Genomic DNA, 115,343 nt, shown 5'->3' with positions numbered 1-115,343 from the left:
AGATTCAACATGGTTCTGTCATGAATGGTGATAAAGCGACTATGCTGTTGATTTGAAGTAAATTGACGGAAATTACCGTGTTGCTTGAGTTGCTCAAGCTGCTCGGCATAATGATCAAGCAAGGACATTGCTATTTGCTCCTTGCATATTTTTCACCACTTCACTCATCTGTGCTAATAAATAATGAAGTTCATCATCGCTAATCACATACGGCGGCATCACGTAGACCAATTTTCCAAATGGTCGTACCCAAATCCCCCGTTCAACAAACTGTTGCTGTAAGGTTTTCAGATCAACATTGCTGGTTAATTCAACCACACCTATCGCACCTAATACCCGTACATCAGCAACGTGATCGAGCTGAGCTAAATCCGTTAATTGTTCAGCAAGAATTTTTTCAATCCGTTGAATATTGGCTTGCCAATCCTGCTCCACCAATAATTGCGTACTTTTTAATGCAACTGCACAGGCCAGCGGATTCGCCATAAAGGTTGGACCATGCATAAATACACCCGCTTCACCTCGACTAATGGTTTCAGCCACTTGCTTAGTGGTTAAGGTCGCAGATAGCGTCATATAACCACCTGTTAAGCCCTTACCAATACACATGATATCGGGTTCGACCTGCGCATGTTCCCATGCAAACATTTTGCCTGTACGTCCAAAACCCGTGGCAATCTCATCAAAGATCAGCAATAAATTGTATTGCTCACACAAGGCTTTGGCTTGGCTCAAGTATTCGGGATGATAAAAACGCATGCCGCCTGCACCTTGTACAATTGGTTCAATAATCAGTGCAGCAATGGTTTGGTGATGCTGTTCAATTTGTTGTTTTAATTCTTGAATATCTTGTGGATTCCATTCACCATCAAAGAGGCTCTGTGGGGCTGGCACAAAAATTCGATTCGGTAAACTACTACCAAAAATCTGATGCATTCCTGTGACTGGATCACACACCGACATCGCATTCCAGGTATCGCCATGATAGCCAGAACGGGTGGTAATAAAGTTAGTTTTCGCGGGTTGATTCAACGCAGCCCAATATTGAACTGCCATTTTTAAGGCCACTTCTACTGCAACTGAACCTGAGTCTGCGTAGAAAATCTTATCTAAACTCGGCGGCGTAATTTTTAATAATAATTTGCCTAATTCAATCGCAGGTTCGTGGGTCAGACCACCAAACATGATATGCGCCATTTTCTGTAATTGATCTGAAACCGCTTGGTTAAGTTCAGGATGGTTATAGCCATGAATTGCACACCACCATGACGACATGCCATCAAGCAAAGTTCGCCCATCTTCTAATTCAATCGTTGCACCGTAGGCACGTTTGACTTTAAAAGTTGGCAGTGGATTCAACATCGAAGTATAGGGATGCCATATATGTTGTAAATCAAATGGGTCTGTCATCCTTTACCTCTGTAAATTCAATATTTAATGATGTGCTGTACAGTGTCATTTCGAGTACTCACCCAATTTCAGGATAAGCTTTCAGCTGGACTTACTTTTTAAAGATAAAAAGTAAGCAAAAATCTTTTGTTAGGCTGATGGCACATCCTTGATGCCACAGCCTAACGGCGACATCCATGTCGCCTCCACGATAGCGAATATTAAAAGTAAATTTCAATAGTGATAAGAACGTTCAATAAATCTCAGTAGCTGTTAATCTTAAACTTGTCAAAATCTAAAATATATTGCGAGAACTTTCAATTCAAGCAAGATTAAACCCTCTATTGAATAAAATCTTCAATTATTTGCACAGTCTGCTCAACCATAAAGCACGGAAAACCATGCGAAGCTTCATCAATAAAAACAACCAATAGATTCTTCGCAGCTAAATTCTCAATATTTTGCACAACTTGGTAAGGAACAAGTGCATCAAACGCTGCAAAGACATGCAATTGATGACCTTGATAATTTTTATACATACTAACCAAATTCAACTGTTCAAGTAGTTGTAAACCTTGTTTCAATAATGCAATCGGTTGCGGACGAATCAATTTCTGCATTGCCAAAAAATCTTTTTTCGCAGAACTTGCTCCTTGACAGACCAATAAGCCAAAACGTTTTAAGGTGATAATCGCATCCTGTTCAAATGACTGTCTAAATGCAAAGAAAGTTTCAACTGGCATTGCAGTCGTCCAATCTGGCTGAGCAACAAAACATGGATTTGAGGCTAAAGTGATTAAAGCTTTCTGTTCAGCATATTGTTGTTGGATTTGATCAACCAGTAAGGTTGCCAGTTGCCCACCAAGAGACCATCCAGCAATCACATCAAAGTTACGTGCAAACTCAACTTGTTGTCCTAACACTTCATTATCCAAAGCATTAAAAATATTAATTCGCTCAACTGAATGTCCTTGCTGTTCTAAAGCTTCATGTAAAGGTTTTAAAAGTTCAGCCCCACCGCCCCATCCAGTAATGAGCAAAATCTTCTTCGACAAATGTATACCTTTAATGCTGATCAATCATTTTGTATAAAACATCGCATAGATTGGTTATTTTTTCTAGCTGACACGACTCAATTTGCTAAAATATGTGCTATTACTCCAACGATACTTTGAGATCACAATGATGAATATGATAACGTCCAAAGTTCTTATTTTATGTAGTTCCCTTATTCTACTGAGCACACCAAGCCTAACCACAGCACAAAGCACCTTATTTTCCAAACAAGATACCGCTCAAAAGGAATGGGTGGGACAATCCGCGCCTGATTTCAAGTTGCAAGACCAGAAAGGTCAATGGCATACGCTCAGCCAATATAAAGGTAAATGGATTGTTCTTTATTTCTACCCAAAAGATAACACTGCGGGCTGTACCCAAGAAGCCAATCAATTTAAATCACTCTATCCTCAATTTTTAAAATCGAATGCAGTGGTATTGGGCGTGAGCTTGGATGATGTCGCCTCACATCAAAAGTTCTCAGAAAAACTGGGGCTACCTTTCCCAATTCTTGCAGATGATCAAGGGGAACTTGCTGGAAAATTTGGTATTGTTCGAAATTTCGGAGTTGCTAAAGTGGCGAAAAGAGAAAGCTTTTTAATCAATCCGCAAGGGGCAATCATGTATCACTACACCAGCGTAAATACACAAACCCATGCTGATCAAGTGTTGAAAGATTTAAAAGAGGTACAGAATAAATAATTTTAAGCTACTTATATGAAATTTTAAGGGGAGCAAAATACCGTTACCCTTAAATATGAATAAATGAATATAATATCTTTTGACTTAAAAATAAAAATTCAGGATAGATAATGCAGCAATTTAAAATTCAAATACCAATATATGATTACCCACCTAACCATTTTCCTAAAATTATATTATTAATTTGTATTCTTTACTTATTTTTTAAATCATGGCTTAAAGAAAACAAAATTCAGGAAGATTTTCCACTCCAAACTTTGCCAAACTATCTTTATCAATTGATGATCAATCCTATAGAAATTATCGACTGGACTGTAGTCACATTGATCTTTGTTTGCATTTTAATACTAGTTGTTATTCAGTGGATGATTAAATCAATCATAATCAATCTATCATTAAGTATAACGCCAGAAAAAATTTATTGGTCAATTTATCGATTTAAAGTTTATACTGTCATACAAAAGAATGATTTAGCCTACATCTTATGGATTAAACCACACAAAATTTTTAAATCTTCACAACAGTTTAGTGCAATACAATTTACATCAAAGCATAAAACAACATTTAGCCAACTCGATTTATCCTCATTTTCAGAAGAGAATCAAACACAGATCATTGAGCTCTGCCAACAGTATTATGGCTTGAATATTAATCATCCTAAAGAAAGATTATTTTCATTAAGGCAGGATATTCCACCTATTATTTTGTATCTCGTTTTTGCAGTCGTGCTCTGTTTTGCATTTTATTTTTATTTGATCAGATAAAAGAAAGCCAACTTTTCAGTTGGCATTTCCATTTAAATTACATCTGCGATTGAATATAGTTTTGCAAACCAATCAATTCAATTAAACGTAACTGCTTTTCCAACCAGTAAGTATGATCTTCTTCTGTGTCAGAAAGCTGCTGGCGCAACATATCACGGCTAATAAAATCGCCTTTTTCTTCACACAATTTAATACCTTTCGCAAGCTTCTCACGAACATGATATTCAAGTGCCAAATCTGCTTTTAAGCAGCTCACAACATCTGTACCCACATTGATGTCTTCACGGCTCATATTTGGCTGGGCGCCCAAAAACAAAACACGGCGAATGATTGAGTCTGCATGGGAAGCTTCTTCCTGCATCTCATGGTCAATACGCTCGTAAATCTTGCTCAAGCCCCAATCTTCATACATACGGGAATGGATTAAATATTGATCACGGGCAGCCAATTCACCGCCAATGAGCATATTTAAATAGTCGATGACTTCTGGATTGCCACGCATAATACTTACTCCTATCGAATGACAACATTATGGTCAATTTACACAATAATTGCAAAACCAAAAGTATGTAAGTTCATGATTTTTATAAAATTAAAATGAGAAACATACGCATTTACAGTTTTAATTCGCCCAATTTATCTAATTAAAATAAGCCTTTGCACATTGGGCAGAGCTTCACAACTCAATGAATTTAATCAAAATCCTTTATTTAGTTTTTTGTAACGATTCGCAATGCTTCTTATTCCACTGCAATTTTGATCAAAAAACATTAAAAAATGACTGCTCGGCTGTTGTTTGTTTACACAAAATTCGGTAAATAACATCAATCACAAAAACACAATGCGGAAATAAAATGGATAAAAGTAAGCCAATCTTGGTCACGGGTGCAACGGGTTATATTGCGGGCTGGATTATCGAACGCCTGTTGAATCAGGGTTATAATGTTCATGCAACAGTTCGTGATCCCTCAAAAATAGAAAAGATTCAGCATCTTTATGACATTGCAGAACAGTCATCGGGACAAATTCAGTTTTTTAAAGCCGATTTACTTGAATCTGGTTCTTTTGATGAAGCCATGCAAGGCTGTGAAATCGTGATTCATACAGCCTCGCCTTTTGTTGTGACCAACTATAAGGATGCGGTAAAAGACATCATTGAGCCTGCGGTAAAAGGAACAGAAAATGTACTGGACAGTGTCAATCGCACTGAATCAGTAAAACGAGTGGTGCTGACCTCAAGCATTGCCTCAACTTATGGCGATGCGGTGGAAATTCAAAATACCGCGAATAATGAGTTTGATGAAAGCCACTGGAACAATACCAGCAGTGAAACCCATCAACCATACCCATACTCGAAAGTTGCCGCAGAACGCAAAGCCTGGGAAATGGCAGAGCAACAAAATCGCTGGAGTCTTGTCTGTATCAACCCTGCACTGGTGATGGGACCATCACTAACTGATGCAAGTCAGTCTGGCAGTATTGAAGTACTACAACAGTTTGGCAATGGCACCACCCTGTTTGGTGTACCACCGATGTGGAATGGCATTGTTGATGTTCGTGATGTAGCGGATGCGCATGTGGCTGCTGCCTTAAACCCTCAGGCACAGGGTCGCTATATCATTTGTGGTGGGACATTAAGCCTACTAGAAATGGGTAAGGCATTAACGCAAAAATTTGGCTACAGATACCCTTTTCCACATTTTACTGTGCCTAAAACAGCATTTTCTTTGATTGCACCAGTATTTGGACATTCACGTCAATTTGTAAAACTCAATATGGGTTATCCAATCTACTTTAATTCACAACGTAGTGTGAAAGATCTGGGGATTCAATATCACGATATCCGTGAAAGTGTCTGTGAACATTTCCAGCAATTGCTTGATGATGGGATTGTGAAAAAATATATCTAAACCGATAACATTGCATCATAGGGGTCGAACACAGTTCGACCCTACATGCCATATATTACTGATTTATAGTGGCAAACTGTGTTCGTCCATATAAGTTAAAATAAAAGTTTAAGCCTCATACTGCGCCAAGAACTCTAAAAACTCTTGTTCATTCATCACCCGAATTTCCAGTTTCTGTGCCTTGTCCAATTTGCTTCCTGCTTTCTCACCCGCAACTACACACTTGGTTTTACTTGAAACACTACCACTAACACGAGCACCCAAAGCCTGAAGCTTCTGCGTTGCCTCATCACGCCCCATACTTTCCAGTGTTCCTGTCACCACCCAACTTTCGCCATTTAATGGCTGACGAGTCGGTGCAGTCGGTGCATCCCAGTGGATGCCTGCGGCAAGCAGGCGATCCAGCACCTCAATGTTATGCGAAGCCTGGAAGAAGTCAGCGATCCATTCTGCGGTAATTTCACCGACATCAGGGGTTTTCTTGAGTGCCTCAATATCTGCTGACTTTAACGCATCAAAAGTCTGAAAGGTATTTGCCAACATACGTGCGGTGGTTTCACCCACACCACGAATCCCGAGTGCATAAATAAAACGTGCCAAAGTGGTTTTCTTGCTGGCTTCAATCGCATCAATCAGGTTTTGAACAGATTTCTCACCCATTTTCTCAATGGTCAGCAGCGTTTCACGATGCTCATGCAAATGATAAATATCAGCAACGTCCTTGAGTAAATCAAGGTGTAATAGAGACTCGACCCAACGATCACCCAAACCTTCAATATCCAGAGCTTTACGGGATACAAAGTGGCGAATGGCTTCAATCCGTTGTGCTGCACAATATAAGCCACCTGAACAGCGAGCCAGTGCCTCGCCCTCTGGCATTATAATTGGTGAATTACATACTGGACAGTATGATGGTAATTGAATAAGTTCATATTCTTTATTTGGTAAACGTAAATCAAACTTTACTCTTTTAATTTTAGGGATAACATCAAAGTGTCACCTTACAACTAACTTTTCATAATGCAAATATTATTGTAATAACTGAAGTTTTGATATAAAACTTGAACATCTTCACTAGTTGAAACTATCAAAAAGAGAATGGCTGTGATAAATCATGACGAAAGGCTCATTTTTTTATCTACGTTTATTAGTGTCGGTGAGTTGGTCAGAAAATGGATTGATTCTAAGAGCACGAATCAGCAACCCTTGCTTTCCCTTATCTTGATTCGGTACATCGAACTGATCCATTCACCTTTCAACAATGATGATACAAACGAGCTAATTCTTAACCTTACTTACATTCGTGCAGACCTTTGCCAGCAGAATAAATTTAAAGATGCAAATGAAAGGTATGAAAAGATTTGCTTGCTCATAAAGCACATGATTGATGAGAGCTATTTCAAAGGCGGAAATGTCGATGGTCTATCTTCTCTCATGTGTAGTCTCACTGAATCTCAATACGAAGCCTGTAAGGCTGAGAAAATTCCATTCGAGGTTTCTCTCAAACTCAACTATGACCTTTCCAAATCAGATACAGTAGGCAACGCTAAAGATGCCCCCCTCTCACCTACTGTTGTGCTAAGACTTGAATACTTATCAGGAATTTTGAATGCTGATGTTTATTATTTAATTTCTAATTTTATATCTCAGTCGAATAAGCAGCGACAAACCCAACTATCATTTTTAATGAAAAGATACATAGCAATACTGTATGAACCACTTAACAATAACGATTCAGGTGAACTAGCTAAAAGCCTACAATATATTCGAATAGACCTTTGCAAAAGACACACTTTTAAAAGCAGTATAGCCTTAATCAATAATCTTATAATGATCATTAAACGATTAATTAATACAGATTTTTTTAACAAGAAAGAATTAAATAAGCTAGATAATTTTCTTACTTTACCAACTGAATCTCAATTCAAACTAATTAAGTCAGAAATTATACCAGAAGAAATATCGAATCTTTTCGCACATGAATCCAGCGCCGATGAGAACTTTAATAAAATACTAAACTCCACCTGCACTCCAGAAATTGCGAATAGATTAAAAGAGCACGTTAACAGTTTTAAGCATAAGAAACATCATAGAGAGCCCTTAATTCAATTTTTAGAGCAAATTTCATCAACTAATATTGAGTGGTATAAACATCCCAGAATTATTCAAGGTGAGCTTTTAAAATATAGAGGTAACTTGCTTGATGAATATCAAAGAAATACTGCGTATAGTAAATTCCAGAACGTTAAGAACTCACTTGATGTGTTAGTTAAACATAGCCTATTACCAGAAAACCTTGAAATGCCGGACAATTTACGTAGGTGTACAAATACGGAAAAGGTGCGAAAAAACAACCCGCTCATATGTGAAGTGGACATGTATGATGAAAAAAAGCGTGATGAATACATACACACTCCCCAGTTTATCGAATCTTTAAAGAGCGAACTTTCATATAACTTGTGTATCCTTGTGAAAAACGCCCAAGAGATTGTTTTTCAGGGGTACAAAAAGTTTTGTAATAAAAATATCATCATAGAGCAAAGCCAGTTTGATGAATTCATGAACCACCCTCAATTTCTCGTAAGTAGAACAAAAGGCAGCAATTCTAAGTCAAAGATAAACCCTTTTAATAGCGCACATCCACTACGCTTAAATAATTTAACTGCTTATTACGATCATTACTTTAATGATCTACTGAATGGCAAAACTCAACATAATATTAACGGTCTCGCTATAAGCGAAGATATCCTTGGATATCTAGGCTTAACAAGCAGTATTGCATCTGCGATGCAAACCATCATCACAGAAGAATTAGGGATTAATCCGTACTCGCTTTATAGAGTAAAAATATCATCTGACGGTCACGGCCATGAATTTGTTATAGTGGATGATGAGGGTTCTGTAAGAATTAAAGCTTTAAAGCCACGAGCTAGAAACGCTCGCTCAAGAAAGGCAGAAGGATCTTATAAATCATTAGCCGATATAGATGCATATGAAATAAATGCAGCTACTTGCTTAAGAATGGCATTAGAAATGACAGCAAGAATCAGAGAGACCTTGGGAATACGAGATCTATGGGTTTGCCTAACTTGTCACGGTGTCACTGTTCCATGTCCTGAAACATTCCAAAATAAATTTAATAAGTTCTGCTTGACGCTCTCACCTCAGAACACGACTTTGCAGGAAGCTACATTAAAAAAAGTACGTACATCAAAAGGTGTTTTAATTTATTTAAAATCAAATGGCGACTCCATCAAGACTGCGACATATTTTGGCAATACTGTTAAGACAACTCTTAATCGTTACATCCCGAAATATTTAACTGAGATAATTTACAGGCTCAAAATAAGAAACTTTCAGAAGATATTTCTGTTTATGGCTACCTCATCTGATAAATTACCTTTCGAGTCACTAAATATGAGTGAGGCCGAATTTAAATTACAGCTAAAACAAGTTTTCAACAATCCAGATATGGGAGGTAATTTATACAAAAAACTAACTAACCCTTGTATAGATAATGAGGAAGATACCCCACTATATTTTTGTGTATCTGATCAAAACCTTCAACTAGCTATAAAATATGCGAAAGATGGTAAAGATGAGAAGTTAAAGAAAAACTGTAAAGATGTACTTGATAAGATTGGGCAAGAGTCCTCAGTAATGATGAAGAATATGCTTAGGAAAGCACAGTTAAATGTCGAGAAAAATAGTTATTAGGTGTGTAAATAATGAAAAGTAGTTTAAGCCCTATCAAGGAATGCATAGACCCTAATGACTTGCCAGAGACCATTGTTAATTCCTCTTACCCTAAACCTCGATGGATGTTGAACGAGTCTATAAATGATAAAACTTGGTACTTATCCAAAGTTGGTATTAATTTATCCTTCTACAAGGAAAACATTAATAAAGCACAAAAGTTTGAATTCAAACAAAGGATTGCAGATAATGAGTATCTGACTGACAAAATTAATGAAGCATTATTAATAGATATCCGTAACAGTCTTCTTTATCTTGATTCAACAGGTAAAATTACAAGACCAACTAGGATTTCGGATATCGCTATATCTGTAATTCACCTCATCTACCATGCAAATGAATTTCGTATTGCCAAAAGCGAACCTTTAGTTAGAAGCCTAGAGCAAATCAAATTCAAAGAGTTGAAACATTACTTGTTATCTTTTAATGTAGAGAGGGCTTTGTTTGAGAAAGCAGTTAATTTTATATTAATAAAATGGAACTCAAGGAGCGATATAAACTGGTCTTTAATAAAAACTGAGTTTGCTCTTACAACTAGGGAATTTAAAAGTCTTAAATACAAAATAATTAAATACTTAGAATCAAAAGATGATAGCTTTACTTCTAAATTGATGTATAAGCGAGAATACAATAATGCATGTACACGAGAGTTTGACATAGACTTTGATCTGTTTCCAAGTCAAAGTACAATCTCTAATGAAATATCTAAACTGGAAGCCTTTTTTACTGCAAGAACTGCCCAAAAATATAAGTTTAAGTATTCGCCAATGAAACTGTTTTCTTCGGGAAGGACTATTTTTGATGAAATGATCGATAGAGTAAAAACTCCATTGATGCCAATTTCATTATCCCTTCATACAACCTCCTCAGCATTACATTTTGCACGCGTTTATGGGGAGCCACTTCGTCAGTACCTTTCGGATTTATCTAAAGGCGAAGTTAACAGGATAAAAGAACTTGGTATAGCTTTATCAACCAGCAGGAAATATAGCCTAGAGATAAAGAATTATGTATATAAAACAACTAAGATCCCAGACGCTCTCAAACCTTTAATTATTACGTCATGGGAAAAAGGAGATGACAATAAATTTGACTATAGCGAATTAAGAAATGGCATGTCTGTTAATATGGCTATCAGACTTTACACAGCTGCAATATGGATTTTGATCGCCAGCTTCTCTGCTGGCAGAGCAACATCATTGCGGACTTTAAACCGTAATTGTTTTGTACAATCCCCAGTTGATGGCTTGTTTGACATAGTCATGAAAATTCCTAAAAGCTCAGAAAGGTTAGAGTTAGAAAAAGTACATAGACCTATCCCTGATTTAATATACGATTACGGTCTAGAGTTCGCTTTAATGGTATGTGAACTTGAAGAAAGACGAGGTTTTATAGGAGATGAGAATGAACTATTTTTATTTGGTTGTGCATTGTCATATAGATCAATAAGTGCAGCTCGTGAAGATGGTGGGGAAAACTCTAAACACCCTTTAAGCGATGACTATATTAATGCTTCCATTAATATGTTTATGGACTGGATTGAATCTCCCCTGATCGGTGGAAAAAGATGGTATCCATCAACACACCAATTTAGAAGACTATTTGCTGTAGTGTATTTTAACTTCTCAGATCAAGTTGGATTAGATGAGCTATCTTGGTTCATGGGCCACTCTAACCTCGATCAAACATTCTATTATGCAGAAGTGTCACCTGATGATGAATGGATCGACGAAGCTGAGGCTACTATTGCACGGATAGGGGCATCATTAAACAAGCATATTAATGGTGATGAAGCAGTGAGAAGCATAATTAACAAAGCCAGACAGTCAACAAATATTTCAACTGTGCTAGAGACACTGGTTCGTAGATTGATTGACGAACATAAAGAAAAAACAGGTCAACAAGTCCGTTTCTGTAAGATCGATGGAAACGAAGTTTTCTTTTACTTTATTAAGCCATAAAAGTAGGAATTTAGTTATGTCAAAGTTTAAGAAGGGGGAAACTTCAAAATCAGTTATCGATAAAAAGATTGAAATATCCTCATCTATAAAGCGAAAAACTGAACTCATAAATAAGATAGAATGCTTCGAAGATATACCTAGCAGCTTGGAAATAAAAAATAACACCATTTCACAAACTTCAGTTCATAAGTGGAATGATAGTGAACATAATATTATATCTTATTCTTACAATACAGCTCATGCTGCGCATAACTTAAAATATTTAAACGATCTAATTGATTCAATTAAAAATGCCAATCATAGGCTTTCTAAACTCTCAGAATCAGAAAGGAAGGATAAAGGTAATTCCACCACTAGAATATCACAAAAGGAAGTGAACAAACTAAAAATTGAAAACGAGGAATTACGTGTTGCATTAGCGGAAGTGTATAGAGCTTATATGAGTCTTTTAGATCAATGTCGAGAAGATAAGGAAATCGATGCAGCATATAGAAAGCTTATTCTATCTCAGGCTCAAATCCTAGGTAGAAATCGACTATGGCTGGTTAAATAATGTCTTCTGTAGTCGTTGCAAAAGATCCTAACCTTAAATTTCTCAATACTAGTAGGCGAATAGACCAAAACAATGATTGCCCACTTCCCATGATTTTAAAGAAAGGTGGTAAGTTTGATTGGAATGCTAATTCATTTATTACTCATTATGGCGGTGGTTCACAAACATATAATATTCGCCCATTAGCAAAAACCGTTCAAAAAAAAGCATATAGTTTAAATTTGTTCTGTGATTTCCTTGAAGATAATTCTATAAATCTGAGCGAGATTAATGATAGCACTCTTTATCAATATATTAAGGAGTCAAAAGATAGGAATATTAAAGACGGTACTATTATTCAACATGGAAGGACTGCAATTGAGTATATAGATTATCTCAGTAAAATGTATCCAGAATGGAAACTAGGCACTACAGGGAAAGATCCAGATAAAATATTCAGCGTGCATTATGAAAAACTTAAATTCAAGAAAGGAAGTATAACAGGTGAATATTTTTATCATGAATCACTTGTTGGACTAATTAACATTGCCTCTGAAGTTGAATACGTGCATGATCACGAGTTAGTTATGTGGCTAGATGCCATCAACTGCACAACCAACCATCCAAGAATAAATACATTCCTCATAAGCAGGTGGGAAGCCTTAACCACATTACTAGATGTTACAGGCTCTAGAATAAGTGAAGCTCACGAGATAACCCGAACTATGATAAAAGAGGCAGCGGATTCATTACTCATCAGTGACAAGCAGCCAATAATCCGAAATATTCCCATAAGGAAAGGAAAATACAAAGGTAAAACTCGATCAGTGAGGACTACCCATGAGGATATTCAAGTTATTCTTTTATACGTCCATGTAATTGAAGATATGTTTCCTGATATGAAGCATGATGCTCTTTTTGTCGATTCAGTCACAGGAAAACCATTGAAATCTACTTATTTAAAAAATTATGCAAAAAAGGTTATTAACGGTAGTAAGTATTGTGAGGCTCTGAGGCACCTAACCAATCATTCTTTTCGCCATAGATTTATTACCCTTAATATAGCTAAAGCAATTAAGAAAATATCAGCACAAGGTAGCTTTTCAAGTATTCTGAGTGTTGCTTCAAATGCATGCCGTAAAGTTACCATGCACGCAAACAATGAATCTTTATCACATTATGTGCATCTAGCCACTGAATATAATGAAAAAAACGATCAAGCAGATATAGATATGAGCAATGTTTCTCCTCAAATTAGAATTCGTGTAAAGAAAATGATCTCAATTGCAAATTTGTTCCGCTTAAAGGAAATAAACGAAGCTGAAGCTTTAGATTCTCTTCTTTCAACGATAGATGGATTTAAGAAGTTCACATAAAACCAATCAGCCTTTGTTCTTCAGCTCAGATATGCGAGCGGGAAACGTCCAAAGCTTCTGAAGCCTCTTTTTGTGACCATCATTTTGATCGATTACGTTTGAGATTATGATTGATAAGTCCATTTTCAACGCTATTTTTGTTGCTACTCTTTCTTCATGTATAGAACGTCAACTATCTTATCCTGATTGTTTTGGAGAAACGAGTTCACTTGAGACTTTTCCAGTCTCAGCTCCTTGGCAATTTGACGTCCTTTCAATCCCAGTGAGTAGTTTAACAAATCTGAAATAGCTCTTAGCAAACCGCATCCTCCATTGATCTATTCCCTCAAGAGATTCTATATCTGCCCACCCACACCTTTGAATTTTTCAACAAAAGCGGCGATTTTCTGAAAAACCGTTTGCTTCTGGGTTCGGTACTGCGGATTCAAGGGGCTGAGTTTGGGCAGCGCTTCATTAAGAGCAGTGCCATTTTCAGAGGCGTACTCACGCTTGAGTGATGACGCAATATAGCGTTTGGCAGCATCGATATTGAGCTTTTCAGAGGCAATAATAGCATCGGCTTCGCGCTTCTGCTCCACCTGGGCGAATTTGAAGAAAGCGTCGATAATGCTGGCTTTGTCATTGATCTCATCTAGGTTTGTCTGGTTAATAAAATCAACCACTAAGCTCTCTTTCGCTCTATTACCAAGGCTACCGCGGATCATACGACGAACTTCTTCAATCAAGCCTTCTTTGCTCTTGTTCTTTTTATTGTGATCAAAAATCAGTTCAAGAATGTAATCGAGGTTTATTTCTTGAGATTTAAGCAAATCAATTTCAAAGACCACATCGTCCCAGTCTACCGTTGACTTATCTTTGTCCTGACCTTCTTTATCGCGTCGCAACCAGTCACGGATATCATTGTAAGTAGAGCGATAATCTTGGATAGCACGTTCGCTCGGCATATCGATAGTTTGCATTGCCTCGATGTCAGCATCGTCCAGATAGTACTTTGACTTGAACTCTTCAACAGCTTGTCCATCACTGGTATCTAAGCTTTGCAGTGCTTTTAATCCAGCAAACTCATCGTAGTTTTGTAAAATATTTTCTGCCTTTAGGTATTCACCAAACAGTTTGGCAAACTCTTTTTTATCTTGTTCTTTTTCAATATTTTCTGGGTTTGGAAAGCGTTCTTGCAGCTCTTTTACGATATCAACAAAACCTCGACGCGCCTGGCCGGTAGCAATATCGTTAAAACCTTCCATGTATTCTTTGTAGCTCTTCTCCAACACCACGTTTTTGGTGTTTTTGTCACCAAACAAGGTGATGGCATCAATGGTTGCCTGCTCTAAGTCCCGGAAGGTAACAATATTGCCAAAGGTCTTCGTTGCATCATAAATGCGGTTAGTTCGAGAAAACGCCTGCATCAAACCGTGATAACGCAAATTTTTATCAACAAACAAGGTATTAAGCGTAGGCGCATCAAAGCCCGTTAAAAACATACCGACCACGATAAGCAGATCAACTTCTTGATTCTTCACTCGCTGGGCAAGGTCTCGGTAGTAGTTCTGAAAGCCATTACTGTCCACGCCATAGTTAGATTTAAACATGGCGTTGTAATCGCTAATCGCGGCGCTCAAAAACTCTTTCGCGCTGCTGTTCATCGCGCTAACTTCAAAGCTCTCATCTAAAATATCACCAATAGCGTCCTGCTCTTCATTGGCAGCAAATGAGAAAATAGTCGCAATGCGTAGAGGTTTACTCGTGGGTCCATTCTCAGCCTCGGCCTGCAATATTTTAAATGTTTCGTAGTACGCTTTCGCCGCATCAACACTACTGACCGCAAACATGGCGTTAAACCCTTTGGCGCCAGAATAGGCTCGATGCGTTTTCTGGTTAAAATGGCTCAGAATATACTGCGAGATTTCACGAATGCGCATTGGATGTAAGAACGCTTTCTTGTTCTCTGCGGCACTAAGCTTCTTTTCATCCTGCTCAGTCTCAATGCTCTTAAATTGCGGACGAACATCATTATAGTCCACTTTGAACTTGAGTACTTTTTCATCACGAATGGCATCAGTGATCACATAAGTGTGCAACTGCTGGCCAAACACGCTGCCAGTGGTTTCAGCACCCAAGGCGTTTTCAGGGAAAATTGGCGTACCGGTAAAGCCAAACTGGTAGTACTTTTTGAATTTCTTCTTCAGGTTTTTCTGCGCTTCACCGAACTGGCTTCGATGACACTCATCAAAAATAAAGACAACTTGCTTGTTGTAGATAGCTAAATCGCTTTCGCTTTTGATTAAGTTGTTGAGCTTTTGGATAGTGGTAACGACAATCTTGTTATCGTCTTTATCTAGGTTACTCTTAAGCCCTGCGGTACTGTCTGAACCGTTCACACTATCAGGTGAGAACCGCTGATACTCTTTCATCGTCTGATAGTCGAGGTCTTTTCTGTCCACCACAAAGAAGACTTTATCGATACAGTCTAAATCGGTGGCCAAACGTGCCGCTTTAAAGCTGGTGAGTGTTTTGCCTGAACCCGTGGTGTGCCAAATGTATCCGCCGCTCTCGGTGTTGCTCCAATTCTTAGCGTTAAACGCGCTCTTAATCTTCCATAAAATGCGCTCTGTAGCGGCAATCTGGTAGGGGCGCATTACCAGCAAAGTATTGCTGACGTCAAACACCGAGTAACGCAAGATCACTTCAAGTAGCGTCTCTTTCTGAAAAAAAGTGGCGGTAAAGTCTTTTAAATCCTTGATCAGCGTATTGTCTGACTTCGCCCAGTTCATCGTGAAGTCGAAGCTGTTTTTGTCTCGCTTAGTGGTATTGGCAAAGTAGCGCGTGTCGGTGCCATTAGAGATCACAAACAGCTGCAAGAACTTGTACAACGAGTTCTCTGCATTAAAACTTTCTTTGCTGTAGCGATGTATTTGGTTAAACGCCTCACGGATAGCCACACCACGCTTTTTCAGTTCAATTTGTACTAAAGGCAAACCATTGACCAAAATCGTCACATCATAACGGTTGGCATGGCTTCCCGTTTGTTCAAACTGCTTAATGACCTGCACTTTGTTACGAGCAATGGTCTTCTTGTCGAATAGGTAGATATTTTCTATATGGCCATCATCGAAGACAAAATCGAAGATATAGTCACTGTGCACCTTGCGGGTTTTGTCGAGAATATTGTCGCTGGGTGTGCTCAGGTATTGCTCGCAAAAGCGAGCCCACTCACCATCAGTAAACTGGACCTTATTGAGAGCTTGAAGCTGCTTGCGCACATTAGCCATCATGGCATCGGGTGTCGTCAGAGCAGGTAAATATTCATAGCCCTGGTTACTTAGGTCCTGAATCAGCTCACGTTCTAAATCACCTTCGCTCTGGTAACTTTCACTTATCTGCGTTTGCTTTGTGTATTTGTCTAAGACAATAAAATTATTTGATTCTGCAATCGGCTTTGTTGTGCTAGTCATTCTGTGCTCCTTGCAGTTTAAAACCATAGTTATTTAATAGATGTTCAAGTAGAAACTTAACAATCTGCTTCTCAGGTTCGGTAGGTTCTGCAACTTCTTCGTTTGATAATGAACGATGACTATAAAAGTGCATCACTCGTTTGGCGTATAGCTCGCGGCTCTCTGGTAATAGCGCTGTCCAGTCTGCGTACCCCAAAAATGCTGCGACTTTCTCATAAAGGTTGCGCAGTAAATTGAAGTGAAAACGCTGTATTTCATTGTTCGTGATAGCTTGTTCAATCAATTGCTTGATATACAAGTGATAAGAAAAACTGGTATTCGCGCCACCTTTTTTTTCTTTTAAATCAAAGGTTCCGTCTTCAAAACGTTGCAACAAGTAACAGATTTTCGCATTAAGCTCATTGTGCAACACATTGTAAAATAACGGATTATGTGTCGATATGATAAATTTAAGCTTCTCAGATTTGCTTAACTTGATTAGTTCCGCCAAATTAACTGCAAGTTCAATTAAATGGTTTTCATCTAATGAGCTGACGGGGTCATCAATGAACACATATTCTAGCTGATTGAAGCTCTCATCATCCTCTTCATCAGGATTATTCATGACTCTAACAACTTGCTCTAGAAGCCCATGAAAAATACTCCAGACAAAATTACTTTCTTCGCCCTTAGATATTTTTACATGCTGTGCTCTTTCCGCATTTCCTCGCTCAAATGAAAACGTTACTTGAGTAAAGTCTTCATTAAAATGAGGCGTCAACTTCTCGTTGCTATAACGCTGAAACAACCTGGTGATATTAGGCTCTTGACCTTGTACTTTTAATATCCAATCGGTAAACGTATTGGGTTGGATTTTTAGCTTCGGCTGGGCATCTGCATCTAAATCGTTATCCCAGTAAAACAAGTCTTCCGTAAACGCGTTGTAATACAAAATCTTGTGGCGCGACAGTGGTGCTTGCTCTGCATCAATAAGCGCATCTTGTCCATCTTCCTTTGGCGCGATGATCTCTTTAAATTCACGCGACAAACGTGTTTTACCTGTACCATTAAAGGCATAGATTAACTGCACTTTTTTGTCGGATGCTTGCAACAACTCTGCTATTTCCGTTAGCGTTTTACTCATTAAGCTGCCTCATCTGAATGAGATTTCGGGAAGCTCAACAACAGGTCACGATAATACTCGTATTGCTTTTGGCGCAGCTCGATTTCGCGGGGCAATCCTTGTTTAATTGAATGAGTCAAAGTATCGAACTTATCCAAAAGAGCCACAATGCGGTTTTGTTCTTCAATTGGTGGAATAGGTATCTGGAACTTTGAAAACTCTTGCTTCGTGATAGTCTTCAAAGTGCTTCCTCTTGCAAACTCTTTTTCTAAATCAAATTTTGCTTTTAGCTGATGTGCAAAATATTTTTTATTTATATCTTCTTTGTAGCTGGTAAATATTGCTAAAGTTCTATCCACGTAACTGTCGTATTGGGTGATAGCAACGCGTCCAATAGTACCTTGCAGAGAAACGACAACCGTGCCTTTTTCAACGAAAATGCTTTTTGGCTGTGCAAGTTTGGAAATCTTCTGCTTCGTCGTTTGATGCAGTGTAAAGCCGAAATCAGCAACATCAGCAACCTGAACGAAAGGCATGCAGCCCTCTCCGTCATACCACTCGCTGTTTCCATATGGCTGAGGAAATGAGCCACGCCTAAATGAAGCGACATCCTCTAGATTCTTCCACTCAACGTCACCTTCTTCAAAACTCAACAACTGGTCTCGGTAGTAATTGTATTGTTTTTTCCGAATGTTAAGCTCGGCGGTCAGCTCGGCGGTCAGCTCGGCGGTCATAGCGGTAAATGCGTCCAGAATACGCACTATTTCAGCTTGTATTGCCAGTGATTTTTCTGGGTTATCTGGGCATGGGATAGGGATACTAAAGTCTTTGACTTTCGCATCAGAAATAGCTGGATATGCAGATCCACTCTGATTCTCTTCAAGGTACTTTTTAAAATCACTTGAGGAAATCAAATGCAAAATCCACTTAGGTAGAATCACATCCCTTTTCACTCGCAATACACAATATCCAGTGCTCGCGACTGCTCCATCATATTCCTCATCAATTAAGCAATAGCGCATTTGTGTTGGACGAGTTGTTGCAAATAATACATCGTCTTTTTTTACAAGCTTTTGAGCACGGCTGGGCGCATTGCTAGCTTTTACCTCTGTTGTTTCTATTATTTTTTTTGTATCAACGTTGACTGAAGTTAGATCAATATACTGATGGCTTTCAGAAGTTTCACGCCACTTTATATTCGTAGTTCGCTCAGTAACTTCGCTGATCGGAAACCAAACCACTTCAACACCATCGAGTAGTTTCTCTACATAGCTAAAATGGTTCATGCCTCAACCTCCTCACCGTCAATTTCCGCAACTATGGCATCAATATCACTGCGAAGTCGGTCTATTTTCGCAACGGTAATTTTAAGCTCAGCATTGAGCTTATTTATGTCTACTAACTCACGAGTATCTTCGGACTCTACATAACTGCTCACCGAAAGGTTGTAGCTATTGCCTGCTATGATTTCCAATTCAACCGATTTAGCAAAATGATCCACGTTCTCTTTGCTGGCAAACACTTTCATGATGTCTTCAATGTGCTGCTCAGTCAGTACGTTGTTATTGGTTTCTTTTTTAAACAAACCGCTGGCATCGATAAACTGGGTGGTGGTGTCAGTTTTGTGCTTAGACAGAACTAAAATATTCACGGAAATGGTGGTGCCAAAGAACAGGTTAGGTGCCAGTGAAATTACCGTTTCCACATAGTTATTATCTACAAGGTATTGGCGAATCTTTTGCTCAGCACCGCCACGGTAAAAAATACCGGGGAAGCAAACAATGGCTGCACGACCTTTGCTTGATAGGTAACTCAGTGCATGAAGCACAAAGGCAAAATCGGCTTTTGATTTGGGTGCCAATACGCCAGCGGGCGCAAACCGGTCATCGTTGATAAGGGTTGGGTCGTCGCTACCAATCCATTTCACCGAATAAGGCGGGTTTGAGACAATGGCATCAAACGGTTTGTCATCTAAAAAGTGCGGTTCGGTTAAGGTATCACCCAACTGAATATTAAACTTGTCGTAGTTAATGTTATGCAAAAACATGTTCATACGCGCTAAGTTGTAGGTGGTGTGGTTGAGCTCTTGGCCAAAAAAGCCATCTTCAATGATATGCGCATCGAAGTGCTTTTTAGCTTGTAACAGCAACGAGCCCGAACCCGCCGCAGGGTCATAGATTTTATTGACACTGGTTTGGCCGTGCATGGCCAACTGCGCGATCAATTTTGAAACGTGCTGAGGGGTGAAAAATTCACCACCTGATTTACCCGCATTGGCGGCATAGTTTGAAATCAGGAACTCGTAGGCATCACCGAATAAATCAATTTGGTTGTCTTCAAAATTACCGAAGGTTAAACCTGCCACGCCTTTTAACACGGCTGCCAAGCGTTTGTTTTTTGCCTCTACCGTATTACCCAGACGATTACTGGTCGTATCAAAATCCGCAAACAAGCCTTTGATGTCTTTTTCTGAATCGTAGCCATTGGCTGAGTTTTCGATTGCAGCAAAAATAGCGGCCAAATCCGTATTTAAATTTTCGTTTTTGTGTGCATTAGCCGCCACATTGCTAAACAACTGGCTAGGGTAAAGAAAATAGCCCTTGGTTTTAATGGCATCTTCTTTAGCAAACTTGATGTTTTCATCATCGTCAGACATGGCCGCATAATTAACGCTCTCATCACCGCCAGTGATGTAGTTGACAAAGTTTTCACTGATAAAACGGTAGAACAGCGTACCCAGTACATATTGTTTAAAATCCCAGCCATCCACTGAGCCTCGAACATCGTTGGCAATCGCCCATATTTGGCGTTGAAGTTCGGCACGTTGTTGTAAACTTGTCATTTGTTAATTCCTGCTTTTAATTCGTTTATTGGTTGTCCACCAGCGTATGCCTATTCGCGACTGGCTTTTAGCAATGAGCCGCTTTCTAAAGTTCCCCAATTAATTTAAGGTATTCCTGTTCAGTCAATACTTTAACGCCTTTATCACGAGCTGCAATAATCTTAGTTTCACCGACCTTGTCGCCAGTTACTAGATAGGTAGTTTTACCAGTAACCGATTTAGCCACGTTAGCCCCAAGTGCTTTCGCATGCTTTTCCATATCGCTACGGGAACCTTGTTGCATCGAACCAGTAAATACAATAAGTGATCCAGCTATAGGAGAATCTGAACGCTCTCTATCAGACTCCTTGGACGTAATACTTAAATTGAAACCTAGGTTATATACTTTAAAAAACTCTTCTTTCACATTTGCTAGACCTTCAACAATAGCTTCTGCACTTAATTGTGCAAACCCATCTATTTTAACCAAGTCCTCGACCGATATTTCAAAAACTTCAGCAATGGCATGATGCTGAAGTAATCTTTCACAGTTTCCGCCAGCTAATCGGGTAACTCCAAATGCAGCAAGAAACCTCCAATCCTCTATTTCAATCTGTCTACTTGCTTGGAGTTGATCAATAAGATTCTGTGACGTTTTATCTCCAAATCCAAACTCTACAAATTGATGCTTAGGAATCTGATAGATTTCGTGGATATGCTTAATACCTTGATTGGTTATTTTTTCAATCACCTTTGGCCCAAAGCCATCTACATTACCCAATGTTTTAAAAAAATGAATCAGTGTATTTTCGGTTTGGGCTGGACAGTCTGACTTATTCGGGCATATCAAATGATCGCCTTCCCAAATAAGATGAGCACCACAACTAGGACAATTTTCAGGTAATTCTGGCTCTGCTGGTTTAATAACTTGTTCAATTTTTGGAATAACTAAGCCACTTCTGACTAGCTTAATGATTGCGCCAGGACCAACTCCATTTGTCTTCACCATATGATAGTGGTGAACAGTTACTCTGCTTAAAGTAGCCCCACTAAGTTTTGTCGGAACCAATTCAGCTACTGGTGAAACTCGACCAGTCCTTGAGGTCTGAGGAACAACTTTTAATACTTCAACTTCAGCCGATTCATCGTTCACTTTAAAAGCAATTTGCCACCTATGAAACTTTCTCGTAGAGCCCATATGCTCTTTGATCGGTGCATTTGTAGTTTCTAAGACTAATCCATCAATATCAAAATCAACTGAGTTCCACATACTTTCAAGAATACTCTCAAAGTTTGACAATAACTCTTCAATACTTCCCGTCCAGTTATCTAATAGTGAAAAAGGGTAGAAGACACAGACACCTTTATCAATTGCCTTTTGGACATCTTCATCAACTTTCTTTTCAGCGATAATTGCTGCTTGGATATTGCGTGAGTTTTCAAACTTTTCTATCAACACCCTATTAAAGTAACTTTTCTTGATTACGATTTCGCCAGGGCCTAAACCTCTTCCTGCATTTTTTGCTACTTTAAGTCCTCGTTCAAATGCACGAGTAATATCTTGACCTCTTGTCCCATCACCTCGGGTGTAGAGAGTTGTACCATCATCATAAGCAGCATAACCATCAAGTTTTGGTGTAACCTTAATCTCAATCAAATTTTGATCAAATTCAATTTCTGAAGCGGCTTTAGTAATCCTTTCCGTCCATTTTTTAATTTCTTCCAAAGAATATGCTTTATCGGTAGAAAGCATTTTCTTTGGAAGTGGAACAGTCTTACTATCGATTAAAACTTCAGGCTCTACACTTAATAAGAATGGGTTCTCTGGATCAAGAGTTTTGAAGTAGTTAAGATATTCATCATACTGCTTATCTTCAATAATCGGATAACCGGATCTGTAAAGAGCATTAGCAACTTTAAGCAATATTTCCAACTCTTCCCAACTGTGATTATTTGAAAAAAAGAGTTTCTCTACATCGTCTATACTTAAATTAAGCTCGAGCTTTTCAATAATGGCGATTTGGTTGTCGTTAAATTTATAGTTAGACATTACTGCTACCCTTATACTGCCATTTGAAAATCTAATTGAGTTCTACTTGAAATACTTGAGTTCATGGTGACACCTACATCACCAGTTCGATATACCTCAACTTTATCACCAATACGAACATCTAAACGGTGAATCTCCCCAATATTATGCAATGTGGCATTAGAAATAGTTGTACCACCAACAAAAATTGGCACTAAGCGAGCTACAGGAGTCAAAATTCCAGTTCGTCCAACTTGCCAATCTATTTGTCTAATTTCTGTAGTTTTAGATTCAGCAGGAAATTTATAAGCTACTGCCCATCTAGGCGCTCTACTGATGAAACCTAATTGTTTTTGTTGCTCAAGGCTATTTACTTTAATAACCATGCCATCAATTTCTACACTTAAATTTGGTCTCTCAGCAATTAATTGCTCATATTTTTTCTGTGCATGTTGAATATTATCCACAACCCAATGATCATAATTTTCAAAACCAAAATGCTTTAACCAATCTAAATTACCACTAATAGTTCCAATATTATTATCAGGAATACATTGTGCAACACCGTAGGCATAGAATGCTAATGGGCGATTTTTTGTAATCTGAGAATCTAGTTGCCTTAAACTACCCGCAGCAGCATTTCGAGGATTAGCAAATTCTTTTTCACCTCGTTTCTTTAGATGCCTATTTAAATTGTTAAATCCAGCTTTAGGCATTAGCACTTCACCACGTACTTCTAATAATCGTGGAATAGGATAATCGTTGGAAGATAATATTTTAGGTAAATTTCTAATGGTTTTAACATTTTGAGTAATGTCTTCACCTGTTTCACCATCGCCACGAGTTACACCACGAATTAAAACACCATTTTCATACCATAGTGAAATCGCTAATCCATCGAATTTAAGCTCAACATCATATTGAATTTTTTGATTTGGTAATCGTTCTTCAACACGATTAGCAAATGCAAGAAGTTCATCCTCTTCGAATACATTATTCAAAGATAACATTGGAACCGTATGGGTCACACTCTCAAATTTTGACAGGGCCTGTCCTCCGACCTTATTGGTCGGTGTATCCGCCTGAATAAATTCTGGATGTTGTTGCTCCAAAGCCTTGAGTTGATGAAATAAATGGTCATATTCACTGTCTGAAATGGAGGGTTGATCCATCACATAGTAAGCATGATTGTGTTTTGCAATCAGTTGAATCAACTGACGCATCTGCTCAATAACTGAGTTGTGTTCCATTTAAATTTCACCATATAAAAGGGCGGAAAACCGCCCTATAACTTTTACTGAATTTATTATAAAAGATTGATTAAACCGTTGCTTGATTTGGACGATAATCAATCACATGATGACGCCAATGCTCTTTCAACTGCGGCGTGAATTCAAGATTGTTTTCATCGTAGACTTTACCATCAATCTCACGCGCAATTAAGCCTGCGATACTGGTCATCATGTCATAGCCTGTCACCGCCTTGCTGTTTGGCAATGCAAGGAAAAATGCCAGACCCTGCACCTGTTCCGCAGACAATGTTTCCAGGTCAAAACCCGCTGGGCCATTATCAGTCACACGCAGTACCGAAAACATCAATGCACTTGGCTCATCGGTGTTTTCATAACGATGGAAACATGACATTTCACCAAAACGCAGGCCATATTTCAGCAATACCTTTAATGCCTTATCGCCCGACAAGGCACGACGTGGATTTGGATAAACATTGAGTGCGATGATCTGTTCCGCTGTTGCCAACGCACTTTCATCATCATAGCGTTGCTGCTCATGCAGATGCACATCCAGAATATTACTTTCGCCATCAAACTCAGCAATCTCAACTGTTTCAATATTTGGATTCAGGCTAAGTTCTGATTCAGCCTTGCTTTCTTGAGTGCCACTTTCCTCAACTTCATTTTCTTCAGTTTTTTCTGGATTTTCCAATGCTGCTGTTGCATCTTCAACTTGTGGCTCAGATGTTACGACCTCACTCTCCGTACTGGTCCCAACTTGCACTGTCGACTCAACCACAGTATCTTCACTGATTGTTTCTTCTGTTTTTTCCTCAACTGCAACTGCCTGCACAGGTGTTTCAACTAGAGGTTCAGCCTCAATCAGTGCTGTTTTAAAACTTGGCTCAACACGGTCGGTTGCAGCGGTGACCACATCATTTTGCAAAATCTGATCCCGTACGTGACGAGGAATCACAGGCTGCTGACTTTCAGGATTAATATGTAAATCCGCTTCCAGTGATGGCTCAACTGGTTTTGGTTTTCTTAAAATCATGATCAAACCAACGAGCATAATCACAACGGCGACAACAATGCCTATTATTGTATTCATTTCCATACTAGGACTCCGCAACTAACCCGTATTCTTTTGCCTGTTCTAAATCCACAGTCACTAATTTTGATGTGCCTGGCTCTGGCATGGTCACTCCAAGTAAATCAGTTGCCATTGTCATTGCCAATTTATTATGTGTAATGTAAATGAATTGCACTTGTTCAGAAAGCTCTTTTACCAAATTACAATACCGCTGCACGTTGGCATCATCCAGTGGTGCATCCACCTCATCCAATACACAGAAAGGCGCAGGGTTCAGCCTAAAGATGGCAAACACCAAAGCCAGTGCCGTTAGGGCCTTTTCACCACCTGACAATAATGCCAGAGAACTGTTACGTTTACCTGGCGGACGCGCCATTAATTTCACACCAGACTGCCAGTCATCCTCAAGGCTTAGGGTCGCCTCACCACCATTAAACACTTTCGGGAACAACAGTTGCAGCTCTTGATTCACCTTGTCAAATGTAGTCATAAATAACTTACGCGTTTCCTGATCAATACTCTTCATGGCATCTTTGAGCTGATCGACAGTATTTTGCAGGTCCTGCATTTGATGACTGAGTTCATCAAAACGCTGTGACACTTCTTCATATTCCTGCGACGCCGCCAAGTTGACCGCACCAATTTTTTCAAATTGTTGCTGTGCTTTTTCTAGTTTCTGCTGATGATCCTTAATTTCAATCGTCAGGTCAGACAAAGCTTCTGCATTGAGTTCTTTAAGCTGGTCCAGATAATGCTCGCGATCTGATTTAGCCGCCTGCCACGCCAAACGTTTCTGTTCCAGTTGCTCACGTACCTGCTCATCTTTTTGCTGTGCCTGATGGCGCTGTTCAGTCAGTTGCTGCTGCTTTTCCTGTACCTGATTCAATTCAAGTTGCCATTCATTCCATGTTTTTTGCAATTTTTCAGTTTGCTGGAATTGCTCTTGGAATTGTGATTCCAGATTTGGTAATTCCAGTTGAATTGGGTCAACAAATTTCTTCGCCTGCTCAATCTGTTCAATAATTTGTCGATACTGCGTTTTCAGGAATGAAATATCTTTTTCCAGTAACTCAATTTGCTGATTGGCTTGAGAAGTCTGACGGCGCAGATTTTCACGTTGCTGTTGCTGTTGAGTCAACTGTTGCTGCTGCTCATCCAGTTGTTCATTTAAATTTTCGACCTGAAACTGCAAGGTTTTATAATTTGGCAATACTGCTTCGAGTTTTAGTGCCAGTGCATGTAAATCAATTTCCAGATCATCCCGCTGCATGGCATCTTCTTCAAGCTGGACATCGAGCTGTTTCAGTTGATCTGCCAGTTGCTGTTGCTGCAACACAAATGCCTGTGCGGTACTTTGCAACTTTGCAATTTGTACATCCAGCTGTTGCAGCTCCTTTTGCTTCTGCTTCAAACTCTGTTGCTGTTGTTGCAGGCTGTGTTGCTGCTGTTGCACATTTTGCTGTTGTTGTGAAAACTGGTTTTCCAGATCAAGCAACTGTGGCTGTTTCTGTGCCAGTTGTTGCTCAATTTCCTCTAAACGTACTTGATGACTAAGCATCCCTTGCGCAATCTGACTCTCTTCATCATAGTGCAGACCAATCACCCAATCTGCACCAACATGATAACCATCCAGCGTTAAAATGGATTGTGCTTGGTTTAGTTCCACCTGATGACGCAGTGCCGTTGCCAAATTTTCTGCCACAGCTACATTTGCCCACAGTGAAGCTTGTGGTGTTTCAATCCATGCACTCAAACAAGCCAAATGGTTAATTTGACTCTGTTGCTGTTCAGATGATTTTAATTGGCGAGCAACACCCTCTTGAAATGATTGCTCATGTTCTACAAGTTGAGCCTGTAACCACTTTGCTAAAAACTTTTCAATGATGGCAGCATGTGTTTTACCTTGAGCAGTTAAACGCAAGTTTTGCATCAATCGAACGATATCTTGGTTCTGTTTGGGACTTTGCTTTGCCACCAATTGATTCAGGTTCTTTTGTTCAGCCAATAACACCTGAATCTCTGTTTTTAAACTCTGTACATCAGTCTTGTTTAACTGTTGCTGATCCTGCTGGGTTTGTACATCCTGCTGTAACTGCTCAATTTTAGTTTCCAGTTCAACAATCTCTTGTTGCAACTGCTGCTGTAATTGTTCCAACTGCACCTGTTCATCATCCTGAACCTGAGCACGAATCTGGCTGCTTTGCGTTTGCAAGGTCTGCTTTTGCTGTTCAATCCGCAGTACATTTTTGCTTAGTTGCTCAATCTGTGCCGCCATTTGCAGCTTTTGTTGTTGCTGCTTTTCAACTTGGGTTTTAAGCTGTTCAAATTGCTGTTGTGCCTGCTTTTGCTGTGCCTGAATATCGGTAAAATTCTGCTCGGCGGCTTGGGTCTGCTGTTCCAGCTCAAGCAATTGCTCATTTTGCTCATCAAACTGCATGGTTAAGGTTTCAACCTGCAACTCGGATAACTGCAAACGTTCCTTGGTTTGTAGTTTTTGCTGCTCAAGCTGAACCAAGCTGCTGCTGTTTTGCTGGAATAAACTCTGTTTTTGCTCCAGCGTCATTTTCAATTCAGCCAGTTTCTTCTCAGCCTGTTGCCACTCCTGTTGCAATGGTGAAGACTGCTGAATCAACCGCTGGAATAAGGCACTTGTGGCTTCAAGATCATGTTCAATCGTATGTGACTCTGAACGAACCAACTTAAATTGTTCACCTAACGTGGTCATTTCAACCGTATATTTTTGTTGTAGCTTTTGGCTCTGATTGGCTTGGAACGAAAGGATTTCGATTTTTAAGGTTCGGATTTGGCTTTCTAAAGTTTTGTATTGAATTGCTGCTTCAGATTGGCGCTTGAGTGTTCTGAGCTGTGATTTCAGCTCTACCGCAATATCTTCCAGACGTGCCAGATTTTGTTCGGTATGTTCCAGATGCTGTAAGGTTTCACGGCGGCGTGCCTGATAACGGGAAACCCCAGCGGCTTCTTCAATAAACACCCGCATTTCTTCAGGCTTGGCATCAACCAGACGGTTAATCATGCCCTGCTCAATCACCGCATAAGAACGTGGCCCTAAACCTGTACCCAGAAAAATATCGGTAATGTCACGACGGCGGCAACGTGTGCCATTTAAGAAATATTCAGACTTGCCTTCACGCGTAACTTGACGACGCACCGCAAGCTCGTTATAGGCATTATAAGCGCCACCCAACTTGCCATAGGTATTGTCAAAACGAAGTTCCACACTCGCCACACCGACAGGTTTACGCTTGGATGTTCCTGTGAAAATCACATCCTGCATGCTGCCACCACGCAACTGGCGTGCACTGGATTCACCCATCACCCAGCGAATGGCATCAATGACATTGGATTTACCGCAACCGTTTGGACCAACGACCGCAGTACGGTTGGCCTTAAAATTTAAAGTGGTACTATCGGCAAAAGATTTAAAGCCTGAAAGTTTTAAACTGCTTAAACGCATAACGCCGTGTTTTGACCTAAAAAATTAGCGGCGTGAGCGTCTTGCCCAAGCCAATTCAATCTGTTTCATACGTGTCAGAGATTCCAACACAAGGTTGCGCAAGTGTCGACAAAAATCTTCCATAAATAAAGCGGCTTGTTGTGATTTTCGGATCAAAATAGCATCAATCACCAGCTTGAACAGGGTAAACGACTCCTGTAGCTCGCGACGTGAGGTGTTTAAGGTTAAAAAATAGCTACGGCGTAACGATGGCAACAGTTCCTTGTAGAACTGCATCATGTAGGGATTCGCCACCATCTCGTGCTGTTCAGCCAGATATTTAAAGATGGCATCATAAAACTTCTCAATATCCCCAGCACGGACAAACTCCACCAGTTGGTCTAACAAGGCCTGTAGCTGCTCCGCCTCATTGACCCGCCAGGTCTCACTAATCCGCTGCACAATATGCCCCAACACCATCACATTGGTGTCAAACAGTGCCTTGACCTGCTGGGCCGACATTTCAGAGACAATTGCGCCACGGCGTGGAAAAATTTCAATTAAATAAGTACGTTCCAGCAACAACAATGCTTCACGGACAGAGCCACGGCTGACATCCAACTCTTTCGCAATGCGCAGCTCCTGAATACGTTCGCCTTCAACCAGCTCGCCGCTAATAATTTGTTCACTAATGTATTTTGCAATCTGTTCAGAAAGACTATCAGCCTCTTCGAGATTCATGAGCCCCTCGCTATCTTTGTTATACGCATTGTCCAATGCTGTTTGCGCTTTTTTGTTTTAACTGATCTCGCTGTATAAATTCTATATCATTGTCTGACAATTTTATTGCTTTTTAAGCCAATCGTTCTAAAAAAACCTGATTTGATCCTGAACATACAGATAAAACCCATCTTTTCTATTTTTAATATCAGCCATTTATCTGCTTTTTTGCCCGACAACCATATATCTGAAAGTTGAAATTTTATCAAATTTTTATTGATACAAGTCACATAAAATAATATTTTTATTAACACAACAACATTTTATTATTTTACTGAAGTGTTCAGTAATTCTATATGAGTAGCATCATGGGTGTTCATCAGGCTGTCAATATCGCAATTTTTGGGTTAAGTCTCAGGACATTGAACGAATTAAAAGAACAGATTCAGACAGCGGTTCCCAATCATGTCCAGGTGAACTGGAGCAACATTGCAGAACCACAGCTTGATATCTTAATGATCAATCATATCTTTTTCGATTCACCCAACATTAAAAGCCTGATTAAAAACAGCAATATCAATGTGCTTCAGATTGCCAACGATGTCGACAAAAACAGTTCCATTGAAAATGATACCCTCTATCTTCCACTTAACCATATCCACTCACTACATCACTGGTTAAGCCATCATTTAAATGAACGTTCACAACCAACTCCAGAAGCGACAGAAGCACCAGCCACCCCACCTGTAGGCGAGACCTTTCACCGCAGACAGATCAGGGAGGTTCTACAGGAAATCCAGAATCCGAGAAATGGAAAAATTCAGTTATTTGATAATAATGGCTTATTGGCAATTGCCGACCCGCGGAGTGAATGGTTGTGGCAAAACCCTGAATTCACCTCATCACAAACCGATCCCAGTTTGAACTATACCTATGCAACTCAGAACGATCAGCATTGGATTGCAGAGGCCCCCCAGCAGGATTTAAAACAATGGCTATGGAATTTGCTTTGGACATCTATGGATTTTGAGGGACTCTGCCCACAGTTTGCATCCAGCTTTTACCTTGATATTTGGCCACAGCCAAAAAACAGGATTGATCGTCAGGACATTTTGCGAATGTCAGCCTGTTTTGCCCAAGGTGCAAAGATTGATACCGTTGCAGCCCAACTAAATCTTTCTGAACAAAAGGTAAGACATTTCGTTGCTGCCTGCCTGGGAGCAAATTTCGGAAAACTCATCAAGGATCGGGAAGCAAAATATAGCCCTCAAATCCAGCAAAATGAGACTGAACAACATTTTATGAAAAAGCTGTTTGGCCGCCTACGCAACCGTTTAGGCTTTTGATCAGGGATGAATTTATGATTTTACATCAATATAAAATTGTCTTTGGTGGAACCATGGGTTCGGGGAAATCCACCGCCATCAAGGCCTTGTCGGAAATTGAAGTGCTGAGTACCGAAGCGCTGAATACCGATACCGAATCCCATGAAAAGCTACTCACCACGGTGGGCATTGATTATGGTGAACTGACCCTGGAGGATGGCGTCAAGGTCGGTTTATATGGTACGCCAGGACAGGACCGTTTTGATTTTATCTGGTCAGTCATCTGCAAGGGCGCGATTGGAACCATTGTGATGATTGACCACGCCGCAGAAAACCCACTGATTGATCTAGACCAGTATGTGCAGGCATTCCAGCCTTTTGGCAACAATATTGTGATTGCCATTACCCATATTGACCGTAAACCAGAACGCACCCTGTCCATCTATCGAGATTGGTTAAAGGCAAGAGAGCTAAACTATCCACTATTCTTTGTCGATGCACGGCAACAGGATGATGTATTGCTTTTGGTGGAGACCCTGATTGCAAACATTGAAGTGCATTATGGACTGGTGAATTAAAGGACCTACATCAGCCCTTTATAAATAAAATAACAGCCAACCACCACCAGCAAACCTGCAAAGCATTTTTTCAACATCGCGGGAGATAGGCGATGTGCGACTTTGGCACCAAATTTAGCCGTGATAAAACTCATCACGCTGATCCCAAGAAAAGCATAGATATGCACATAGCCAATGGTATTTGGAACATCAATCTGCTCTTTGGCACCAAACCACATAAAACCTAACGCCCCAGCCACGGCGATCGGGAGACCACAGGCAGCCGAAGTTGCCACCGCCTTTTGCATCACCACACCATGACGGTTCAGGTAAGGCACGGTTAAACTGCCACCGCCAATCCCAAAAATGGCAGAAGCCACCCCAATTCCCCCACCCGCAGCAAACTGCAAGGGTGCTGATGGCAAATGACGATTTGCATCAACAAGCGCATGCGCGCCTCTAAACATCTTATACGCCATCCACACCGCAAAGACACCGATCACCAGTTGTAAATGCTGGCCTGACATAAGATCGGCAATTCCAGCCCCCAGAAATGAACCCAGCACCAATCCTGGCGCCAAATTACGGAACACCTGCCACAACACCGCACCTTTTTTATGATGTGCCATCACCGAGCTGATTGAGGTCACAATAATGGTCGCCAGAGAGGTTCCAACTGCAACATGCATAATCACATTCAGGTCATAATTCATTTGAGTAAAGACAATATATAAAATTGGCACAATAATTAGGCCACCACCGACCCCAAACAGTCCTGCGGTAAATCCAGCAATTGCACCAATCAGCAAATATATGATTAACTCCATAAACACATGACCACTCTACTTGTAAAAATGATGGATGATTTCGCAACCCGCCAGTTACAGCAATTACTCAACACAAAAAACCAGTTTCCCGAAGTGGTTTTAGTAAAAACCACCACCACATCGACCAATGATGATATGCGTGAAATTGCACAAAAAGGCATTACGACAGGTTTGGTATGTAGTGCGCAGCAGACTCAGGGTCGTGGTCAGCACCAGCGACAATGGGCCTCTCCTGAAGGGAACGTTTATTTAAGCACACTGATTCAAAGCAAGACAGCACTGGATGGTCGCCTCGCTCTTGAAGTTGCATTGAATATTCTACAGATACCAAGCTTGCAAGGTTTAAACCTACAGGTTAAATGGCCAAATGACTTGTATAGCCCTCAAGGCAAATGGGGCGGAATTTTGGTAGAGCCACTCTCCGCGAATCAAGCCATTGTTGGTGTTGGAATCAATCTCAACACGCCACCTGTTGAGAATGCAGACCAGCCCATCACCTCATTGCATATGCTGGGTTTGCATCAAATCGAGCGTCTGAGCTTGATTGCAGAACTATATACCGCCATCCAGCAAGCAGCCCAATGGTTTGAACATGGGAGCTATAACTTGGCCAAACGTTTTAACCATCATGCCATTTGGCTAAATCAGCAGGTGGAATTTGAACATGCCCAAGGCAAGGTTCAGGGACGTTTTCAGGGTATCTCCAATGATGGTGCTGTCATCATTAAAACTGATCAAACACAGCAGTTTTATCAAGGTCGCTTACGTCTGGCTGAAATTTGAGAAATCTTTATCCTATGAAAAGTTTATGGCTTGATATTGGCAATACACGGCTAAAATACTGGGTCACTGAAAATAATCAGGTGCTTGAGCACGCAGCTGAACTTCATCTACAGTCTCCCGCAGATTTACTCTTAGGTCTGATCCAGCATTTTCGCCATCAACAGTTCAGTCGGGTGGGTATTTCCTCAGTGCTGGATGCAGAAAACAATCAGCGTATTCAAATGATTCTGGCTGTTCTGGATATTCCGATTATCTTTGCAAAGGTTCATGCAGAATATGCTGGCCTGCAATGTGGCTATGATGTGCCAAGCCAACTTGGGATTGACCGTTGGTTACAGGTCTTGGCAGTGGCAAAACCGAACGAAAACTTTTGTGTGATCGGCTGTGGTACAGCATTGACCATTGATCTAGTTGAGGGATTACAGCATTTAGGCGGCTATATTTTGCCAAACCTCTATTTGCAACGGGATTCACTCATTCAAAACACCAAAGGCATTAAAATCCCTGATTCCGCTTTTGATAACCTAAAGCCTGGACACAACACAGTTGATGCTGTCCATCATGGGATTCTGCTGGGCCTGATCAGCACCATTGACCAGATTATGCAGCACTCCCCTAAACACCTGATCTTAACAGGCGGTGATGCCAACTTGTTTGCCAAATTTTTAGATCATTACCAGCCGCAGGTTGAAACTGATTTATTGCTAAAGGGTTTAAAACATTATGTTCAGCTTAATTCCACTTTCAGCAGGCTTTGAAGCGTCTGCAATAATTGTGGAAACTCGGTATATCCATCTTCCTGACGGAAATGCCCAGCCTGTGCAACCTCAACCAGTTGGGCGCCCAACAAGTGTGAAAATTTAAAGGTCAATGGTACAGGTACAACAGGATCATTACTGGAAAAGAAAACCAGTCGGGTTTGTAAATGTGCCCTTAAAACATGACTCTCAAATTTCGAATGGCCCAGAAATGAGTCAAATTCAGGATGTTTGGAAATCGCCTCATTAAAACCTGCAATAAAAATGCCTGCCTTAATGCTATGCTGCTTAAGTCGCTTTGCCAGAAACCGAGCCATTGCCACACAGGATAGCCCATGAGCAATGATGATACTCTGCTCATCCAAACCCTTGAGCTGCGCCTCTAAACAGGTTTGCCAGATTTCAGCGTCAGGATGACTTGCATCGGCTAAAAAAATACGCTCAGCAGCCACATTCAGATTTTTAAGTTGTTGTTCCAGCCAGCCATACCAATGCTGGTCTGGATCGGCATGTTCACAATGTATGATAAACACTTTATTTTTAGAAAAATGTGACATAATTAACAATATTTTCCAATATAAAACATATATTTAGCGTCAATATTCTTATGTTTGGATCTTATTTAATGTTGATGTTTTGTATTAAATTTATACATTCATTGAGTTAAACTAAAAAACAAAAAGGCGCATTAAGCGCCTTTTCAAAACTGGAAACGATTATTTCTTTGGCTCATTGTTGCCAAATAATGGTCCCATATTGCCACCACCAAACTGTTTCTGCATATTGCCAAGTGATTTCAACATTTTGCTCATACCTGATGGATTGGCAAACTTCTTCATCATTTTTGCCATTTGCGCCTGTTGCTTCATCAGTTTATTCACTTCGGCAACATCCATACCACAGCCTGCGGCAATACGCTTTTTACGGCTGGCATTGATCAGGTCTGGATTACGGCGTTCTTTAACGGTCATAGACTGGATAATGGCTTCCATACGCTTAACCTGCTTTTCAGGGTTCGCCTGTGCAATCGCATCCTGGATACCAGAATTGCTCATACCTGGCAGCTTGTCCAGAAAGCCCATCATACCGCCCATTTTACTCATTTGCTCAAACTGCATCAGCATATCTTCAAAATTGAAAGTTCCGCCTTTTTGCAGTTTTTTCGCCATTTTTTCGGCTTTTTCTTTGTCGATTTTGCGTTCAACTTCTTCGACCAAAGAAAGCACATCACCCATGCCCAAAATACGCTGTGCAACACGATCTGGATGGAATGGCTCAAGTGCATCCAGTTTCTCACCAATGCCCAAAAACTTGATTGGCTTGCCTGTAATGGCGCGCACAGACAATGCCGCACCACCTCGTGCATCACCATCTGTTTTGGTGAGGATCACACCCGTTAAAGCTAAAGCATCATTAAACGCTTTGGCTGTATTGGCAGCATCCTGACCTGTCATCGCATCAACAACAAACAGGGTTTCTGTTGGCTTAACCGCAGCGTGCAATTCCTTGATTTCATCCATCATGTCTTCATCGACATGCAGACGACCCGCGGTATCGACAATCAACACATCGGCAAACTGGATTTTGGCTTGTTCAATGGCACGATTCACAATATCAATTGGCTTCTCGGATGCCTGTGATGGGATAAAGCCCACACCCACTTCATTCGAGACTGTTTCCAACTGCTTGATTGCCGCTGGACGATAAACGTCAGCAGAAACCGTCATGACTTTTTTCTTCTGACGTTCTTTTAAGAAGCGTGCCAGTTTCGCCGCAGTGGTGGTCTTACCTGCACCCTGCAACCCCGCAAGCAATACCACCACAGGCGGCTTTGCGCTTAAATCTAAAGTCTCGTTGGCCTCACCCATCATCTTGGTGAGTTCATCATAGACAATCTTGACAAATGCCTGACCTGGGGAAAGCTGAGTCATCACTTCCTGCCCAAGCGCCTCTTCCTTAACTTTCGCAATAAACTCACGAGTTACAGGTAACGCCACATCGGCTTCAAGAAGTGCCATACGTACTTCACGTAAGGTATCTTTAATATTGTCTTCGGTCAGCTGCCCTGAGCCAGTAACATTTCTTAAACTCTGTGTGAGTCGTTCTGTTAAGGTATCAAACATTGCGAAATCCGCTTAAAATGGCTAGTTGCAAAAAAATCTTTCTTAAAATAGAAAATTTATGCATAGAATGCTATAGGATACTGTAGTTCGAAGCGAATTTATATCTTATATGGTGAATATTATTCATCCTCCTCAAAAAGGTTTGACATGATCAGTCTCCCCTTGGTTTACACAATTTTGGCACTTGTTGCATATACCAGTTCCTTTTGGTATTTGTTTATCCACCTAATGTCAAAACGTACCCCAAATCTCTGGTGCTATGGTCTTGTTGTCAGCTTGGGAGTGGTCCTGCACGGCGCTGTACTGTATCGGGACATGATGACATCAATGGGAGTAAATTATGATGTATTTAACCTGATTTCCTTTACTTCAGGACTAATGCTGGCGCTCAGTCTAATCCTGAGCTTACTCCGTCCAATCTTGCCATTAAACCTGATTGGCACGCCAGTTGCCGCAGTTGGCCTGATTCTGGGATATGCATTTAGTCAAACCAATCAGGTGATTGAACGACATTCTGTTGGACTGGATTTACACATTATTTTATCCCTTTCCGCCTATGCTGTTTTGTTAATGGCAACCATTCAGGCGGTACTGCTCTGGTTTCAGGACAGGGAACTGAAAAAGAAACAAAAAAAACGCATTTGGGTCAACCTCTTACCTCCTTTTCAAATCATGGAATCCCTCCTATTTGACTTGATCATCACAGGTTTTGGGCTACTCACAGCAGCTTTGCTGTTTGGTTTCTTTACCATTGACAATTTCTTTGCCCAGCACCTTGCACATAAAACAGCTTTTAGCATTGTATCTTGGTTCCTCTATGGAGCATTACTGATTGGACACTACAAATTTGGCTGGCGTGGACGCAAGGCGATTCGCTTTACCATTACAGGTTTTGTGTTGCTTGCAATTGGTTTTATAGGCAGCAAATTTGTTCTGGAAATGATTTTAGGCCGCTAAACCCAGGCATCCTAAAACACTGGACAGCCTATCTTAAAATGCGTATAACGCTGCTTTTGCTCTACTAGGTAATGATCGTGAAACTTATACTCGCCCCAATGGAAGGTCTGACTGATCCAATCATGCGTGATGTGCTCACCCATGTTGGCAGTTTTGATTGGTGCGTGACCGAGTTTATTCGTATTACCGAGAGTATTTTGCCAGACCATGTGTATTATGGCTTCTGCCCAGAATTAAAAACTGATGGCAAAACCGCAGCAGGTACACCTGTGCATGTACAGTTTCTTGGAAACAATCCAGAGATGTTGGCCGCCAATGCCGCGAAAGTTGTGGAACTGGGCGCACCTGCAATTGATCTCAATTTTGGTTGTCCTGCCAAAACGGTCAACCGTCATCGTGGTGGTTCTGTCTTACTGGATGAGCCAGAAACAGTACATCAACTGGTAAAAGCTGTTCGTGATGCTGTGCCTGCACATATTCCCGTTTCAGCAAAAATGCGCCTTGGTTATTTAGACGAGAACCACACCCTTGATAATGCACATGCCATAGAAGATGCTGGCGCAAGCTGGCTAACAGTGCATGCACGAACCAAAGCCGATGGTTATACCCCGCCCGCCTACTGGGAAAAAATTCAGCCAATTACTGAAGCACTAAAAATCAATGTCATTGCCAATGGTGAAATCTGGAATAATGCAGATGCCAAAGCATGCTTACAACAATCACATTGTCAAGATTTGATGATTGGACGTGGTGCAGTCACAACACCAGATTTAACCTTATGTATCCGTCAGAATAAGGATCAAGCTGTTTTGTCGTGGCAGGATCTGGTTGAGTTGCAACAGCGCTTTTTAAGCGGTCAATTTAAGACCGAGGTTGGAATGATTGGGCGTTATAAACAATGGCTGGGTATGATGACCAAGGCCTATCCAGAAGCGCAAGCGCTTTGGGATCAAGTCAAAAAACTTAAACAACTTGAACAGATTATCGAATGCTTAACAATTTAACCTATTAAGTTAATTTTACTATTCTTCCCAATATCATTATTTCTCTACTAAGAGTTTTTTTAATATTCTTAAAGGTACATTCATTTTAAAATGAGAATCTCTACAATTTAGAACATTTCTATAAGTAAAAAAAGCGACCGAAGTCGCTTTGGAAAACCAACAATAATTAGGAATACCTATAGCCCACTAACTTTCATTTTGAAATCAGTAATGGAAGCGCCTTTGATACCCCAGTTACCCATAGAACCATTTGGCAACCCATTAAACACATCCGTATTTGTATTTCCTAACTCACCCAACTGAACATTATTTAAAGATAAATTAAACTTATCAGAAGTCAAACATTTTGTAGAGTCGGTTGCACAGGCACGATCAAAATTCCCAAATACAAAGCCTCCTGGAACCGTTACAGTGCCATTTGTTGCTTCATTTTCAATTCCTGCATGAAAACCATTTAAAGAAAAACCACTTGTTCCCATTCCTGTCATTTGTAACTTAAATTTAGCCCCTGTTGTCCCTGAAACTAGATTAATAGAACAACCATCAGGATTGAGTGCTGTTGCACCACAAATAGAGTCTATTGCACCACCAAATACTACCATATGCCCTTGCGGTGAAGCTCCAAGCTGGATATTCATGGTTGGTTTATTCACTGCTACAAACTTAATATCAATATTATCAGTACGTAATAATTCCTTGATATTGGATTTCAGTGTAGTACCAGAACTAAAAATGGACTTTTGTGTATAAGTAGGTGTTAATGAAGAAATTGCATCAACATTGTCAGGTACTAAATAAACTGAAAGCGGACGTATACGCATGCCGTTGACATCACTTCCCAAAGTTACCGCAATATTGGCAAATGCACCACCTGTACTCATTTTACCTGCATCTGTATCTATGACTGCTTGTAGCAATTGTGATGAATTACCCAGTATGGTTCCATCTGCATTAAAAGTTCTAACGAAATCCACTCCAATGGCTGAAGATGCAGCTCCAGGACTCGCGGCCATAACCAATGCAGACTTATTGGCATATGTTGTATTATTACTGTTAATCAATGCCAACTGGTTAAAGTCAATTTTTGAAACATTTATGCCAACATTCAAACCATCCTGAGCTGTTGCCTTAGCAAGGGTTTGATCATCCAGTGGTTGCATTGCCATTGTTAGTGGACTAAACAACAGCAGGGATATACATCCTATTTTTTTGTTTTTTTGCATTGCCCGAATCCATAGACAAATGTTTAAAATATGTACGCTAGGTTAACATAATTTAGGAAAATCACAAAATAAAAGCGATCATGCGTCATTAAATCTCGTTAATCCCAGTTATTTAAAGTCCAAATAACTGGGAGAAACACTTATTTAGATGGCGTAAAGCTAATATATTTTTGTACAATTTTTCCATCACTATCTACAGTTACATAGGCATAAGTTGATGCTGTTGCCCCCCAAGAATATTGCTTTTGGCTACCTGTAGCGCTTTGAGAAACAGAGCTTAGCACTGCAGGACAGCCCATCGCATTTACATTTTTATCAATATTCCAGTCTTCTCTTAAATTAATTTGGTCAAACCTCACCTTAGTTGGCATACAATTTGAATAAGGTTGTACATTATTCACATAAGATTTAGTTTTAAGTTTTCCTCCCACAAAAAGCAATTGATGTGTAACAGCTCCAAGTGGTATATCCTCCGTATCATTCACATCTTTTGAAAAGAAATCTTTCCATGTATACAAAGATTGTTCTTGATCTTCTTTTTCACTCGCATTGTACAACATTTGTAGAACACCACTACATTTCATTGTAGACTGAGCTTCCTCATAAGAACTGTCAAATTTTAATTCTTGCAGTTGTTCAAAAGTAGGGATACAGGCAGATAAAGCATCTTTAAAAACCAGTGTTTTTGATACAAGTAAATTATTACGGAATGCTAATGTGGCATGATTCAGGGTACTGTTATCTTGTTGCCCCCATTCTCTTATTGTATTAGAAATCCCATTATAATCTTGTGTTGAAGTCAATATTCCATCACAACCCATTTTAGTCTTAACATCCTCATAGGCATCATTTACAGTGATACTTTCCCAATTTGTATGTAAAGGTATACAGGTATTTATGGTTGGTGCTGCTTTATTATAATATTTTTCAAGAAGTTTATTATTATCTTGATCAAATATGATTGTTAAGGTGTCTTGGCTATTTTTATCTTGCCATAAATAAGATGAAATTGAACGATCTTTTGTAACAATACTATATTGATAAATTCCACGGCAACTTGATTGTTTCTCAATATCATCCAAAGTTTGTTCAAAATTCAGTTGATCTATAAATTTCTTTTCAGGCATACAACTTGAAGTATCTGTTTTTAATGGGAAATACATCTTATAGACCAACTTTCCTTGATTGGTTTGTACAAGAATTGTAGGTTCATCTAAATTATTGCCCCATAAATATGTTTCTGTTTGTGAACTTATATCAGTATTTGCTGAAGAAAAGAAACCGTTACAATTAAGTTTACTATTGGTCTGTTCAATACTGTCATCCATTGCCAACTGTTTCCATTGTTCAAGACTCACCTGACAGGGAGCACTTTGCGTCGGAGTTGGGGTAGGTGTTGGAGTCGGCGTAGGTGTTGGAGTCGGCGTAGGTGTTGGAGTTGGCGTAGGTGTTGGAGTCGGCGTAGGTGTTGGAGTCGGCGTAGGTGTCGAAGAACCACTGCCTCCACCACCACAACCACCAAGGGCTAACATAACCGAAACAATCATGGCTTGGGAGGTTATTTGTTTACTCACTGAAATATCCTTACATCACTGAATTTTTATTAAGTTTAATGGTTATTTTTAAGTTTTAATTCATTTTTTTGTAAAAACTGGCTTTTTACTACGATTTTTTAATTTATTGGCTGAAAGCTACCCTAAAAATTAAAAAGCGACCGAAGTCGCTTTTTAAATAATTTCAAATTAGCAGAACTTTAATCCACCATAACAGTTGGGTACAACTGCCTGATAGTTTGACAAAGGCAAATCAGAAAGTTGCATCACAGCAGGTACACCTTTGATATCAATACTACCCAATGGTACATACAATGGTAAACCCTGCGCTGCTTTTTGTGCCCCTGAATTTCCCAATAACACCTGATTTTTAGGAACTGCACCCACAACATTAGCTGCATTTGGATTGGTTGTCGTTGACTTATAATCCATTGAAATACTATCGCCTGAGCCATCAGATGCGGTCTTGGTAATACCACTACCTGTACTCACAGCATATAATGGATTCCCACTAGCATCTTGATCCTGAATCGAGAAGAAGTTTGTAATAAAGGTCGCGACCTGTGGCAATACATCACTCATTGGAATTTCTTTCTGAACTTCCAGTTTACCAAAGTTTAAAGGTTCAGAAAATGACATCCACCAACCAGGCTGGGCAATATCATCACTATTACTGCCAGGCCAACGTAATTTCTGGTTTTGTAGTGATAAATAAAAGCCTTTGTTAAAATCATAACCTGTTATTTTACCGCTTGCATCTTTTACTGCTTTGGCAATTGGTAAGTTATGCATACGGGTAAAGTTTTGCTGTACTGCAACGTTGGCATACAAATTGTCAATAGTGGTACATGAGCCAGTTGCCATAGCTCCACCTTTCATACATCCCATATAATTATTGGCAGCTGTCTGTTTCATTATATCTGTAGGGGTCCCACCATTCGCTAAACTATTCGCTGCTGCTTTAATGGTTGCGTTGTTATTATATAAATCCCTAGCAAGGGTTAAGTTATCTGCCTTTTGTGCAGTTGTTAAATCATCATAAGGTTTAGTGCCATCAGCTCTTGTTGCTGTTGGGTCCACAACAGTCCATGAATAGGTATCTGCCAACCCCATAAAAAAGGTCGCATTTTTTACCTCATTTAACCCAATTATGCTTGCCAGCCCCCCTGTAACAATGGACTGATCCATAGCCACATAAATTGGTCCGTCCTTTGCTGAAACCACAATTGGATTAATTGGTACATTATCCACTTTTAAATTTAGCTGTGACATACGATTGCCTGTTACCACAGTTTGTGGAAATTGGAAATTAACTGCCAAGGATGCAATATTAATACCCCAGGTATCCGATGTTAAAGTGGAGGCACTTACACCTTTATCACTAGGTTTTGATGAACCCATTGCACTGACATCTGTATATGCAGTTCGTCTTGCTTGAAGTGATGCAATAAAAGACCAATCCAATGCGGCATAGACTGGTACATAGATCTTCTGATCCTCAGTTAAACCAAACTTTGCAGCCTGTGTTTTGGCACTTGCAGCAGTCTGGTCAACAATAATATAACCACTAAAGGTATTAATCCCGCCCTGATTCAGGGTAGAGGTTGCTGTATCGTTATACGTCCCTGCGGTCATATAACCTTTAATACCTTCCGCACTTAAACGTACCCCCGCCATTTCACGAGTTGCTAGATCATTCGGATTTTTAATAGCAAATTCGATAAAGGGATTACGCAAGATAGCATCACTGGACGCTCGTTCATTTATTAATGCACCTGAACTATCAGTTGCACCAGTATAATTCCACACTGGCGTCCCATCACTTTTTACCTGAGTAGGTACACCAGAAAGGGCGAGATTTTCAATATCAATGTCACAGCCCCCTGCACCATTGACTCCACCACAACCAAGTTGTAGTTTTTTAATATTGGCATTAATTTCCAGATCGGCCTGTAACCCCATTTTATAGAAGTTAAAGTCACTTGTTCCACCGCCATATTTATTTTTATAGTCAGGGTCAATATCTGTACCAAGTGTTGTTCCCATATATAGTAATGCCTGCCCAGTTGCCTGTCGCATTTGATCATCATCCAGACTATGCAGGTTGGAGGCTGCAAAGCTCTGCACCGCTAAAATACTCAGGGTCAAAGTACTTAATATTCCGTATTTTTTCATTATGATCATCCTTTATATTTTATTTGAGCTGGAACGCACCATTACGAGGAGTAATTGCCATATTGGCATTAATACGTCCTCCTGTCATTACCATTTCACCCAAACGCTGTCCTGTTGTTGCAGTTGCAGTCTCCGTTAATTTTGGATACAAATTCAAGTCTCTAACCCGTAGTACATTTTCCGCTTCACGATCTGGATTAATAGTAAAACCATAGTTAAAGCTTACAGTATCTTTTTGTATCGCAATCGCGTTATTAAACTGAATGAGGCCCGAAATATTATCTAAACCTATCATAGATTCATCAACAGGATCACTCAGTTGAATTGCTCCTTCTTTTAGCAGGTAACGTCCAACTATAGATAAAACTGCGTTATTATTCGCAGTAATTTCATTATTCGGAACCAAACTAAAGTTCATATCACCCAACATTTTGAGTTTTAATCCAAATAAAACATCATCTTTGGCATTAAAGGGGTTATTAATATTGCTCAAGACATTCAGATCCGTTCCTGTCTTAGTAGGATCTTTATAGCTTGGTAAATAACCACCTGCAATTTCAGCTGCCATAACCATAAGCAAGTCTTTAAGCGTAACATTGACGTTGCCATTCTCAAAGCCCATACTGCCATAACCACGTAATAGCATATCAATATTACGTAGACCAATATAATAGTTCCGACTGGCATCCACCACCATAATCGAGGTGGTTTTGGTTCCATCATCATTGCGACCCTGCACACTTAAACCAATTGCCAGCCCCAAACGATCCGTATTGGTTACATTTGCCTTAGTCACAGCATTGGTCGTATTATTTAAACCAAAGACTTCACCCGTATATTTAGTTGAATAAACTGCAATATTACTGTTCAGATTATAGAAAGGCAGACCTAAACCCCAGCTATTGGTTTTTCCATCATCCTTACCAATAGCATTTGTTAGTGAAACCCCAGCACTTGAGGTAAACCGACCACGTTTTGAAACTGTCTGGAAATCACTACCACGAATGGCAACCACCAAACTGTTAGGTGTGATGGTATCGGCAATTTGCTGCTTATAGTCCGCAGCTGTGGTTAAAGTACCACTAGCTCCACCTAAACGAGCATTATTCAATACAGTGTTTTCTGGTAAAAGTAAATGTCGGGTACTGGCTAGTCCCAAGTAAACATCACCACTATCAAAATAGGCACGTTGTAGTGAGTTTGACATAAGTGGGCTCAGCCTACTAAATTCAAAACCAAAGGTATTTGCACCAGCCCCCCCAATCTCCAGGGTGGTCGGGTCACCTGTTGTTCCAAGTTGTGCCCCAAGCATTCCATCCCCATCATTGGTAAATTCACCATGCAAACGCACGCCTATACCTGTAGACCCCAAAACTGTACCTGTACCATTGGTATTGGTTGTTGTACTTGGATCACCATTATCAGTATTGGTGGCATAGCCTAAAATATTTTTAGCCTGATTCTGGTTCTTGGTATCTACACCACGAATTTGTAAATAGCTGTTGACCATACGACCACTTGCGCCCACTCGAATAAGTCCTTTGGCAGCATTGTCTGAAGTGCTTGTATCAGTAGCCAACGTATAGACTGGGTTAGTTGGGTCAACATAAGCTGATTTTTTAGTCATCAGCTCAATATTTAAACCTGAACTGGTAGCAATACCATCTGTATCTTTATAGGTTGCATTGGCACTTTGGCTTGCATTTATATTTGGAATGGGTACACGAGTAAAATCAATGTAACCATGCGTATCATTTGGAGTCTGATTCAAGCTTGCAGGTGAAACATCAACACCATTTACATCCTTGACACTATTAGTTTGCAACATCAGCCCTTTGGTTGGGTCAACATACATGACCCCCTTTCCCAAAAAATTGAAATTAAAGTTTTTTAAAATAAGTTGGTTATAATAGTTGGTTACATTATTACTCAAACCGATATACATATTTAAATTCTGTAAACTTAAACGTAGATCTGATTGAGAGTTTGGGTCAAATAAACCATTTTTAGTCTGAAAATGAATATATTGTGGTGAATCTGTCTGGATTGCAACATTACCAATGAGTGGATCACATGTACCCGCAGTTTCATTACAGACCTTGAAGCCCTTTACTGAAATAGTAGACGGCATAGTTTCTATTTCAAAATCTAATCCTACAGTTGAGCCCGTGGTTCCTGTTTGAATTTTATAATTTGTGCCTAATTTATAGTTTCCATCTTTATATGTCGTATTTTTACGAATTTGCACTCCATTCGCTGTTGCCCTTAAATCTGGTTCATTTATGCCTGCTGTAGGTGTTCCCGCTTTATCTTGCCAATACAACTGATCAAAATCCATTTGTTTATATTCAGTCTGTATATATAAACCATCCTGGCCATTGACTTGACTTAAGGCATTGTCCTGTAGCTCTTGCAAAGCATAGACACTTTGTGAAAGTAAAATACCACTTGCCAAAGCTGTTAAAACAAAATATCGAGTATTTACAGACTTCCTTTTCATTTTTAAGTTCCCTTATTTTTGTTTTAACAACGCGGATGCGTACCACCTGCACAACTAAACATTTTAATTGTACCTGTTAAAGATAAATTGGCGTTCATATTCACACCTAAAAAACCCTTTTCACGTCCCACCTGAGAACTATAGTTTGGATTATTGGCATCAAATGCACCATCGCTATTTGTATACTTAGTATTATTTAAATAACCTCGGTCAGAAGTATTTGATACCGCAGGGTCTGAACTGGCATCAAGATTTGCAGTGCCATCATTTTCAATTGCAAGTGACTGGAAGCCCAGATTACGGATTTCAATCGGGATTTTAGGGTCAAAACTAAACTTGAGTGCTGGTTTGGTCAATAGACCTCCACCGACTTTAGTAAATGTTACATCCTCACCATCTATCCCAAGTTTAGGAATATTAATGGTTCCCTGTATACCTTTGAAAGTAATCCATTGCTTTTTACCCGCATTATCACCACGTGAGGTATAGACTGTTACCCCTCCAACAACACTTGTATCAACTGAACGATTATTCAGTGCAATCGCTAAACGACAAAATTCTAATTTATTCGATAAACAGAGCGAGGTGTCAAATTGGGGAGTACGTGCGGGGTCGTACATAGCAAGCAAGGTATTGCTTACTATACCAGTTACAGGGGTTTGATTCAGGTTCAGTGCAATATTTAAGTCTGCACCCGCTTGACCCACCATGGTTTGCAACTCAGTATCGGTTAAGCCATTAAGCTCAGCAAAACTGGACGTTGTCGTCAATGCAACACATAGAGCAAATAGCGGTTGATATTTTTTCATCACATTCGCTCCTTAGTTTAAACCTGTGGTGGTCAATTTCATATGCTGAATAAGCAAACCATCAATTACAGCCGACCCCATATTATTGGAAAGGGTTCTAGCTGAGGTTAGATCAGTTGGAAAGGTCGTTGGAATTGAATTTTTTAATGTGCCATTTGTATTATAATCATTTACACCACAGTTATTTAAACAACCTGTTTGCTGGCCCAAAATCTGATAATTGGTATTCTGAGTACGTACTGTATTGTTTGTTTTGGCCCATGGATTTGTCCAAGACGAAGTGCTGTAATTGGGATTGATATAATATGCGACATCATAATTATTACCACTACAGTTATTAGTAGCCCCACCACTACCGTTACTACAGTTCGTACCTGTAGCACTACTTCTATATTGATAAAATGCAGGAGTGTTTGCATTATTGGTACTAGGGGTACAAATCCCGAGCACTGTATTGTTTTTCCCTGGAGAACAACTAAGATTATACGTTGTTGCACCAACTATTATAGACGTTAAAATATCTGCCTGCCCATTCCAGCTTTTACTTGTAGATGATTGTGATAACCAGTTATAACATTTGGACAATCCCAAAGTACCACAACCTACACCCAAGGCATTACTGTCATCTACACGCATCATATATGACCTTGTTGCATCCTTGATTGTTCTTGTTGTATTAAATGTTTGTACATAATCACGCTGCCCCGTACTGGTTAAGTTTTGACCATAATCAGGGTTTGACTCTAAAGAACCAAAGGAAATACCATAAGCCTCAATTCCTTTATAAGCACTGAGCAAGTTGTTCGTTGCATCGTATTCAGTTGAACCAATGGTAATACTACTATGCGTTGCTGTTGAACCCTGATAGCCTGTAACAGTGGATGTACCACACTGGTAAACATTACAAGTTGAACCTGTATAGGTTAGAGTTGAACCATTTGCCTCTTTAGTATTAGCATCGAAACCATAACGTGTATAAATTTTACTATACACATTTGGATCGTTTGGCACACGTGTCACCTCTACACTAAAGTTTCCACCCTTTGCGTCAAAAATCAATGGCTGATAAAGTGAACCAATCACCAAGTTCGCATTTAAACTGTAAAGAAATAATCCTTTGTCTTGATCATCAAAACTTGGAGCCATCCCCCCCAATGCTGGCGTAGACTTATCCACAATTGGTGTCGCATTAATTCTCAGTACACTTTTTCTGGCATTTGCTGGAAGCGTCCAAGTGTTGGTATTACTAGATACTGCACTAATGACACGAAAGCCTTCCTGATTAAAACACTGAGTTCCTGGGCCTACGTTACCACCAGCGATTGATGTTCCTGGCGCCGCTGCAGCCAAACCACAAATTGAACGCTTCCCATAGCCAATGGCATCTCCAAATTCCCCCGCGATCCCTGTGTATTTTCCGTCCACCCAAAAGGTATTGTAATTATAATAGACTGTTTTACCATCAACCACTCGTGATCTAGGGGTTGCATCATCAATGATATTATTGCCCTGACTATTCCCCAGTGGCACATAGGAACGGATGACATGATTATAACTTGGACTGTCTGGATTCGCCTGTGCCAAAGTACCATTCTGTCCAGCAACAACAGGCCCATTCCATAGAACTGTACCTGATGGCGCAGTTCCAGACCCATTAGCAATTACAACCGCATTTGTTCCACCAATTGAAGAAAAATTACCAGCCTTTAGCTGGGCCAACTGGGTTTCAGAAAGTTTATCTGCCTGATAGACAATTTTACTTGCATCGTAAGACTGCCATTTACTAGTTGAACTTACACTAGTCACTTTTCCTCGCGCATCAAGCCCATCTGTTGGGCCTGAATTTAAGCGCACCAGAGCTGCCATACCCAGAGTATTATTATAAGACTTGTTTAAACCAAGCTGATTTGTAACTCCGCCCAGAGTACGGAACATTTTAAAGTTGGAACCGTTAACACTAAAACCATCCCAAACCATGTTAAAACGTAATTGGTTACTTAAACCATTGTATGCATTAGCGGTTGTTTTTCCTTCTGCAGTGTTGGCATCACGCATAAAGGCATCACCCCATAGGCTTAATCGCAGGTTATAGGCAGATTTTTCAGCAGCCGTTAAGCCAGCCACATTATTATCATAGAGTGGAGCTTCAAAATTAAAAAATGTAACAGGCTGACCTGCAGCCCCATTCCCTGAAAACTGCTGAACATTTTTGGTTTCAGTTTTAAAAATCCAAGGGTTATTTGCAGTTCCCCACGTATTGATTGCCCTCCCAAAACTCATATTTGCATTGGAAGCATTATAATAAGTCCCCCAATCAGTATTTGACTGAGATAAATTTAAACCATATAAAAATATATCTGCTTTTTTAATGACCTGTCCATTGCCATCATATACTTCACCGTCAGTTGTATTATAGGTATAGTTCGGCGTGTAAGTATAATTGCCAGCCGATCCTGTACGCTTATTTCCTTGCAATGGCCCAATAGGAATTAGACGAATATAACCTGTATCGTAGGTACCTCTACCATCATTCGCAGTATCTGCACCATTCATTCGCATAGAAAAGTTTTCAGGTAAAAATGCAATCCCCTCACCTGTGGCTTCACCCAAATCATCATCAGGTAATTCCTGCAATGCAAAAGCGGACTGACTTAAACATAAGCCAATCAAACTTGCCAAAACAGTTTTTTGAAATGATACCGTATGAAGTGTAGTCATCTTGACCTTCCTGTTACACGATGCTCTGCACCAGCGTTATTTTTCTTAAATTCCTCTTGAGTGATTTCATCTACCCTCAAATTTAGAGTTAAAGACGTGCTTCCTAGCATCACTCAAATATAGACAAATTTTGCCTATGTAATCTCATTTTTCATTATGCCGAATATTTACACAAATGCAAAATAATTTAGGTGAATGGTATATTTTCCGATGAATGAATATAAATTTTAACCGAAAAAGCCTTTTATTATATGTATGAATCTTATAATTTTATTTATCAATTATCAAAACAAGAATAGCAACAACCATCCATGAAAAATGATTGTTGCAAATTGTAATACTATGTCTTCGGCAAAGTCACCCCTGTTTGCCCCTGATATTTCCCACCACGATCTTTGTAAGAAGTTTCACACACTTCATCACTTTCAAAGAACAGCATTTGCGCAACGCCCTCACCTGCATAAATACGTGCTGGTAAGTTGGTTGTATTGGAAAACTCAAGTGTCACATGACCTTCCCATTCAGGCTCTAAAGGCGTGACATTCACAATAATGCCACAACGCGCATAGGTTGACTTACCAAGGCATACGGTCAGCACATTTCGTGGGATACGGAAATATTCAATGGTACGTGCAAGTGCAAATGAGTTGGGTGGAATAATGCAGACATCCGACTTAATATCAATAAAGCTTCTGTCATCGAAGTTTTTTGGATCGACAATGGCAGAGTGGACGTTGGTAAATACCTTAAACTCTCTCGCGCAGCGGACATCGTAGCCATAGCTGGATACCCCATAGGAAATCAGTTTTTCTCCGTTTGCATCGAAACGAACTTGATTTTCTGCATAAGGTTTAATCATGCCGTGTTTTTCGCTCATTTCACGAATCCAACGATCAGATTTTATTGCCATGACTTTTTATCCAAAGACGAAGTGAATGATTGGGAGGTACTTTAACGTAAAATAACATCAATGGAAATAACAGCTCTATTCTGGGATCATTGATAGAGCTTGGAATATTATAAATTGATCAGTGCTGAGTAGCTAATTGGAATTGAGAAGCTGACCAAGACAACTGATGCGGTACGTTGTAATTTGGATTGCGACAACCATTTTACTTTATTGGTGGCGAGCGCTGCACCAACAGAAATCCAGAACAATGCAATTGGAAGAATCAGTGCAACAAATGTACTCATATGCGCCATGTAGATTTGCTGACTGTTCCACACCACTGCTGGAAAAATAGCTGAGGCAAATAATAAGGCTTTAGGATTGAGTAAAGTCGCACACAATAACTCACGCGGGCGAATAGTTGGTTGGTTTAATGCCACCTCCTGATCGGCAGTACGCCATAATTTTACAGCCAGAAAAACAATATAGCCTGCGCTCAATAATTTAAGAAAAGTGGGCAATAAAGGTACAGTAGCGGAAACTTTACCGATCAGTATTCCCCATGCACTGATTGCAATGATATAGCCAATCGCCTCTGCTGGAATGAGTAATAACGATTTACGCAACCCCACCTGAATACCTGAGGATGCAAGCAAGGTGTTGGTTGGGCCAGGAGTAAGCAAAATGGTTATGACTAAACCAATAAAAAACCATGAAATCATTGAATGACCTCACTAAAAGATGTTTTTACATTAATCCAATTGCTCATCCATAGCAAAATTTTAACTGTAAGCACTTATGACGGTGGATTATTTAAATAAATGTTTTATTTATATTTTTAAAATTTCAAGTCCACTTTACTCTAAAGTCACTGCATAAAAATTTGTAATTTTAAATATGGTAAATGTAACGTATTGGTTAAATAATGTTTATAAAATAACCAAGGTTTGAAGTCATTTTAAGTTTTTACTAAGTAAATGGTGCTATTTTATAGGTATACCAACTTATTTTCCTGATATGTAACCCTCAATTTATGCCTAAGCAATTCTTTCATAAATGGCTACCCTCTTCGGAAAAGGTCGCAAATTTAAAGTTTATGAGGATTTTTGGTCAACGCACCTTAAATCCATTGCTTTGGTATGTAAACCGTCGCTCAATTGCCAAGGCGATGTTTATTGGAACATTTTGGGGAATTTTACCAGTCCCTTTTCATAGCGTATTTATTATTTTGACCATTTTATGGCTGGAAGTGAACCTGCCAATTGGGCTATGTATGGCATGGCTGACCAATCCTTTTACGGTAGTGCCAATTCTATATTTAGGCTTCTGGTTTGGTACTAAAATCTATCATGTGAATATGATTAATAAAGACATGCTACTTGGGGTTCTGCACCAAATCATGAATTGGCTAAAGAACTTTGGTCATGGTCATATTGATTTTAGCTTGGCCAAGATTCTTGTTTCTGGGCTGGTCATAGAAGCGATCCTGTTTGCCGTTTTATTTTATTTCACAACACATTTGCTATGGCGGTGGAGTGTGATTTATTCATGGAATAAAAGAAAGAATGCTCAAGTCATGAATAACAAGATAAAAAAAGACCTCTAAATTTAGAGGTCTTTTACTTTAGAAAATTCGTTTGTCATCTCTTTGGCGTTTAGGCAACTTTTCCATTTGTTGTATTACAGCCTGGGCAATATTGATATAGCTTTCCCCTGCGCTATCCTGTGCAATCACGCTCGGTTTACCATTATCCGCATGCTCACGAATTTTAGCATCTAAAGGCAAGCGTCCAAGCAATGGAATATGGTATTGCCCAGATAACTGATCGCCGCCCCCTGTACCAAAAATCTGCTCTTCATGACCACAGTTAGAGCAGATATGGGTGGACATATTTTCAATCACCCCCAGTACGGGAATGTTCACTTTATTAAATAATTCAATGCCTTTTACCGCATCCATGAGTGCAACATTTTGTGGTGTCGTCACAATGACGGCACCCGTGACTGGGATACGCTGTGCCAAAGTGAGTTGAATGTCTCCAGTGCCTGGTGGCATATCAATCACCAACACATCCAGATCAGGCCATAAGGTTTGATTAAACAATTGCATGAGTGCGCCTGTTGCTTTTGGTCCCCGCCAAGCCACAGGAGTATTGTTTGCACCAATCAGGTGCCCAATTGACAGTACCGCCATGCCGTAGGCATCGAGTGGAACAAAGTGCTCATTTTCAATCAGGGGGGTTCTACCCGCATTACCCAGCATGGTTGGAATACTTGGGCCATAAATATCTGCATCCAAGACCCCAACTTTTAAACCCAATTGCTGCAAGGCAAGTGCAAGGTTGACTGTTGTTGTTGATTTACCGACCCCACCTTTACCCGACGATACCAGAATCACATTCTGGATACGTGGATGGGCTGCCACATCACGTTGCTGCGGCGCAGCTTTTTGAATTGGTGGATTATTGGGATCAGTTTCAGCTTTAGGTGAGGCATCCATGACTGGCGGTAAATTGGTATTTTCTACTTTAGGCTTGGATGAACAGCTATGCCCAGCTTCGCCATGTGCTGCATGTTTTTGCTGGATGATATGAAGATTGAGTTCCTGAATCCCACACTTTTCCAATGCTTCGGCAAGCTCATCATGGATCTGTTGTAGATGGTCTTTTTCTTGCGGAAAGGTATTGATGGTCAGTTGTAAAATACGACCTTGTACATTCACCTGACTAATACGGTCTTTTAAGCAATTCTCTGAATATGGCAGGATATAGTTTTGTAAAACAGTTTGAATGTCATCTTCCTTGACTTCTTGCGCAGGTGAAAAAACAGATTTTAAGGAAGAAAGCCACGACATTTTGTTTACTCCAAAAACAGATCAACATATCACTGAGTTTGGTTAGTTTAGCAGTATTGCAGAATAGACGCTCACATCTACGAAGATAATTGCTCATTTTTTATAGCGTATTTTCTTCTCTCAATATGAACGTCCATGATTTAGAACTTTAGCAATGATTAACCTTTGAGTTTATTTACAGCATCGGTTGCAGCTTTCTTTAAATCATCCAGCTTATTGCTCGCCTGGGCTTTCAGGTCATCAAGTTTTGCAGCAGCCTCATCTTTTAACTCAGCGGCTTTTGCCTTTGCATCATCAAGTTTATGACTTGCCTCTTCTTTAAAGTGCTCAAACTTCTCTTTCGCCGCATGTTGCGTATCAGCCAGTTTATCTTTCAGTTCATCAGCCTTGCTTGATAAAGCGGCCTTACTTTCATCATATTGCTCACTTGCATTACTTTTTAAGTCATCCAGCGCTTGTTCACCTTTTTGTTTCAATTCACTCGCTTTGTCTTTTGCCTGCTGCAAGTCAGTTTTGGTTTGCTCAAGGTCTTTTGATGCAAAGTTTTTAACATCTTCGACAGTTTCCTGACCTTTTTGTTTAATGTCTTTGCCCACCTCACTGGTTTTATCTTTTGCCTGCTGAAAGTCTGCCTTGGTCTGTGCCAAGTCTTTCGCGGCAAAATCTTTTAACTGATCAATTTTGTCATTACTCATGGTGTTATTCCTCTTGTTATGTCGTGAAAGCTACAATTGTTTTCTACCTATATTTATACAAGGTTCTGCCAAAGCTTGGCGGAATTGCTGCAAATTGAAACAATTGGGATACAGTAAGATTCAAATCATTGCTGATTGATAACTTTTTGAATTTTTGGATATAAAAATCCTATCAATGAATCATGTCAGTTTTGACTTTGAAACTCTTTCTTAGAGATTTCATATAAAACATGCCAACTTAATGGGTGATCTGGCTTCAGTACTGGACGCTGAAATTCCGTGATTTTTCTCATTTTTAGTTTTCTCATTACAGCTTGTGATTTTTCATTTTCCACCGTGGTGAAAGACACCACCTTATCTAGTTGCAACTGATCAAACGCAAAAGCCAATACAGCATTTGCGGCTTCCGTTGCATAGCCTTTCCCCCAATAGGGTTCATTCAAACGCCACCCAACCTCAACACAGGGTGAAAATGAAAATTGTGCTGGCTGTGAATGTAACCCCACAAATCCAATAAACTGATGGTTCTCCTTTAATTCAACCGCCCAGAAGCCCCAGCCCTGTTGCTCAATAAGAGCCTTTATTCTATCAATGAAAGCGCTGCTTTCAGATGGGTTGAGCAATTTTGGGAAATAGGCCATGACCTGAGGATTGGTACTCATCTCGGCAAAATGCGGATAATCTTTAGCCAACCATTGTCGTAAAATCAGTCTTGGGGTTTCGATCATTTTTAGAACCATTGGGTCGATATTAAAAAAAGTATAAATAATATGGGGAATAAGTTCAGATATACTTCCGCTCTCTCTGAATCGCACTGTATTGTAAAAATAGCATCTATGAATGAACATGAACTTTTAGAAATTCAACATGAACTTCAGGCACAAGAAAAACGTTTGAACTATATCCTTTCGAGTAAAAGAAGAATCCAGAACATGATTGATTCTTTTGAACAGGATTTAGCTAAACAATTACTTCCTGTCATTCATAATGAAAGCAATGATCAGGCTTCAATTGAAAGCAGTATGGCTTTGTTGGCATGCTGGAAATTTTCTAAGGTAGAGTTTCCAAAAACAATACATTGGTGTAGTGAACTCAGTATCAGTAACCTAACTATAAAAGATGAATTTACTGTTGCGGTTAAAGCTCAGGCTTGGTTAGGTATTTTGGGAAGTGATGAGCTTTGGCAAACTCCACTGTATGTCGAGATTACAGTTGATCCAAAAGTGAAAGGTCTAAAAAACTATCACATTCACTTCCTATCTAAAGGAAAGATCATTTCATTGAGAAAAAATTCAAAGCAAAGCGTAACGGTTAAACAAATGCAGAGTATGTAATCTTTCGGGATACATACTTTCCTTTCTCTACAAAAAATTAAGTTATACTGTAAATATTGTAATCAATAGATCTATTTTATAAAAAATCGATATGACTCAAGATGAACTCTTACCATCTGCACAAGAACAACGAGAAGAAGCAAGATATGCCAAATGGTCAAAATATATTTATACCAGTAAGAGAAGAATACAACGAAGAGTTTTACGGCTAGAACGAAATATTGCCCAAAATATCAATCAATTCAAAATCTATAGACAAATAGATAAATGGTTTGAATCTGATCTTGCATTTTTAAGTTGTTGGAAATTTTCTAAAGTCGATTTTGGCAAAAATACGTTTTGGTGTGATGCGATCTATTTTGATGATTTTAGGATGAAAGATAACTATACTTTCGCATTCAGTGGACATACTTGGATTGGAATTACTGAGAATACAAGTAATCAATGGAAAGTACTCTGTTCAGGTTATTTCATCATCAATGGTAATAATAAACTCAAAAGCTATGATCTTTATTTTTATGATAAAGATCATACGATTCATTTATCTAGAAAAGCTAAACCAAACAAGCATCCCTCTTCTTACACATTACAAAATAACAGACATTCGCACTCACACAACCTAGAAAAAAATAGGTAACATCATGAAATACATCAATATACCAATCTTCAAAGTTGAAAAATCAATGTAATTCACCTGATCTTCCAATAAAATAATGCTCACAAAGAATACCCAACATGAAAGTAAAATCAAGCTTACTTTAATGAATTGGGGCAGATCAAAAATTTTGATGGGCAATTTCAAGAGAGCCAAAATAATTAAGTAGCCGATAAAAGCAAGAATAACCAAAAATGGTGTCAGATAGAGCATCACTTCCATTCCATCACTCACCACATGGATTAAATGATTTTGCTGAAAATTTAAAAACAGGCAAAACGGAATTACAAAACTAAGGACAGAAACCAAACTTGCCAATAACGATGCACAGACTAAATTCCAAGATCGCATTTTTCTCTCCCAGCGATTTGATGCTGTGTTTATTTTCATTCAAACAGACGTACTTTGATTGAAGCCAAAGTGAAGCTTTGGTGAAGTTTGAAATGTGCATAAGCAATCCAATCCGATTAAAAAGATTTCACCGATTCCCTTGTGCAAGTCTGTCTTAAGTCATGTAAAATCATCCACCTTGTAAATACGAATGAGAGAACAATATCCGTGCGTAAAATTTTAGTCACCAATGCCCTCCCTTATGCCAATGGTCCAATCCATATGGGACACTTACTCGGTTATATCCAGGCAGATATTTGGGTTCGTGCGATGCGTGCAATGGGTCATGACGTGACTTACGTATGTGCGGATGATGCTCACGGTACAGCGATCATGCTGCGTGCTGAAGCCAATGGCATCAGTCCAGAAGCGCAAATTGCCAATGTTCAGAAAGAGCATATTCGTGATTTTGATGGATTTGGTGTGCATTTTGATCACTATGATTCAACCAATAGTGATGAAAACAAGGCTCGTTCAGAAGAAATTTATATTAAGAACCGTGAAGCAGGCAATATTGCAATTCGTCCTGTCACACAGTTGTTTGATCCTGAAAAAGGCATGTTCCTGTCTGACCGTTTTATTAAAGGGACTTGCCCAAAATGTAAATCTGAAGATCAGTACGGCGATGCCTGCGAAGTCTGCGGTACAACCTATAACGCAACAGAATTACTTGATCCACGCTCAACCTTGAGTGGTGCAACGCCTGTAGAAAAATCATCAGACCACTACTTCTTTAAGCTTCCTAATTTTGCCGAATATTTACAAAAATGGACACGTGATCAAGGTCGTCTGCCAGTTTCGATTGCCAATAAGCTGGATGAATGGTTCGATGCAGGTTTATCTGACTGGGATATTTCCCGTGATGCGCCTTATTTTGGTTTTGAGATTCCAGATGCGCCAAATAAATATTTTTATGTTTGGGTCGATGCGCCGATTGGTTATATGTCGAGTTTTGAAAACTATATCAAAACCAAGCGTCCTGATTTAAGTTTTGATGATTTCTGGAAAAAAGATTCACAAAATGAAGTCTACCATTTCATTGGTAAAGACATTGTTTATTTCCATGCGCTGTTTTGGCCTGCCATGCTTGAGGGTGCAAACTACCGCACGCCATCAGGTTTATTCGTAAATGGTTTCCTGACTGTGAATGGTCAGAAGATGTCAAAGTCTCGTGGCACATTCATTAAAGCTGAGACCTATTTACAGCATTTGAATCCTGAATATTTACGCTATTACTTTGCCTCCAAGCTTTCTGACAAAGTTGAAGATTCAGACTTAAATCTGGATGACTTTGTACAAAAGGTAAATTCAGACCTTGTCGGTAAAGTGGTGAATATTGCCAGCCGTTGTGCGAAATTCATTAACAGCAATTTCAACAATACTTTATCCAGTACCTGTGCTGAACCTGAGCTGGTTCAAAGCTTTATTGATGCGGGTGATTCAATTGCCAAGGCATACGAGGCACGCGAGTTTTCTGCGGCAATTCGTGAAATCATGGCCTTGGCAGACCGTGCCAACCAGTATATTGATGAGAAAAAACCGTGGGCACTTGCCAAGCAAGAGGGTCAGGAGCAACAGGTGCATGATGTTTGTTCGGTGGGGATCAACCTGTTCCGTCAGCTTGCGGTTTACCTATCACCAGTATTGCCAACGCTTGCTGCACAGGTTCAGGCATTCTTACAGCTTGAAAGCTTTGGCTTTGAATCTCGCAAGCAGATTTTAGTGGCACATGAAATTGCACAGTTCCAGCCATTAATGCAGCGTGTTGACCCAAAAGCGGTTACGGCAATGGTGGATGCCTCTAAAGATTCTTTGGCTGCTGCGGCAGAAGCACCAAAAGTGGAAAAGAAAAAAGAGAAGAAAGCCGAGAAGAAACCTGAACCTAAAGTGGATGAAGCTGAAATCATTGGTATTGAAGATTTTATGAAAGTTGACCTGCGTGTTGCTCAAGTGCTTGAAGCGACTATAGTTGAGGGTTCGGATAAACTGCTGCAATTGACTTTGGATATAGGCGAAGCAGAACCACGTAATGTGTTCAGTGGAATTCGTGGTTCGTATGCACCAGAAGACTTAAAAGGTAAACTCGTTGTGATGGTGGCCAACCTTGCACCGCGTAAGATGCGTTTTGGCATCTCAAATGGAATGGTGCTTGCTGCTGGAAATGGTGAAGGTGTTTGGGTGATCTCACCTGAATCTGGCGCTAAAGCTGGCGATAAAGTGTCTTAAGCCATTATTTCCCTTCATCTAAAAAAGACTCATTTATGAGTCTTTTTTATTGATTTTTTTAAATAAATACATAAGATGCATACGCTTTTATTTTTTAATTTATAAGGGGTTTTTTATGAAAAAGTTTTTAGCGCTTGCAACTGTAACAGCAATGTTATTTTCAACAGGATGTGCAGTTCGTATTGCTGATATGACTGTTGCATCCACCAAGAATTATAATATTAACTCCAACCAGTTTATTAAAGGACAACGTGTCATCGGCGAAGACAAAGTACCTGTAATCCTGTTTCCTCTTGGTATGCCGAACTTTAAAACTGCAATAGATCGTGCAATTGAGAAGAACCCTTGTTCTGTTGCATTATCTGATGTGGTGATTACCCAGTTAAATCAGGCTTTTCTGGTGGGCCAAGTTGGCTATCGAGTAGAGGGAACTCAAATTATTGATTTGTCTCAACCAAACTGCAAAAAGTAAATTTAGAATAAGTGATTGAAGAGTGTTAACCCACTCTTCAATTGATTCCTATCATTTAGCAAGCACCATCCACAATACCTCACTGCTAAAAGAACCATCTACCTGAATCTGATAATATTGCTGCGTTTGATCAGATGCTTTTTGCTGTAAATAACGTATGGTTTCAACCGCATGTTTAGGTGTCTGCATCCGCTGCGTCCAGCTTTGAAACTCTAAATCCAGACTTTGCTTTTCAACAGTTTCAACTTTAAACCCTGCATATTCAGCAAAGTGCATCCATTCCTGCAAACTATAATTTCGTACATGGCTTGGATCACGGATGGTTTCTATGGTCTGAAAAAATGTATCCATAACAGGATTTGCATTTCCTAAAATATCGACAATCACAAGCTTGCCATTTTTAGCCAAAACTCGATATATTTCGCTCATTGCCTGCATCACATTCTGCCAATGGTGTGCTGAATAACGCGTGATCACACAGTCAAAACTCTGATCTGCAAACGATAAGGATTCCGCAGCGCCTTGCTGACCGATCACATTATGAAAGCCTCTTTCCCTGCTTTGCTGAGCGACCAACTCCACCATAGACGGCGTTAGGTCATAAGCCACAACCTCATCCACACATGGGGCGATCTGGTAAGTGACATGCCCGCCACCACAGCCCAAATCCAACACCCTTTTAAATTGATGCGCTTGAATCAACTTTCGCATTTTTTGAAATTCAATCCCCTGCGCATGGACTGCACTGTTTAAATAGGCTTGAGATTTATCCTGATATTGCTGCTGGTTCACTTGATGCTGGGTGGTCATGTTCTTATCCTTGCGATGTTTGGTTATATTTAAAATAGCCAACCCAAATCAAAAATAAAAATGATCAATTTTAATAAAATAAATAAAAATAAGTTATCAGTTAAAATCCAATTAAACTGGCTGCCACATTGATTGCAACTGCCAAAATCACCGTATTAAACATAAAAGCCAAGACACAGTGAAAAATGTTCAGATGCCTGACCTCAGAAGTGGTAATAGACACATCCGCTGTTTGTGCCGAAGTACCAATAATGTAACTGAAATAAATAAAATCAAGATAATCAGGCTGATCTGTTTTGGGGAAATCCAGTCCAGCATCCTCATGGCGACTTTTGGCAAGATAATAGTCATGGGCATAGTGAATGGCAAACAAGGTATGCAACATTAGCCATGTTGAAAAAATAGTGCCGATGGTCAGCAAAATAAGAACGCCCTTAAGAACAGCCTGATCTTTGGGAACATGGCTCAGTTGTACCACAATGGAGATGAAACACACCACGATTGCAATCAATACAACAGTCAGGATCATCCATTTACCTTCATCCTGTTGTCTGGCCCGCTGTAAAATATGGCTTGCATCCAAGTGCCACATCATTCGTAGGGTGAGAAATAAATACAACCAGATGGCGGTGTTCCATCCCAACTGTAGACAGGTCGCCCATTGCCAGTTAGTGAAAAAATGCAAAGCGGCATAGATCAGCAAACCCAGTAAAAATGTCGAAGACAAATAGGGACGGTGTTTTACTCCCCGCGCCAAACGATAGATCAACGCCTGCATTTTTCACCTCTTTTCATTTTTATCTGCAATGAACTTATACTTATTTTTACCACTGTCTGATTGAATAAAAATTAGTAAAAACAACTCTTTTACCTAATTTCAACAAAATAATTCCCATTTCAACATTTACAACGGACAAAATTGTCCGATAAATTCAAGTGAGCAATAAAGGTCTACTTTTCACATTATGACAAAACGCCAACAACTTGCAGCACATAACCGTGATGAACTACTTCATGCTGCCGAGGAAATTTTTCGTAGCCACGGTGTTCATGTGTCGTTACAGGTGATTATTGACCATGCTGGCGTGGGTCGGGCAACTTTTTATCGTAATTTTTCAGATCGCAAGGCCTTAATGGCCGCCTTGCTCGAACAGGCCATTACCCGACTGGAGCAGCGGGCACAAGCGCTGCTTCCTTTTAATGATGGCTTTATTCGTTTGATTGAAAGCCATATTGAACAGCTTCCGCATCTGGTGGTGTTGATTGATTACTGGCGCATCATTGATCGTCAGGACCCAATCATGCTAAACATTTATGAACGGCGTGACAAAGCATTACAACCACTGATTGACCAGGCCATACAACATCAATTATGCCGTGATGATTTAACAACAAAAGATTTTGCCATGATTACGGCGATTCTCGGTTCCTCATTTCAGGGACATACAGGCCAGGATCAGGTGCAACTTGCAAAACGGGCAATAGAATTATTATTAAACGGCATTAAAGTGTAGTTCGAGGAATAACATGGATAAAACACCTCGCTATCTTGAGACACCTCCAGATTGGTCAGCAGATGAGCGTCCAACCCTGCCTGGCTCGCCTGCGGCAATTGCCCATGCAACCCCGAAACGTCTGGCCTATTTTATTATTGGTCTATTTATTGCGGTTGCCGCCAGTTTAAGTAATGGCTTTATTGTGGCCAATTTACCAATTTTTCAGGGTGAGTATGGTTTAACGCCCTCTCAGGCGGCATGGCTGCCCGCAGCCTATGTCATGGCGAATGTCAGTTCCAACCTGATCCTGTTTAAAGCCCGTCAGCAATATGGTTTGCGCCTGTTTTCAGAAATTGGTTTGCTGGTGTTTATTGGCGTACTGATTCTGCACATCTTTGTTAAAACCTATGAAATGGCGCTGTTTGTACGTTTTATTGCAGGGCTGGCCGCTGCTCCGCTTAGTTCGCTGGGTATGTATTACACCATGCAGGCCTTCAGCAAGGCTGATATGCCAAAAGGGATTTATCTGGCCTTTGGATTCCAGCAACTTGGTTTGCCTTTGGCATGGATCATTTCACCCTATCTGCTCAGTGCCAATCAATGGGATGTGATTTACACCTTTGAGCTGGGTCTGGCAATTTGCTGTCTGGCGATGGTGGTGTCACTTAAACTGCCACGCAGCCTGCGTTTAGAAGTCTTTGAAAAGCAGGATTTCTTTACCTTTGCCCTACTCGCCCCTGGGTTTGCCTGCCTGTGTACTGTACTGACTCAAGGGCCAATCCTGTGGTGGTTTAACAGCCCGTGGCTGGCCTATACCCTGATTGTTGGTTTCTGTCTGGTTGTTCTGGGATTGACCTATGAGCATTATCGTAGAAACCCCTTGATCATGACTCGCTGGCTGGCGACAGGTGATTTGCTCAGTTTCGTGGTGAGTGCCTTTGCCTTACGCCTGCTGATGTCAGAACAGAGCTATGCCGCAGTGAATTTCCTCAAAACCATGGGCATGGGACCAGACCAGTTTGTGCCACTGTATGTAGTGATCTTCTGCGGCACCATTGCAGGTTCGGTGTTTAGCGCGCTGACTTTCCATCGTGAACGTTTAATCCTGAACTTATTCCTAGCCGAAATCCTGATCCTAATTGCCTGTGCGCTGGATTATCACCTCACCAGTGATGTGCGTCCTGCCAATTTCTATCGTAGTCAGTTTTTGGTGAGCTTTGCTGGCGGTGTGTTTATTGGTCCCCTGCTATTGTTGGGCTTTATGCGTACCCTACAGCGTGGTCCACAATATGTAGTGACCTTTATTGTACTGTTCTCAGCCACGCAAAACTTTGGTGGCTTGGTCGGATCATCATTCTTTAACACCTATCAACAGCATCAGACTAATAATTATAAGGTTGAAATAAACAGTGAATTAGATCCAACCGATCCATTGGTCACGCAACGTCTACAGGCTTATCAGCATAGTGCAATGGTGAGTAGCAACGATCCTGTCCTGCAAAACAATCAGGCGCTACAAAACCTGAATAAAGTGGTTACCCGTGAGGCACAGGTGCGTGCCTATAACGATGTGATTGTACTGAATGGCATTTTTGCCGTTGTTTTACTGCTATGGGGGTTATTTAAATATGTACGCAATAAATACCTGACCCGAAAGAATCTGCAAGCAGCCAGTTAACGCCTAATCGTATTTGATTGAGAAAACATGATGTCTGAACAAGATAAACCAGAAAATAATAGTGCTCAAAATGCTGAGCAGAACGAAACGCCACAACCCGTAAAGGTACAGGAAACTGTGCCTCAAATACCACCGCCTCCACCACCGCCCACCAGCAAGCTCATCAAAACCAAACGCTCTACCCTATGGTGGATGCTGCTGGTTTTAATTGTTGGGATTACCATTATTTTATGGGCATGGCGTATTGGCCCATTTCATACAGCGATTGAACAAACCGACAATAGTTATGTCAAAGGTAAAACCACCATTCTTTCCTCACAGATCAATGGCTATATCAAGGATGTAATGGTCAAGGACTTCGATCAGGTCAAGCAGGGTCAGGTCTTGATGCACATTGATGCCACCACCTATGACCAAAAGGTGACACAGGCAGTTTCAGGGGTCGAGCAGGCACAAAATAGCCTTGCCAATCAAAGCCAGGCCATTGCCCAACGTCAGGCCGATGTGGTGGCGGCACAGGCCAAACTGGATCAGGTCAAGGCACAGTATGATTTATCCGTTACACAGCTCAAACGCTATCAGCAACTGGGAGACAGCGGTGCGGCATCAAAATCCGAACAGGACAAGGCTGCCGCCGATGCCCAAAACAACCTCGCCTTGCTCAAGCAGGCCCAAGCCAATATTCTGGTGGCGCAAGAGGCGTTAAAAACCGCACAAGTGGCGGAAGCAGGTTTAAAGGCACAAGTGAACAGTGCACAGGCACAGCTCGATCAGGCCAACACCACCAAGGATTACAGCACCATTGTTGCTCCGCTGGATGGTCAGTTGGGTGAAGTGAATCCACGTGTCGGTCAATACGTGGCTGCGGGAACACAGTTGCTTTACCTGATTCCCAAACAAACCTGGGTGATTGCCAACTTTAAGGAAACCCAGATTGCCAATATGAAAGTTGGACAAAAAGCCTATTTCACCGTTGATGCCATGAATCATCAGAAATTTACAGGTCACGTGGAACAGATTTCCCCTGCTGCGGGTTCAGAATTCAGTGTACTCAAACCTGATAATGCCACAGGCAACTTTACCAAAGTGGTGCAACGTATTGCAGTACGCATCGCCATTGATCCAGATCAAAAAGGTATGGAAAACCTACGTCCTGGTATGTCGGTGATCACGTCGGTGGACACCGACTCATAAACCAACACTGACATTCTCAATCAAATACATTTACAATGTGGTCAAATTCATTTCTCGTTCGCAAAAAATGTTTGATCACATTGCTTTTCCCATCCCTTATCAAACATTGCAACTTCCCCAGCCTGTTCAACTGACCATCAAACGCCTTGACCTGATTCACCCCCAGATTTCGGGCAACAAGTTTTTTAAACTGAAATACAACCTATTGACAGCACAACAACAAGGTTTTTCTCAAGTCCTCACTTTTGGCGGTGCGTTTTCCAATCATATTGCTGCAACAGCCTTTGCAGCAGAGCATTTTGGTTTTCAAAGTATCGGCATGATTCGTGGTGAGGAACTGGCTTCGCAACCATTCAATCCAACGCTCCAAACAGCACATGATTTGGGTATGCAGTTAAATTTTGTCAGTCGTTCCGAATATCGTCTACGCCATCAAGCTGAGTATCTGCAACAGTTGCAGCAACAATATCCTCAAGCCTTTATTATTCCAGAGGGCGGAAGCAATACCCTTGCCATTCAAGGGACGCAGGAAATCCTCTCCCCTGATGATTTAGAAAATTATGACGTGATTTGTTGTGCCGTGGGTACAGGGGGAACCCTTGCAGGCATCATTGAAAGCAGTTCAGAACTACAGCATGTTTTAGGCTTTTCAGCCTTGAAAGGTAATTTTCTCAAACAGGATATTCAACAATGGACTGATAAAGACAACTGGTCTTTAACCGATGCCTATTGTTGTGGTGGTTATGCCAAAACCACACCTGAACTGCTGCAATTTATACAGCAATTCGAACAACAATATGATATTCCTCTGGAACAGGTGTATACCGCTAAAATGATGATGGGACTTCTTGATTTAATCCAGCACCATCATTTCCCTGTCCACACTCGAATCCTGGCGATTCATACAGGAGGGTTGCAGGGAAAGCTTAAAGCATATTAAAACCCCCACAAATCTTTTATAATTGCCCGCTTTTCGTCTACCGAGTAATACTCATGGTTCATCAGGTTGATGTTGTTGTTTTAGGTGCGGGCGCATCAGGCTTGATGTTGGCTGCTGAAGCAGGCAAACGTGGGCGTTCGGTTGTGGTACTGGAAAAGGCCAATAAAATCGGTAAAAAAATTCTGATGTCAGGGGGAGGTAAATGCAACTTTACCAATCTGGATGTTGAGCCCTCCAACTACATCTCCGAAAATCCACATTTCGTCATTTCAGCCCTGAGCCGTTACACCAACTGGGACTTTATTGGCTTGGTCTGTGAATATGCTATTGAATACGAAGAACGCAAGCACGGACAACTGTTTACCCTGAATGGGGCCAAGGAAATCTTGGAACTGTTACTCTCAGAATGTGACAAGGCCAAACGGGTTAAAATTCAAACCCACTGTGAAGTTCAGCAGGTAAAATCCCAGACTGATTCAGGTTTTGTCATTGAAACTAGCCAAGGAACTTATCATTGTGAATCACTGGTTGTTGCAACAGGTGGGTTATCCATTCCAACCCTGGGTGGTTCAGGATTTGGCTATGAACTTGCACAGCAGTTTGGTCATCATGTTTTCCCTACCCGTGCAGGTCTGGTTCCCTTTACCTTTTCAGACCATTTTAAGGAAGTTACAACACGCTTAAGCGGCAATGCCCTAGATGCCACCTTAATCAATGACCGTCATCAATTTACCGAAGCCCTGCTATTCACCCATCGTGGTTTAAGTGGTCCAAGCTCATTGCAGCTTTCAAACTACTGGCATGTAGGGGAAAGCTTCAATATTGATTTCTTTCCAGGCCAGGATTTCGTGCAATTTTTTAAGGAAAAGAAAAAAGCACAACCTAAAGTATTACTCCGTACCCTGTTAAATGAATTCACTGCAAAAAGTATCGTGCTGGAATTACAGCAGTTGATTTGGGCTGAGCAAAGTGAGACAGCGATTGGGAATATCAGCGATCTTCAACTTGAACAGATTGCGGCGCAACTGCATGCATTTACAGTGAAGCCATCGGGAACGGAGGGTTATCGTACTGCCGAGGTTACGCTTGGTGGTGTGGACACCAGCGAAGTATCCTCAAAAACCATGGAAAGCAAGAAGCAGAAAGGCTTGTATTTTATTGGTGAAGTACTCGACGTGACAGGTCATCTAGGGGGGTATAACTTCCAGTGGGCATGGTCATCTGCCCAAGCCGCAGCCCAATTTGTCTAGCTGTTTTTCAGTACACCACAGTGTTTTGCACTACCATTGAAATATTTTAACTTCGTTCACCTGAAGAGTTTGCTGCCTCTGAAGAAGATGCCTGCTGAGTATTTTCAATCGGTTTCTCTTTTACTGAACCCGACTTGGCAACCACAAACTTATACGCACTGGCCAAAAAGCCTACAGTGATGCCTGCAATAATAATGGGTGCGAATACGCGATTTGGCCTCTTCATTTTATCCTCCTATAGACTTTTTATTTTGGGGCTGTTGATATTTTATAAATGAATTGCGTTGTAAGCTAAAATTTCATCAGACTAGGCATGAAACGTAGGTAATAGCAAACCTATTGCCAAGTTTCATAACGAAGTATGAGGGGATTTTAGCCACAACCCTACGGAACAGGGATATTTTTTGTTGCTACTACGTTATGAAACATTCATTTAGAATGACTAAATTTCATGTTTCATGCCTTGTATCACCTAAAAAATTTCCTCTGTCGCAATCATAGATAAAGTATCATCAGCCCCTATACAAACAAAACGACCACCCTGCCTAGAGTGGTCGAATTGACCAAAAAAATCAAAGATTATTTTTACTATTCATCCGAATATGGAGGAATCGGTGGTTTTGGATTCTCTGGATTGATTGGTGTTGGCACTATCGGATTTACTGGATTGGCTGTAGCAGGATTCGTTGGACTCACTGGATTGTTTGGCGTCATCTCATTTTGACGCAACGGATTTGGCTGTTTTGCCTCAGTTTTTGCTTTATCCAACAGATCACTGAGCAAACGTTCCGCAGGTTGACGACCACCTAGACCAAAAGCCAGAGCAAACGCGACAGCAACTGAACCGAGGGTTAAGCCAAATGCGAGGTTCACAATAGAGTCAGCAATACCCATTGCCCTTAAGCCCATCGCAATCACCAAGCCCATAATTAAAATACGGACTAGATTGCCCAACCAGCGTGAGCTATTGTATTCACCACGTTGAACCACATTGGCGACCACATTGGCCAGCCAGAAGCCGACAACCAGGATTACCGCACCAAGCAGGATACTGGCACCAAACTGGATAAACATCGCGATCAGCACACTGACCTGTTCCAAACCAAGTCGGTCAGCAGCCTCTGAAACCGCGAACAGCATGGTAAAGAACACAATCAAGCAACCGATGATATCGGAAACACGGGTTTGTCCAAGGAAGCGTTGCACATCCAGCTTCATTGGAATTTCATCAACACCCGCTCCTGAAACCAGTTCAGCCACCAAACGTCCAACAAAACGGGAAACCACATATGCCACGATCAGTATCAGACCAGCAGCAATAATTTGTGGAATCGCATACATGATTTGATTGAGCATTGTGGTGGCAGGTTGGGAAATTGCCTCTATACCCAGTGCCTCAAAAGCCACAATCAAGGCCGTTATAATAATAATGGCAAAAACAAATGAACCCAGGAACTTGGATACATTAGAGTTCTTAAACAAACCTATTTTTTCTGCCTGTGTCTGCAAGCCAAGGCTATAACTCAAGCCCTCAACAATACCACGCACAATTTTTGCCAGAATGTAGCCCACAAAAATGATGACACCCGCGATAAACAGATTCGGTAAATAAGCAACCGCCTCATTCACCATATTCTGTACAGGAATCAACAGGCCTGTCAGGCCTAGAATAGACAGCACAATCGGCAGGAACAGCAACAAGACCAACCAGTAGAAGATTTCACCAATATTACTGCTGAGTGAACCTACACCTACCTCATTGCTAAGCTTCTCGTCCATTTCCGTTCTGGCAAGCACATTGGTTAGTCCTGCCTTGACCAGCCCTGCCACAATCCAGCCAATAAAACCGACTGCAACGGCCGCCAGCAGGTTTGGAATAAAGGCCAGAATCCGACCAACCATATTGCTGAATGGATCACTCACGCCACTGATGTTCAGTACATTCAATGCACCGACAACGGCAAGGATAATCACAAACCAGAAAACCAGTTTGGAAATCAGGTTTTCAATGTTTGGTGTATGACCAGTGGCAGAAGACAATCTATGATTGGTGTTTAGTTTCTGGAGTAACTTTTTCACGCCAGCAGCAACAATCAATGCAATAATCCAACCTAAAAGTAAGATAACAATTGCCGCTAAAATTGGGTGAAACTGGTCCCAATAATACATTGCGTCGAATCCTCCTCTCTGGGAGGGATCAGTAAAATATTCATTCATGTGTTGTTATCCTTATGTTGTGTTTTAAAATTAATCAAACCACCCATGATCGCTCTATAACCAAGAACATAACTTATGGATGTCTCAACCTTAATTTTTGTCTATTTTCCAATCAACAAACGGCATCACTAATACAACAAAAAGTCCGCATAATTTTGCAAAAAAGCTCATTGATTCACACCAATGAGCTTTTTCAATTCAACAGGTTTTGGTCTAAAAATAAACGATCTAGGCATCCAAAAGTACCGACTGCATATGAGACAGCATTGCCTGTGCAGTTGGATTCGCTGAATGATCCGCGACCATATAAACAAGAAGTGCAATCAGGAAAATCCCCACAATGATCAACATATAAACGGGTAGTTTCCTTTTCTTTGCAATTTCCTCTCGACTCGCCACATGAGGTTGTGGCTTACTAAAATCATGCATGATAGCTAGCCCTCATCCTTTTTATTTCTCAGGCTTTTATCTTAGCAACTGCTTATGTTGCATTGTGTGAAAAAGCTTCGGACTATCGTTGTTGCTGTTGCAAAACTCCACTGTTTCTTCTTTGTTTTTTGTTTAAAATGTAGGCGGTTTAGAAAACGCTAAAAATAGGCTATACTACGCGCCCTCATTTCCTAAATGTTCTGCTTTATGTCCTACCAACAGCAAAGTGTCTCACTTGATCTAGATACGGATGTAACACATCAGTGTTTTCTACATTACACACGAGATGAGCATTTGATTGGACTGATTGAGTTCAACAAACCCAGCTATATCCTGAAATGGGGCGACCTTGAATATTTCCGCCGCCGTACCGAAGAACTTTCAGTGATGCCTTTTCCTGAATGTATCAACGCGATGATTGTGGATATCCGTAATGTTCAGGCTTTTCTGGACAATGAGGTTCCGATCTTGCCGTGGCGTTTGCTTGAGGAAGAATGCCCTGTTCGTCTTGTGGTGCCACAGGAACGTCTGGAACACTATGCAGGGCTGTTTGAACCCACATGGCTCACAACCGATGTCGATACCGCCATTCAGGAAATCCGTGAATTTATGGATATGTTTGTACATTAAGACATATCCAGTCCGCCCAAGATTACCAATAATTCTCCACCGCAATATTTCCCTCACCACGGCGGTTCATGGTCAAGCCACGCTGTTTTAAGGCTTCCTTGGTATCTTCCACCATTTGTGGATTGCCACATAACATGACATGGCTGCTTGCTGGACTCAATTCTGATCCTGCCGCCTTTTCCAGCTCACCATTTGCAATCAGAACTGGTAAACGGTCATGTAAAGCCGCATCTGGATCACGGGTGATAATTGGAATAAACCTAAAGCCTGAGTGTCCCTCACCAAACAGATTGGCGATTTCCTGAATACGGTCAACATAGGCCAGTTCGGATGCGGTACGAACACTGTAGACCAAATTGATTTGTTGATATTTATTCCAGGTTTCAAAGTCTTGCAACATCGATAAAAATGGCGCCAAACCCGTTCCCGTTGCCAACAGCCATAAGTCCTGTGGTAAAGGCTGCTGATAACGTGCCAGAGTTAAATAGCCATAAGATATTTTTTCAAGATACAGCTCATCACCAACCTTTAAATGTTGCAGGTTTGAGGTAAAAGCCCCATCGGGAACGACAATTGAAAAGAATTCCAGCGTTTCATCAAATGGCGAAGACACCACTGAGTAAGCACGCACCACCAGTTCATCACCAACCATTAAACCAATACGGGCAAACTGCCCTGCGGTAAATTTAAAATGCGCTGGTCGGGTCATGGTGAAGCTAAACAGATTGTGGGCCCAGCGATGTACAGATAAAACCTTTTCTACGCTAAATTTTTCAATTGACATGATTTGAACGTGGCACGAAACAGTGAGCTCATGTTAGCATGATCAGATAATTCATGAATACTTTTAAACTCAAACGGTAAGGCTTTTAACATGCGCATGACATTACGCCAATTGGCTGTTTTCGTGGCGGTTGCTCAAGAGGGAACTGTAACCAAGGCGAGTGATGCTGTCCGACTGACCCAAAGTGCGGCAAGCATGGCCTTGGCCGATTTGGAAGATGGTCTTGGCGCACCGTTATTTGACCGCTTGGGCAAGCGCTTGCAGTTAAATGATCTAGGCCGTTTTTTGTTGCCACAGGCCCTGGAAATTCTGGGTCGTTGCGAATCGTTTGAACAGGCCGCCAAGGGTGAGTTACAAAGTATTGACCTACGTTTGGGTGCAACCCTGACCATCAGTGACTACCTGATGCCTGACCTTATGGCAGATTTTTTACAGCGCCATCCACAGGCACATTTACAGTTACAGGTGGGCAATACCCGTCAAATGATTGAAGCGGTGAACCAGTTTCAGCTTGATCTGGCCCTGATTGAGGGCTCATGCCATTTGCCCCAGTTACAGTGCATCCATTGGCGTGATGATGAGTTAGCAGTGTGTTGTGCTCCACAGCATCCCTTAACACAGTTAAACCGTCCACTCACCCCAACAGACTTTAATGATGTAGAATGGATCTTACGTGAAGAGGGTTCAGGCACACGTGAAGTCTTTGACAACGCTATATTAAAAGACCTACCTGATGCCAACATTCGCCTTACCCTAGGTCACAATGAAGCCATCCTGAAAATTGTTGCCAATGGTCTGGGGATGACCTGTGTATCACGGCTTGCGATTGAACCACTTCAGGAAAAAGGGCAATTGGTCATTCTGGATACACCTTTCTGGGAACTCACCCGTCCCCTGTTTATGCTGGTACATCGTCAGAAATATCAGGGACCTGGATTAAAGGCATTCTTACAATTTTGTGAAGATCAGGTGTAAATAATACACCAAAGCCAAATATTTTAGCTTTGGTGTATTTTTACAGCATGAATTAATACTAATATTTATTGTACAGGATTCCCTTCAATCATAATTTGATCGCCTTGTTCCTTAAAATTAATGATATAGCTTATATGTTCTTGATTATTTAAGGCTAGATTTGCCTGACAAGACAATATTGCATCCTTATTCGTATCAATTACTGCTGTGTCAACTGAAATTGATTTTATATGATAAGTTTGAGCATAAGTCCCGTCATTAAACATTTGCATAATTGATTTTTTAACACGGTCACTTGAGCAATCTTTTAAATCATATTTTGAAACGATACCCACATCGAATAAATCCAAAAAGTAATTTCTTATTGGATCAAAATATATATAGCCTATTACAGCAAGAATAATGACAATTATCAGATTCGTATAAGCCTCACTCTCATTTTCTTTTTCTACTGCTTGCTGTTTTTTCTGCAATAACTCGTCATTTGGCGCCCCACAATGGATACATGCTTCTGAACGATCACTATATTCCTTATCACATTCCAAACATTTTTTAAGCATATATAACCTTTTATTTTTTAAAGAATAAAGGAGTTATGCTAGCATGTGATTACACAGGCTTACAATACTGCTTATCTTGTACCCTAATTATGAAAGACAAAAAAAATCCTTTCACAAAATTAAAGGCGAATAATTAACTACCAATAAAACAATTCAAGATAACTAACGTCGGAAATTTGACAGTAATTCGCTGGTGATGGCCTTATTATGATCCATAATTTTGTTTTTCTTGGTTTTCGCAGGGTTTGAATCGACACGCTCGATCTTGACCGCCTTAAACTTTCCCTCATTTTCCTGCACTAAAAACTTAACTTTTTCATTTCTCTTTGGCTCACCCTCTGATGCAGGATAATCTGAGATATGAAAAAACACGTCTCCTTCAGCCGTGGCAATAAAACCAAATCCCTTGTCTGGATTATATTGTTTAATTTTTCCCTGATAGAACTCTTGCTTCATGGCCTGCACCCAATTTTATAAAAACGATGGGGATAGTATATAAAAATAAAAAAGAGACGTTCGATCTTTCCTTAAAAATTTATGGAGAGATTACGTCTCTTTTCAATCTATTTTAAAAATTAGTCTTTTTGGACACTGCCAAAAATCTTGTCGCCCGCATCACCCAGACCAGGAACAATGTAACCATCTTCATTCAAACCCTGATCAATCGAAGCGGTATAGATACGCACATCTGGATGAACCGCCTCCACCCTAGAAATCCCTTCAGGTGCGGCAACCAGCACCATCACCCGAATGTCCTTGCAACCACTTGCCTTTAGCACATCAATTGCAGCAATCAACGAATTCCCTGTCGCCAGCATTGGGTCAATAATCATGGCCAAACGATTGGCAACATCAGGCACTAGTTTTTTATAGTAGGTACGAACTTCCAAAGTTTCCTCATCACGTTCCAAGCCCAACACACTCACCTTGGCACTTGGAATCAGGTTAAGCACGCCTTCCAGCATCCCAATCCCAGCACGCAGGATTGGAACAATGGTAATCTTTTTTCCTGCAATGCGTTGGGTTGTGACCTTGCCTGTCCAGCCATCAATTTCATCATCCAACATCGGCAAGTCCTTGGTTGCCTCATAGGTCAGCAACATCGTGACTTCTTGCGCCAACTCACGGAAATTCTTGGTGCTGATGTCTGAACGACGGAGCAGACCAAGTTTATGGCGAATCAACGGATGGCGAATTTCCTGAATAGACACGAGTGAGTACCTAAATAAATATTAATCTTTGCCTATTATAAAGCGTTTTTTTACTCTTCAATAAAAAAGCCCCCAATTTTTGGAGGCTTTTTTGTACAAATCAGTGCATTACTGCTGTTGTGACAACATGAAATGCAATGGAGAAAGAATCTCAGACTTCAATGCAAGGTTGATCATTGGGTCTGGATAGATGCCCAGGAGTAGTACAAGTAATGCAGCACCAAGTACCATGATACCACCGACCTTGGTTCCCCAGTGTGCATCGGCATCAATACGTGGAACATCTGGCGGTGTCATGTACATCACCACCATCACACGTAAATAGTAATACAAACCGATACCACTACCCACCACAATCATTGCAGCCAGGAACCAGTGCTGGGTTGTCACCGCAGCCATCACCACAAGGAACTTACCAATGAAGCCCGCTGTTAATGGAATACCAGCCAAGGACAGCATCATCACAGTTAAGGTCGCTGTCAGGATCGGACGGCGCCAGAACAAACCACGGTAGTCTGCCAAGCTTTGTGCTTCATCTACATTGTTATATGGACTGGACATCAACGCCACCGCACCGAACGCGCCGATTGTGGTCAATACATAAGTGATCACATAAACGGTGACACTGCCCAGGCTTGCATAGGTCATGCTAATCAATGCAATCAACAGGTAACCAAAGTGTGCAATGGATGAATAACCCAGGATACGTTTCAAGTTGACTTGACGCACAGCCAGCAAGTTACCCACCAAGATCGACAGCACAGCAATCACTGTTAAAACGGTAACCAATGATTCAACCAGAATCGCGCCTGAAGTCAACAGGTAACGAACAAACAGGCCAATGGTTGCAACTTTTGCTGCGGTTGCCAGGAATGTCGCCATTGGTGCTGGCGCACCTGCATACACGTCTGGCGTCCATTTATGGAATGGTGCAAGCGAGAGTTTGAATGCAACGGCAAAGACGATTAAACCCAGGCCCAACAACACCATTGGCTGTTTGATGGCAGTAAACAATGCCTGAACAGAATCATAGAATGACAATGAACCTGTATAGGCATAGATATATGCCATACCCATCAACAACATGGCAGACGCAGTCGCAGAAAGCACAAGGTACTTAATCCCCGCTTCCAAAGACTGGCTACGTTGATAGGTATACGCCAACATGCCGTATACTGGAATCGACATCAACTCAAGGCTGATAAAGAACGCAGCATAATGTGAGCTTGCAACCAACAGCATTGCACCCGCAACTGAACACAGCAACAGGATATAAAGCTCTTCACGGTTGTCCTTATAGGTCTCGATGTAGGCATGAGACAAGGTACAGCACGCCAAGGAAGCGATCAGAATCAGGAACTGGTAGAGCATGGTGAATGGATCAACCATAAACATGCCCATGATGTTCACTGGTGCAAAGTGCCCACTGAACATGGTATATACAATATAAATTGCAGACAGGTTAAGACCCACAACCGAGGTTGTCGCGATCAGGTTGTGATTACGCTTGATCGCAATCAGCAGCATGACCACCACTGCGGTCAACGCCACAATCATCACTGGGACAAGTGGCATAAGCTCAGAAAAAGAAATTGTGAAGTTCATGGTTTATTGCATCTCCACATGTTCAAGTTGAGTTGCAGCCTGTTGAACAGTTTCAACAACTTCTTGTACTGGCATATAACTATTGACTAACCACTGCATACTTGAATGAGACATATCCAGGAATGTCTGTGGGTAAAGTCCCAACCAAAGCAAACCAATCACACAAATCATCAAGATGCTGACTTCACGCGTAGATAAATCTTTAAGCGGTGTCGTGTAGTGTTTTTGCTGTTCTGGATTTGGTTCACCAAACAGTGCCTTGTGAATCAGGATCAAACCATAAAGGCCAGCAAACACCAGACTGACTGCGGCAATGATGGTAAACGCTGGATAGGTCTTGAATGAACCCATCAGAATCAGGAATTCACCAATAAAGTTACCTAGACCTGGTACACCCACAAGTGCTGCAACAAAGAACATCAGGAAGAATGGCAGGTATTGCAACTGACCACGCAGACCACCCATCAGGCGCAGGTCACGGGTATGTAAACGCTCATATACCTGACCAGACATAATGAACAATGCAGCAGATGACAAACCATGTGCCAGCATCATGATCATCAAGCCCTGGAATGTCAGGATATTACCTGCATAAATTGCAAGTAGGATAAAACCCATATGCGAAATGGAGGTATAGGCAAGCAGACGTTTCATGTCGGTTTGCTGATACGCAAGGAATGCACCGTAGAAAATACCAATCAAGCCCAGAATAATCGCGATATCAGCAAACTGTGCTGATGCTGCTGGGAAGAATGGAATCACGAAACGAAGCAGACCATACGCTGCGGTTTTAATCAGGATACCCGCCAAGTCCACAGAACCCGCTGTTGGTGCCTGAGCATGCGCATCAGGTAACCAGCCGTGTAATGGGAACACTGGTAATTTCACCGCAAAACCGATGAAGAAACACAACATGAATGCATAGGCAACTTCAGGTGGCAAGTGGTTCGCAACAGCCAATAAATAGTTGTAATCGAAACCGATCATGCCTGTCATCATGTATCCATAGACCACCAAGCCCAAGATACCGATCAACATAATCAAGCCAGCAATTTGCGTATACAGGAAGAACTTGGTTGCAGCGTAAACACGTGAACGGCCATTCGAACCTGAATGTCCCCATAGTGCAATCAGGAAGTAGATTGGCACCAGCATCATCTCCCAGAAGAAGAAGAACAGGAACAGGTCAATCGCCAGGAATACACCAATAACCCCGCCCAAACTCCAGAGCAGGTTTAAGTGGAAGAAACCAACATTCTTTTGAATCTCGCCCCATGAACAGCCAACTGCAAGCACACCCAGTAATGCAGTGAGCAACACCATGAGCAGAGACAAGCCATCCACAGCCAGGTGGATGCTAATACCAAGCGTCTGAATCCAAGGGAGATGGAATTCAGCCGCCCAAGTTGGGACTTTTCCACCCAACTCGTAACTATATGTACCACTTTGCCAAAGTGCGATGCCCAGACCAAAGGTAATGAGCATGCCAATCAAGGCAATCCAGCGCGGTAGATGTTGGTCGAACTTATCAACCAACCAACAAATAAAACCAGCAATGAAAGGAACCAAAATCAGTGCGGGTAAAATTAAATTGTTTTCCATTTTATTTCCCCACAACCTGAATCACGATCAAGATCATCAATAACACCACTACACCGAGTGACATGCTTGATGCGTATTCACGCAATGAACCTGTTTGACGCGAACTTGTAAAGCTATTACCACTTTTCACAATCGCAGGAAGAACCAGCCATAAGCCATCAACTGGATCACGACCTAGAATTTTCGCAATCAACAAATAAGGTTTTACAAATACGATGTCATACAAGGCATCAAAACCAAATGCGGTACGGCAGATATGCGCCAAACCTGCACCCAAAGAGCTTTGGGCAAAAGATTTAACCGCACCATAGGCAAAGGCAAACAAGAAAATACCAACAGCTAAACCAGCAAGTGCAATACCACTCGCTAAATGCTCAGCATGTGCAACCGCTGCTTCCAATGTTTCAGGAACAACAAAACTTGGAATACTTGCAGTCGTCAATAATTTTGCAACTGGTGCTTGAAGGAAATAACCAATCCCTGTTGATAACGTAGCAAGAATTGCCAGTGGTCCCCAGTAGGTCACACCATGAATGGCATGTGCATGGGTTTTTTCTTCACCGAAGAATACAACCCAAATTAAACGGAATGTATAGATTGACGTTAAGAATGCACCAACGACACCCACCCAGTACAAGGTATGGTAAAGCGGAATGTTTGCAATTGTAGACTGTGCATATACAGCACCCAAAATCGCATCTTTAGAGAAGAAGCCCACTGTCACGATTGGAAGTGCTGCCAATGCGCCACCACCGATCACAAAACACCAGAATACGAATGGAATCTTTTTACGTAATCCACCCATTTTAAAAATGTTCTGTTCGTGATGACATGCAAGAATCACTGCACCTGAAGAAAGGAACAATAACGCCTTGAAGAATGCGTGGGCAAGCATATGGAATAAACCAGCCTGATACGCCTCAGCACCCACAGCCATAAACATATAACCGAGCTGGCTCATAGTTGAGTAAGCCAAGATACGCTTGATGTCGGTTTGAACCAATGCTGCAAAACCAGCCACCAGCAACGTCACTGCACCCGTAATCGAAATGAACTGCATCACTTCTGGCGCCATTTCCATCACAGAGAACATACGGCAGCACAGGTAAACACCCGCTGTAACCATTGTTGCAGCGTGGATTAATGCTGATACTGGCGTAGGACCCGCCATCGCATCGGCCAACCAGGTTTGTAATGGAATTTGCGCTGACTTACCTGCCGCACCCAGGAACAACATCAATGCTGTCCAGATTGACAATGATGAGCTTTGCGTCATGACAGTGGCTGCATTTTCAACAATGTACTGTGTATTCAACGTACCAAATTGTTGATAGAGCAGGAACAATGCGATGAGCAGGAATACGTCACCCACACGTGTTACTGTAAATGCCTTGATTGCCGCCCAGCCATTTGCAGGGTTTGAGTAGTAGAAACCAATCAACAGGTATGAGCACAGACCTACACCTTCCCAACCCAGGAACAATAACGCAAGGTTATCGCCAAGTACCAACAACAACATGCTGGCAACGAACAGGTTGAAATAGGAAAAGAAACGCGCATAACCCTCTTCACCACGCATATACCAGGATGCGAAGATGTGAATCAGGAAACCAACACCCGTAATCATGCCTGTCATCAGTAATGACAAACCATCCAGGTGCAGGCTGATGCCTGGCTCAAAACCGCCAACACTGAACCAAGTCCATAAATGTTGAACAAAAACGGCCTGACCGCTGCTGGTAAATCCAAGACCCGCAATTAAAGCAAATAGAGCAGATAAACCGACTGAACCAACACCAATAATGGCAGCCACATTTTCAGAAAGCTTGTCACGCCCTGCCGCCAACAGGATAAAGCCAATCAGCGGGAATAAAACGGTTAAATATAATGTACTCATCCGCGCATCTCACTAGCAGCATCCACATCCAGATGATGGAAGCGATGATAAAACTGAAGGACGATCGCAAGACCGATACATGCCTCGGCTGCGGCAAGCGTCAGGATCAGGATGAACATCACCTGTCCATCTGGCTGTGCCCAGACGCTGCCTGCCAGAACGAATGCCAACGCGGCGGCATTCATCATGACTTCAAGGCTCATTAACATAAATAAAAGGTTACGTCTTACCATCACACCGTAAAAGCCCAGTGCAAAAAGGATGGTTGCAACGATCAAACCATGTTCTAAAGGGATGTGTCCCATTATTGTTTATCCTCTTCCGCACTTGGTTCACGTTTGCCGAGGTGATATGCAGCAACAAGGGCTGCAAGCAATAACATTGCGGCAACTTCCACCAATAATAGATAGTGGGTAAATAACGCCTGACCCACAGCCTTTGGCCCTACAATTTCCGTACCCATTGGCGCAGAAATCGTGGTGTATTCTCCACCCAGCATCCACACCAGAATCAAGCCCAAAATAAAGCTCAGCATGGCTGGATAGGCCCAGGCATCAGAAGTCAACCATTTGCTTTCCTGTTCAACAGTTTCCTGCCCAAGATTGAGCATCATCACCACAAACACGAACAGCACCATGATTGCGCCAGCATAGACGATGATTTCAAGCGCACCTGCAAATGGCGCGCCCACAATCATGAAAATACCAGCAACCGCTAGCAATGACACAATCAGGCTCAGTAACGCATGCACAGGATTGGTATTGGTTACCACACGAATTGTCGATACGATGGCCACAAGTGCCATCAAATAAAATGGCCACATCATGGTAATAAGCTCCGTACATCAACTGGTGCACTTTCTTTCTGCGCCTGACCTTTATCCTTACCTGTCACCGCCATACCCGTTACACGGTAGAAGTTGTAGTCAGGATATTTACCTGTTCCAGAAATCAACAGGTTTTCTTTTTCGTAGACCAGGTCCTGACGTACATATTCAGCAAGTTCAAAATCTGGAGTCATCTGAATTGCAGTTGTAGGACAAGCCTCTTCACACATACCGCAGAAAATGCAGCGTGAAAAGTTAATACGGAAAAATTCTGGATACCAACGTCCATCTTCTTTTTCCGCTTTCTGCAATGAAATACAGCCCACAGGACACGCAACCGCACACAGGTTACATGCCACACAACGCTCTTCACCATCAGGATCACGTGTCAAGACGATACGGCCACGAAAGCGTGGCGGTACAATCTGCTCTGCTGGTACTTCTGGATATAAAATCGTGTCACGCTTACGTGTGACATGGCTAAACACCATCCACAACGAACGTACAATCGATCCAAATCCAGCTAGAATTTTATACATTTTGTACTCCCTGCTGTCCTAGGCCTGATTCATCAGAATCACAGCACCAGTCACCAACAAGTTGACCAACGCCAATGGCAAACAAACTTTCCAACCAAAATTCATCACTTGGTCATAACGTGGACGCATTAAAGAACCACGCGCCAACACAAACATCATTACAAAGAATGCTGTTTTAATCACGAACCAAAAAACTGGTGGAACAAATGGAATTTCTAAGTTAAATGGTGCAAGCCATCCGCCGAAGAATAACGTTACGATCAGTGCAGAGATCAGAACCACGTTCACATATTCCGCAACGAAGAACATCCCCCACTTCATCCCACCATATTCAACGTGATAACCTTCCGCCAATTCTTGCTCAGCTTCTGGTTGGTCAAATGGATGACGATGCGTAACTGCAACACCAGCAATAACAAAGATAATGAAACCAATGAACTGGGGAATAACAAACCAAACATCACGTTGAGCTTCAACGATTTCACGCAGGTTGAATGAGCCCGCAATCGCAACCACACCCATCAATGAGATACCCAAGAACACTTCATAAGAAATAGTTTGAGCAGCAGAACGAAGACCACCGAGTAACGAGTATTTGTTGTTAGACGCCCAACCACCAAATAGCACTGCATAAACTGCGATACCAGCCATTGCCATAAAGAACAATAGACCGATACTCATATCCGCAACGCCCAGTGTAGGACTTACTGGGATGACCATAAACGAAAGTACCGCAGTTGCCATCGCAACTGCTGGTGCCAGACGGAAAGTCAGCTTGTCGGCAAACTTAGGTGTCCAGTCTTCCTTGAACATGATCTTGAGCATGTCGGCAACGATCTGGAACATACCACCCGGACCAACACGGTTTGGACCATAACGGTCTTGCCATAATGCCAAGAGACGACGCTCAATAAATGACATTAACGCAGCAACTAAAACCACCACCAACAGGATCACAACTGCTTGAATCACTGAATAAGCGATTGGCCAGTTCTCAGCCCAAAGTGGCGTTTGACGTATAATTTCTTGATTCATGAATTACACTCCTACTGCCACGGACACAGGCTCTGCCAATGAAACGGTTGGTGCTAGACCAATTGGATAACCAATATAGCCTGTTGGTAAATATTCGATGACTTGTACAGGTAAGCTGATGCTCGTTTCGCCTGCTTTCACGGTAATACGTTGACCATCTTGAACATTTAAGCGCGTCGCATCTTGTTCACCCACGGCAAACATCGCTTCAGGAATACGTGATTCCATTGCTGGTGTTTTAATGGTGAATTCACCAGAACCAAAGATATGGTGCATTGGCACAAGACGGAAGCTTTCAGGATTCACAACCACGGCAGTCGGTGCAACATAGCTACGTGCAGGACGTTTTGCTAAGCGATCGAATAAACGCACACCCGAATCACCACCTTTTAAGTGACCACCGACTTCATCTTGGTACTTGTTCCACGCTTGTGGCGAGTTCCAACCCGCAGCCCATGCGAAAGGTACTAAAGACGATGCTGTCTGATTACCCACATAACCTTCCATAGAGAATGTTAATGCTGAATCTGGATCGGTTGGTTGTTTTGGCTCGTGAATCGATAACGGCGCACGCATTGCAGTACGACCAGAATAACGACGTGGTTCACGCGCAATCTTCAAGCCATGAATACGATAGCCCGCATCAGGTGCAACATCTTGAATCGCTTCAAGCACAGGAACATTCTTGACGATGTCATCAATCACATCATCAAGAAGCGTCCAGTCCACAGCTTTGCCTTTCAGGCCAGTTTCAATGGCATGCAACCAGCGCCAAGATTCCTTGATCGCATATTCAGGCTTGTAGTAGCTTGGATCATACACTTGATAGAAACGTTGCGCACGACCTTCCTGACTGACCACAGTACCATCACCCTCAGCAAAACTTGCTGCTGAAAGTACAATGTCTGCAAGTTTCAAGGTTTCAGTTTCGCTATGATCAAGTACGATCACAGTTTCGGCCTTGTCAAATGCTGCCTTAACTTGAGCCACTGGTAAACGACGAGTCAAGTCATTTTCGATGACAACGACAGCATCATAATCCTGGGCAAATGCTTGCTCCAGACTTAATCCGCCAAATAGTGCCAAGCCCATTGAGTTGACTTCTGGAACAGTCAGACTTAGACCTGCATTGGCACCCAAGTTTTGCGCAACTTGAGCCGCAGCTTCCATGATGGCAGGATCTTGTAAGCTAGTACCAGAGATAATCAATGGCTTTTTCGCAGCTTTCAAGGTATCCGCAATGGTTTGTGCAAATGCTTTTGCATCATCCGCTAAACCAGAAAGCGCTTCGCCTTTAACAGCAGCAGCAACCGCGAAACCTAAACGTGCGATATCATTTGGCGATGCAACCACTTCACCTGTTGCAACATCCGCTAAACGGGTTTGGGTTGCCGCAAGGATATAGATTGGTGATTTTGCATCTTGACCGATACGCTGTACAGGTTCTGCCAACCAGTCTGGGGTACGTGTTGCAGCAGCCATTGCTTTGGCCTTGTTCTTCGCTGCCTGACGAACCGATAAAGCCATACGTGGTGCGGTTTGAGTTAAATCTTCACCCAAGATCAACACTGCGTCATAACTTTCAATTTCACGCATGTTCGGGTTATAGATCCCCTGGGTTTGCATGATGGATGCCGCCAGCTCAACCAGATTCTGGTCTTTTTGAGACATGCCTGTTGAATAGTTGTCCTGTCCAACCAGTTCACGAAGTACGTAGTTTGATTCCAGACTTGCACGCGGAGAACCAATACCCAGCACTTTCTTGCCCTTGAGTTGGGCAATCACCTGATCTAAGGCCTGATCCACACTCACGGTTGAAACAGTTTCAGCATTGCGGAACTGTGGCTGGCGCGGACGGTCTGCGCGGTTGACATAACCGACACCAAAACGACCTTTATCACATAGGAAGTATTGGTTGACCGAACCATTGAAACGGTTTTCAACACGACGGATTTCACCATAACGCTCACCTGGAGAGATGTTACAACCAGAAGAACAACCAAAGCATACGCTTGGCGCATACTGCATGTCCCATTTACGGTTATAGCGTGCAGAATGGGTCTTGTCGGTGAATACACCTGTTGGACAGACTTCAGTCAGGTTACCAGAGAATTCAGATTCCAAAGTGCCTGATTCTGGACGACCGAAATACACACGTGACGCATTGGCATACACGCCAAAGTCTGTACCACCCGCATAATCCTTGTAGTAACGCACACAACGGTAACAAGCGATACAACGGTTCATCTCATGCGCAATAAACGAACCTAACTCCTGATTGTAGTGGGTACGTTTGATAAAGCGGTAGCGACGACGATCGTGCTGGGTCATCACCGTCATATCTTGTAAATGACAGTGACCACCCTCTTCACAGACTGGACAGTCGTGTGGGTGGTTGGTCATCAAGAATTCAACGATCGACGCACGGAAATCGGTTGCTTCCTTGTCTTCAATCGAAATGTAGGTGTTGTCAGCGGCAGGTGTCATACATGACATCACCAGACGTCCACGTGTGTCTTCCGCATTGTTGTACTGCGTAACGGCACATTGACGACAAGAACCAACAGAACCTAAGGATGGGTGCCAACAAAAATACGGGATGTCGATGCCAAGGCTTAAACATGCCTGAAGCAAGTTTTCTGAGCCGTTGACTTCATACGATTTTCCATCGACATGAATTGTAGCCATAGTCGAATTCCTTAAACCTGTTCTACATCACGAGCTGCGGCATGGGTCTTCACCTTTGCCTCAAACTCATGACGGAAATATTTTAATGCGCCCATCAGTGGCTCCATCGCACCTGGTGCGTGAGCACAGAAGGTCTTACCAATCCAAAGCTTCTTGGTGAGTTCAGACAAATGCTGAATATCTTCCATCTTGCCTTCACCACTTTCCAGTGCTTTCAGTGCTTTCACAGCCCAAGGTAGACCATCACGGCAAGGTGTACACCAGCCACATGATTCACGCGCAAAGAATTCTTCCAGATTACGGGTCGCAGACACCATACACTGGGTTTCATCCACCACCATCAACAGACAAGTTCCCAAACGTGAACCTGCTTTCATGATGCTTTCCGCATCCATTGGTAGGTCGATATGTTCAGCAGCCAAAAAGTCTGTTGATGCACCACCTGGCAACCACGCTTTTAAGGTCAAACCATCACGCATACCACCAGCATGATCTTCGATCACTTCACGGGCAGTGGTACCAAATGGAAGCTCCCAAAGTCCTGGGAACTTGACCTTGCCTGACGCACCATAAATCTTGGTGCCTGGGTCTTTGGACTTGTGCGCTGAAAGGTTGATATACCACTCAGGCCCACGCAACATAATTGCTGGCAAGTTATTGTAGGTCTCAACGTTATTCACAATGGTTGGACGCCCCCATGCCCCTGCCACCTGCGGGAATGGCGGCTTGGTACGCGGATTGGCACGACGACCTTCAAGCGAGTTAATCAATGCGGTTTCTTCACCACAGATATAACGTCCTGCGCCTGTGTGAACGTACATTTCAAAGTTCCAGCCAGTTCCAAGGATGTTTTCACCCAGGTAACCTTTGGCACGGATTTGCTCCAACGCTTCATTTAAATATTGCGCTGCCTCAATATATTCACCACGAATAAAGATATAACCATGCGTTGCTTCAAGGGTATAACCTGCAATCAGCATGCCTTCAATCAATTGATGAGGAAGTTTTTCCATCAGCAAGCGGTCTTTAAAGGTACCTGGCTCCATTTCATCGGCATTACAGATTAAATAGCGTGGACCACCATCATTCGGTGCCATCAATGACCATTTAATTCCCGCTGGGAAGCCCGCACCACCACGACCTTTAACAGTTGCGGCCTTGATGACTTCAAGCACATCCTTTGGTGGCATGCCCAAGGCCTTTTTAAAGCCAGCATAACCTTCAAGCGCTTCGTACTCATCTGCCGCACGAACAAACTCTTGTTTGCTCAAACGCCAGGTCAGTGGATGCGTTTCTGGGTTACCGTCGCCATAAATTGGTTTTGGTTCAGTATTCATACATACTTCTCCAATAACTGTTTGATTGAAGAGGTCTCCACTAAACCGTGGGTATCTTCATCAATCATTAAAGTTGGTCCCTTGTCACAGTTGCCGAGACAGCAAATTGGCAGCAAGGTGAAACGACCATCTGCCGTGGTTTGTCCATACTGGATACCCAACTCGCGCTGGAACGCTTCCGCCAGTGTTTCCGCCCCCATCAGGAAGCATGCAATCGAGTCGCACAACAAAATCACGTGACGACCCACAGGCTGGCGGTAGATACGGTTATAGAACGTTGCCACACCCTCTAAATCTGCCACACTGATGGTCAGCAATTGTGCAATTGCGTTCATTTGCGCGTCATCTACCCAGCCATTACGGCGCTGTACACACTTCAAGGCATCCAGAGAGGCTGCACGCGGGTATGGATAGTGGTCAATGTGATGTTCAATGTCATGGATTTCGTCAGCAGTCAAAATCCCTTCGACATTCACACGTGGTTTTTTATCAGTCAAAATCATCATAATCGTTTACCCCTAGCGATCCACGTCAGCCATAACCACGTCAATGGTCGCCAAGTAAATGATCAAGTCAGATACCAGACTGCCGTTAATCACGGATGGAATTTGCTGCAAGTGTGTGAACGTTGGTGTACGAATACGGGTACGGTAGCTCATGGTGGACTTGTCAGAAGTGAGGTAATAGGTACTCGCACCTTTCACCACTTCAGTCATAAATGATGCCTCACCCGCTGGCATGACAGGCCCCCATGACACACTCAGGAAGTGCGTAATCAGGGTTTCAATATCCTGTAATGTCTTGTCTTTCGGTGGTGGAACAGCCAATGGATGATCCGCTTTATATGGACCAGATGGCATGTTGTCCAAGCACTGTTGAATGATTTTTAATGACTCGGTGATTTCACGGAAATGCACCAGCACACGTGCGTAGGCATCACCCTCGTATTCCACTGGCACATCAAAGTCAAAGTTTTCATAACCACTGTATGGACGATATTTACGTACATCGAAATCAATACCAGTCGCACGCAAACCTGTACCCGTCACACCCCATGCCAACGCAGATTTGGCATCGTATTGCGCTACATTACGCGTACGGCCAATAAACACTGAGTTTTTCAGGGCAGCGGTGTAGTATTCGTTTAGACGTTTCGGCATCCATTCCAGCAACTCTTTAACAAGCTTCTGCCAGTTGTTTGGAAGATCATGCGCTGTACCACCGATACGGAACCACGCTGGGTGCATACGGTAGCCCGTAATCGCCTCAACGATGTCATAGACTTTTTGACGGTCTGCGAACATATAGAATACAGGGGTCATACCACCCGCATCCTGAATTGCAGTACCACAGTAAAGCAAGTGGTTGTTGATACGGAACAATTCGTTCAACATGACACGGATCACCTGCGCACGCTCAGGCACCTTAATCCCTGCAAGCTGCTCAACCGCCATCACGTATGGCATGTTTTGCGCACAGCCACCGAGGTAGTCAACACGATCCGTATAAGGAATAAATGAATGCCATGTTTGACGCTCAGCCATCTTTTCCACACCACGGTGGTGATAACCAATGTCAGGCACACAGTCCTTCACTTCTTCACCATCCAACTGCAAAACAATACGGAACGCACCGTGTGCAGATGGGTGGTTAGGTCCCAGATTCAGGAACATGAAGTCTTCATCGGCATTGCCACGTTTTAGCCCCCAGTCCTCAGGCACAAAGCGTAGGTGTTCCTGTTCGAAATCCTGCTTGGCCTGGTCTTGCATATACGGTGTATATTCTGTCGCACGGGCAGAATATTCCTTACGCAATGGATGACCCTCCCAATAGGTTGGCAACAAGATACGACGAAGCATTGGATGCCCCTCGAAATTGATCCCAAACATATCGTAGGCTTCACGCTCATACCAGTTGGCATTTGGCCAGATATTGGTGGCTGTTGGAATATTGAGGTCGCTCTCATTCAACGCAACCTTGATACGAATATCGGTATTACGCTCAAGCGACAACAAGTGATAGAACACAGTGAAGTCTGATGGTGGCAAACCGTCACGGTGAACACGTAAACGCTCATCCACCGCTGACAGGTCAAACAACATCACATAGGGACGTTCCACTTTACGGAGGAACATAAGGACTTCTTGCACGCGTGCGCGCTCAACCCAGACTGTTGGAAACTCTTCACGAGTCGCCTGCACGTAGAAGTTCTCACCAAACTTGGTTTTGAGCTCTTCCACAATTGCAAATGCTGGGCGTGAATCAACTGGCGTTGATTCTGGCATAGCAATGTCAGTTTCAGCCATTGGCTTGGCTTCCTATTTAATACAAATTCTGGCAATTCTTTTTCGATGACCATATCCATCACGGATACGTCAAAAACTCATCGTCAAAAAATTATTTAATTTCATCCATAGAGCGCAGGTTTTTCACCGCAATACGTTCAGCGTTTTTACGGTCACGTTCTGGCATCATCTTTGGCTTATACACAGGCTGAAGATCATCACCAATCACCGCTGAAAGTGGACGGCGCTCTAATTGAATTTGGTCTTGAAGCAACATCAATGCTTGAATAAGTGCTTCTGGACGAGGAGGACAACCTGGGATGTACACATCAACAGGAATAATTTTGTCTACGCCCTGAACCACGGAATAGATGTCGTACATACCACCTGAGTTGGCACAGGCACCCATTGAGATCACCCATTTAGGCTCAAGCATCTGTTCATACAAACGCTGGATTACAGGCGCCATCTTAACAAAGCAGGTTCCTGCAACAATCATCAAGTCCGCCTGACGCGGTGAAGCACGGATGACCTCGGCACCAAAACGTGACAGGTCATGCACTCCCGTTAACGTGGTCGCATATTCAACGTAGCAGCATGAAGTACCAAAGTTAAATGGCCACAACGAGTTTTTACGCCCCCAGTTCACTGCGGTATGCAACACATCCTCAAGACGCGTCATCATCACGCTTTTATTCACTTCTTCCTCAAGTGGGTCAGTGACGATTTGACGATCTTGCAAAGGATATTGATCGGCATCTGGATTCGCACGGGTTAAAGTATATTTCATCCCGACTTACTCCTGTTCAGTTATTGAGGTGGTCGGTGTCTTGGATTTAACACGACCAGAAGACTGTGCTGGAATATGACCAGTAGGATCGACAACCAATTCTTCGATGTTGTTGAATCGGGTAATGTCAGCAATGTTCATATTTGGCGAACCAATATGGGTTTTTACACCCGCTGCCTTACGACGGTCTGTTGGAGCCCAGTTTAATGCGCCAACCGCAATGGCATAAATCAGGGCAATCAATAGATCCACCACGAAAATAACCACTGTGGTGAACCCGAACCAGCCCACTTCACGGACAGAGGTTGACCATGCGTAGAGGTAAAGGGCTTCCAGGTCAAAAACAACGAAGAAAATTGCAACTAGATAGAACTTGGCTGACAAGCGAATACGAGCACCGCCCGCACTAACTACACCTGATTCAAACTGCTCTTGCTTTGCACGTCCCCATGCTTTTCCCCCAAGGAGTAGAGGAACAGTAAGCATAAAAACGCAAAGAAATGTAACGCCGATCACGAAAGCGATAATCGCCCAATCGTATGGAGTAATGGCACTCATGCGGGGATAACTCCTGGCAGGCCTATTTTTAACAAAGAATGTATGTATTGGCCTTCAAATACACCAAACACAAAATTAATCCCGCCAATTGTACCTGATTTCTAATTTCGCATGCTAGTTGATGCGCTTTAGTCTTTCGGATGATTTTGTCCATAAATTTACGCTTCTCTCCCAGATCACCACGAATTCACCCTTAAAAATCGAATTATCAAATCAAGTATTACATATCAATCATTTTTTTCTTTATCTATGCGCCAAAAACATTCGAATTCCATTCCCCATGCCCAAAAACATGGCAGCACGAACTAAATCATTGCATTGATACAAATTTATGATGAAAATTTAAACAAAATTTATATAATAGCGCCACCAAATTTCCCCAAGGGAACGCGTCAGCATGCCTCAATCTACAGTAGCATTAAAGCCGCTCTCGCTTTTCCAGCTCTTCCTACTGTTTACTGCGGTTATCTTTTGCTGCTGTCTGTTGGGCATTGCAACACGACACCTCACCTTTCTGGCCTCATTTTGGCCTGCCAACTCGGTTTTGCTGGGTTTGCTGATTCGCTTTCCACAAACACGGCATCCCATCAGCTTTATTGGTGCGATTGTTGGCTACCTGCTTGCCGATACATTGCAGGATACGCCGTTTCTACTCAATGTCTGCCTCACTACCGCCAACCTGCTCTATGTGTTCACGGCACTCGCCCTGTACATTCGGTTCAATGCCTTGATCCGTTCCATACATCACGGTTATTTTTATCTTTTTTTGTTTAGTTTTTGTTGTGTGGGCGGTCTATCCAGCTCCCTGTTTGCAGCCATTACCCTGCCTTTCTTTAACACCAAGTTTGCCCTGGGTTCATTTGTAACTGACTTTGGCTACTGGTTTACTGCGGAAATCCAGAACGCCTTATTGCTGTTGCCTGCAATGCTGAGCGCACCCGCCTTTGCAGAATTCAGGCAACAACTCAAAGAGTTTAAAACCCAAACCATTCAGGAAATCCTGCCTTTATTCGCCGTGATTCTTTCCATTGCGATTGGTTACTACGATGCAGGACCTGGTTCCCTACTCTATCCGATTGCGGCCTTAATCTGGTGTGCACTGCGTTACCGACATTTTTCAGTGGCGATGATTACCGCTATCAGTTGTGCCTTTATCATTTACCATGTGTCGCAAAGCTATTTATTGCTGTATCCAGACCAGTATCTCCACAACACCATTTCCATCCGTATTGGATTGATCATGATGACGATTGCACCCTTGACCGTCTCCAGCATCAATCTGGTGAGATCCAAACTGATTCAGGAATTACAGCACACCATTGCACACGATGAACTCACCTCCAGCCTGACCCGACGTCAATTTCTCCAGTCCGTACAGTTAATCCAGCAACAGGCAACCCAACAGGGACAAACCACAGCATTCCTGATGCTGGATGTGGACCATTTCAAGCAGGTCAATGACAGCTATGGACACCAGATGGGAGACCGCGCATTGCAAAGCTGTGTGCAAACCATTCAGGCACAGCTTAGACCGAATGACCTGCTCGGACGTTTGGGTGGTGAGGAGTTCGCCATCTTTATGGCAGACACCAGCCTTGAGGCTGCCCATGCCTGTGCTGAACAGATTCGCCAGCACATGAGCCAAACTGCTATTTCAATTGACCAACAGCGGTATTTTTTCATCCAGCTCAGCATTGGCCTGTGTATTTGCACGCCTGAAAACCATCAACTGATTGAGCATTTATTCAAGCAGGCGGATGATGCACTTTATCAGGCAAAAAGACAGGGCCGAAATCAGGTGGTGATTTCGACATAATATGTTGCAATTCAGCAAAATACTTTAATTATCTTTATACACAGCCGACGCAATAGATGAGTATTCTAAAAGAAGCAAACAAGGAGAAAAATATGCATCTAGAATACACCCACGACTCGGATTATTTCTTTTTTTCACAACTACTGATGCGTCATATAGAAAGTTATGTTCGAAAACATCCAGATGCTGATAACGCGATTTTTGATTTAAGAGACATATACGAAGTATTTAGAGAGGATTTTGCGGCGACCACAACCAATCTAGAAAGTATTCTCAATATTGCCGATAGTTACAAGGTAGAAACCCTCAATGGAGATCAGGCACTCATCAAAAGCTATAAAATTGATGTTAAGAACAATTCACTGTTGATTGACTTTAATACGGATGCCCTCAATAGTTTACGGTCAGGACAGCCATTGATTGAACCTGATCCATCTGTGCATGAATAAATATAAGTCAATCTATCACAAGTTTTAAGCCATACACTTTACCAAAGCCATAATGGCTTTGGTTTCTTATAAAATCCTAATGCCCGAAACCTAGATTTTATTTTTACCGCTTTGTTTATAGCGTTTGGCTGGCCAGGTCATGACAAAACGTGCCCCACCCAAGTTTGGACTTTGGTCAACCTGAATCTCACCACCAAACCAGTAGGCAATACGGCTCACAATCGAAAGGCCTAAACCATAGCCACCCGATGCACGGGTACGGCTATCGTCCAGACGCGCAAATGCCTCAAAAATACGTGAGCGCTCTTGCTCTGGAATCCCAGGACCATCATCCTCCACGCACACATAAGCCTTGCCATCAGCACGCACACCGCCACTGATACGCACCTTGTTGTCACAGTAGCGCACTGCATTGCCCACAAGGTTCTGTACCACACGATGCAGATAACGGCGCTCGGCATCAACACGTAATGCCAGAGGTGGAGCAATCAATTCAATTTCTTTCTGGGTTTTGAGTGCCTCGGTCTCCATTGCCACCTGATCCAGCACCTCGACCAGCACAAGGTCTTCAAAATCAAGCGATGGTGTGCCCTGCTCCAGTTTGGCATAGGTCATGATCTCATCAATCAGGGTATTGAGCGCCTCAATATCCTTGTCAATCATGTCCACCTGCTGAATACGGTAACTGTAGTCGTCCTCTTCCGCCAGCATTTCCATACCAAAACGGATACGGGCCACAGGCGTTCTCAGCTCATGCGAAACCGCACGCATCAATTCCCGCTGTGCCTCAATCAGGCGCTGGATATGGTCTGACATATTGTTATAACTTGATGCCAGATTCGCCATTTCATCGGTTCCCTCAATCGGGACACGCAATGACAGGTCGCCTGACTTCATCTTATTCAAGGCATGACGAACCTGACGAACTTTACGCTCCAAAGGCAGAATCAGTCCATATACGCCAAGGCTCAGCAAGAACAAACTAAATAAGGTAATACCAGCCGCAAGCTGGAAAGGCATCCAGTTAAACATCGGTACTGGCCCTAGAACCAGTACCTGTGCAGGATGGTTGGGCATTGGAGATACAATCGAGATGGTGGTGCCACGTATGCTGGCACTGTCTTTATACATCAGCACACTCTGGTCCTGACGCAAACGGCCAATCTGTTCAGAGTCGAGGTTAATGTCTCGGATATCGGCAATTTCAATGGGATAATAGAAGTGCTTTTTAATTTTTTCCAGATATTCGCGCTCTTGACCTGGATAAAAGATCAGGTAGTCCAGCACGAAAATTGGCAGTGCTTTCATCTGCCGCTCGCCGATTTTATCTACCTTAATGTAGAGAAAATGTTTGGGATCATCTTTCAGCCCAATAATGACATAACCGATGCCATTATTGGCATCGTAACGAACAACGGACTGTTGCTCGGCGATCCGCTTTCGCTCGGTACGGGAAAGCTCCACCCGCGCCGCATCAACATAATAGATGGGAAGCTCCAGCAAATCGGAAGCATCTGAAATCCAGTCCAGCTTTTGCTGTTTTTCTGGTTGGCGAGCCACGCCCTCACTGATGACATAGGAAATACCATCTGTCAGGGATTCACGATATTCCTGCGCCCGTTGGTAGTTAATGATCTGCACTAGCAAATAACAGAATGCCGCCACAACAACGACCAAAACCACCAGCCCAGCATAAATACGCAAGAATATGCTGTTTTTCAGTACTCGACTCACCATAGGGTAAATAATTCCCAGCTAATTTAGCATCCCCCACTTTCCTCTCATCAGAGAGGAGTCACCTCTGTTCTTAAAGGCGGGGAGTGGCTAAAGCTCTGCAAGAAAGGGATTTATATCCCGTTGGTTTCTTTGACGAATAAATAACCCTTGCTGCGCACCGTCTTAATACGTTTTGGATTCTCTGGGTCATCACCAATTTTCGGACGGATACGGGAAATACGCACGTCGATTGAACGGTCCTGACCATCGTATTCAATGCCACGCAAACGCTCAAAGATGTCTTCACGGGAAAGGATACGGCCCGCGTTTGAAGCCAGCAGCCACAACAGATCATATTCCGCGCTGGTGAAGTCAACCAACTCACCATTGAGTGTCACTGAACGACCACCGTTATCAATCACCAGATCATCAAACTCGATACGCTGCGCCACTTCATCCTCAACCGTCTTGTCGGTACGGCGTAATAACGCGCGGATACGTGCAAGCAAGACACGCGGTTGCACAGGTTTGGCAACATAGTCATCCGCACCCATTTCCAGACCAAGCACCTGATCCATATCTTCAGTACGTGCGGTCAGCATCAGGATTGGTTGATGGTAGTGTGGACGGACTTCGCGACAAACGGTTAGACCATCCGCCCCAGGCAACATTACATCCAGCACCACTAAATCAGGCTGTTCACTGATAATACGACGAATGGCACGGTTACCATCAGTTTCAACCCCAACTTCCAAACCGTTACGGATTAAATACTCCTGGGTTAAGCGTGCTAAACGTTCGTCATCTTCAACGATCAGAATCTTTGGTAACTTTTCTTCTTGGCTCATTTATTTGCCCCTAATAATCTTACAGATACATTGGTTTATGATTTGCAATATACACACGTTTACATTGTAAACAAGTGGTCGTTCACCAAACTGATACACGTCCACCCAGTTTTGTTATATTTTTATTAATATGATGAATTTTAATGTCTTTTTCAGAATTACATGCTTGTTATAAACAACATGGATATTGAGTATAAATTTTGTACCAGTATTAAACAATTTGTTTCTTTGCGCTTCCGAAATAATTTAAGTGTCTGTTTTTTGAGTTATCCACAGAGTTATCTATACGTCTTTTTAAAGCCCTTTGCTATGCTATGTGCCTGTGAATACAGCAGTTAAAACACGAAAAAAACTTTAGTAAAATGTCAAGATTGATCTGCTGTTAAAAATCCCGTATCTTGTGTTGAAAATAAACTTTAACCACTAAGTATTGTGTTTATCCCTCAAACATCGTGGCATATTTTGTGCACGGTTCAAACGGTCTATGAACATAAAAATAGATGATAATGGAGCTATGCTGACATGAGCATCATCACTTCCGCACCTGGCCAAATTCAGGTTATTAAGCGCACTGGAGAAATCGCGACATTTAATGCCGAGAAGATTTCTGTTGCGATTGGAAAAGCCTTTTTAGCTGTTGAAGGTCAGCAGGGAGCCGACTCAAGTCGTATCCATGACCGTATTGAGCAACTCACAGAGATGGTGCTGAATACCTTTAATCGCCGTTTACCATCAGGTGGCACAATTCATATTGAAGAGATTCAGGATCAGGTTGAATTGGCGTTGATGCGCACAGGCGAGCAAAAGGTTGCCCGCGCCTACGTGATTTACCGTGAACAGCGTGCCACCGCCCGTCAGCAGGCAGGTGCGAACCATCACCCTACCCTACAGATTACCGATGCCAATGGTCAGCTCCAGCCGTTGGACCTGGGTGCGCTTACAGCCAACATTGAAACTGCAAGTGCGGGTCTTGAAGGGATTGATGTTCAGGCCATTGTCGATGAAACCGTTAAGAACCTCTATAACGGTGTAAAGGAAAGCGACATTGCCACCACCATGATGATGGCGACACGTACCCGTATTGAACAGGAACCAAACTACACCTATGTGACTGCGCGTTTATTGCGTAATGAACTGGTGAGCACAGGTCTTGAGTTTTTAGGTTTAGCAACCGATACGCTGGAAGGCGATGCTTTAGAAACATTCCTGAAGAAAGGGATCGAGCTTGATCTTTTATCTCCAGAACTGCTTGATTTTGACCTTGCCAAACTGGCGGCGGCGATTCAGCCAGAACGTTCAAACCAGTTTACCTATTTAGGTCTACAGACATTATTTGACCGTTACTTTATCCATTCAAATGGCGTGCGTTTTGAATTACCACAGTTATTCTTTATGCGCGTGTCAATGGGTCTGGCGCTTAATGAAGACAATAAGGAAGAGCGTGCAATTGAGTTCTATAACCTGTTGTCAAGCTTCGACTACATGGCCTCTACGCCTACCCTGTTCAACTCTGGTACATTGCGTCCGCAACTTTCAAGCTGCTACCTCACCACCATTGGTGATGACCTGTATGACATTTATGGCGCAATGCGTGACAACGCCATGCTGTCTAAATGGGCGGGCGGTTTAGGCAATGACTGGACACCTGTACGTGCCTTGAACTCTTATATCAAGGGTACAAATGGTAAGTCTCAGGGTGTGGTGCCATTCCTGAAAGTAGCGAACGATACCGCTGTTGCAGTGAATCAGGGTGGTAAGCGTAAAGGTGCTGTCTGTGCATACCTGGAAACCTGGCACTTAGACGTTGAAGAATTCCTAGAACTGCGTAAGAACACAGGTGATGACCGTCGTCGTACCCACGACATGAACACAGCAAACTGGGTGCCTGACCTGTTCATGCAACGTGTATTTGAAGATGCTGAATGGACACTGTTCACACCATCTGAAGTGCCAGACCTACATGACCTGACTGGTGCTGAATTTGCTGAGCGTTATGCACACTACGAAGCTGTAGCCAAAGAACAAAACTTGCTGCACAAGAAAGTACGTGCCAAAGACTTATGGCGCAAAATGCTTTCCATGCTGTTTGAAACAGGCCATCCATGGATCACGTTCAAGGATGTATGTAACCTGCGTTCACCACAACAACACGTGGGCGTGGTTCACTCATCCAACCTGTGTACAGAAATCACCCTGAATACCAATCAGGATGAAATCGCGGTATGTAACCTTGGTTCAATCAACCTTGTACAACACGTTCAGGGTGGTGTGCTGGATCGTGAGAAACTTGCCCGCACCATCAAGACAGCAGTGCGTATGCTCGATAACGTGATCGACATCAACTACTATGCAGTGCCACAGGCGAAGAACTCGAACCTGAAACACCGCCCTGTGGGTATGGGGATCATGGGCTTCCAGGATGCGCTTTATGAAATGGGCATCGCCTACGGTTCAGATGAAGCGGTTGACTTTGCTGATGAATCAATGGAAGTGATCAGCTACTATGCAATCCAAACCTCTAGTGACCTTGCGATTGAACGTGGTGCCTATTCAACATTCAAGGGTTCACTGTGGGATCAGGGCATCTTGCCAATTGATTCTTTAGACCTTGTTGGTAAAACTCGTCCTGAGCGTATGTTTGAGGTTGACCGTACCCAACGTCTGGACTGGAACACTTTACGTGCCAAAGTTCAAAAAGATGGTATGCGTAACTCAAATGTGATGGCGATTGCACCAACCGCAACCATTTCAAACATTTGTGGTGTGTCTCAGTCAATTGAGCCAACATTCCAGAACCTGTATGTGAAATCAAACCTTTCTGGTGAGTTCACTGTCATCAACCCTTACCTTGTTCGTGCATTAAAAGAACGTGGTCTGTGGGATACCGTGATGGTGAATGACCTGAAACATTTTGAAGGTTCTGTACAGAAAATTGCCCGTATTCCTGAAGAATTGAAAGCAATTTTTGCCACTGCATTTGAAGTTGAGCCACGCTGGATTGTGGATGCCGCATCCCGTCGTCAAAAATGGATTGATCAGGCGCAGTCACTTAACCTTTACATCTCTGGTGCAAATGGTAAGAAACTGGACATCACCTATAAAATGGCATGGTTGCGTGGCCTAAAAACCACCTATTATCTCCGAGCTTTGGGTGCAACCTCTGCCGAGAAATCAACAATCAATACTGGCGCACTTAATGCGGTTAAACCAGCGGCTGTTGAAGCACCTGTTGTTGCGGCACAGGCAGTGGTTGTAGAGAAAAAGCCTGATGTACAAGTTGAAGAGGATTTTGCTACGGCTGCGCCTGTACCATTGGCGTGTTCAATTGACAATCCAGACTGCGAAGCTTGTCAGTAAGACTGCCCCTAGACCCTCCTAAAAGGAGGGGGACTTGCCATGAATCTAATGCTGAATATGATTCATGCTATACCCTCTCCTAAAAGGAGAGGGTCAGGGAGAGGTTGAAAAGAAGATAAATCGAGGCAAAGATCATGTTCCATCTCAGTCATAATTATCAATTTGGTGTGATTGTCCTGATTCTTGCCTTTTTAGTTTTTTATATTCCTATGGTTTACGCATTTTTTAAAATTCGTAAACAGCAGCAAAAGCAAGATCAATAAAGTGATTGATTAGGAAAATAAGATGGCACTTCAACAAGATTTAGTACTACATCCAAATGCGAGATTAGTCCAAATTTATGTTGATCGAATGTTGCTCAGCTACGCCACCAAGCAAATCACTGAGCATGCCAATTTTTCACATCTTCGTTCATTGATTGATAATTTTGCGGTTGCAGAGAATGTATTACACAAATTAATGAAACAAACCACAGCAGGAATGCTTCAACCTGCCCCTTACCTGTTTATTCAGGCAATGGAACGAACAGAAGCAGGTTTAACATTTGTAGAACTGCGAGCTTTACGAGAACTTGGATTTAATAGCGGAGCTAGCTTTGTCGCTATTTATAATGAACAAGGCAAACTATTAGAGCCTGATCAATTACCCAAACCTTATAATCCCACCCATTTTAAATTATTAGTCAGTATGACGATTGGTGTGATTTTACTAATTTTAGTTTTGGGCCTAATTCATTTTCTAAGTTCCTAAAACTGCAATGTAAATAGATTAAGATTAGAGTGAGATAAATTATGTCTATCCTTAGCTGGGACGATTTTGAAGATGATACGCAAAAACCGACTGCACCTGAACACAAGTCTGCGTCCCTCGAATCGCAAAAAACGGTTGATACGCAAGTGGTATCTGATGCAGAGCCATCATCGCCGCGTGTGGCAGCTCCACAATCCGCTGGAGCCAGTACCGTGCGATCAACAAATCCAACCGATTCGCTGGCTAGAGCATCTGAAGCCCTAGAACATCTTGACGTTGCGCCAGGTCTGGAAGAACTGGAAATGGGCGCACAGCGTGTACAGGTTGATGACAAGGCCATGATCAACTGCCGTGCAGACTTAAACCAGCTTGTACCATTTAAGTATGAGTGGGCTTGGCAGAAATACCTTGACGGGTGTGCCAACCACTGGATGCCACAAGAAATCAACATGAACCATGACATCGCGCTTTGGAAGTCTGAAAATGGCTTGACCGAAGATGAGCGTACCATTGTGATGCGTTCTTTAGGTTTCTTCTCGACTGCGGATTCACTGGTTGCAAACAATCTGGTATTGGCCATCTACCGCCACATCACCAACCCTGAATGCCGCCAGTACATCCTGCGTCAGGCGTTTGAGGAAGCGATTCATACCCATGCCTACCAATACTGTATTGAGTCTTTGGGTATGGATGAAGGCGAAGTCTTCAATATGTACCGTGAAGTGCCAAGCGTTGCACGCAAGGCATCGTGGGGCCTGAAATATACGCAATCTTTAAGCGACCCAACGTTCCACACAGGCACACCTGAAAACGACCAGCGTTTATTGCGTAACCTGATCGCATTCTACTGCGTACTTGAAGGGATTTTCTTCTACTGTGGCTTTACCCAGATTTTGAGTATGGGCCGCCGTAACAAGATGAACGGTGTTGCTGAGCAGTTCCAGTACATTTTGCGTGATGAGTCGATGCACCTGAATTTTGGTATCGACATGATCAACCAGATCAAGATCGAGAACCCTCACCTTTGGACAAATGAGTTCCAACAGGAAGTGATTCAAATGATTCTTGAAGGTACCATGCTTGAAATCGAATATGCACGTGACACTATGCCGCGTGGTGTATTGGGCATGAATGCAAGCATGATGGAAGAATACTTGAAGTTCATCTGTAACCGCCGTTTGTCTCAACTTGGTTTACCAGAGCAGTTTGCTGGCGTGACCAATCCATTTGCGTGGATGTCTGAGATGATGGACTTGCGTAAAGAGAAGAACTTCTTTGAAACGCGTGTAACGGATTATCAGACTGGTGGTGCGTTAAGCTGGTAAGATAAATTGCATTTAAATATAGGCTGCCATTAATACTTGGCAGCCTATATTCCAAATAGAGAACTTTAATAGTATTAGAAAAAACTTCGGCATATAAAAACAATTTTACTTGAAACCAACACCTTTATTAAAAATGGAAAATCAAATTAATGCATAGTCAGTATAATATTCAATACGGGACTATTAGCTATTACAACCCCATTGATTGTTCTGGAATAGTGAAATCCAATAAAGAACATTTTTTCTTTGATCAATCGACCACAATACCTATCAATGCACAGATGAGTTCAAATCTGGAGGTTGCCTTTACTTGTATAAATAAGAAATCCAAAAAGATTAATTTCTTATGTAGTAAAAAATCTCTATATGAAGATCATATACAAAAGCTGATCGCCCAACTTTATCTAGTAATAGAACCACAAGGAGTATCCTCCTTTGAAGCATCTATTAGAAAGAAAGGTGATCCTAAACCACAACCTCAGCCAGAAGAACCAAAATTTAACTTTTCTAAACTCAGTACAATCCAAAAATCAATTGTAATTTTTCTATTTAGTTACAGCATAATAACGATTTTTTTTATTTGCTTACTAGAACGTTTTGATGGACTGGGCGTTGTTAGTTTTCTTTTACTTATTATACCATGCTTTATGAGCGTGGTACTTTTTAAAAACAATGAAGAAAAACTCAATATTATTATGCTTTTACTTATAAATTTTATGAGCATTTCACCTATTATTACTGGAGCAGGTCATGAAATTTATAAGATGACAAAACTCGCTTTCGCCAATATTAACTCTTTTTCTGGAAAGACATATTCAGAACAAGGAATTTTACTTAATAAATATTATGAAACCAGAGGAAAAGCTAGACGAAGCTGGGAAAATATTGAGCTAAATATAAAACCAGATCAGCAAAATCTGACATTATTCTGCAATTTTATTGATAGAGATGATAGCTGCCCTCAGTTAAAACAATTTGATCAGAAAGAAGCAAAGATCATTTATACAACAGGATACTCTTATCTAAAATATCCCGAAGTTATTTTATTAGGAATCAAAACCAGCGAATATGATATTCAACCTAAAACCATGATAAATAATTATAAATATCAACAGCAAACCATTTGGTTTTTCTTTGGGTTTGTTGTATTTCCTGCAATTATTTTTATGCCAGCGATTAGTTTGTATCAGTATATGCATGAAAAAAAATCCAGTAAAACCTAGACTATTTATTAGCAACCAGACTCATCAGTATGATTTTATAAAGTGATCTAGTTTCGCAGCCTAATACTCAAGGTATACTCAATTGTATTGTGGCAGATTGGTCGATATGGCCCATATTCCATCCCGATCCACCTCAAACCCACTCAATAACTGAACCATTGCCCCATCAATCATAAATAAAAACAGATCAACATCAGGTTTTAACAGGCTCATTTCCATACCTGACAACAATTCAAGAATTTCCTGAACCAGCCATTCCCGATATTCAATCACCACTTGATAGGCTGTACGATAAAGCTGTTCAATTTCAAAAATGGCCTTGAACAGAAGATGATAAGGGCTATTCAGGTCTGCATGTAAAAGATAAATTTCCCTGAGTTTATCGGCTGCCGTAAGGTGTTGGCATGAATAAATAACTGCCAGCACCTCTTGTTTAAGCCGATCTTTTTGCACCGTCATGCATATTTCAATAAATCGTTCTTTAGACTGAAAATTATTATAAAACGTCATTTTGGCGATTTTGGTTTGCTGCAAAATAAAGTCTATGCCTGCCTTATGAAATCCATAGTGATCAAATAGCTGGATTGAAGTATGAACTACTTGTAATGCTCTTGGAGAAATTTTTAAATTTGACATATAGATACTGTCCACTCATCTTTTTTGTTGTATTTAAATGAGATCAAACTCCCTTTGCCCTTATGGTGGGCGAAAAAAGGCATGCAGAGGCCCTGAAAGACTGCCCTGTCGCATCTCAAGTTTTATTGTTGATCTGTTTTTTTAGTCGCAACGAACTAAGGCCTGAAAGCTCAAAAGCGATCAAGCTGTGTAAAAGACTAATCTGGAGGTATAAGAATTAAATACATAGCCAACTCCTAAAATTCGGAATTCTGCCAATGTACTCATTAAGAATTATGGTGGCAGAACGAAAGAGGGTTAGCAGACTGGTTTCAACTCCAGCACACCCGAAGGTGTCCCACTCCCGTCCTACCGCTACGGGAGGGGCCGAGGAGTTTATACACAAAACTATTCCTCAGAAAGAATAGTTCTGATGTAGTTGAAAAAACGGTCTGCTAAAACCGACTGACCATGTGGGTCAGCATGTAAAGGATAATCTGTGAGTTGGCAGGTGTCAATGTAAGGAAATGGTAAGGTGTTAAATTTGTTAGCTTTTGAATAGGGTGGCAGAATGAAAGAGGGTTGACCGACTGGTTTTGGGTTCCAGCACACCCGAAAGTGTCCCCCTTCCGTTCTACCATTACGAGAAACAAAATTATTATCAAAATATAGGTAAGCAGTCACAAAATAATCTGTGATTTTGCAAGTGTCAATGTAGGTAATAGCAAGTCATTAAAGTTACTATTATTTCTTAATATATGAATCAAATAATCAGCTTAGTTTTATTGCAAATTAGACTCGTCTATTTTTTATAATCTTGGCTTATAGCTTAAATTTCGATCTTGAGAAATCATTAACTCTTTCTTTAAATCAACTTGTTCCAGTAAATTCAAAACAGTATCGGATAGTAATTTATTTGCATAATCAAGATTAATCTTCAATTGATTTTCTGCAATTTCAATATACTTAGATTTATTTTCCAGAATATCATGGCATGATCTATCCAATCCATAAACTACTGTTTTTAAACCATAATGCTGATCAGCATGCTTCCACACTTCATGAGGCACACTTCCCCAATGATCCGTCATCGCCAATATATCAAAAATATCTTTATACGGAGCATTATTGTATCTATCCGCATTAGCAAGTAACTTTGTTAGGAAACAGGAAGAATGATCTATAGCTGGAACAACAAATGGAAAATTTTGGTCAACCTGAAGTTGGTAATCTGAAAAAAGTACAAATTCAAGTTTAATGACAATACCATCAACATGAATTAAAGACCTTACAGCATCTCGATCAGTACGCAGTTTAATAAAACTAAAATCATTGTCTAGAAGCCTACCTAAAGAATTTTCTTCAACCTGCTGGCGAACGGCTCTAAACGACTCTTTATCGGGACATAAAAAGTCTATATCAATAGATTCACGAAACTCATTAAGCTCTAATGCAATACGAGTACCACCACCAAACAAAATATTGTGCTGCTTTAAATACTCAGTATTAAAATTATCTAATGTTTTTAGTATCAGTTGATGGCTTAAATGACGCTGATTCATCAAACTATATCTCTTTATTATATGTTGTTAGCTGGGCAGAAAATGTCCATGACCTATATTTTTAATCAAACTCTCAATGAGTAATTTTTCATCATCTGTTAGAAGATTTGGCTCAATATAGCACCATCGCCTTTCATACATTTGAAAAGCAAATTCTGCTGTCACAATTTCAGCCTGAATATCCCAAAGAATCGTATCCAGTTCAGGATAATCTCTACGATTAATATACTGTATCGCCATAGACACATTCCATCATCGACCTAAAGTATCCCCTTTATTTAGATCTTTAAACAATATGATCTAAAAGTGAATATTTTTTCCATTCATAGTCATCATATCAGACTATCACTATTTTTAAATATCCAGTCACCCACACGATAATCCCGATAAAGCCTGAGTACCCATTGCCCTGCCAATGTGCTACGTGATTCCGCGCGAAGCTGCTGAGTAAGCGGTGGCATTCTGTTATCAGCCCACGGGCTATTCTCTGGACCGAACAACGGAGCGAGCATACTTGCCGCAGTCAGGTCTGCCAAAGTAAAACGATCTCCAATCAGATAATGATTAACATTGCCCTGCAACCAATCTTCCATTTGCAGCAATGTGTTCTGAATTTTTTCCCAAGAGTCTGCCACACGTGGTTCATAGACCTGAAAGGTACAGCGAATCATTTGCCTGAGCAGTGGTTTGCTACTATCTGCCAGCATACGTTGCCAGCGTGTATATCCAGAAAAATTAAAGAAAATATCGCTGACTTCATCACGCTCAACCGCCAGACTCCAGCAATAGCGGCGGACATGATCGCCCAGTTCATCAAAGAAATCTTCCAGTTGCATGACCCGTTTTCTTGCCACTTCATCTACAGGTAAAAGTGATCGTTTAGGATAAGTATTTTCAAGATACAGGGCGATTTTGGTTGAATCCCCAATCCTGTGCTGCCCATCCACCAAAATAGGTAGGCAACGCTGACCAGCCAAACGCCATGCAGTCGGCGCATGCAAACCTGGCACCAAGTCACGGCAGGTATAGTCCAAGCCTTTGGCATCCAGATTCCAGCGGGCTTTCTCACAGTAAAGTGACAAGGGAAATTGATACAGTACACGCTGATCTAAAGTCATTGTTATACTCCTTTTACGCATGGCCATGTGGCTGATAATCTGCCGCCACACCCGCCAAACCACGTTGTACCAAGTTATGTAGATAACGTTTGCCAAACTTCTCAGCAGAACGTCCCACTTGAGGAATACGCAATGTCCAACTATAGATTCGTAGCCCAAATGCCAAAGGTGCAACCCAGCACATTGCAATTGGATGCTGGGCAACCCCCATCCCATCTGCCCTTTCATTTCCCAAAAGATAACGGGACAGGACTTCATGTACAGTTTTTGGAATCATGTGTGCATCGGGCAAGTTTTTTAAACCCTCAAACAAGGCTTGCGCCAACTGGCGTGAAGTATCATTCGGGTCAAAGCATAAAGGCAGAATACGCTGGTCAATCGCCTGCTGCTCTGCCACCGTATTGCCCAGCAAGCCCAGTGGAACACCCAACAGGCGAGTGACATATCTCCAGATCAGGTAATAGCCCTCATGTTCTTCTGGACGAATTTTTGCGCCCAGTGCCTGTAAACTCTCCAGCACCATCGTGCCAAAAAATAACGGACCTGCGGCGGTATGTAATTGGTTGATCGGCAGACCTGTTGCCATATCCCAATTCTCAGATGCCATTAAACGTAAACGTACCATTGCGTGCATCAAGCGGACACGCATACAGATTTCCCAAACCGCCCCATAAGGTCGTAGTGCTTCGGTATCCAGCACCCCAAAAAACAGGGTGGATGATTCAAACAGGCGACGTACCACATTTTGTTCCAGACGTTGCGTACCTGACAAAATATGGGCTGAGGCAGCATTGGAAAAAGTGGTCATTAAGCCACCATGAATCAGGGCAATGATCAACTGAGGAAAATGTCGATAGGCCATTGCCCCACCCTTAGCCATCAACTCAAAATCCACCCTGTCGGGAATCATTTCCATATCGGCTAAAAAATCCTGGCACGCCACATTACCCTCACGGGCAAGTTGCTGAATGGCTGGCAACGGCTGCGCAAGCGGTTTTTTATGCGCTCTCAAAGTCTTGACCACATTCTCCGCCAGCTCATCTCCCAGATTCAACCACGGTGTGAGTGGCATTGACCATAGCCATGACTTGCGTGATATTGCTGGCAATGGACTGGTAGGTACATCAGGTGAAAATGTAGCAGGTACATCAGCAAGCATATTCATGGTTCAACCTGTCAAATCGGGCAAATAATATTCAGCCTAGCAAATATTTTTTAAATACTCAACTTGTTGAATATTAAATTTGATTATTGGGTGCTAAGATAAATTATTTATTGAGGAGTCAATATCATGTCACTTCGCCATGTCTTGCTGGTGTATTTAGGTACGGGGGCTGCCAGTGGCTACGATATTATCAAGGGTTTTCAACATACTTACGGCTATTTATGGAATGCCAGCTTTCAGCAAATCTACCGTGATCTGGGTAAGTTGCACAGTGATGGTTTAATTGACTGCGACATTGTTGAAAATGCGCCCCGCCCACCCAGAAAAGTCTATCGGCTCAATCCAGAGGGTTATGCCGCTATGCAAAAATGGCTGTCCACTCCGATCAAGCCACCCCATCTCAACAGCGAGTTTTTAGTCAAACTGTCTTCGGTTCACCTGCTGGACGCAGATCAGTTTATGCAGGAATTTCAGCAATACCGACAGGCTTACCAGCAAAGTCTGGATGATTTATTTCGTATGCAGGCGGTATTCCAGTCACTTCCACCCAACGTACTGGAAAAATTTGAGGGCATTTACCTGACCCTGACACATGGGATCAGTCAGATTCAATGCTGGCTGGAATGGGCAAAACAGGTGGAGGTGTTTTTACAGAAGCAGAAATGGCGAGAAACCACCGCAGAGGATCTTCAGCTATTTACTGAGGCATTGCAGTTGAATCAGCCAGAAACATAATTCATCAAATTTAATATTCATCATGTTGAGTATTTAAAAAATCTTTGCTAACCTGAACGCATTCCATATCCCAACCAAAAGGAATGATTGGTATGAAACTTGGGTTTAGCCTGCTTGTGTTGGGCGTATTGCTTTCTCAGCAAACACAGGCGCAAACGTTCTGTGTTTTTGATATGGTCGGCGCACAAGGCCCTGTTATTTCGGGCATGCGTGAATATGCCACGCAATCAAGGGCATGGGGCGCACAGCTTGAACTGCGCTCCTATACTTCTGAGCGGGTTGCTGCCGAAGACTTTAAGGCAGGTCAATGTGATGCTGTTTTGCTGACAGGGATGCGCGCACGCCAGTTTAACCATTTTACAGGCAGTATTGACTCAATTGGCGGTTTGCCAAACTACACCCAACTCAAGCTACTCATGGCAGCCTTGCTACGTCCCGATGCCAGCAAGATGATGACCAGTGGGCAGTATGAAGTGGCTGGGTTAATGCCTTTGGGTGCAGCCTATATTTTCCTGCGTGACCGCAATATCAATACCGTCACCAAAATGGCGGGACGCAAAATTGCCGTGCTGGACTACGACAAGGCGCAACTGGTCATGGCGGAAAGCATTGGCGCACAGGCCGTGATGAGTGATGTCTCCAATTTTGCAGGAAAATTTAATAATGGTCAGGTGGATGCCACCGCTGCCCCTGCGGTTGCCTATATGCCACTTGAGCTTTACAAGGGCGTGGGCAGTCAGGGTGCAGTGCTAAAACTGCCTGTGGCGCAACTGACCTTTCAAATGTTGATTCGCCCAGACAAATTCCCAGCAGGATTCGGGCAACGTTCCCGTGAATATTTTTATGGTCAGTATGATACCGCCATGAAAACCATATCGGCAGCTGAAGATGACATCCTGTTTTTCTTTCCACCTGCCGATGGAACCGCACCACAATATCGGGAAATGATGCGTCAGGCACGAATCAGCATGACCAAACAGGGAATTTATCATCCAAAAATGATGAACCTGATGAAAAAAATCCGCTGCCGTGCCGAACCCACCCAAGCGGAATGTAGTGACAATCTTGAATAGCGCACCCTAATCACGGATTGCCAAGTTCAACCAGTTTTTAGGCACATACTTTTAATTTACACCCTATAACAATATCTGGAGTCATCATGAAAATCGCTTTCGCTCCATTGCTGATCATCAGTTTGCTTAGCCCACAACTCCATGCCAGTGACATTGATAAAGATACCGCAACCCGTTTTATTAACAGCTTTTATCAAGCCATACAAAAACACGACCTCAAGGCTGTGGGCAATATGATTGACAATAAAGCCACGATTAAGGTGTTATGGACACAGGCTGATCCACCACAAAGCTTTACCATCACTAAAGCGGATTATTTGCAACAACTCAAGGCAACCTGGCATTTCGCCACCAATGAGAGTTATGAGATCAAGAACATCAAGGTCAGCCTTGTTGATAATGTCACGACAGTCAGTTTGCAAGAGACAGAAAATCGGACGCTTTTTGGTAAGAAAGCGGGACAGCAGAATGAACTACAAATTGCACTGGGCGGTGATGCAAAATCGCCGCGTATTGTCGGTATCCAGAACAAAACCAAGCTGTGGTAGGTACTTGAGTTCAACATCACCCATTGCATTAAAATAAGCCTAAGGCGTAAAAAAACCGCTATATTGAGATAGCGGTTTTTTTCAATACTTTTACAAAATCAATATTAAGCTTTAATCAACTGAATATCAGAACCAGCACGTTTCGGATCAATCAGGATTTTGGCATGTTGCTCTGGATCACGTAATGCAGCAAAAGCATTGTTCACCCCTTCCAAGCCTACCACACCAGTGATGAGTGGAGAGCAATCCACTTTACCCTCAGCAATCATATGCAAGGTGTCACGGAACTCAAGTGGTGTATAACCCAGCACATACTGGATTTCCAGTTCCTTATTGATGGCCAATGCAGGTTCGATCTTATCGCTTTGCATACAAACGCCAACACCGACGATACGCGAGAACAGTGGCGCACCCTCAAGAATCTGCTGCATGATCCCTGCCACGCCTACACATTCAAAGATTACTGGACGTTTAGGCAATAGACCAAGTTTATCACCGACACGCATTGCATTGACCCACGGTAATGAGAACGTCTGAACCTTGTCAAAAATGCCCATTCCCATATTAATCGCTTCAGAGACATTCCCCAGCAACCCCAGCTCTTTCCAACTGCTAAATGGAGATTGCTGTTTAGGGTCAATCAAGATATCTGCACCACATTGCTCAGCCAAGCGACGACGATTCGGTGAAAAATCACTGGCAACCACGGTTTTAACACCCATTGCCTTGAGCATTAAAATCACACCCAAACCGACTGGTCCACAGCCCACCACAATCGCAGGTTCGCTTTTCTTGATTCGGCTACGACGTACCGCATGCAATGCAACCGCCATAGGTTCGGTCAGTGCCGCACTATCCGCATCCAAACCATTGGGAACTTCAAACATCAGGCTCGATTGAACCAGAACCTGCTCTGCATAACCGCCTGATGCACTTGGTGAAAGTCCAGTGGGTACATAACCTTGCGGATCAACATTCAACAATGGCATAGCACAGACCAAAGTATCCGCTTTCAGTTTACGGCGTGTTTTTGGACCATAATCCAGGACCTTACCGCAAAACTCATGACCGAAAACCAATTTATCTGAGGATTTCGCCACACCATTAAAACCAACGCGCGCTGCCAAATCATGCATGTGGTCACAGTGGTGTTGCATGTGCAAATCTGAGCCACAGATTCCGCAACGCACCACTTCAAGCAATACTTGCCCTTTGGCTGGAATCAGTTTTTGACTGTCTTCAATTTGAAGCTGGGCATTCTGGCAAACAAGAGATTTCATAGGATGTTTTCCTTTTTTTTTTTATTCCATTTGTTAGCGTTTCAGTTTTTTAAGTGACTGGAATCATCGCACCAACAAAGCTTGCCACAATACTGACAAACCATATTGTCAAAATCTATGACCCAAATATAAATATCTTAAATGAATAAAGTCAGCATACCAGAAGATTTAGAGCTGTTTATAGAATAACGACTGAAGAATTAAAAGTTTTAAAAATTAAATTCCAATTCTATTCAAATAGATAGATAACTTCCCTCTCCATCAATCCAATATTTTTTAAAAAATACCAAATGAGCTGTTGCAATTTATAGTGTCACTATGCCAATATATATTTACTGGCTATAAGCCACTATATAAGAGAAGCAAAAAATGGCGATTCAACTCAAGACAACACAAGTGAATGTTCCCATCGAATTTTTACAGTTTTCAGGTGGTGAACGTCATATTCAACTGAATCCAAGCCTGCTGAATCCATTTAAAAATTCAGTGCAGATCAAGGCATCACTAGCCAATAGCACCGATGTGATGGACTACCTGTTACTGGAAAATGTGCTACTGCAACAGGGCATCCAGCTTTCAGTTGAAATCCCCTATTTTCCTTACGCACGTCAGGATCGTATCTGCGCACAGGGTCAAGCTTTTTCACTTGACCTGATGACTAAACTGCTGAATAGCAATACAGAACAATATGTAGGCCAGCGCCAGGAAATTGTGGTCTGGGATTGCCATAGTCAGGCAACGCTTGAGTTACTACGAGCAAATACCACTTTTCAAAATGTGGTCAATATTGAACCGATTCGGATCATTCAACACAGTGAAGCATTAATGCAAATCCTGTTGGCTGAAAATACGGTGCTGGTCTGCCCCGATGCAGGTGCAACACAACGGACTCAAGCGATTGCCAATGGCATTAATGCACAACGCCAACAGGCAATTGACATTATTCACTGTGAAAAAGTAAGAGATGCAAATACAGGAAAAATCAGGGCAACACAGGTCCACAGTGCAGACTTAACAGGCAAAACTGTAGTGATTACAGATGACATTTGTGATGGTGGTGCAACCTTTATTGGCATTGCCCAGCAATTACGTCGCCTCCATTGCCAGAACATCATCCTGTATGTCACACATGGCATTTTTAGCAAAGGCCTGGATGTTTTTGATGGCTTGGTTGACCAGCTTTTTACCAGCAATAGCCGTCCACAACAGACACATTCAAAGCTCAACCTGATTAATTTTCAAAACTAATTTACGTAAATAGGAGTATAAAAAATGAGTCTTAAAATCAATCCACTGAATGCAATCGACTTTTATAAGGCGGATCACCGCCGCCAGTACCCAGTTGGCACTGAGTACGTTTATGCAAACTTCACACCTCGTTCCTCACGTTTGGCAAAAATGCTGCCTGATTTTGATGACAAGGTGGTATTCTTTGGGCTACAGGGATTTATCAAACACTTTTTAATTGAAACATGGAATGAGGGCTTTTTTAACCAGCCGAAAGACAAGGTGGTCGCAGCCTATAAACGCCGTATGGACAGTTCATTGGGTGAGGGTGCTGTACCTGTGGAACACATCGAAGCGTTACATGACTTAGGCTATTTACCATTAAGAATTAAAGCTTTGCAAGAAGGCAGCCGCGTCAATATTAAAGTACCTGTATTAACCATGATCAATACTGACCCAGATTTCTTTTGGTTGACCAACTATATTGAAACCGTACTCAGTGCTGAACTGTGGAAGAGTTGTACTACTGCTACGATTGCCTATGAATATAAACGCCTGTTAAATCAATATGCACAAAAAACAGGTGCGCCTTTGGATTTTGTCCCTGTGCAGGGGCATGATTTCAGTAGCCGTGGGATGAGTGGCATTTATGATGCAGCTCAATCCAGTGTTGGGCACTTAACCAGTTTTATTGGTACGGATTCAGTCGCTTCGATTGATTATGCTGAAGAATATTATAATGCGACAGGTGTGATTGGTGTTTCAGTGCCTGCAACCGAACACAGTGTGATGTGTATGGGTAGAGAAGAAAGCGAGCTGGAAACCTTTAGACGTTTGATCTGCGAGCTTTATCCTGTGGGTGTGGTCAGCATTGTGTCGGATACATGGGATTTCTGGCGTGTGATTACCGAATTTAGCGTTGAGCTAAAAGCTGAAATCCTCAATCGACAACCCAATGCGTTAGGTCTTGCCAAAGTGGTGTTCCGTCCAGATTCGGGTGATCCTGTCAAAATCATCTGTGGTGATCCTGATGCTGAAATCGGTAGCCCAGCCTATAAAGGTGCGGTGGAATGTTTGTGGGAAATCTTTGGCGGTACAGTCACCGATAAAGGCTATAAAGTGCTAAATGAACGTGTGGGCCTGATCTATGGTGACTCGATTACCCTTGAACGCGCGCAAAACATTTTAAAGGGTCTGGAAGCGAAAGGCTTTGCATCCAATAACCTTGTGTTTGGGATTGGCAGTTATACCTATAACTATCTGACTCGGGATACTTTTGGTTTTGCAGTCAAGGCAACTTGGGGACAGGTCAATGGGGTTGGTCGGGAGTTGTTTAAAGACCCGATGACCGATTCAGGCACCAAAAAATCGGCAAAAGGTTTGTTACGGGTGGAACAGACTGCCAATGGTTTTGAGCTGTTTGATCAGCAAACACCTGAACAGGAGCAACGAGGTACCTTAACAACAGTCTTTGAAAATGGGAAATTGTTGAGAGAGTGTACACTTGACCAAATTCGGGAGAGATTAGTTTAAACCCAGTTGCATTATATCCAGAGGGCATCATTAACGATGTCCTATTTATCTATAACGAATAGAGCATTGTTAATGATGCTTTTAAATCCAGCACTTGATTAATACGTCATGGACGTATAGTATTTATACCATACATCAGGATCTATCCCATGCTTCTCTTATTTAGAGAAATTCCAATATTCACTAAAAAAAATCACATCAATGATTGATGATGATTCCTATGCCAAGCTACAACAGGCATTAAACGAAGATCCCGAATTGGGTGATCTTATACGTGCAAGTGGTGGGATACGCAAGGTCAGATGGAATCTAGAACATACGGGGAAAAGTGGTGGTATCCGTGTCATTTATTACTACTTTGATAACGAGGGGCAAATATTTATGCTGCTTGCTTATCCAAAGTCAGTTAAGGATAATTTAACTGACCGTGAACTCACTGTGTTACGCAAACTTGTGGAGGAGTTAAAAAATGTCTGAGTTTTTTGATGAATTAACAGAAGCCTTGGAACAAGCTATCGCAGTACGGAAAGGTGAAATGCCTGCTAGTCGTGAATTTAGCCTTGAACGACCAAATATCAAGGCAATTCGTGAAAAAACAGGACTTTCTCAGGTTCAATTTGCGAAACGTCTACACATTAGCCCACGCACCCTGCAAAACTGGGAGCAAGGGCATCGTTACCCAACTGGACCAGCCATTGCCCTGATTCATATTATTGATAAAAACCCCAATATTTTGACGATGGCATAAACACAATAAAGTGGCAACATTTTATAAATCCTGAATATATCCATTAAAATTTTGTCTTATGCATTATACCTCTGAACAAGAATACCTTGCCCACTATCAAAAACGGGACTACGACAGTCCCCTGTTTACCGTGGATATGGCAATTTTTTCGATTTCAAAAGGTCAGTTACAGGTTTTGCTGATTCAGCGTTCCAACTTTCCAGAAAAAGACAAATGGGCTTTACCTGGCGGTTTTGTCGATTTAAACCATGATCAAGATTTAATGACAACCGCCCACCGTAAACTACTGGAAAAAACAGGGATTCACACCCCTTATCTGGAACAAGTGGAAACGATTGGTAATCGTCAACGTGACCCACGGGGCTGGTCGATTACCTCTCTCTATTTTGCACTGATTGATTTTCAAAAGTTTCAGATCGAGGAAACAGCACAAATTGAACACAGTGCATGGTTTCCTATCCATGAAGCACTGCAACTTGAACTGGCCTTTGACCACCAAAAATTATTAAATCTGGCAGTTGATCGCCTCAGCAGTAAAACACGCTACACCGCCCTACCTGCCAGCTTAATGCCTGAACGGTTTACCCTGACTGAACTACAGACTATTTATGAAATTATTCTTGGGCATAGTCTGGAAAAAAAGGCCTTTCGCCGTCGGATGCAGGAAGCAGGTGTGGTTGAGGAAACAGGACAGCATAAAATTGTTGGCAAACGCCCAGCCCAACTATTCCGTTATGCACTGGATGATTTTAACTTTACCTTTCCAAGAATGCTGGAAACACCAAGAAACTCTAATGAGGATGAGTAAGTAACATGGGCAGATAATCATCTGCCCATGTTATTGGTGAGATTCAATATAAGAAATATTTCCCACCTAAAGAATAAAATTTATCTTATCGCCAAGTCTGGCGAATCATATCGACAGCTTTTTCGGCAATCATAATCGTTGGCGCATTGGTATTGCCATTGACCACTGCTGGCATAATTGAGGCATCAATCACGCGAAGCCCCTCCACACCATAGACTTTCAGTTCTGGGTCAACCACCGCCATGTCATCCACCCCCATCTTGCAGCTTCCCACTGGATGGTAAACGGTATCGACACGCTGGCATAACACCTTGCGAATATCCTCATCCGTTTTTACATTTGCGGTGAACATATCTTCCTTGATTTTTTCGTTTAAAGCGGGTGCCTGCATCAACTTCTGGGTGATCTTGAAGCCATCCACCATATCCTGCAAATCCTGTTCATCTTCCAGAAATTTAAAGTCAATCAACAGTGGATCATTGGCGTTTTTACCGCTTAGCTTGACTGAACCACGCGCACGCGGATTGAGCAAACAGACATGGCAGGAAATCCCATGTCCCGTATGCATGGTTCTGGCATGGTTATCCACCACCGCGATCACAAAATGCAACTGTAAATTCGGTTTATCCAGTTCAGGACGGGTTTTTAGGAAACCACCACATTCGGCATAGTTGGTGGTAATCAGGCCACGGCGTTCCTTACGGTAACGGCCAATCTGGTTAAACAGGTCAAAACTGCCCCCGACCGACACCCCAAACGTTCCATCAGTGAGCTTGGTTTTATAGGCAAAAATAAAGTCTGGGTGGTCGTGCAGGTTTTCCCCCACACCAGGCAGGTCCTTAACGACAGGAATACCATGTTTTTCCAGTTCCTGACGTGGGCCAATACCAGACAGCATCAAGATTTGTGGTGACTGGAACGCGCCAGCCGAAAGCAGCACTTCCTTATTCGCCTTTACCGTATGGCTTTGACCCTTATGTTTATATTCCACCCCGACCGCACGACCATTTTCAATCACAATATGTGACACCATCGCATGGGTAATGACATGCAGGTTCGGACGTTTGCCCATGTGCGGCAATAAGTAGCCACGTGCGGCACTCCAGCGCTCGCCATTTTTCTGGGTAACCTGATAAACTCCCAGCCCTTCCTGCTCAGCCCCATTAAAATCGTCATTGAGTGGATAGCCCACCTGTTTAGCCGCTTCAATAAAGGTTTTTTGATAAGGATTGTCTGAATGTAGTTCACTGACATTGAGTGGACCATGCTGTCCGTGATATTCATTCTTGATTCTTTCATTGTGTTCAGACTTGATGAAATAAGGCAAAACTTCATCATACGACCAGCCCTTATTACCCAGTGCCGCCCAGTGGTCATAGTCATCACGATGCCCACGAATATACACCATCGCATTAATTGCTGAGCTTCCACCCAGCCCCTTGCCGCGTGGTTGATAGCCTTTACGCTGGTTCAGGCCCTTTTGTGGAATGGTTTCCAAAGCCCAGTTGTTCAACTTGGTTGGGATACTGATCACGGCGGCGGCGGGTGTATTCACCAGCCAGTTGTTGCCATCTCCTCCAGCTTCCAGCAGGCACACTGAAACATTCGGGTTTTCTGTCAATCTTCCTGCCAGCACACAACCTGCTGACCCCCCACCAATAATCACAAAATCATAAGCTGTTTGCGTCATCTATATCCCTGTTATTTTCTTTTTTAAAAATTGAAACGATTATGCCTAAAATTTGGCTAAAAAACAGTATTCACTGTCTAACCATATCCCTTATTTTATAAAAATAAAAATTTAATTTTAAACAGTATCTTAAAGAATAAATCTTATAAAAAGTTGCTTTAGGAATTTAAGACTGATTCAGATGTTTTTGTTTTAAATGTTCAACATGTTGACGATCTGTTCTCCATGATGGTTCCAGAACTTCCTTCTCAATACGATAACGAATACGTTTCTGCTTCATTGGGCTAATCGCTTCATCACGAAAACCTTTTACATAATCAAGCCAAACCTTACCTCGTAAAACATTCTCTGGCATTTCTGTCTTAAATTCACATCTTGGCGTAAATACTATCACTGAGTGTAAATATTGCGGTTCAAGTATGTCTGCTAAAATCGCTTCCAACACTTTGCTATGTTTATAATTTTGGTGTAATGGATTTTGAAATTTATAGCTTTTTTTATAAATTTTCTGCGTCCATTGCTTTTGTCTGGCATTTCCAAAAATCCAACCCGTATAGTTTTTAGTTTCAATAATAAACACGCCATACGGACTAATAAGAATATGATCAACTTGTGTTGTACCCTGCTCACCATCAGGAAGAGTATAATTATTCAATAAAACATATTCTTCACCTAATTTTTCGGCATGACCAATGACCATCATTTCACCCATTTTCCCCTTAAATTTAGGTGAAGTAAGATAAGCGAGTGCAACAATAACAATGATAAAAAAGATGATATAGAAAAACATATTGCCCCATTCAATTTATAATTTTAAAAGTTTTAAATAATAAAATTCAGACGTAAAAAAACCGCTTCGTTAGCGGTATTTTATCTCATCTCTAGGATGATGGTCGGAGCAGTAGGATTCGAACCTACGACCCCCTGGTCCCAAACCAGGTGCACTACCAGGCTGTGCTATGCTCCGAATGTGGGGTGAATGACGGGATTCGAACCCGCGACAACTGGAATCACAATCCAGGGCTCTACCAACTGAGCTACATCCACCATAACATATTTTTGATTCTATATACCAAGCTGCCAAATGGCGCGCCTGACAGGATTCGAACCTGTGACCATCCGCTTAGAAGGCGGATGCTCTATCCAACTGAGCTACAGGCGCATAACGATGATAATATTATCAAGCGATACTTCGCCGATATTAAAATAATGTTTTTCAACATCTTTTAAATGGTCGGAGCAGTAGGATTCGAACCTACGACCCCCTGGTCCCAAACCAGGTGCACTACCAGGCTGTGCTATGCTCCGATCTCTCAGCTTTTATTGTATCGCACATCGTGCGGTACGGTGTGCATTCTAGGCTTGACGTTGCATCACGTCAACACCTAGTTTTAAAAAAAATGATTTTTCCTTATCAAATGTATATTTAACAAGCATTTTAACGCTTTAACGAGGCGCTAAAGTTCAACATTCGATCTAAAGGTAATTTGGCACGTTCAGCCAGGGCTGGATCAACGTGTATTTCCTGATCACCATGCTGTAACACATGCAAAATCCCATCCAGTTCGTTCATTGCCATCCACGGACAATGCGCACATGAACGACAGGTTGCACCCTCTCCTGCGGTTGGAGCTTCAAACAATTCCTTATCAGGTGCGGCCTGCTGCATTTTATAGAAAATGCCACGGTCGGTTGCCACGATCATTTGTTTATGTGGCAGTGTCTGCGCAGCCTTGATCAGTTGCGAGGTACTTCCCACAGCATCGGCAATTTCCACCACCGACTCAGGTGATTCAGGGTGTACCAAAACCGCCGCATCGGGATAAAGCGCTTTCATTTGCGCGATACCACGGGCACGGAACTCTTCATGCACGATACAGGCACCATCCCAAAGCAGCATATCAGCGCCTGTTTTCTTCTGGATATAACGACCTAAATGCTGGTCTGGTGCCCAGATAATCTTTTCGCCTAAGCTATCCAGATGTTCAATAATCTCCACCGCACAGCTTGAAGTCACCACCCAATCGGCACGCGCTTTCACTGCCGCCGAGGTGTTGGCATACACCACCACGGTATGGTCAGGATGCTGGTCGCAGAATGTGGTGAACTCATCCACAGGACAACCCAAATCCAGTGAACAGGTTGCTTCCAGCGTTGGCATCAACACTGTTTTTTCAGGTGATAAAATCTTGGAGGTTTCACCCATAAATTTCACCCCCGCCACCACCAGTGTCGTCGCAGGATG

General features: G+C 42.0%; 97 protein-coding genes, 4 tRNA genes and 4 pseudogenes (2 of these 105 only partly in view). 39 read left to right on the top strand and 66 right to left on the bottom strand.

Annotated elements, in window-relative coordinates:
• From QLH32_RS15045 to QLH32_RS15035, 3 genes are all read right to left on the bottom strand, one after another.
• A protein-coding gene (locus QLH32_RS15045) for an 8-amino-7-oxononanoate synthase (protein ID WP_283266852.1) crosses the window boundary here: on the bottom strand, positions 1-128 show its 5' portion. Its footprint begins 1,027 nt before the window's first position; 128 of the gene's 1,155 nt are visible here — the first part of the coding sequence; the start codon lies at positions 126-128; the stop codon falls past the left edge of the window.
• On the bottom strand, positions 115-1,410 hold the full coding sequence (gene bioA, locus QLH32_RS15040) for an adenosylmethionine--8-amino-7-oxononanoate transaminase (RefSeq protein WP_283266850.1): 1,296 nt from the start codon (positions 1,408-1,410) through the stop codon (positions 115-117). The genes QLH32_RS15045 and bioA overlap by 14 nt, the downstream gene beginning before the upstream one ends.
• Before the next feature lie 320 nt (positions 1,411-1,730).
• Positions 1,731-2,450 (bottom strand): alpha/beta hydrolase family protein, encoded by a 720-nt coding sequence (locus QLH32_RS15035; RefSeq protein WP_283269361.1) that lies wholly within the window; start codon positions 2,448-2,450, stop codon positions 1,731-1,733.
• A 121-nt stretch (positions 2,451-2,571) separates the two neighbouring features.
• On the opposite strand from QLH32_RS15035, the gene QLH32_RS15030 reads away from it, so the two are divergent.
• Both QLH32_RS15030 and QLH32_RS15025 read left to right on the top strand, forming a co-directional pair.
• Positions 2,572-3,147, top strand: a complete 576-nt coding sequence (locus QLH32_RS15030) for a peroxiredoxin (RefSeq protein ID WP_283266848.1) — start codon at positions 2,572-2,574, stop codon at positions 3,145-3,147.
• A gap of 110 nt (positions 3,148-3,257) precedes the next feature.
• Complete coding sequence (locus QLH32_RS15025; protein ID WP_283266846.1) at positions 3,258-3,911, top strand: hypothetical protein; 654 nt, start codon at positions 3,258-3,260, stop codon at positions 3,909-3,911.
• Positions 3,912-3,948: 37 nt separating this feature from the next.
• Here QLH32_RS15025 and ftn read toward each other — a convergent pair whose 3' ends face one another.
• Positions 3,949-4,413 carry a heteropolymeric bacterioferritin subunit Ftn gene (gene ftn, locus QLH32_RS15020; protein ID WP_283266844.1) on the bottom strand — a complete coding sequence of 155 codons (465 nt, stop codon included), beginning with the start codon at positions 4,411-4,413 and terminating at the stop codon, positions 3,949-3,951.
• Positions 4,414-4,765: 352 nt separating this feature from the next.
• Here ftn and QLH32_RS15015 point away from each other — a divergent pair, with 352 nt between their 5' ends.
• Positions 4,766-5,821 (top strand): SDR family oxidoreductase, encoded by a 1,056-nt coding sequence (locus QLH32_RS15015; RefSeq protein ID WP_283266842.1) that lies wholly within the window; start codon positions 4,766-4,768, stop codon positions 5,819-5,821.
• A 108-nt stretch (positions 5,822-5,929) separates the two neighbouring features.
• On the opposite strand, the pseudogene QLH32_RS15010 reads toward QLH32_RS15015, so the two are convergent.
• Positions 5,930-6,811 (bottom strand): annotated as a pseudogene (locus QLH32_RS15010) (helix-hairpin-helix domain-containing protein); the annotation flags it as partial.
• Positions 6,812-6,919: 108 nt separating this feature from the next.
• On the opposite strand from QLH32_RS15010, the gene QLH32_RS15005 reads away from it, so the two are divergent.
• The 4 genes from QLH32_RS15005 to QLH32_RS14990 are packed head-to-tail and all read left to right on the top strand — an operon-like array spanning position 6,920 to position 13,446.
• Entirely contained in the window at positions 6,920-9,538 is a 2,619-nt protein-coding gene (locus QLH32_RS15005) for a hypothetical protein (RefSeq protein ID WP_171071214.1), read from the top strand.
• A gap of 11 nt (positions 9,539-9,549) precedes the next feature.
• The gene (locus QLH32_RS15000) at positions 9,550-11,538 is read left to right on the top strand and encodes a hypothetical protein (RefSeq protein ID WP_016652903.1); all 1,989 of its coding nucleotides are present in this window, start codon (positions 9,550-9,552) and stop codon (positions 11,536-11,538) included.
• A gap of 16 nt (positions 11,539-11,554) precedes the next feature.
• Positions 11,555-12,091 carry a hypothetical protein gene (locus tag QLH32_RS14995; protein ID WP_016652904.1) on the top strand — a complete coding sequence of 179 codons (537 nt, stop codon included), beginning with the start codon at positions 11,555-11,557 and terminating at the stop codon, positions 12,089-12,091.
• Positions 12,091-13,446, top strand: a complete 1,356-nt coding sequence (locus tag QLH32_RS14990) for a site-specific integrase (RefSeq protein WP_016654338.1) — start codon at positions 12,091-12,093, stop codon at positions 13,444-13,446. Before QLH32_RS14995 ends, QLH32_RS14990 begins: the two co-directional genes overlap by 1 nt.
• 335 nt (positions 13,447-13,781) lie before the next feature.
• Here the strand turns inward: QLH32_RS14990 and QLH32_RS14985 are convergent, their stop codons facing one another.
• From QLH32_RS14985 to QLH32_RS14945, 9 genes and pseudogenes are all read right to left on the bottom strand, one after another.
• Positions 13,782-16,898 (bottom strand): HsdR family type I site-specific deoxyribonuclease, encoded by a 3,117-nt coding sequence (locus tag QLH32_RS14985; protein ID WP_016654339.1) that lies wholly within the window; start codon positions 16,896-16,898, stop codon positions 13,782-13,784.
• A complete protein-coding gene (locus tag QLH32_RS14980; protein WP_016652907.1) occupies positions 16,891-18,021 on the bottom strand; it encodes an AAA family ATPase in 1,131 nt (376 codons plus the stop codon). The genes QLH32_RS14985 and QLH32_RS14980 overlap by 8 nt, the downstream gene beginning before the upstream one ends.
• Complete coding sequence (locus QLH32_RS14975; RefSeq protein WP_016654341.1) at positions 18,021-19,286, bottom strand: restriction endonuclease subunit S; 1,266 nt, start codon at positions 19,284-19,286, stop codon at positions 18,021-18,023. Before QLH32_RS14975 ends, QLH32_RS14980 begins: the two co-directional genes overlap by 1 nt.
• Positions 19,283-20,842 (bottom strand): type I restriction-modification system subunit M, encoded by a 1,560-nt coding sequence (locus tag QLH32_RS14970; protein WP_016654342.1) that lies wholly within the window; start codon positions 20,840-20,842, stop codon positions 19,283-19,285. The genes QLH32_RS14975 and QLH32_RS14970 overlap by 4 nt, the downstream gene beginning before the upstream one ends.
• Positions 20,843-20,927: 85 nt before the next feature.
• Complete coding sequence (locus tag QLH32_RS14965) at positions 20,928-22,871, bottom strand: BRCT domain-containing protein (RefSeq protein ID WP_016652910.1); 1,944 nt, start codon at positions 22,869-22,871, stop codon at positions 20,928-20,930.
• A 74-nt stretch (positions 22,872-22,945) separates the two neighbouring features.
• Positions 22,946-24,100, bottom strand: a pseudogene (ligA, locus tag QLH32_RS14960) (NAD-dependent DNA ligase LigA); the annotation flags it as partial.
• A 70-nt stretch (positions 24,101-24,170) separates the two neighbouring features.
• Positions 24,171-25,199, bottom strand: coding sequence for a cell division protein ZipA C-terminal FtsZ-binding domain-containing protein (locus QLH32_RS14955; RefSeq protein WP_283266840.1), 1,029 nt, complete (start codon positions 25,197-25,199; stop codon positions 24,171-24,173).
• 1 nt (position 25,200) lies between these two features.
• Complete coding sequence (smc, locus tag QLH32_RS14950; RefSeq protein WP_283266839.1) at positions 25,201-28,650, bottom strand: chromosome segregation protein SMC; 3,450 nt, start codon at positions 28,648-28,650, stop codon at positions 25,201-25,203.
• Between the two features lie 24 nt (positions 28,651-28,674).
• Positions 28,675-29,370: a GntR family transcriptional regulator gene (locus tag QLH32_RS14945; protein ID WP_267980136.1), complete on the bottom strand. Its 696-nt coding sequence runs from the start codon at positions 29,368-29,370 to the stop codon at positions 28,675-28,677.
• 347 nt (positions 29,371-29,717) lie between these two features.
• Between QLH32_RS14945 and QLH32_RS14940 the strand changes: the two genes are divergently transcribed.
• The gene (locus QLH32_RS14940) at positions 29,718-30,695 is read left to right on the top strand and encodes a hypothetical protein (RefSeq protein WP_267980135.1); all 978 of its coding nucleotides are present in this window, start codon (positions 29,718-29,720) and stop codon (positions 30,693-30,695) included.
• Positions 30,696-30,709: 14 nt separating this feature from the next.
• A complete protein-coding gene (locus QLH32_RS14935; protein ID WP_267980134.1) occupies positions 30,710-31,252 on the top strand; it encodes a GTP-binding protein in 543 nt (180 codons plus the stop codon).
• Positions 31,253-31,257: 5 nt separating this feature from the next.
• Here QLH32_RS14935 and QLH32_RS14930 read toward each other — a convergent pair whose 3' ends face one another.
• The gene (locus tag QLH32_RS14930; RefSeq protein WP_267980133.1) at positions 31,258-32,058 is read right to left on the bottom strand and encodes a sulfite exporter TauE/SafE family protein; all 801 of its coding nucleotides are present in this window, start codon (positions 32,056-32,058) and stop codon (positions 31,258-31,260) included.
• A gap of 6 nt (positions 32,059-32,064) precedes the next feature.
• Here QLH32_RS14930 and QLH32_RS14925 point away from each other — a divergent pair, with 6 nt between their 5' ends.
• Positions 32,065-32,841, top strand: a complete 777-nt coding sequence (locus QLH32_RS14925) for a biotin--[acetyl-CoA-carboxylase] ligase (protein ID WP_267980132.1) — start codon at positions 32,065-32,067, stop codon at positions 32,839-32,841.
• A gap of 14 nt (positions 32,842-32,855) precedes the next feature.
• The gene (locus tag QLH32_RS14920) at positions 32,856-33,599 is read left to right on the top strand and encodes a pantothenate kinase (RefSeq protein WP_267980131.1); all 744 of its coding nucleotides are present in this window, start codon (positions 32,856-32,858) and stop codon (positions 33,597-33,599) included.
• On the opposite strand, the gene QLH32_RS14915 is transcribed toward QLH32_RS14920, so the two are convergent.
• Together QLH32_RS14915 and ffh are read right to left on the bottom strand one after the other, a co-directional pair.
• A complete protein-coding gene (locus QLH32_RS14915; protein WP_283266835.1) occupies positions 33,569-34,156 on the bottom strand; it encodes an RBBP9/YdeN family alpha/beta hydrolase in 588 nt (195 codons plus the stop codon). The genes QLH32_RS14920 and QLH32_RS14915 overlap by 31 nt on opposite strands.
• 159 nt (positions 34,157-34,315) lie before the next feature.
• The gene (gene ffh, locus QLH32_RS14910; RefSeq protein WP_279959494.1) at positions 34,316-35,722 is read right to left on the bottom strand and encodes a signal recognition particle protein; all 1,407 of its coding nucleotides are present in this window, start codon (positions 35,720-35,722) and stop codon (positions 34,316-34,318) included.
• A gap of 147 nt (positions 35,723-35,869) precedes the next feature.
• Between ffh and QLH32_RS14905 the strand changes: the two genes are divergently transcribed.
• Positions 35,870-36,679, top strand: a complete 810-nt coding sequence (locus tag QLH32_RS14905) for a cytochrome C assembly family protein (RefSeq protein WP_283266834.1) — start codon at positions 35,870-35,872, stop codon at positions 36,677-36,679.
• Positions 36,680-36,756: 77 nt separating this feature from the next.
• Entirely contained in the window at positions 36,757-37,683 is a 927-nt protein-coding gene (locus QLH32_RS14900) for a tRNA dihydrouridine synthase (protein ID WP_283266833.1), read from the top strand.
• A gap of 176 nt (positions 37,684-37,859) precedes the next feature.
• On the opposite strand, the gene QLH32_RS14895 is transcribed toward QLH32_RS14900, so the two are convergent.
• The 8 genes from QLH32_RS14895 to QLH32_RS14860 form a co-directional block, all read right to left on the bottom strand.
• Positions 37,860-38,906, bottom strand: coding sequence for a pilus assembly protein FilA (locus tag QLH32_RS14895; protein WP_267980126.1), 1,047 nt, complete (start codon positions 38,904-38,906; stop codon positions 37,860-37,862).
• 140 nt (positions 38,907-39,046) lie between these two features.
• Positions 39,047-40,480, bottom strand: coding sequence for a hypothetical protein (locus QLH32_RS14890; RefSeq protein ID WP_283266831.1), 1,434 nt, complete (start codon positions 40,478-40,480; stop codon positions 39,047-39,049).
• A 168-nt stretch (positions 40,481-40,648) separates the two neighbouring features.
• Positions 40,649-42,634, bottom strand: coding sequence for a hypothetical protein (locus tag QLH32_RS14885; RefSeq protein WP_283266829.1), 1,986 nt, complete (start codon positions 42,632-42,634; stop codon positions 40,649-40,651).
• Positions 42,635-42,653: 19 nt separating this feature from the next.
• Positions 42,654-45,134, bottom strand: a complete 2,481-nt coding sequence (locus tag QLH32_RS14880) for a DUF6160 family protein (RefSeq protein ID WP_283266828.1) — start codon at positions 45,132-45,134, stop codon at positions 42,654-42,656.
• A gap of 23 nt (positions 45,135-45,157) precedes the next feature.
• Positions 45,158-45,943 carry a hypothetical protein gene (locus QLH32_RS14875; protein ID WP_283266827.1) on the bottom strand — a complete coding sequence of 262 codons (786 nt, stop codon included), beginning with the start codon at positions 45,941-45,943 and terminating at the stop codon, positions 45,158-45,160.
• A 12-nt stretch (positions 45,944-45,955) separates the two neighbouring features.
• The gene (locus QLH32_RS14870) at positions 45,956-48,661 is read right to left on the bottom strand and encodes a hypothetical protein (protein WP_283266826.1); all 2,706 of its coding nucleotides are present in this window, start codon (positions 48,659-48,661) and stop codon (positions 45,956-45,958) included.
• A 340-nt stretch (positions 48,662-49,001) separates the two neighbouring features.
• The gene (gene dcd, locus QLH32_RS14865; RefSeq protein WP_283266825.1) at positions 49,002-49,571 is read right to left on the bottom strand and encodes a dCTP deaminase; all 570 of its coding nucleotides are present in this window, start codon (positions 49,569-49,571) and stop codon (positions 49,002-49,004) included.
• Between the two features lie 107 nt (positions 49,572-49,678).
• Positions 49,679-50,272, bottom strand: coding sequence for a LysE family translocator (locus tag QLH32_RS14860; RefSeq protein WP_283266824.1), 594 nt, complete (start codon positions 50,270-50,272; stop codon positions 49,679-49,681).
• A 311-nt stretch (positions 50,273-50,583) separates the two neighbouring features.
• Between QLH32_RS14860 and QLH32_RS14855 the strand changes: the two genes are divergently transcribed.
• Entirely contained in the window at positions 50,584-51,156 is a 573-nt protein-coding gene (locus QLH32_RS14855) for a DUF2062 domain-containing protein (RefSeq protein WP_267980119.1), read from the top strand.
• An 18-nt stretch (positions 51,157-51,174) separates the two neighbouring features.
• Here QLH32_RS14855 and apbC read toward each other — a convergent pair whose 3' ends face one another.
• The 3 genes from apbC to QLH32_RS14840 all read right to left on the bottom strand — a co-directional run bounded on the left by apbC (position 51,175) and on the right by QLH32_RS14840 (position 53,827).
• Positions 51,175-52,404: an iron-sulfur cluster carrier protein ApbC gene (gene apbC / locus QLH32_RS14850; protein ID WP_283266823.1), complete on the bottom strand. Its 1,230-nt coding sequence runs from the start codon at positions 52,402-52,404 to the stop codon at positions 51,175-51,177.
• Positions 52,405-52,562: 158 nt separating this feature from the next.
• Positions 52,563-53,099 carry a hypothetical protein gene (locus tag QLH32_RS14845; protein WP_283266822.1) on the bottom strand — a complete coding sequence of 179 codons (537 nt, stop codon included), beginning with the start codon at positions 53,097-53,099 and terminating at the stop codon, positions 52,563-52,565.
• Between the two features lie 185 nt (positions 53,100-53,284).
• Entirely contained in the window at positions 53,285-53,827 is a 543-nt protein-coding gene (locus QLH32_RS14840; protein ID WP_283269360.1) for a GNAT family N-acetyltransferase, read from the bottom strand.
• Positions 53,828-53,935: 108 nt separating this feature from the next.
• On the opposite strand from QLH32_RS14840, the gene QLH32_RS14835 reads away from it, so the two are divergent.
• Positions 53,936-54,433 carry a hypothetical protein gene (locus QLH32_RS14835; protein WP_283266821.1) on the top strand — a complete coding sequence of 166 codons (498 nt, stop codon included), beginning with the start codon at positions 53,936-53,938 and terminating at the stop codon, positions 54,431-54,433.
• A 554-nt stretch (positions 54,434-54,987) separates the two neighbouring features.
• On the opposite strand, the pseudogene QLH32_RS14825 reads toward QLH32_RS14835, so the two are convergent.
• Positions 54,988-55,439, bottom strand: a pseudogene (locus tag QLH32_RS14825) (hypothetical protein).
• A 207-nt stretch (positions 55,440-55,646) separates the two neighbouring features.
• On the opposite strand from QLH32_RS14825, the gene metG reads away from it, so the two are divergent.
• The gene (gene metG, locus QLH32_RS14820; RefSeq protein ID WP_283266820.1) at positions 55,647-57,704 is read left to right on the top strand and encodes a methionine--tRNA ligase; all 2,058 of its coding nucleotides are present in this window, start codon (positions 55,647-55,649) and stop codon (positions 57,702-57,704) included.
• Positions 57,705-57,819: 115 nt separating this feature from the next.
• Entirely contained in the window at positions 57,820-58,176 is a 357-nt protein-coding gene (locus tag QLH32_RS14815; RefSeq protein ID WP_267980113.1) for a hypothetical protein, read from the top strand.
• Between the two features lie 51 nt (positions 58,177-58,227).
• On the opposite strand, the gene QLH32_RS14810 is transcribed toward QLH32_RS14815, so the two are convergent.
• On the bottom strand, positions 58,228-58,986 hold the full coding sequence (locus QLH32_RS14810) for a class I SAM-dependent methyltransferase (RefSeq protein ID WP_283266819.1): 759 nt from the start codon (positions 58,984-58,986) through the stop codon (positions 58,228-58,230).
• A gap of 100 nt (positions 58,987-59,086) precedes the next feature.
• Positions 59,087-59,764: a DUF1345 domain-containing protein gene (locus QLH32_RS14805; protein WP_283266818.1), complete on the bottom strand. Its 678-nt coding sequence runs from the start codon at positions 59,762-59,764 to the stop codon at positions 59,087-59,089.
• A 187-nt stretch (positions 59,765-59,951) separates the two neighbouring features.
• Between QLH32_RS14805 and QLH32_RS14800 the strand changes: the two genes are divergently transcribed.
• The 5 genes from QLH32_RS14800 to QLH32_RS14780 all read left to right on the top strand — a co-directional run bounded on the left by QLH32_RS14800 (position 59,952) and on the right by QLH32_RS14780 (position 65,544).
• Complete coding sequence (locus tag QLH32_RS14800) at positions 59,952-60,500, top strand: TetR/AcrR family transcriptional regulator (RefSeq protein WP_283266817.1); 549 nt, start codon at positions 59,952-59,954, stop codon at positions 60,498-60,500.
• Positions 60,501-60,513: 13 nt separating this feature from the next.
• Positions 60,514-62,160: an MFS transporter gene (locus QLH32_RS14795; protein WP_279959517.1), complete on the top strand. Its 1,647-nt coding sequence runs from the start codon at positions 60,514-60,516 to the stop codon at positions 62,158-62,160.
• 27 nt (positions 62,161-62,187) lie between these two features.
• A complete protein-coding gene (locus tag QLH32_RS14790; RefSeq protein WP_283266815.1) occupies positions 62,188-63,354 on the top strand; it encodes an HlyD family secretion protein in 1,167 nt (388 codons plus the stop codon).
• Positions 63,355-63,421: 67 nt separating this feature from the next.
• Positions 63,422-64,294 (top strand): 1-aminocyclopropane-1-carboxylate deaminase/D-cysteine desulfhydrase, encoded by an 873-nt coding sequence (locus tag QLH32_RS14785; RefSeq protein ID WP_283266814.1) that lies wholly within the window; start codon positions 63,422-63,424, stop codon positions 64,292-64,294.
• A 53-nt stretch (positions 64,295-64,347) separates the two neighbouring features.
• Complete coding sequence (locus tag QLH32_RS14780; RefSeq protein WP_283266813.1) at positions 64,348-65,544, top strand: BaiN/RdsA family NAD(P)/FAD-dependent oxidoreductase; 1,197 nt, start codon at positions 64,348-64,350, stop codon at positions 65,542-65,544.
• Between the two features lie 46 nt (positions 65,545-65,590).
• Here QLH32_RS14780 and QLH32_RS14775 read toward each other — a convergent pair whose 3' ends face one another.
• The 3 genes from QLH32_RS14775 to QLH32_RS14765 all read right to left on the bottom strand — a co-directional run bounded on the left by QLH32_RS14775 (position 65,591) and on the right by QLH32_RS14765 (position 68,190).
• On the bottom strand, positions 65,591-65,770 hold the full coding sequence (locus tag QLH32_RS14775; protein WP_283266812.1) for a hypothetical protein: 180 nt from the start codon (positions 65,768-65,770) through the stop codon (positions 65,591-65,593).
• A gap of 362 nt (positions 65,771-66,132) precedes the next feature.
• Positions 66,133-67,761 carry a mechanosensitive ion channel gene (locus QLH32_RS14770; RefSeq protein WP_283266811.1) on the bottom strand — a complete coding sequence of 543 codons (1,629 nt, stop codon included), beginning with the start codon at positions 67,759-67,761 and terminating at the stop codon, positions 66,133-66,135.
• A 228-nt stretch (positions 67,762-67,989) separates the two neighbouring features.
• Positions 67,990-68,190, bottom strand: a complete 201-nt coding sequence (locus tag QLH32_RS14765; RefSeq protein WP_267980103.1) for a hypothetical protein — start codon at positions 68,188-68,190, stop codon at positions 67,990-67,992.
• A gap of 207 nt (positions 68,191-68,397) precedes the next feature.
• On the opposite strand from QLH32_RS14765, the gene QLH32_RS14760 reads away from it, so the two are divergent.
• Positions 68,398-68,820: a hypothetical protein gene (locus QLH32_RS14760; protein ID WP_279959521.1), complete on the top strand. Its 423-nt coding sequence runs from the start codon at positions 68,398-68,400 to the stop codon at positions 68,818-68,820.
• 22 nt (positions 68,821-68,842) lie between these two features.
• On the opposite strand, the gene QLH32_RS14755 is transcribed toward QLH32_RS14760, so the two are convergent.
• Complete coding sequence (locus QLH32_RS14755; RefSeq protein ID WP_283266810.1) at positions 68,843-69,604, bottom strand: ferredoxin--NADP reductase; 762 nt, start codon at positions 69,602-69,604, stop codon at positions 68,843-68,845.
• A 90-nt stretch (positions 69,605-69,694) separates the two neighbouring features.
• On the opposite strand from QLH32_RS14755, the gene gigC reads away from it, so the two are divergent.
• Positions 69,695-70,579, top strand: a complete 885-nt coding sequence (gene gigC, locus QLH32_RS14750; RefSeq protein WP_267980100.1) for a LysR family transcriptional regulator GigC — start codon at positions 69,695-69,697, stop codon at positions 70,577-70,579.
• Between the two features lie 65 nt (positions 70,580-70,644).
• Here the strand turns inward: gigC and QLH32_RS14745 are convergent, their stop codons facing one another.
• The 16 genes from QLH32_RS14745 to ndhC all read right to left on the bottom strand — a co-directional run bounded on the left by QLH32_RS14745 (position 70,645) and on the right by ndhC (position 87,512).
• The gene (locus QLH32_RS14745; protein WP_267980099.1) at positions 70,645-71,139 is read right to left on the bottom strand and encodes a hypothetical protein; all 495 of its coding nucleotides are present in this window, start codon (positions 71,137-71,139) and stop codon (positions 70,645-70,647) included.
• Between the two features lie 162 nt (positions 71,140-71,301).
• Positions 71,302-71,595: a cold shock domain-containing protein gene (locus tag QLH32_RS14740; RefSeq protein WP_283266809.1), complete on the bottom strand. Its 294-nt coding sequence runs from the start codon at positions 71,593-71,595 to the stop codon at positions 71,302-71,304.
• A 119-nt stretch (positions 71,596-71,714) separates the two neighbouring features.
• On the bottom strand, positions 71,715-72,350 hold the full coding sequence (gene upp, locus QLH32_RS14735; protein ID WP_283266807.1) for a uracil phosphoribosyltransferase: 636 nt from the start codon (positions 72,348-72,350) through the stop codon (positions 71,715-71,717).
• A 108-nt stretch (positions 72,351-72,458) separates the two neighbouring features.
• Complete coding sequence (gene nuoN, locus QLH32_RS14730; RefSeq protein ID WP_283266806.1) at positions 72,459-73,955, bottom strand: NADH-quinone oxidoreductase subunit NuoN; 1,497 nt, start codon at positions 73,953-73,955, stop codon at positions 72,459-72,461.
• Positions 73,956-73,958: 3 nt separating this feature from the next.
• A complete protein-coding gene (nuoM, locus tag QLH32_RS14725; protein ID WP_283266805.1) occupies positions 73,959-75,557 on the bottom strand; it encodes an NADH-quinone oxidoreductase subunit M in 1,599 nt (532 codons plus the stop codon).
• A gap of 1 nt (position 75,558) precedes the next feature.
• The gene (gene nuoL / locus QLH32_RS14720; protein ID WP_283266804.1) at positions 75,559-77,454 is read right to left on the bottom strand and encodes an NADH-quinone oxidoreductase subunit L; all 1,896 of its coding nucleotides are present in this window, start codon (positions 77,452-77,454) and stop codon (positions 75,559-75,561) included.
• On the bottom strand, positions 77,451-77,759 hold the full coding sequence (gene nuoK, locus QLH32_RS14715) for an NADH-quinone oxidoreductase subunit NuoK (protein WP_004638057.1): 309 nt from the start codon (positions 77,757-77,759) through the stop codon (positions 77,451-77,453). The genes nuoL and nuoK overlap by 4 nt, the downstream gene beginning before the upstream one ends.
• Positions 77,759-78,277, bottom strand: coding sequence for an NADH-quinone oxidoreductase subunit J (nuoJ, locus tag QLH32_RS14710; protein WP_283269358.1), 519 nt, complete (start codon positions 78,275-78,277; stop codon positions 77,759-77,761). The genes nuoK and nuoJ overlap by 1 nt, the downstream gene beginning before the upstream one ends.
• Positions 78,277-78,819 (bottom strand): NADH-quinone oxidoreductase subunit NuoI, encoded by a 543-nt coding sequence (gene nuoI, locus QLH32_RS14705; protein ID WP_150026573.1) that lies wholly within the window; start codon positions 78,817-78,819, stop codon positions 78,277-78,279. Before nuoI ends, nuoJ begins: the two co-directional genes overlap by 1 nt.
• A gap of 18 nt (positions 78,820-78,837) precedes the next feature.
• On the bottom strand, positions 78,838-79,854 hold the full coding sequence (gene nuoH, locus QLH32_RS14700; RefSeq protein ID WP_004663752.1) for an NADH-quinone oxidoreductase subunit NuoH: 1,017 nt from the start codon (positions 79,852-79,854) through the stop codon (positions 78,838-78,840).
• A 3-nt stretch (positions 79,855-79,857) separates the two neighbouring features.
• On the bottom strand, positions 79,858-82,542 hold the full coding sequence (gene nuoG, locus QLH32_RS14695) for an NADH-quinone oxidoreductase subunit NuoG (RefSeq protein WP_283266803.1): 2,685 nt from the start codon (positions 82,540-82,542) through the stop codon (positions 79,858-79,860).
• Positions 82,543-82,553: 11 nt separating this feature from the next.
• Positions 82,554-83,879, bottom strand: coding sequence for an NADH-quinone oxidoreductase subunit NuoF (gene nuoF, locus QLH32_RS14690; protein WP_283266802.1), 1,326 nt, complete (start codon positions 83,877-83,879; stop codon positions 82,554-82,556).
• A complete protein-coding gene (nuoE, locus tag QLH32_RS14685; protein ID WP_267980089.1) occupies positions 83,876-84,385 on the bottom strand; it encodes an NADH-quinone oxidoreductase subunit NuoE in 510 nt (169 codons plus the stop codon). The genes nuoF and nuoE overlap by 4 nt, the downstream gene beginning before the upstream one ends.
• A 12-nt stretch (positions 84,386-84,397) precedes the next feature.
• Positions 84,398-86,185 (bottom strand): NADH-quinone oxidoreductase subunit C/D, encoded by a 1,788-nt coding sequence (gene nuoC / locus QLH32_RS14680; protein WP_267980088.1) that lies wholly within the window; start codon positions 86,183-86,185, stop codon positions 84,398-84,400.
• 91 nt (positions 86,186-86,276) lie between these two features.
• Entirely contained in the window at positions 86,277-86,954 is a 678-nt protein-coding gene (locus QLH32_RS14675) for a NuoB/complex I 20 kDa subunit family protein (protein WP_004638049.1), read from the bottom strand.
• Positions 86,955-86,960: 6 nt separating this feature from the next.
• Positions 86,961-87,512, bottom strand: a complete 552-nt coding sequence (gene ndhC, locus QLH32_RS14670) for an NADH-quinone oxidoreductase subunit A (RefSeq protein WP_267980087.1) — start codon at positions 87,510-87,512, stop codon at positions 86,961-86,963.
• Between the two features lie 397 nt (positions 87,513-87,909).
• Between ndhC and QLH32_RS14665 the strand changes: the two genes are divergently transcribed.
• The gene (locus tag QLH32_RS14665) at positions 87,910-89,328 is read left to right on the top strand and encodes a GGDEF domain-containing protein (RefSeq protein WP_283266801.1); all 1,419 of its coding nucleotides are present in this window, start codon (positions 87,910-87,912) and stop codon (positions 89,326-89,328) included.
• 92 nt (positions 89,329-89,420) lie between these two features.
• Positions 89,421-89,777 (top strand): hypothetical protein, encoded by a 357-nt coding sequence (locus QLH32_RS14660; protein WP_283266799.1) that lies wholly within the window; start codon positions 89,421-89,423, stop codon positions 89,775-89,777.
• A 90-nt stretch (positions 89,778-89,867) separates the two neighbouring features.
• On the opposite strand, the gene bfmS is transcribed toward QLH32_RS14660, so the two are convergent.
• Both bfmS and bfmR read right to left on the bottom strand, forming a co-directional pair.
• On the bottom strand, positions 89,868-91,514 hold the full coding sequence (gene bfmS, locus QLH32_RS14655) for a sensor histidine kinase BfmS (protein ID WP_267980085.1): 1,647 nt from the start codon (positions 91,512-91,514) through the stop codon (positions 89,868-89,870).
• A 110-nt stretch (positions 91,515-91,624) separates the two neighbouring features.
• Positions 91,625-92,341 carry a response regulator transcription factor BfmR gene (bfmR, locus tag QLH32_RS14650; protein ID WP_004655457.1) on the bottom strand — a complete coding sequence of 239 codons (717 nt, stop codon included), beginning with the start codon at positions 92,339-92,341 and terminating at the stop codon, positions 91,625-91,627.
• Between the two features lie 522 nt (positions 92,342-92,863).
• On the opposite strand from bfmR, the gene QLH32_RS14645 reads away from it, so the two are divergent.
• The 5 genes from QLH32_RS14645 (at position 92,864) to QLH32_RS14625 (ending at position 98,996) form a co-directional block, all read left to right on the top strand.
• Positions 92,864-95,698, top strand: a complete 2,835-nt coding sequence (locus tag QLH32_RS14645) for a ribonucleoside-diphosphate reductase subunit alpha (protein WP_267980084.1) — start codon at positions 92,864-92,866, stop codon at positions 95,696-95,698.
• Positions 95,699-95,832: 134 nt separating this feature from the next.
• A complete protein-coding gene (locus QLH32_RS14640; RefSeq protein ID WP_267980083.1) occupies positions 95,833-95,961 on the top strand; it encodes a preprotein translocase subunit YajC in 129 nt (42 codons plus the stop codon).
• A gap of 22 nt (positions 95,962-95,983) precedes the next feature.
• Positions 95,984-96,448: a hypothetical protein gene (locus QLH32_RS14635; RefSeq protein WP_279959531.1), complete on the top strand. Its 465-nt coding sequence runs from the start codon at positions 95,984-95,986 to the stop codon at positions 96,446-96,448.
• A gap of 41 nt (positions 96,449-96,489) precedes the next feature.
• The gene (locus QLH32_RS14630) at positions 96,490-97,773 is read left to right on the top strand and encodes a ribonucleotide-diphosphate reductase subunit beta (protein WP_267980081.1); all 1,284 of its coding nucleotides are present in this window, start codon (positions 96,490-96,492) and stop codon (positions 97,771-97,773) included.
• 149 nt (positions 97,774-97,922) lie between these two features.
• Positions 97,923-98,996: a hypothetical protein gene (locus tag QLH32_RS14625; RefSeq protein WP_279959532.1), complete on the top strand. Its 1,074-nt coding sequence runs from the start codon at positions 97,923-97,925 to the stop codon at positions 98,994-98,996.
• A gap of 78 nt (positions 98,997-99,074) precedes the next feature.
• Here the strand turns inward: QLH32_RS14625 and QLH32_RS14620 are convergent, their stop codons facing one another.
• The 5 genes from QLH32_RS14620 to QLH32_RS14600 form a co-directional block, all read right to left on the bottom strand.
• Positions 99,075-99,632, bottom strand: coding sequence for a TetR/AcrR family transcriptional regulator (locus QLH32_RS14620; protein ID WP_283266797.1), 558 nt, complete (start codon positions 99,630-99,632; stop codon positions 99,075-99,077).
• 788 nt (positions 99,633-100,420) lie between these two features.
• Positions 100,421-101,173: a nucleotidyl transferase AbiEii/AbiGii toxin family protein gene (locus tag QLH32_RS14615; RefSeq protein WP_283266796.1), complete on the bottom strand. Its 753-nt coding sequence runs from the start codon at positions 101,171-101,173 to the stop codon at positions 100,421-100,423.
• 27 nt (positions 101,174-101,200) lie between these two features.
• Positions 101,201-101,413, bottom strand: a complete 213-nt coding sequence (locus QLH32_RS14610) for a hypothetical protein (protein WP_283266795.1) — start codon at positions 101,411-101,413, stop codon at positions 101,201-101,203.
• A 92-nt stretch (positions 101,414-101,505) separates the two neighbouring features.
• The gene (locus QLH32_RS14605) at positions 101,506-102,291 is read right to left on the bottom strand and encodes a glutathione S-transferase family protein (protein ID WP_283266793.1); all 786 of its coding nucleotides are present in this window, start codon (positions 102,289-102,291) and stop codon (positions 101,506-101,508) included.
• Positions 102,292-102,304: 13 nt separating this feature from the next.
• A complete protein-coding gene (locus tag QLH32_RS14600; protein WP_283266792.1) occupies positions 102,305-103,456 on the bottom strand; it encodes an oxygenase MpaB family protein in 1,152 nt (383 codons plus the stop codon).
• A gap of 126 nt (positions 103,457-103,582) precedes the next feature.
• Between QLH32_RS14600 and QLH32_RS14595 the strand changes: the two genes are divergently transcribed.
• The 3 genes from QLH32_RS14595 to QLH32_RS14585 all read left to right on the top strand — a co-directional run bounded on the left by QLH32_RS14595 (position 103,583) and on the right by QLH32_RS14585 (position 105,812).
• The gene (locus tag QLH32_RS14595; RefSeq protein ID WP_283266791.1) at positions 103,583-104,191 is read left to right on the top strand and encodes a PadR family transcriptional regulator; all 609 of its coding nucleotides are present in this window, start codon (positions 103,583-103,585) and stop codon (positions 104,189-104,191) included.
• 92 nt (positions 104,192-104,283) lie between these two features.
• The gene (locus QLH32_RS14590) at positions 104,284-105,264 is read left to right on the top strand and encodes a putative solute-binding protein (RefSeq protein ID WP_283266790.1); all 981 of its coding nucleotides are present in this window, start codon (positions 104,284-104,286) and stop codon (positions 105,262-105,264) included.
• A gap of 86 nt (positions 105,265-105,350) precedes the next feature.
• Positions 105,351-105,812: a hypothetical protein gene (locus QLH32_RS14585; RefSeq protein ID WP_283266789.1), complete on the top strand. Its 462-nt coding sequence runs from the start codon at positions 105,351-105,353 to the stop codon at positions 105,810-105,812.
• 104 nt (positions 105,813-105,916) lie between these two features.
• On the opposite strand, the gene QLH32_RS14580 is transcribed toward QLH32_RS14585, so the two are convergent.
• Positions 105,917-107,092, bottom strand: coding sequence for a zinc-binding dehydrogenase (locus QLH32_RS14580; RefSeq protein WP_279959541.1), 1,176 nt, complete (start codon positions 107,090-107,092; stop codon positions 105,917-105,919).
• 369 nt (positions 107,093-107,461) lie between these two features.
• On the opposite strand from QLH32_RS14580, the gene prs reads away from it, so the two are divergent.
• The 5 genes and pseudogenes from prs (at position 107,462) to ntrR (ending at position 111,408) form a co-directional block, all read left to right on the top strand.
• Complete coding sequence (prs, locus tag QLH32_RS14575; RefSeq protein WP_283266787.1) at positions 107,462-108,340, top strand: ribose-phosphate diphosphokinase; 879 nt, start codon at positions 107,462-107,464, stop codon at positions 108,338-108,340.
• Between the two features lie 24 nt (positions 108,341-108,364).
• Positions 108,365-109,852: a nicotinate phosphoribosyltransferase gene (locus QLH32_RS14570; RefSeq protein WP_283266786.1), complete on the top strand. Its 1,488-nt coding sequence runs from the start codon at positions 108,365-108,367 to the stop codon at positions 109,850-109,852.
• 149 nt (positions 109,853-110,001) lie between these two features.
• A pseudogene (locus tag QLH32_RS14565) lies at positions 110,002-110,329 on the top strand (type II toxin-antitoxin system RelE/ParE family toxin).
• Positions 110,322-110,600, top strand: coding sequence for a NadS family protein (nadS, locus tag QLH32_RS14560; protein WP_283266783.1), 279 nt, complete (start codon positions 110,322-110,324; stop codon positions 110,598-110,600). The pseudogene QLH32_RS14565 and the gene nadS overlap by 8 nt, the downstream one beginning before the upstream one ends.
• Before the next feature lie 58 nt (positions 110,601-110,658).
• Positions 110,659-111,408 carry an ADPR responsive transcriptional repressor NtrR gene (gene ntrR, locus QLH32_RS14555; RefSeq protein ID WP_283266782.1) on the top strand — a complete coding sequence of 250 codons (750 nt, stop codon included), beginning with the start codon at positions 110,659-110,661 and terminating at the stop codon, positions 111,406-111,408.
• 85 nt (positions 111,409-111,493) lie between these two features.
• On the opposite strand, the gene QLH32_RS14550 is transcribed toward ntrR, so the two are convergent.
• The 7 genes from QLH32_RS14550 to nadA all read right to left on the bottom strand — a co-directional run.
• Complete coding sequence (locus tag QLH32_RS14550; RefSeq protein ID WP_283266781.1) at positions 111,494-113,098, bottom strand: GMC family oxidoreductase; 1,605 nt, start codon at positions 113,096-113,098, stop codon at positions 111,494-111,496.
• 166 nt (positions 113,099-113,264) lie between these two features.
• Positions 113,265-113,888, bottom strand: coding sequence for a nuclease-related domain-containing protein (locus tag QLH32_RS14545; RefSeq protein WP_283266779.1), 624 nt, complete (start codon positions 113,886-113,888; stop codon positions 113,265-113,267).
• A 100-nt stretch (positions 113,889-113,988) separates the two neighbouring features.
• Positions 113,989-114,065: transfer RNA gene (locus QLH32_RS14540), tRNA-Pro, on the bottom strand.
• Positions 114,066-114,069: 4 nt separating this feature from the next.
• A tRNA-His gene (locus QLH32_RS14535) sits at positions 114,070-114,145 on the bottom strand.
• A gap of 38 nt (positions 114,146-114,183) precedes the next feature.
• A tRNA-Arg gene (locus tag QLH32_RS14530) sits at positions 114,184-114,260 on the bottom strand.
• A gap of 69 nt (positions 114,261-114,329) precedes the next feature.
• Positions 114,330-114,406 (bottom strand) — tRNA-Pro (locus QLH32_RS14525).
• 130 nt (positions 114,407-114,536) lie between these two features.
• Positions 114,537-115,343 carry the 3' portion of a quinolinate synthase NadA gene (nadA, locus tag QLH32_RS14520; RefSeq protein ID WP_283266778.1) on the bottom strand. Its footprint extends 258 nt past the window's final position, so the window shows 807 of its 1,065 coding nt (coding positions 259-1,065); its start codon lies beyond the right edge, outside the window; its stop codon occupies positions 114,537-114,539.

The organism is Acinetobacter corruptisaponis (assembly GCF_030053775.1).
Lineage (GTDB): Bacteria > Pseudomonadota > Gammaproteobacteria > Pseudomonadales > Moraxellaceae > Acinetobacter > Acinetobacter corruptisaponis.
Note: the sequence above shows the minus strand (reverse complement) of the source record. Positions and strands in the feature narration are given on the sequence as shown.

What these genes read in the sequence shown, in the direction of transcription:
- ffh (WP_279959494.1), bottom strand. Translation starts at nt 35,722, where the DNA reads ATGTTTGATACCTTAACAGAACGACTCACACAGAGTTTAAGAAATGTT.
- QLH32_RS14840 (WP_283269360.1), bottom strand. Translation starts at nt 53,827, where the DNA reads ATGATCGAAACCCCAAGACTGATTTTACGACAATGGTTGGCTAAAGAT.
- QLH32_RS14970 (WP_016654342.1), bottom strand. Translation starts at nt 20,842, where the DNA reads ATGACAAGTTTACAACAACGTGCCGAACTTCAACGCCAAATATGGGCG.
- nadS (WP_283266783.1), top strand. Translation starts at nt 110,322, where the DNA reads ATGTCTGAGTTTTTTGATGAATTAACAGAAGCCTTGGAACAAGCTATC.
- QLH32_RS14905 (WP_283266834.1), top strand. Translation starts at nt 35,870, where the DNA reads ATGATCAGTCTCCCCTTGGTTTACACAATTTTGGCACTTGTTGCATAT.
- QLH32_RS14665 (WP_283266801.1), top strand. Translation starts at nt 87,910, where the DNA reads ATGCCTCAATCTACAGTAGCATTAAAGCCGCTCTCGCTTTTCCAGCTC.
- QLH32_RS14985 (WP_016654339.1), bottom strand. Translation starts at nt 16,898, where the DNA reads ATGACTAGCACAACAAAGCCGATTGCAGAATCAAATAATTTTATTGTC.
- QLH32_RS14795 (WP_279959517.1), top strand. Translation starts at nt 60,514, where the DNA reads ATGGATAAAACACCTCGCTATCTTGAGACACCTCCAGATTGGTCAGCA.
- nuoM (WP_283266805.1), bottom strand. Translation starts at nt 75,557, where the DNA reads ATGGAAAACAATTTAATTTTACCCGCACTGATTTTGGTTCCTTTCATT.
- QLH32_RS14980 (WP_016652907.1), bottom strand. Translation starts at nt 18,021, where the DNA reads ATGAGTAAAACGCTAACGGAAATAGCAGAGTTGTTGCAAGCATCCGAC.
- QLH32_RS14880 (WP_283266828.1), bottom strand. Translation starts at nt 45,134, where the DNA reads ATGAAAAGGAAGTCTGTAAATACTCGATATTTTGTTTTAACAGCTTTG.
- QLH32_RS14885 (WP_283266829.1), bottom strand. Translation starts at nt 42,634, where the DNA reads ATGAAAAAATACGGAATATTAAGTACTTTGACCCTGAGTATTTTAGCG.
- QLH32_RS15005 (WP_171071214.1), top strand. Translation starts at nt 6,920, where the DNA reads ATGGCTGTGATAAATCATGACGAAAGGCTCATTTTTTTATCTACGTTT.
- QLH32_RS14940 (WP_267980135.1), top strand. Translation starts at nt 29,718, where the DNA reads ATGGGTGTTCATCAGGCTGTCAATATCGCAATTTTTGGGTTAAGTCTC.
- QLH32_RS14860 (WP_283266824.1), bottom strand. Translation starts at nt 50,272, where the DNA reads ATGATTTCATGGTTTTTTATTGGTTTAGTCATAACCATTTTGCTTACT.
- QLH32_RS14915 (WP_283266835.1), bottom strand. Translation starts at nt 34,156, where the DNA reads ATGTCACATTTTTCTAAAAATAAAGTGTTTATCATACATTGTGAACAT.
- QLH32_RS14935 (WP_267980134.1), top strand. Translation starts at nt 30,710, where the DNA reads ATGATTTTACATCAATATAAAATTGTCTTTGGTGGAACCATGGGTTCG.
- QLH32_RS14760 (WP_279959521.1), top strand. Translation starts at nt 68,398, where the DNA reads ATGTCCTACCAACAGCAAAGTGTCTCACTTGATCTAGATACGGATGTA.
- nuoG (WP_283266803.1), bottom strand. Translation starts at nt 82,542, where the DNA reads ATGGCTACAATTCATGTCGATGGAAAATCGTATGAAGTCAACGGCTCA.
- QLH32_RS14600 (WP_283266792.1), bottom strand. Translation starts at nt 103,456, where the DNA reads ATGAATATGCTTGCTGATGTACCTGCTACATTTTCACCTGATGTACCT.
- QLH32_RS14625 (WP_279959532.1), top strand. Translation starts at nt 97,923, where the DNA reads ATGCATAGTCAGTATAATATTCAATACGGGACTATTAGCTATTACAAC.
- QLH32_RS15025 (WP_283266846.1), top strand. Translation starts at nt 3,258, where the DNA reads ATGCAGCAATTTAAAATTCAAATACCAATATATGATTACCCACCTAAC.
- ntrR (WP_283266782.1), top strand. Translation starts at nt 110,659, where the DNA reads ATGCATTATACCTCTGAACAAGAATACCTTGCCCACTATCAAAAACGG.
- QLH32_RS14995 (WP_016652904.1), top strand. Translation starts at nt 11,555, where the DNA reads ATGTCAAAGTTTAAGAAGGGGGAAACTTCAAAATCAGTTATCGATAAA.
- nuoK (WP_004638057.1), bottom strand. Translation starts at nt 77,759, where the DNA reads ATGGGACACATCCCTTTAGAACATGGTTTGATCGTTGCAACCATCCTT.
- QLH32_RS14805 (WP_283266818.1), bottom strand. Translation starts at nt 59,764, where the DNA reads ATGCAGGCGTTGATCTATCGTTTGGCGCGGGGAGTAAAACACCGTCCC.
- QLH32_RS14545 (WP_283266779.1), bottom strand. Translation starts at nt 113,888, where the DNA reads ATGTTTTTCTATATCATCTTTTTTATCATTGTTATTGTTGCACTCGCT.
- nuoI (WP_150026573.1), bottom strand. Translation starts at nt 78,819, where the DNA reads ATGTATAAAATTCTAGCTGGATTTGGATCGATTGTACGTTCGTTGTGG.
- QLH32_RS14955 (WP_283266840.1), bottom strand. Translation starts at nt 25,199, where the DNA reads ATGGAAATGAATACAATAATAGGCATTGTTGTCGCCGTTGTGATTATG.
- nuoJ (WP_283269358.1), bottom strand. Translation starts at nt 78,277, where the DNA reads ATGTGGCCATTTTATTTGATGGCACTTGTGGCCATCGTATCGACAATT.
- nuoF (WP_283266802.1), bottom strand. Translation starts at nt 83,879, where the DNA reads ATGAATACTGAACCAAAACCAATTTATGGCGACGGTAACCCAGAAACG.
- QLH32_RS14615 (WP_283266796.1), bottom strand. Translation starts at nt 101,173, where the DNA reads ATGAATCAGCGTCATTTAAGCCATCAACTGATACTAAAAACATTAGAT.
- QLH32_RS14975 (WP_016654341.1), bottom strand. Translation starts at nt 19,286, where the DNA reads ATGAACCATTTTAGCTATGTAGAGAAACTACTCGATGGTGTTGAAGTG.
- QLH32_RS14920 (WP_267980131.1), top strand. Translation starts at nt 32,856, where the DNA reads ATGAAAAGTTTATGGCTTGATATTGGCAATACACGGCTAAAATACTGG.
- QLH32_RS14895 (WP_267980126.1), bottom strand. Translation starts at nt 38,906, where the DNA reads ATGCAAAAAAACAAAAAAATAGGATGTATATCCCTGCTGTTGTTTAGT.
- QLH32_RS14675 (WP_004638049.1), bottom strand. Translation starts at nt 86,954, where the DNA reads ATGAAATATACTTTAACCCGTGCGAATCCAGATGCCGATCAATATCCT.
- QLH32_RS15015 (WP_283266842.1), top strand. Translation starts at nt 4,766, where the DNA reads ATGGATAAAAGTAAGCCAATCTTGGTCACGGGTGCAACGGGTTATATT.
- QLH32_RS14845 (WP_283266822.1), bottom strand. Translation starts at nt 53,099, where the DNA reads ATGAGTAATGACAAAATTGATCAGTTAAAAGATTTTGCCGCGAAAGAC.
- QLH32_RS14580 (WP_279959541.1), bottom strand. Translation starts at nt 107,092, where the DNA reads ATGAAATCTCTTGTTTGCCAGAATGCCCAGCTTCAAATTGAAGACAGT.
- QLH32_RS14930 (WP_267980133.1), bottom strand. Translation starts at nt 32,058, where the DNA reads ATGGAGTTAATCATATATTTGCTGATTGGTGCAATTGCTGGATTTACC.
- QLH32_RS14870 (WP_283266826.1), bottom strand. Translation starts at nt 48,661, where the DNA reads ATGACTACACTTCATACGGTATCATTTCAAAAAACTGTTTTGGCAAGT.
- QLH32_RS14610 (WP_283266795.1), bottom strand. Translation starts at nt 101,413, where the DNA reads ATGGCGATACAGTATATTAATCGTAGAGATTATCCTGAACTGGATACG.
- QLH32_RS15030 (WP_283266848.1), top strand. Translation starts at nt 2,572, where the DNA reads ATGATGAATATGATAACGTCCAAAGTTCTTATTTTATGTAGTTCCCTT.
- QLH32_RS14550 (WP_283266781.1), bottom strand. Translation starts at nt 113,098, where the DNA reads ATGACGCAAACAGCTTATGATTTTGTGATTATTGGTGGGGGGTCAGCA.
- QLH32_RS14595 (WP_283266791.1), top strand. Translation starts at nt 103,583, where the DNA reads ATGTCACTTCGCCATGTCTTGCTGGTGTATTTAGGTACGGGGGCTGCC.
- QLH32_RS14775 (WP_283266812.1), bottom strand. Translation starts at nt 65,770, where the DNA reads ATGAAGAGGCCAAATCGCGTATTCGCACCCATTATTATTGCAGGCATC.
- QLH32_RS14770 (WP_283266811.1), bottom strand. Translation starts at nt 67,761, where the DNA reads ATGAATGAATATTTTACTGATCCCTCCCAGAGAGGAGGATTCGACGCA.
- QLH32_RS14945 (WP_267980136.1), bottom strand. Translation starts at nt 29,370, where the DNA reads ATGAATCTCGAAGAGGCTGATAGTCTTTCTGAACAGATTGCAAAATAC.
- QLH32_RS14810 (WP_283266819.1), bottom strand. Translation starts at nt 58,986, where the DNA reads ATGACCACCCAGCATCAAGTGAACCAGCAGCAATATCAGGATAAATCT.
- QLH32_RS14855 (WP_267980119.1), top strand. Translation starts at nt 50,584, where the DNA reads ATGCCTAAGCAATTCTTTCATAAATGGCTACCCTCTTCGGAAAAGGTC.
- QLH32_RS14780 (WP_283266813.1), top strand. Translation starts at nt 64,348, where the DNA reads ATGGTTCATCAGGTTGATGTTGTTGTTTTAGGTGCGGGCGCATCAGGC.
- nuoN (WP_283266806.1), bottom strand. Translation starts at nt 73,955, where the DNA reads ATGAACTTCACAATTTCTTTTTCTGAGCTTATGCCACTTGTCCCAGTG.
- QLH32_RS14745 (WP_267980099.1), bottom strand. Translation starts at nt 71,139, where the DNA reads ATGCTTAAAAAATGTTTGGAATGTGATAAGGAATATAGTGATCGTTCA.
- ftn (WP_283266844.1), bottom strand. Translation starts at nt 4,413, where the DNA reads ATGCGTGGCAATCCAGAAGTCATCGACTATTTAAATATGCTCATTGGC.
- QLH32_RS14640 (WP_267980083.1), top strand. Translation starts at nt 95,833, where the DNA reads ATGTTCCATCTCAGTCATAATTATCAATTTGGTGTGATTGTCCTGATT.
- QLH32_RS14620 (WP_283266797.1), bottom strand. Translation starts at nt 99,632, where the DNA reads ATGTCAAATTTAAAAATTTCTCCAAGAGCATTACAAGTAGTTCATACT.
- QLH32_RS14590 (WP_283266790.1), top strand. Translation starts at nt 104,284, where the DNA reads ATGAAACTTGGGTTTAGCCTGCTTGTGTTGGGCGTATTGCTTTCTCAG.
- dcd (WP_283266825.1), bottom strand. Translation starts at nt 49,571, where the DNA reads ATGGCAATAAAATCTGATCGTTGGATTCGTGAAATGAGCGAAAAACAC.
- QLH32_RS14990 (WP_016654338.1), top strand. Translation starts at nt 12,091, where the DNA reads ATGTCTTCTGTAGTCGTTGCAAAAGATCCTAACCTTAAATTTCTCAAT.
- nuoC (WP_267980088.1), bottom strand. Translation starts at nt 86,185, where the DNA reads ATGGCTGAAACTGACATTGCTATGCCAGAATCAACGCCAGTTGATTCA.
- QLH32_RS14755 (WP_283266810.1), bottom strand. Translation starts at nt 69,604, where the DNA reads ATGTCAATTGAAAAATTTAGCGTAGAAAAGGTTTTATCTGTACATCGC.
- nuoL (WP_283266804.1), bottom strand. Translation starts at nt 77,454, where the DNA reads ATGAGTACATTATATTTAACCGTTTTATTCCCGCTGATTGGCTTTATC.
- bfmR (WP_004655457.1), bottom strand. Translation starts at nt 92,341, where the DNA reads ATGAGCCAAGAAGAAAAGTTACCAAAGATTCTGATCGTTGAAGATGAC.
- nuoH (WP_004663752.1), bottom strand. Translation starts at nt 79,854, where the DNA reads ATGAATCAAGAAATTATACGTCAAACGCCACTTTGGGCTGAGAACTGG.
- smc (WP_283266839.1), bottom strand. Translation starts at nt 28,650, where the DNA reads ATGCGTTTAAGCAGTTTAAAACTTTCAGGCTTTAAATCTTTTGCCGAT.
- prs (WP_283266787.1), top strand. Translation starts at nt 107,462, where the DNA reads ATGGCGATTCAACTCAAGACAACACAAGTGAATGTTCCCATCGAATTT.
- QLH32_RS15000 (WP_016652903.1), top strand. Translation starts at nt 9,550, where the DNA reads ATGAAAAGTAGTTTAAGCCCTATCAAGGAATGCATAGACCCTAATGAC.
- QLH32_RS14875 (WP_283266827.1), bottom strand. Translation starts at nt 45,943, where the DNA reads ATGAAAAAATATCAACCGCTATTTGCTCTATGTGTTGCATTGACGACA.
- nuoE (WP_267980089.1), bottom strand. Translation starts at nt 84,385, where the DNA reads ATGATGATTTTGACTGATAAAAAACCACGTGTGAATGTCGAAGGGATT.
- QLH32_RS14740 (WP_283266809.1), bottom strand. Translation starts at nt 71,595, where the DNA reads ATGAAGCAAGAGTTCTATCAGGGAAAAATTAAACAATATAATCCAGAC.
- QLH32_RS14645 (WP_267980084.1), top strand. Translation starts at nt 92,864, where the DNA reads ATGAGCATCATCACTTCCGCACCTGGCCAAATTCAGGTTATTAAGCGC.
- QLH32_RS14815 (WP_267980113.1), top strand. Translation starts at nt 57,820, where the DNA reads ATGAAAAAGTTTTTAGCGCTTGCAACTGTAACAGCAATGTTATTTTCA.
- QLH32_RS14630 (WP_267980081.1), top strand. Translation starts at nt 96,490, where the DNA reads ATGTCTATCCTTAGCTGGGACGATTTTGAAGATGATACGCAAAAACCG.
- QLH32_RS14925 (WP_267980132.1), top strand. Translation starts at nt 32,065, where the DNA reads ATGACCACTCTACTTGTAAAAATGATGGATGATTTCGCAACCCGCCAG.
- QLH32_RS14835 (WP_283266821.1), top strand. Translation starts at nt 53,936, where the DNA reads ATGAATGAACATGAACTTTTAGAAATTCAACATGAACTTCAGGCACAA.
- bioA (WP_283266850.1), bottom strand. Translation starts at nt 1,410, where the DNA reads ATGACAGACCCATTTGATTTACAACATATATGGCATCCCTATACTTCG.
- ndhC (WP_267980087.1), bottom strand. Translation starts at nt 87,512, where the DNA reads ATGAGTGCCATTACTCCATACGATTGGGCGATTATCGCTTTCGTGATC.
- QLH32_RS14765 (WP_267980103.1), bottom strand. Translation starts at nt 68,190, where the DNA reads ATGCATGATTTTAGTAAGCCACAACCTCATGTGGCGAGTCGAGAGGAA.
- gigC (WP_267980100.1), top strand. Translation starts at nt 69,695, where the DNA reads ATGCGCATGACATTACGCCAATTGGCTGTTTTCGTGGCGGTTGCTCAA.
- QLH32_RS14790 (WP_283266815.1), top strand. Translation starts at nt 62,188, where the DNA reads ATGATGTCTGAACAAGATAAACCAGAAAATAATAGTGCTCAAAATGCT.
- QLH32_RS14800 (WP_283266817.1), top strand. Translation starts at nt 59,952, where the DNA reads ATGACAAAACGCCAACAACTTGCAGCACATAACCGTGATGAACTACTT.
- bfmS (WP_267980085.1), bottom strand. Translation starts at nt 91,514, where the DNA reads ATGGTGAGTCGAGTACTGAAAAACAGCATATTCTTGCGTATTTATGCT.
- QLH32_RS14965 (WP_016652910.1), bottom strand. Translation starts at nt 22,871, where the DNA reads ATGTCTAACTATAAATTTAACGACAACCAAATCGCCATTATTGAAAAG.
- apbC (WP_283266823.1), bottom strand. Translation starts at nt 52,404, where the DNA reads ATGTCGTGGCTTTCTTCCTTAAAATCTGTTTTTTCACCTGCGCAAGAA.
- QLH32_RS14785 (WP_283266814.1), top strand. Translation starts at nt 63,422, where the DNA reads ATGTTTGATCACATTGCTTTTCCCATCCCTTATCAAACATTGCAACTT.
- QLH32_RS14570 (WP_283266786.1), top strand. Translation starts at nt 108,365, where the DNA reads ATGAGTCTTAAAATCAATCCACTGAATGCAATCGACTTTTATAAGGCG.
- QLH32_RS14585 (WP_283266789.1), top strand. Translation starts at nt 105,351, where the DNA reads ATGAAAATCGCTTTCGCTCCATTGCTGATCATCAGTTTGCTTAGCCCA.
- QLH32_RS14605 (WP_283266793.1), bottom strand. Translation starts at nt 102,291, where the DNA reads ATGACTTTAGATCAGCGTGTACTGTATCAATTTCCCTTGTCACTTTAC.
- QLH32_RS14660 (WP_283266799.1), top strand. Translation starts at nt 89,421, where the DNA reads ATGCATCTAGAATACACCCACGACTCGGATTATTTCTTTTTTTCACAA.
- QLH32_RS14635 (WP_279959531.1), top strand. Translation starts at nt 95,984, where the DNA reads ATGGCACTTCAACAAGATTTAGTACTACATCCAAATGCGAGATTAGTC.